At 62.8% G+C, this 114995-nt stretch carries 104 protein-coding genes and 4 pseudogenes (1 of these 108 cut by a window edge); 71 read left to right on the top strand and 37 right to left on the bottom strand.

Annotation, left to right across the window (positions count from 1 at the left end):
- The 6 genes from cysG to ftsK form a co-directional block, all read right to left on the bottom strand.
- Positions 1-1344: the 5' portion of a siroheme synthase CysG gene (gene cysG, locus SA496_RS10540; RefSeq protein ID WP_330115384.1), read on the bottom strand. It extends 51 nt beyond the left edge of the window; the window shows 1344 of its 1395 coding nt (coding positions 1-1344); the start codon lies at positions 1342-1344; its stop codon lies off the left edge, out of view.
- A gap of 122 nt (positions 1345-1466) precedes the next feature.
- On the bottom strand, positions 1467-2747 hold the full coding sequence (serS, locus tag SA496_RS10535; RefSeq protein WP_330115383.1) for a serine--tRNA ligase: 1281 nt from the start codon (positions 2745-2747) through the stop codon (positions 1467-1469).
- 16 nt (positions 2748-2763) lie between these two features.
- Entirely contained in the window at positions 2764-3138 is a 375-nt protein-coding gene (gene crcB, locus SA496_RS10530; RefSeq protein WP_120651276.1) for a fluoride efflux transporter CrcB, read from the bottom strand.
- Positions 3135-4460, bottom strand: coding sequence for a replication-associated recombination protein A (locus tag SA496_RS10525; RefSeq protein ID WP_120651277.1), 1326 nt, complete (start codon positions 4458-4460; stop codon positions 3135-3137). The genes crcB and SA496_RS10525 overlap by 4 nt, the downstream gene beginning before the upstream one ends.
- A 12-nt stretch (positions 4461-4472) precedes the next feature.
- Positions 4473-5099 (bottom strand): outer membrane lipoprotein chaperone LolA, encoded by a 627-nt coding sequence (gene lolA / locus SA496_RS10520; RefSeq protein WP_120651278.1) that lies wholly within the window; start codon positions 5097-5099, stop codon positions 4473-4475.
- Between the two features lie 29 nt (positions 5100-5128).
- Positions 5129-7537 carry a DNA translocase FtsK gene (ftsK, locus tag SA496_RS10515; protein ID WP_120651279.1) on the bottom strand — a complete coding sequence of 803 codons (2409 nt, stop codon included), beginning with the start codon at positions 7535-7537 and terminating at the stop codon, positions 5129-5131.
- Between the two features lie 266 nt (positions 7538-7803).
- On the opposite strand from ftsK, the gene trxB reads away from it, so the two are divergent.
- The 4 genes from trxB to infA all read left to right on the top strand — a co-directional run bounded on the left by trxB (position 7804) and on the right by infA (position 10554).
- Positions 7804-8754, top strand: a complete 951-nt coding sequence (trxB, locus tag SA496_RS10510; protein WP_120651280.1) for a thioredoxin-disulfide reductase — start codon at positions 7804-7806, stop codon at positions 8752-8754.
- A gap of 37 nt (positions 8755-8791) precedes the next feature.
- Entirely contained in the window at positions 8792-9472 is a 681-nt protein-coding gene (aat, locus tag SA496_RS10505) for a leucyl/phenylalanyl-tRNA--protein transferase (protein WP_120651281.1), read from the top strand.
- A 54-nt stretch (positions 9473-9526) separates the two neighbouring features.
- Positions 9527-10234: an arginyltransferase gene (locus tag SA496_RS10500; protein ID WP_153922510.1), complete on the top strand. Its 708-nt coding sequence runs from the start codon at positions 9527-9529 to the stop codon at positions 10232-10234.
- A gap of 101 nt (positions 10235-10335) precedes the next feature.
- Positions 10336-10554: a translation initiation factor IF-1 gene (gene infA, locus SA496_RS10495; protein WP_016492441.1), complete on the top strand. Its 219-nt coding sequence runs from the start codon at positions 10336-10338 to the stop codon at positions 10552-10554.
- Positions 10555-10607: 53 nt separating this feature from the next.
- Here the strand turns inward: infA and clpA are convergent, their stop codons facing one another.
- Complete coding sequence (gene clpA, locus SA496_RS10490; RefSeq protein WP_120651282.1) at positions 10608-12878, bottom strand: ATP-dependent Clp protease ATP-binding subunit ClpA; 2271 nt, start codon at positions 12876-12878, stop codon at positions 10608-10610.
- A gap of 28 nt (positions 12879-12906) precedes the next feature.
- Positions 12907-13269: an ATP-dependent Clp protease adapter ClpS gene (gene clpS, locus SA496_RS10485; protein WP_120655211.1), complete on the bottom strand. Its 363-nt coding sequence runs from the start codon at positions 13267-13269 to the stop codon at positions 12907-12909.
- Between the two features lie 230 nt (positions 13270-13499).
- Between clpS and cspD the strand changes: the two genes are divergently transcribed.
- Complete coding sequence (cspD, locus tag SA496_RS10480) at positions 13500-13763, top strand: cold shock domain-containing protein CspD (RefSeq protein ID WP_120651283.1); 264 nt, start codon at positions 13500-13502, stop codon at positions 13761-13763.
- A 67-nt stretch (positions 13764-13830) separates the two neighbouring features.
- On the opposite strand, the gene icd is transcribed toward cspD, so the two are convergent.
- The gene (icd, locus tag SA496_RS10475; protein ID WP_120651284.1) at positions 13831-15087 is read right to left on the bottom strand and encodes an NADP-dependent isocitrate dehydrogenase; all 1257 of its coding nucleotides are present in this window, start codon (positions 15085-15087) and stop codon (positions 13831-13833) included.
- 356 nt (positions 15088-15443) lie between these two features.
- Between icd and SA496_RS10470 the strand changes: the two genes are divergently transcribed.
- From SA496_RS10470 to nuoN, 25 genes are all read left to right on the top strand, one after another.
- A complete protein-coding gene (locus tag SA496_RS10470; RefSeq protein WP_120651285.1) occupies positions 15444-17672 on the top strand; it encodes an NADP-dependent isocitrate dehydrogenase in 2229 nt (742 codons plus the stop codon).
- A 100-nt stretch (positions 17673-17772) separates the two neighbouring features.
- Complete coding sequence (locus SA496_RS10465; RefSeq protein WP_120651286.1) at positions 17773-18216, top strand: NUDIX hydrolase; 444 nt, start codon at positions 17773-17775, stop codon at positions 18214-18216.
- Positions 18217-18353: 137 nt separating this feature from the next.
- Positions 18354-19472: a tRNA 2-thiouridine(34) synthase MnmA gene (mnmA, locus tag SA496_RS10460; RefSeq protein WP_330115382.1), complete on the top strand. Its 1119-nt coding sequence runs from the start codon at positions 18354-18356 to the stop codon at positions 19470-19472.
- Positions 19469-20089, top strand: coding sequence for a high frequency lysogenization protein HflD (gene hflD / locus SA496_RS10455; RefSeq protein ID WP_120651288.1), 621 nt, complete (start codon positions 19469-19471; stop codon positions 20087-20089). Before mnmA ends, hflD begins: the two co-directional genes overlap by 4 nt.
- A 108-nt stretch (positions 20090-20197) precedes the next feature.
- The gene (purB, locus tag SA496_RS10450) at positions 20198-21568 is read left to right on the top strand and encodes an adenylosuccinate lyase (RefSeq protein WP_153922512.1); all 1371 of its coding nucleotides are present in this window, start codon (positions 20198-20200) and stop codon (positions 21566-21568) included.
- A gap of 60 nt (positions 21569-21628) precedes the next feature.
- Entirely contained in the window at positions 21629-22795 is a 1167-nt protein-coding gene (locus tag SA496_RS10445) for a ribosomal protein uL16 3-hydroxylase (protein WP_120651290.1), read from the top strand.
- Positions 22788-23213, top strand: coding sequence for a GNAT family N-acetyltransferase (locus SA496_RS10440; protein WP_028628738.1), 426 nt, complete (start codon positions 22788-22790; stop codon positions 23211-23213). Before SA496_RS10445 ends, SA496_RS10440 begins: the two co-directional genes overlap by 8 nt.
- 8 nt (positions 23214-23221) lie before the next feature.
- Positions 23222-23851, top strand: coding sequence for a DUF7931 domain-containing protein (locus SA496_RS10435; RefSeq protein ID WP_330115381.1), 630 nt, complete (start codon positions 23222-23224; stop codon positions 23849-23851).
- A complete protein-coding gene (locus SA496_RS10430) occupies positions 23848-24657 on the top strand; it encodes a secretin N-terminal domain-containing protein (protein WP_330115380.1) in 810 nt (269 codons plus the stop codon). Before SA496_RS10435 ends, SA496_RS10430 begins: the two co-directional genes overlap by 4 nt.
- Before the next feature lie 511 nt (positions 24658-25168).
- On the top strand, positions 25169-26764 hold the full coding sequence (locus SA496_RS10425; RefSeq protein WP_120651293.1) for an isocitrate lyase: 1596 nt from the start codon (positions 25169-25171) through the stop codon (positions 26762-26764).
- Positions 26765-26970: 206 nt separating this feature from the next.
- Complete coding sequence (locus tag SA496_RS10420) at positions 26971-27570, top strand: murein L,D-transpeptidase catalytic domain-containing protein (protein WP_330115379.1); 600 nt, start codon at positions 26971-26973, stop codon at positions 27568-27570.
- Between the two features lie 110 nt (positions 27571-27680).
- Positions 27681-29675 carry a PhoX family protein gene (locus SA496_RS10415; protein ID WP_330115378.1) on the top strand — a complete coding sequence of 665 codons (1995 nt, stop codon included), beginning with the start codon at positions 27681-27683 and terminating at the stop codon, positions 29673-29675.
- 489 nt (positions 29676-30164) lie between these two features.
- Positions 30165-30578: an NADH-quinone oxidoreductase subunit A gene (locus tag SA496_RS10410; protein WP_077524433.1), complete on the top strand. Its 414-nt coding sequence runs from the start codon at positions 30165-30167 to the stop codon at positions 30576-30578.
- A gap of 10 nt (positions 30579-30588) precedes the next feature.
- Positions 30589-31266, top strand: coding sequence for a NuoB/complex I 20 kDa subunit family protein (locus SA496_RS10405; RefSeq protein WP_077524434.1), 678 nt, complete (start codon positions 30589-30591; stop codon positions 31264-31266).
- Between the two features lie 62 nt (positions 31267-31328).
- Positions 31329-33110 (top strand): NADH-quinone oxidoreductase subunit C/D, encoded by a 1782-nt coding sequence (nuoC, locus tag SA496_RS10400; protein ID WP_153922522.1) that lies wholly within the window; start codon positions 31329-31331, stop codon positions 33108-33110.
- Positions 33107-33607: an NADH-quinone oxidoreductase subunit NuoE gene (nuoE, locus tag SA496_RS10395; protein ID WP_107504067.1), complete on the top strand. Its 501-nt coding sequence runs from the start codon at positions 33107-33109 to the stop codon at positions 33605-33607. The genes nuoC and nuoE overlap by 4 nt, the downstream gene beginning before the upstream one ends.
- Positions 33604-34950, top strand: a complete 1347-nt coding sequence (nuoF, locus tag SA496_RS10390) for an NADH-quinone oxidoreductase subunit NuoF (protein ID WP_120651298.1) — start codon at positions 33604-33606, stop codon at positions 34948-34950. The genes nuoE and nuoF overlap by 4 nt, the downstream gene beginning before the upstream one ends.
- A gap of 100 nt (positions 34951-35050) precedes the next feature.
- Positions 35051-37759 carry an NADH-quinone oxidoreductase subunit NuoG gene (gene nuoG, locus SA496_RS10385; RefSeq protein WP_330115377.1) on the top strand — a complete coding sequence of 903 codons (2709 nt, stop codon included), beginning with the start codon at positions 35051-35053 and terminating at the stop codon, positions 37757-37759.
- Entirely contained in the window at positions 37756-38748 is a 993-nt protein-coding gene (nuoH, locus tag SA496_RS10380; protein WP_120651300.1) for an NADH-quinone oxidoreductase subunit NuoH, read from the top strand. The genes nuoG and nuoH overlap by 4 nt, the downstream gene beginning before the upstream one ends.
- A gap of 11 nt (positions 38749-38759) precedes the next feature.
- Positions 38760-39308, top strand: coding sequence for an NADH-quinone oxidoreductase subunit NuoI (gene nuoI / locus SA496_RS10375; protein ID WP_028628751.1), 549 nt, complete (start codon positions 38760-38762; stop codon positions 39306-39308).
- 10 nt (positions 39309-39318) lie between these two features.
- Positions 39319-39819 carry an NADH-quinone oxidoreductase subunit J gene (gene nuoJ / locus SA496_RS10370; protein ID WP_330115376.1) on the top strand — a complete coding sequence of 167 codons (501 nt, stop codon included), beginning with the start codon at positions 39319-39321 and terminating at the stop codon, positions 39817-39819.
- 3 nt (positions 39820-39822) lie between these two features.
- The gene (gene nuoK / locus SA496_RS10365) at positions 39823-40131 is read left to right on the top strand and encodes an NADH-quinone oxidoreductase subunit NuoK (RefSeq protein ID WP_028628753.1); all 309 of its coding nucleotides are present in this window, start codon (positions 39823-39825) and stop codon (positions 40129-40131) included.
- Positions 40128-41975, top strand: a complete 1848-nt coding sequence (gene nuoL, locus SA496_RS10360; RefSeq protein WP_120651302.1) for an NADH-quinone oxidoreductase subunit L — start codon at positions 40128-40130, stop codon at positions 41973-41975. The genes nuoK and nuoL overlap by 4 nt, the downstream gene beginning before the upstream one ends.
- Positions 41976-42000: 25 nt before the next feature.
- Positions 42001-43527, top strand: a complete 1527-nt coding sequence (gene nuoM, locus SA496_RS10355) for an NADH-quinone oxidoreductase subunit M (protein ID WP_153922529.1) — start codon at positions 42001-42003, stop codon at positions 43525-43527.
- Positions 43528-43534: 7 nt separating this feature from the next.
- A complete protein-coding gene (nuoN, locus tag SA496_RS10350; RefSeq protein WP_153922531.1) occupies positions 43535-44998 on the top strand; it encodes an NADH-quinone oxidoreductase subunit NuoN in 1464 nt (487 codons plus the stop codon).
- A gap of 68 nt (positions 44999-45066) precedes the next feature.
- Here nuoN and SA496_RS10345 read toward each other — a convergent pair whose 3' ends face one another.
- The 4 genes and pseudogenes from SA496_RS10345 to SA496_RS10335 form a co-directional block, all read right to left on the bottom strand.
- On the bottom strand, positions 45067-46113 hold the full coding sequence (locus tag SA496_RS10345; protein ID WP_120651305.1) for an AI-2E family transporter: 1047 nt from the start codon (positions 46111-46113) through the stop codon (positions 45067-45069).
- Between the two features lie 286 nt (positions 46114-46399).
- Positions 46400-46996: pseudogene (locus SA496_RS29185) on the bottom strand (methyl-accepting chemotaxis protein); the annotation flags it as partial.
- A 261-nt stretch (positions 46997-47257) separates the two neighbouring features.
- A pseudogene (locus tag SA496_RS29180) lies at positions 47258-48082 on the bottom strand (cache domain-containing protein); the annotation flags it as partial.
- A gap of 124 nt (positions 48083-48206) precedes the next feature.
- Positions 48207-49526, bottom strand: coding sequence for a Na+/H+ antiporter family protein (locus SA496_RS10335; RefSeq protein WP_120651307.1), 1320 nt, complete (start codon positions 49524-49526; stop codon positions 48207-48209).
- Positions 49527-49768: 242 nt separating this feature from the next.
- Here SA496_RS10335 and SA496_RS29175 point away from each other — a divergent pair.
- The 3 genes and pseudogenes from SA496_RS29175 to SA496_RS10325 form a co-directional block, all read left to right on the top strand.
- Positions 49769-51055 (top strand): annotated as a pseudogene (locus SA496_RS29175) (PDC sensor domain-containing protein); the annotation flags it as partial.
- A 102-nt stretch (positions 51056-51157) separates the two neighbouring features.
- The gene (locus SA496_RS29170) at positions 51158-51913 is read left to right on the top strand and encodes a methyl-accepting chemotaxis protein (protein WP_371924409.1); all 756 of its coding nucleotides are present in this window, start codon (positions 51158-51160) and stop codon (positions 51911-51913) included.
- 374 nt (positions 51914-52287) lie between these two features.
- Positions 52288-52884, top strand: a complete 597-nt coding sequence (locus SA496_RS10325) for an NADPH-dependent FMN reductase (protein WP_120651308.1) — start codon at positions 52288-52290, stop codon at positions 52882-52884.
- 93 nt (positions 52885-52977) lie between these two features.
- Here the strand turns inward: SA496_RS10325 and SA496_RS10320 are convergent, their stop codons facing one another.
- The gene (locus tag SA496_RS10320; protein ID WP_371924408.1) at positions 52978-54264 is read right to left on the bottom strand and encodes a sigma-54-dependent transcriptional regulator; all 1287 of its coding nucleotides are present in this window, start codon (positions 54262-54264) and stop codon (positions 52978-52980) included.
- A gap of 223 nt (positions 54265-54487) precedes the next feature.
- Here SA496_RS10320 and SA496_RS10315 point away from each other — a divergent pair, with 223 nt between their 5' ends.
- The 9 genes and pseudogenes from SA496_RS10315 (at position 54488) to SA496_RS10275 (ending at position 64803) form a co-directional block, all read left to right on the top strand.
- Positions 54488-55591, top strand: coding sequence for a GNAT family N-acetyltransferase/peptidase C39 family protein (locus SA496_RS10315; RefSeq protein WP_120651310.1), 1104 nt, complete (start codon positions 54488-54490; stop codon positions 55589-55591).
- 84 nt (positions 55592-55675) lie between these two features.
- Positions 55676-57550: a di-heme-cytochrome C peroxidase gene (locus tag SA496_RS10310; protein ID WP_153922061.1), complete on the top strand. Its 1875-nt coding sequence runs from the start codon at positions 55676-55678 to the stop codon at positions 57548-57550.
- Between the two features lie 40 nt (positions 57551-57590).
- Positions 57591-58742 carry a catalase family protein gene (locus tag SA496_RS10305; RefSeq protein WP_330115373.1) on the top strand — a complete coding sequence of 384 codons (1152 nt, stop codon included), beginning with the start codon at positions 57591-57593 and terminating at the stop codon, positions 58740-58742.
- Positions 58743-59024: 282 nt separating this feature from the next.
- Positions 59025-59984: a homocysteine S-methyltransferase family protein gene (locus SA496_RS10300; protein ID WP_120651313.1), complete on the top strand. Its 960-nt coding sequence runs from the start codon at positions 59025-59027 to the stop codon at positions 59982-59984.
- Positions 59985-60204: 220 nt separating this feature from the next.
- Positions 60205-61587, top strand: coding sequence for an NfeD family protein (locus SA496_RS10295; protein WP_120651314.1), 1383 nt, complete (start codon positions 60205-60207; stop codon positions 61585-61587).
- A gap of 3 nt (positions 61588-61590) precedes the next feature.
- Positions 61591-62361, top strand: coding sequence for a slipin family protein (locus SA496_RS10290; protein WP_120651315.1), 771 nt, complete (start codon positions 61591-61593; stop codon positions 62359-62361).
- Positions 62362-62493: 132 nt separating this feature from the next.
- The gene (gene ald, locus SA496_RS10285; RefSeq protein WP_120651316.1) at positions 62494-63615 is read left to right on the top strand and encodes an alanine dehydrogenase; all 1122 of its coding nucleotides are present in this window, start codon (positions 62494-62496) and stop codon (positions 63613-63615) included.
- A 100-nt stretch (positions 63616-63715) separates the two neighbouring features.
- Positions 63716-63808, top strand: a pseudogene (locus tag SA496_RS29165) (hypothetical protein); the annotation flags it as partial.
- Positions 63809-63957: 149 nt separating this feature from the next.
- Entirely contained in the window at positions 63958-64803 is an 846-nt protein-coding gene (locus tag SA496_RS10275; protein WP_120651317.1) for an EamA family transporter, read from the top strand.
- Here SA496_RS10275 and SA496_RS10270 read toward each other — a convergent pair.
- Complete coding sequence (locus SA496_RS10270; RefSeq protein WP_120651318.1) at positions 64800-65141, bottom strand: I78 family peptidase inhibitor; 342 nt, start codon at positions 65139-65141, stop codon at positions 64800-64802. The genes SA496_RS10275 and SA496_RS10270 overlap by 4 nt on opposite strands.
- A 171-nt stretch (positions 65142-65312) precedes the next feature.
- Here SA496_RS10270 and SA496_RS10265 point away from each other — a divergent pair, with 171 nt between their 5' ends.
- From SA496_RS10265 to SA496_RS10255, 3 genes are all read left to right on the top strand, one after another.
- Positions 65313-66194, top strand: coding sequence for an RluA family pseudouridine synthase (locus tag SA496_RS10265; protein ID WP_120651319.1), 882 nt, complete (start codon positions 65313-65315; stop codon positions 66192-66194).
- A 148-nt stretch (positions 66195-66342) separates the two neighbouring features.
- Positions 66343-67743, top strand: a complete 1401-nt coding sequence (lpdA, locus tag SA496_RS10260; RefSeq protein WP_330115371.1) for a dihydrolipoyl dehydrogenase — start codon at positions 66343-66345, stop codon at positions 67741-67743.
- A gap of 302 nt (positions 67744-68045) precedes the next feature.
- Positions 68046-69266 (top strand): c-type cytochrome, encoded by a 1221-nt coding sequence (locus SA496_RS10255; RefSeq protein ID WP_330115370.1) that lies wholly within the window; start codon positions 68046-68048, stop codon positions 69264-69266.
- Between the two features lie 242 nt (positions 69267-69508).
- Here SA496_RS10255 and SA496_RS10250 read toward each other — a convergent pair whose 3' ends face one another.
- Positions 69509-70252, bottom strand: coding sequence for an anti-sigma factor family protein (locus SA496_RS10250; protein WP_330115369.1), 744 nt, complete (start codon positions 70250-70252; stop codon positions 69509-69511).
- Complete coding sequence (locus SA496_RS10245; RefSeq protein ID WP_120651323.1) at positions 70249-70755, bottom strand: sigma-70 family RNA polymerase sigma factor; 507 nt, start codon at positions 70753-70755, stop codon at positions 70249-70251. The genes SA496_RS10250 and SA496_RS10245 overlap by 4 nt, the downstream gene beginning before the upstream one ends.
- A gap of 139 nt (positions 70756-70894) precedes the next feature.
- Here SA496_RS10245 and SA496_RS10240 point away from each other — a divergent pair, with 139 nt between their 5' ends.
- From SA496_RS10240 to SA496_RS10225, 4 genes are all read left to right on the top strand, one after another.
- Complete coding sequence (locus SA496_RS10240) at positions 70895-71953, top strand: catalase family peroxidase (protein WP_120651324.1); 1059 nt, start codon at positions 70895-70897, stop codon at positions 71951-71953.
- Positions 71950-72510: a cytochrome b gene (locus tag SA496_RS10235; protein WP_120651325.1), complete on the top strand. Its 561-nt coding sequence runs from the start codon at positions 71950-71952 to the stop codon at positions 72508-72510. Before SA496_RS10240 ends, SA496_RS10235 begins: the two co-directional genes overlap by 4 nt.
- Positions 72511-72555: 45 nt before the next feature.
- Positions 72556-72813, top strand: coding sequence for a DUF2790 domain-containing protein (locus SA496_RS10230; RefSeq protein WP_120651326.1), 258 nt, complete (start codon positions 72556-72558; stop codon positions 72811-72813).
- 137 nt (positions 72814-72950) lie between these two features.
- The gene (locus SA496_RS10225) at positions 72951-73271 is read left to right on the top strand and encodes a hypothetical protein (protein ID WP_120651327.1); all 321 of its coding nucleotides are present in this window, start codon (positions 72951-72953) and stop codon (positions 73269-73271) included.
- Position 73272: 1 nt separating this feature from the next.
- On the opposite strand, the gene SA496_RS10220 is transcribed toward SA496_RS10225, so the two are convergent.
- On the bottom strand, positions 73273-74259 hold the full coding sequence (locus tag SA496_RS10220; protein ID WP_120651328.1) for a magnesium transporter CorA family protein: 987 nt from the start codon (positions 74257-74259) through the stop codon (positions 73273-73275).
- Positions 74260-74387: 128 nt separating this feature from the next.
- On the opposite strand from SA496_RS10220, the gene SA496_RS10215 reads away from it, so the two are divergent.
- Both SA496_RS10215 and SA496_RS10210 read left to right on the top strand, forming a co-directional pair.
- Positions 74388-75488: a 2OG-Fe(II) oxygenase gene (locus SA496_RS10215; RefSeq protein ID WP_330115368.1), complete on the top strand. Its 1101-nt coding sequence runs from the start codon at positions 74388-74390 to the stop codon at positions 75486-75488.
- A gap of 57 nt (positions 75489-75545) precedes the next feature.
- The gene (locus tag SA496_RS10210) at positions 75546-75875 is read left to right on the top strand and encodes a DUF5629 family protein (protein ID WP_120651330.1); all 330 of its coding nucleotides are present in this window, start codon (positions 75546-75548) and stop codon (positions 75873-75875) included.
- A 95-nt stretch (positions 75876-75970) separates the two neighbouring features.
- On the opposite strand, the gene SA496_RS10205 is transcribed toward SA496_RS10210, so the two are convergent.
- Positions 75971-76561 (bottom strand): helix-turn-helix domain-containing protein, encoded by a 591-nt coding sequence (locus SA496_RS10205; protein WP_256660967.1) that lies wholly within the window; start codon positions 76559-76561, stop codon positions 75971-75973.
- 58 nt (positions 76562-76619) lie between these two features.
- Here SA496_RS10205 and rhtA point away from each other — a divergent pair, with 58 nt between their 5' ends.
- On the top strand, positions 76620-77513 hold the full coding sequence (gene rhtA, locus SA496_RS10200) for a threonine/homoserine exporter RhtA (protein ID WP_120651332.1): 894 nt from the start codon (positions 76620-76622) through the stop codon (positions 77511-77513).
- Between the two features lie 91 nt (positions 77514-77604).
- Positions 77605-78546, top strand: a complete 942-nt coding sequence (gene epsC, locus SA496_RS10195) for a serine O-acetyltransferase EpsC (protein WP_120651333.1) — start codon at positions 77605-77607, stop codon at positions 78544-78546.
- Between the two features lie 173 nt (positions 78547-78719).
- Here the strand turns inward: epsC and SA496_RS10190 are convergent, their stop codons facing one another.
- Together SA496_RS10190 and SA496_RS10185 are read right to left on the bottom strand one after the other, a co-directional pair.
- A complete protein-coding gene (locus SA496_RS10190) occupies positions 78720-79850 on the bottom strand; it encodes a M14 family metallopeptidase (protein ID WP_120651334.1) in 1131 nt (376 codons plus the stop codon).
- Positions 79851-79954: 104 nt separating this feature from the next.
- Positions 79955-80614 carry a YceH family protein gene (locus tag SA496_RS10185; protein ID WP_153922100.1) on the bottom strand — a complete coding sequence of 220 codons (660 nt, stop codon included), beginning with the start codon at positions 80612-80614 and terminating at the stop codon, positions 79955-79957.
- Between the two features lie 443 nt (positions 80615-81057).
- On the opposite strand from SA496_RS10185, the gene SA496_RS10180 reads away from it, so the two are divergent.
- Positions 81058-81495 carry a hypothetical protein gene (locus SA496_RS10180; protein ID WP_153922103.1) on the top strand — a complete coding sequence of 146 codons (438 nt, stop codon included), beginning with the start codon at positions 81058-81060 and terminating at the stop codon, positions 81493-81495.
- A gap of 178 nt (positions 81496-81673) precedes the next feature.
- On the opposite strand, the gene SA496_RS10175 is transcribed toward SA496_RS10180, so the two are convergent.
- Together SA496_RS10175 and SA496_RS10170 are read right to left on the bottom strand one after the other, a co-directional pair.
- Positions 81674-81964, bottom strand: a complete 291-nt coding sequence (locus tag SA496_RS10175) for a hypothetical protein (protein ID WP_120651337.1) — start codon at positions 81962-81964, stop codon at positions 81674-81676.
- Between the two features lie 83 nt (positions 81965-82047).
- Entirely contained in the window at positions 82048-82371 is a 324-nt protein-coding gene (locus tag SA496_RS10170) for a hypothetical protein (protein ID WP_120651338.1), read from the bottom strand.
- A 179-nt stretch (positions 82372-82550) separates the two neighbouring features.
- Between SA496_RS10170 and SA496_RS10165 the strand changes: the two genes are divergently transcribed.
- Positions 82551-82781 carry a DUF2789 domain-containing protein gene (locus SA496_RS10165; RefSeq protein ID WP_120651339.1) on the top strand — a complete coding sequence of 77 codons (231 nt, stop codon included), beginning with the start codon at positions 82551-82553 and terminating at the stop codon, positions 82779-82781.
- Positions 82782-82832: 51 nt separating this feature from the next.
- On the opposite strand, the gene SA496_RS10160 is transcribed toward SA496_RS10165, so the two are convergent.
- Positions 82833-83576: an SDR family oxidoreductase gene (locus SA496_RS10160; RefSeq protein WP_120651340.1), complete on the bottom strand. Its 744-nt coding sequence runs from the start codon at positions 83574-83576 to the stop codon at positions 82833-82835.
- A 127-nt stretch (positions 83577-83703) separates the two neighbouring features.
- Between SA496_RS10160 and SA496_RS10155 the strand changes: the two genes are divergently transcribed.
- A complete protein-coding gene (locus tag SA496_RS10155) occupies positions 83704-84615 on the top strand; it encodes a LysR family transcriptional regulator (protein WP_330115367.1) in 912 nt (303 codons plus the stop codon).
- 238 nt (positions 84616-84853) lie between these two features.
- Entirely contained in the window at positions 84854-85048 is a 195-nt protein-coding gene (ptrC, locus tag SA496_RS10150; protein WP_120651342.1) for a type III secretion system co-regulatory protein PtrC, read from the top strand.
- Between the two features lies 1 nt (position 85049).
- Here the strand turns inward: ptrC and SA496_RS10145 are convergent, their stop codons facing one another.
- The 4 genes from SA496_RS10145 to SA496_RS10130 all read right to left on the bottom strand — a co-directional run bounded on the left by SA496_RS10145 (position 85050) and on the right by SA496_RS10130 (position 90020).
- Entirely contained in the window at positions 85050-87293 is a 2244-nt protein-coding gene (locus SA496_RS10145; protein ID WP_330115366.1) for a xanthine dehydrogenase family protein molybdopterin-binding subunit, read from the bottom strand.
- 11 nt (positions 87294-87304) lie between these two features.
- Positions 87305-87763, bottom strand: a complete 459-nt coding sequence (locus SA496_RS10140; RefSeq protein WP_120651344.1) for a (2Fe-2S)-binding protein — start codon at positions 87761-87763, stop codon at positions 87305-87307.
- Between the two features lie 106 nt (positions 87764-87869).
- The gene (locus SA496_RS10135) at positions 87870-88799 is read right to left on the bottom strand and encodes an AraC family transcriptional regulator (RefSeq protein ID WP_120651345.1); all 930 of its coding nucleotides are present in this window, start codon (positions 88797-88799) and stop codon (positions 87870-87872) included.
- Positions 88800-88997: 198 nt separating this feature from the next.
- A complete protein-coding gene (locus SA496_RS10130; protein WP_120651346.1) occupies positions 88998-90020 on the bottom strand; it encodes a zinc-dependent alcohol dehydrogenase family protein in 1023 nt (340 codons plus the stop codon).
- Between the two features lie 162 nt (positions 90021-90182).
- On the opposite strand from SA496_RS10130, the gene SA496_RS10125 reads away from it, so the two are divergent.
- The 6 genes from SA496_RS10125 to SA496_RS10100 all read left to right on the top strand — a co-directional run bounded on the left by SA496_RS10125 (position 90183) and on the right by SA496_RS10100 (position 98366).
- Positions 90183-91100: a LysR substrate-binding domain-containing protein gene (locus tag SA496_RS10125; RefSeq protein WP_120651347.1), complete on the top strand. Its 918-nt coding sequence runs from the start codon at positions 90183-90185 to the stop codon at positions 91098-91100.
- Between the two features lie 395 nt (positions 91101-91495).
- Complete coding sequence (mexE, locus tag SA496_RS10120) at positions 91496-92737, top strand: multidrug efflux RND transporter periplasmic adaptor subunit MexE (protein WP_120651348.1); 1242 nt, start codon at positions 91496-91498, stop codon at positions 92735-92737.
- Between the two features lie 11 nt (positions 92738-92748).
- The gene (locus SA496_RS10115; protein WP_153922119.1) at positions 92749-95937 is read left to right on the top strand and encodes an efflux RND transporter permease subunit; all 3189 of its coding nucleotides are present in this window, start codon (positions 92749-92751) and stop codon (positions 95935-95937) included.
- Positions 95934-97328 (top strand): TolC family protein, encoded by a 1395-nt coding sequence (locus tag SA496_RS10110; protein ID WP_330115365.1) that lies wholly within the window; start codon positions 95934-95936, stop codon positions 97326-97328. The genes SA496_RS10115 and SA496_RS10110 overlap by 4 nt, the downstream gene beginning before the upstream one ends.
- A 208-nt stretch (positions 97329-97536) precedes the next feature.
- Positions 97537-97728, top strand: a complete 192-nt coding sequence (locus SA496_RS10105) for a hypothetical protein (RefSeq protein ID WP_120651351.1) — start codon at positions 97537-97539, stop codon at positions 97726-97728.
- Positions 97729-97910: 182 nt separating this feature from the next.
- Positions 97911-98366, top strand: a complete 456-nt coding sequence (locus SA496_RS10100) for a hypothetical protein (protein ID WP_120651352.1) — start codon at positions 97911-97913, stop codon at positions 98364-98366.
- A gap of 22 nt (positions 98367-98388) precedes the next feature.
- Here the strand turns inward: SA496_RS10100 and SA496_RS10095 are convergent, their stop codons facing one another.
- On the bottom strand, positions 98389-98736 hold the full coding sequence (locus SA496_RS10095; RefSeq protein WP_120651353.1) for a DUF3509 domain-containing protein: 348 nt from the start codon (positions 98734-98736) through the stop codon (positions 98389-98391).
- Positions 98737-99029: 293 nt separating this feature from the next.
- Here SA496_RS10095 and SA496_RS10090 point away from each other — a divergent pair, with 293 nt between their 5' ends.
- Positions 99030-99371 (top strand): FKBP-type peptidyl-prolyl cis-trans isomerase, encoded by a 342-nt coding sequence (locus SA496_RS10090; protein ID WP_120651354.1) that lies wholly within the window; start codon positions 99030-99032, stop codon positions 99369-99371.
- A 195-nt stretch (positions 99372-99566) separates the two neighbouring features.
- Here SA496_RS10090 and phnX read toward each other — a convergent pair whose 3' ends face one another.
- The 7 genes from phnX to phnD all read right to left on the bottom strand — a co-directional run bounded on the left by phnX (position 99567) and on the right by phnD (position 106555).
- Entirely contained in the window at positions 99567-100394 is an 828-nt protein-coding gene (gene phnX / locus SA496_RS10085) for a phosphonoacetaldehyde hydrolase (protein ID WP_330115364.1), read from the bottom strand.
- 86 nt (positions 100395-100480) lie between these two features.
- The gene (locus tag SA496_RS10080) at positions 100481-101362 is read right to left on the bottom strand and encodes a LysR substrate-binding domain-containing protein (RefSeq protein ID WP_330115363.1); all 882 of its coding nucleotides are present in this window, start codon (positions 101360-101362) and stop codon (positions 100481-100483) included.
- A gap of 39 nt (positions 101363-101401) precedes the next feature.
- On the bottom strand, positions 101402-102703 hold the full coding sequence (locus tag SA496_RS10075; RefSeq protein ID WP_330115362.1) for an MFS transporter: 1302 nt from the start codon (positions 102701-102703) through the stop codon (positions 101402-101404).
- A 108-nt stretch (positions 102704-102811) separates the two neighbouring features.
- The gene (gene psrA / locus SA496_RS10070) at positions 102812-103903 is read right to left on the bottom strand and encodes an iron-containing alcohol dehydrogenase PsrA (RefSeq protein WP_153921345.1); all 1092 of its coding nucleotides are present in this window, start codon (positions 103901-103903) and stop codon (positions 102812-102814) included.
- Positions 103904-104070: 167 nt separating this feature from the next.
- The gene (phnE, locus tag SA496_RS10065; protein WP_330115361.1) at positions 104071-104889 is read right to left on the bottom strand and encodes a phosphonate ABC transporter, permease protein PhnE; all 819 of its coding nucleotides are present in this window, start codon (positions 104887-104889) and stop codon (positions 104071-104073) included.
- 2 nt (positions 104890-104891) lie between these two features.
- On the bottom strand, positions 104892-105689 hold the full coding sequence (gene phnC, locus SA496_RS10060) for a phosphonate ABC transporter ATP-binding protein (RefSeq protein ID WP_330115360.1): 798 nt from the start codon (positions 105687-105689) through the stop codon (positions 104892-104894).
- Positions 105686-106555 (bottom strand): phosphonate ABC transporter substrate-binding protein, encoded by an 870-nt coding sequence (gene phnD / locus SA496_RS10055; RefSeq protein ID WP_330115359.1) that lies wholly within the window; start codon positions 106553-106555, stop codon positions 105686-105688. The genes phnC and phnD overlap by 4 nt, the downstream gene beginning before the upstream one ends.
- Positions 106556-106666: 111 nt before the next feature.
- Between phnD and SA496_RS10050 the strand changes: the two genes are divergently transcribed.
- The 3 genes from SA496_RS10050 to SA496_RS10040 all read left to right on the top strand — a co-directional run bounded on the left by SA496_RS10050 (position 106667) and on the right by SA496_RS10040 (position 109132).
- Entirely contained in the window at positions 106667-107536 is an 870-nt protein-coding gene (locus tag SA496_RS10050) for a LysR substrate-binding domain-containing protein (RefSeq protein WP_330115358.1), read from the top strand.
- Positions 107537-107641: 105 nt separating this feature from the next.
- Complete coding sequence (locus tag SA496_RS10045) at positions 107642-108301, top strand: glutathione S-transferase family protein (protein WP_330115357.1); 660 nt, start codon at positions 107642-107644, stop codon at positions 108299-108301.
- A 126-nt stretch (positions 108302-108427) separates the two neighbouring features.
- Positions 108428-109132 (top strand): glutathione S-transferase N-terminal domain-containing protein, encoded by a 705-nt coding sequence (locus SA496_RS10040; protein ID WP_120651356.1) that lies wholly within the window; start codon positions 108428-108430, stop codon positions 109130-109132.
- A gap of 169 nt (positions 109133-109301) precedes the next feature.
- On the opposite strand, the gene SA496_RS10035 is transcribed toward SA496_RS10040, so the two are convergent.
- Positions 109302-109880, bottom strand: a complete 579-nt coding sequence (locus SA496_RS10035; protein WP_120651357.1) for an eCIS core domain-containing protein — start codon at positions 109878-109880, stop codon at positions 109302-109304.
- A gap of 335 nt (positions 109881-110215) precedes the next feature.
- Between SA496_RS10035 and SA496_RS10030 the strand changes: the two genes are divergently transcribed.
- From SA496_RS10030 to SA496_RS10015, 4 genes are all read left to right on the top strand, one after another.
- Positions 110216-111646 carry a mechanosensitive ion channel family protein gene (locus tag SA496_RS10030; RefSeq protein WP_120651358.1) on the top strand — a complete coding sequence of 477 codons (1431 nt, stop codon included), beginning with the start codon at positions 110216-110218 and terminating at the stop codon, positions 111644-111646.
- A 94-nt stretch (positions 111647-111740) separates the two neighbouring features.
- Positions 111741-112373 (top strand): hypothetical protein, encoded by a 633-nt coding sequence (locus tag SA496_RS10025; protein WP_120651359.1) that lies wholly within the window; start codon positions 111741-111743, stop codon positions 112371-112373.
- 22 nt (positions 112374-112395) lie between these two features.
- Positions 112396-113007, top strand: coding sequence for a helix-turn-helix transcriptional regulator (locus SA496_RS10020; protein WP_120651360.1), 612 nt, complete (start codon positions 112396-112398; stop codon positions 113005-113007).
- 202 nt (positions 113008-113209) lie between these two features.
- Complete coding sequence (locus SA496_RS10015; RefSeq protein WP_120651361.1) at positions 113210-114787, top strand: malate:quinone oxidoreductase; 1578 nt, start codon at positions 113210-113212, stop codon at positions 114785-114787.
- Positions 114788-114995 lie beyond the last annotated feature (208 nt).

Here is a 114995-nt window from a genome sequence, read left to right as displayed (position 1 = left end):
CACTACTTCACCCACGATGACCAGGGTGGGCGCGTGGACCTCATGCTCAGCCACTAGCTGCGGCAGGCTGGCCAGGGTTCCAGTGAAAACACGCTGGCGGCTGGTGGTGCCTTGCTGCACCAAAGCTGCCGGAGTGTCGCCAGCGCGACCATGCGCAATGAGTTGCTCGCAAATCAGCGGAAGACCCACCAGCCCCATGTAGAACACCAGAGTCTGGCCCGGAGAGACCAGATCTGCCCATGGCAGATCGCAGCTTCCGTCTTTCAGGTGACCGGTAACGAAACGCACCGATTGTGCATAGTCGCGGTGGGTGAGCGGGATGCCTGCATAGGCGGCGCAGCCGGACGCAGCGGTTATGCCTGGAACGACCTGGAACGGAATCCCTTCGGCCGCCAGTTCTTCGATCTCCTCGCCTCCGCGACCAAAGATGAAGGGGTCACCACCTTTCAGGCGCAATACCCGCTTGCCCAGCTTGGCCTGCTCGATCAACAGACGATTGATTTCGTCCTGAGGCAGCGCATGGTCGGCACGACGCTTGCCGACGTAGATGCGCTCTGCATCACGACGGCAGAGTTCGATGATCGGCGCGGCAACCAGGCGGTCGTAAAGTACAACGTCAGCCTGCTGCATCAGGCGCAAGGCACGGAAGGTCAGCAAGTCCGGATCGCCCGGCCCGGCACCTACCAGATAAACCTCACCCAAGGCCTTGGGTGCACCGCCAGCCACTCGCTCGGCCAGCAGACGCTCGGCTTCGGCGCCTTGCCCGGCCAGCATGCGCTCGGCCACTGGCCCCTGAAAGACCTCTTCCCAGAACACACGCCGCTGCTGCACATCAGGGAGAAGGGCTTTCACCTGGTCACGGAACTTCTTCGCCAGGCCAGCCAGTTGGCCATAGGCAGAAGGGATCCAGGTCTCGATCTTCGCCCGAATCAATCGCGCCAGGACGGGAGCGTCGCCAGCACTTGATACGGCAACGATCAGCGGAGAGCGATCGACTATAGCGGGAAAGATCACACTGCAAAGTTTGGGAGCGTCCACCACGTTGACCGGGATTCCACGTGCCTGGGCCTGGACCGATACTTCAGCGTTCAACGCCTTGTCATCGCTGGCAGCCACAACCAGGACACAAGCGTGCAAGTCAGCTTCCTGATAGCCGCGCAGATACGACTCGCCGGCGCTCTGGACCACCATCTCCAACAACTGTGCATCGACTTCCGGCGCAACTACTCGCAACCGGGCGCCCGCATCGGCGAGCAGACGCGCCTTGCGCAGGGCCACCTCACCCCCACCGACCACGAGCACATTGCGCCCTTGAAGATTGTGGAACAGCGGGAGGAAATCCATAGCAGTGCCTTTTAGCAGTAACGGTTGGAGGTAGCGCTTGAACGGTCACCGCCCGCATGCAGCCAGGCTACGACGCGGGCGGTGAGGCCTTGCATTTCCCCCGCTGATACAGGGGATGGCAATCAGCCGATGAATTCGATGCCGCCCATGTAAGGCTTCAGAACTTCGGGTACGCGGATGCTACCGTCGGCCTGCTGATAATTCTCGAGAACGGCAACAAGCGTGCGCCCCACGGCAAGGCCAGAGCCATTCAGGGTATGCACCAGCTCGGGTTTGCCAGTTTCCGAATTGCGGTAGCGTGCCTGCATGCGGCGAGCCTGGAAATCACCGCAGTTGGAGCAGGATGAAATCTCGCGGTACTTGTCCTGGCTAGGCACCCATACTTCGAGGTCGTAAGTCTTGGTGGCGCTGAAGCCCATGTCGCCGGTGCACAGGGCCAGAACGCGGTAAGGCAGCTCGAGCAGCTGCAGTACACGCTCGGCGTTGGCGGTCATGCCTTCCAGGGCCTCGAAGGACTTGGATGGCTCGACGATCTGCACCATCTCGACCTTGTCGAACTGGTGCTGGCGGATCATGCCGCGCGTATCGCGACCCGAGGCACCGGCCTCGCTGCGGAAGCACGGAGTATGAGCAACGAACTTGATCGGCAGTTGCTTGGCGTCGACGATCTCACCCGCAACGATATTGGTCAGGGAAACTTCTGCGGTCGGAATCAGGTAGAAGTCAGCCTCGTTCTCGCGGGAGATCTTGAACAGGTCCTCCTCGAACTTGGGCAACTGGCCGGTGCCCTGCAAGGCCGGGGCCTGGACCAGATACGGCGTGTAAGCTTCTTCGTAGCCGTGGTCAGTTACATGCAGATTGATCATGAACTGCGCCAGGGCACGGTGCAGGCGGGCAATGGGACCACGCAGCAGGGCGAAACGGGCGCCGGAGAGCTTGGCGGCGGTTTCGAAATCCAGCCAGCCGTGCTGCTCGCCAAGGGCAACGTGGTCCTTGACGCCGAAGTCGAAGCTACGCGGGGTGCCCCAGCGACGCACTTCAACGTTACCTTCTTCATCCTCGCCTACCGGTACGGACTCGTGGGGCAGGTTCGGAATGTTCAGCAGCAGGTTGTCGAGCTCGACCTGGATGCTTTCCAGCTCGCGCTTACCCTCTTCGAGCTCATTGCCCATCCGATCGACTTCGGCTAGTAGGGGCGTGATGTCTTCGCCGCGCTGCTTGGCCTGTCCAATGGATTTGGAACGGGCGTTACGCTCGGCCTGCAGCTGCTCAGTGCGGGTCTGCACGGACTTGCGCTGGTTCTCCAGCGCTTCCAGGCGCGCTACGTCAAGTTCAAAACCGCGGGTGGCAAGGCGTTCCGCGATTTCCCGGGGCTGGGTGCGGACCAGTTTGGCGTCGAGCATGTCAGGTTCTCGTCTCTCAGATTTTCGTCAGTATCAGGCCGGCCCAAGTGGCGAGCAGGCCGCCCAACACGCTCAGCAGCCCATAGCCTAGGGCCAGTGGCAGCTGGCCGCTTTCAAGCAGGCGCAGCGTGTCGAGTGAAAAGGATGAAAAAGTCGTCAGGCCACCCAGGAATCCCACCATGAGGCCGGCGCGGATTTCCACCGGAATTTCGGGCCGCAGGAGGAACAGGCCATACAGATAGCCAATTAGCAGGCAACCAACGATGTTGACCGCAAGGGTACCGGCGTAGAAGTAGCGTGGCCAGTAGGCAGTAATCAGATTGCCTGTGGCGAATCGCAGCAAGGTACCCGCCACACCGCCAGCGGATACCGCCAGGATCAGTCCGATCATGACTTTCTCCGCTTCCAGGGGCTGTTGCGGTCGAGGCTCTTCAGGTGTTGCAGCTTGTCACGGATCTTCAGCTCAAGGCCACGCGGTACTGGTTGATAGTATGAGCGTGGCTCGAGTTGTTCGGGGAAGTAGTCCTCCCCAGCCGCATAAGCATCCGGCTCGTCATGGGCGTAACGGTACTCCTCGCCATAGCCCAACTGCTTCATCAGTTTGGTCGGCGCGTTACGCAGGTGGAGCGGCACCTCCAGAGAACCGTTCTCGGCGGCATCACGCATGGCGGCCTTGAAGGCCATGTAGACCGCATTGCTCTTCGGTGCACAGGCCAGATACGTAACTGCCTGTGCTACGGCCAGTTCACCTTCAGGGCTTCCCAGCCTTTCCTGCACATCCCAGGCTGACAGGCAAAGACTCAACGCGCGCGGGTCGGCATTGCCGATGTCCTCGCTGGCCATTCGCACGACACGACGAGCGAGATAAAGCGGATCGCAACCGCCATCAAGCATTCGCGCATACCAGTACAGCGCCGCATCCGGGTCGGACCCACGCACCGACTTGTGCAAGGCCGAAATCTGGTCGTAGAACGCCTCGCCGCCCTTGTCGAAGCGCCGACGACTATCCCCCAGGAGATTCTGCAACAGTTCGACGCCGATCTCGCCACCGTCCTCGGCAAGATCGGCAGCGTTCTCCAACAGGTTGAGCAGTCGGCGACCATCGCCATCGGCCGCAGACATCAGAATGGCGAAACTCTGGTCCGGCAAGCTCAGTTTGCGCTTGCCAAGCCCCTTCTCTTCGCTCAGCGCACGCGCTACCAGCTTGCGCAGGGCGGCTTCATCGAGACTCTTCAGCACATAAACGCGCGCACGCGAAAGCAATGCATTGTTGAGTTCAAAAGAAGGGTTCTCGGTGGTTGCACCGATGAAAATCAGGGTGCCGTCTTCCACATAAGGCAGGAAGGCGTCCTGTTGGGACTTGTTGAAGCGATGCACCTCATCCACGAAGAGAATGGTGCGGCGGCCATATTGCGCGGCCTGCTGCTTGGCCATTTCTACCGACTGGCGAATCTCCTTCACCCCTGAAAGCACAGCGGAGATGGTTTCGAAGTGAGCATCGGTAACTTGGGCCAGCAGTTTGGCAAGGGTCGTCTTGCCGACCCCCGGTGGGCCCCAGAAGATCATCGAGTGCAGCGCACCTTGCTCCAGAGCCTCACGCAGGGGTTTGCCGGGTGCCAACAGGTGCTCCTGGCCGACATATTCGTCCAGGTTGGCGGCACGCAAGCGCGCAGCCAGCGGTTGGGCGATGGGTTCGGAGCGGAAAAGGTCCATGGGCGTTGCAGCTTATTCCTGGATGACGTCGGCGCCTTCCGGGATATTGAAGTTGAACTGCGCGGTATCGATCGCCTGGTTCATCTTGACCCCGAGGAAGAGGATGTTGGTGCGCTGGCCGACGCTGTCGATCAGTTGCATGTCGTTGATCACACCGTTACGGAACGACAGGCGCAGGGTGTCGAACAGGGTGTCCTTGGCCTTGGGCTTGAGAATGAAGTCCACCACGTCGCCGCCTTCCTTGTGGGTGATCTCGAAGTTCTCGCTGATCTTCGATACGTCACCCGACAACAGCAGGGCCGGAGTGTGGGTCAGGCGTTGATCCAGGGTCTGGATGGTCACCTGTTGCAGATCCGGGTCGTAGAGCCAGACTTTCTCGCCGTTGGAGACCAGCAGTTGCTCCATTGGGGCATCGGTATGCCAGCGGAACAGGCCCGGACGCTTTAGCGAGAGCTCACCAGAGGTTTCTTGCAATTGAGTGCCGGAACCATCGAGGGTCAGCTGGGAAAATCGACCAGTAATGGTCTGCGCCTTGTTCAGCATTTCTGTCAGGCGGCTGATGGCCGCCTTGTCGTCAGCCTGGGCAGTCAGAGCAGACAGGCCGAGTACAGCAACCATGAGCATGCGGATCAGTCGCATGGAATTCCTCGTCAAAAATCCGTTTCGGATTAGTCTCGCACCGGTGACGGCGCGATAACTTCGCGCGAACCGTTGCCGTTCATGGGGCTCACAACCCCAGCCATTTCCATCGCCTCGATCATGCGCGCGGCGCGGTTGTAGCCAATCTTCAGCTTGCGCTGTACTGCGGAGATCGAAGCGCGGCGGCTTTCGGTCACAAAGCGTACCGCCTCGTCATAGAGCGGGTCGTCTTCGCTGCCCTCGCTACCGCCTTCACCTCCCTCGCCACCGGAGAAGCTGCCAGCGCCCTCTTCCGCGCCTGCAAGGATGTCTTCGATGTAGTCCGGTGCGCCGCGCAACTTCCAGGCTTCCACCACACGATGCACTTCGTCGTCAGAAACGAACGCGCCGTGGACGCGGATCGGCAAGCCAGTCCCTGGCGGTAGGTAAAGCATGTCGCCATGGCCAAGCAGTTGCTCCGCTCCGCCCTGATCGAGGATGGTGCGGGAGTCGATCTTGCTGGACACCTGGAAGGCCATGCGGGTCGGGATGTTGGCCTTGATCAGGCCTGTAATCACGTCAACCGAAGGACGCTGAGTCGCGAGTATCAGATGGATACCAGCCGCACGGGCCTTCTGGGCGATACGGGCAATCAGTTCTTCCACTTTCTTGCCGACGATCATCATCATGTCTGCGAATTCGTCGACGACCACCACGATGGTCGGCAGCGTCTTCAGCAGAGGCGCTTCGTCTTCCATGCTTTCGCGACGATAGAGCGGATCAGTCAGCGGGGTACCAGCTTCCTCGGCATCTTTAACCTTACGGTTGAAACCGGCGAGGTTCCGTACACCCATGGCCGCCATCAGCTTGTAGCGCCGCTCCATCTCGGCAACGCTCCAGCGCAGGGCGTTGGCCGCCTCCTTCATGTCAGTGACCACCGGACACAGCAGATGAGGAATACCTTCGTAGATGGAGAGTTCCAGCATCTTCGGGTCGATCATGATCATCCGCGCCTGCTCGGGCGTGGACTTGAACAGGATCGACAGGATCATGGCGTTCACACCGACCGACTTACCGGAACCGGTGGTACCGGCGACCAGCAGGTGGGGCATCTTGGCGAGATCGGTAATGATCGGCTTACCGCCAATGTCGTGCCCCAGGGCAAGGGTGACGGGCGACTTGGCCTCGTCGTACTCGGACGAGGAAAGCACTTCGGAGAAACGCACGATCTGGCGGTCTTCGTTGGGAATCTCGATACCGACGGTCGTCTTGCCGGGAATCACTTCCACCACGCGAACGCTGATTACTGCCAGGGAGCGGGCCAGGTCCTTCGCCAGGTTGGAAATCCGGCTGACTTTCACACCTGCGGCAGGTTGAATCTCGAAGCGAGTGATCACCGGGCCGGGGTGCACGGATTCCACGATCACTTCAACGCCGAATTCCTTCAGCTTGATCTCCAAAAGGCGCGACATGGCCTCCAGGGATTCCGGAGAGAAGCTCTTCTGCTTCTTCTCGGCAACATCGAGGATGGAAATAGGCGGCAAGGTGCCTTCGACAGCGGTATCGACAAACAACGGCGCCTGTTTTTCCTTCTGCACGCGCTTACTCGGTTCCGCGGGTTTGGGCGGCGGCGGCGGAGTAATGACCGGCGCCGGGCGCTTCTCGCGTTCAGTCATGTGCTTGGTCAAGGCCTCTTCGCGCTCGATCAGACGCTCCTTGACCTTGGCCTGTTCGCGACGGTCCGGCACTACCGGTGCAGCGACTTCGTTCACGCGCACATCCACTTCACGCAGCTTGGCTACAAGTTGCTTGCGCTCGAGGCGCGCACTCCACCAGCGATTCACGGCGTTCTGAATGAGTTCGAAGAGATCGAGGGTGATCTTGCCGGTCAGATCCATGACCTTGAACCAGGAAAGGTCGGTAAACACCGTCAGACCGAAGAGGAAGAGTGCAAAGAACAGCAAGGTGCTGCCCTGCACGTTGAGTGCATTGACTGCCAGATGGCTGAGGCTCTCGCCCAAGGCACCGCCGGCAGACGCTGGAAGCCCGGCATGGTCCTGGAAATGGATATCGGCCAGTGCTGCACCAGAAAGCACGAGGAAGACCAGGCCGATCAGGCGCCATGAAAACAGCCAGCCGCTCCAATCGATGGGTTCGTGGCGATGGCGGAAGACTTGCAGGGTCTTGATCGCCAGCAGCAGCGGGAAGACATAGGCAAAGTAGCCCAAGGCCATGAACAGGATGTCGGCGAACCAGGCACCCAGGCGGCCGGCCGCATTCTGCACTTGCTCGACGTTGCTGGTGTGGGTCCAGCCCGGATCAGAGGAGTCGTAGGTGAGCAATGCCATCCACAGATAGAGGCAGACCGCCCCCAGCGCGATCAACGCACCTTCCTTGAGGCGATAATGCAATTGCTGGCGCCAGACAGGAATCTGGGCTCTGGTCGTGGAATTCTTCAAAACGCGTCTTTTCCTGCGCCCATGGCGCGTTCAAGAGTCGGTCGAGGGTGAAAAACTGCAAGGCACAGTGCCATTACGAGCTCCAACCCATTCGGAACGCGGCCCATTGTACGGATTTGCCTGCGCGACGCCATGTGGGAACTGATTGTCGCCCCAGCGTTTTGGCGACGTCTCGCGCTTCGGTGTAGCATAGCCGCCAACAATTTGCGCAATGCTCAATTGGAGCATGCATTCTCTTTCGTGACAAAGACTTATGGAGCCTTTTTATGAGCGAAGTCAAGCATTCCCGATTGATCGTACTGGGCTCCGGCCCGGCGGGCTACACCGCGGCCGTCTATGCCGCTCGCGCCAACCTCAAGCCTGTTGTGATCACGGGCATCCAGCCCGGCGGCCAACTGACCACCACAACTGAAGTGGACAACTGGCCAGGCGACGTCGAAGGCCTCACCGGCCCGGCACTGATGGAGCGCATGCAGAAGCATGCCGAGCGCTTCGATACCGAGATTGTCTACGACCACATTCACACCGCCGAGTTGCAGAAGCGCCCCTTCATCCTCAAGGGCGACAGCGGCACCTACAGCTGCGACGCCTTGATCCTGGCGACTGGCGCCTCCGCCCAGTACCTCGGCTTGCCCTCTGAGGAAGCCTTCGCCGGCAAGGGCGTCTCCGCCTGCGCGACCTGCGACGGCTTTTTCTATCGCAACCAGGTGGTTTGCGTTATTGGCGGCGGCAATACCGCGGTCGAGGAAGCCCTATACCTGGCCAACATCGCCAAGGAAGTCCACCTGATCCACCGCCGCGACAAGCTGCGCTCGGAAAAGATTCTTCAGGACAAGCTGTTCGAGAAGGCTGCAAACGGCAACGTACGCCTGCACTGGAACCACACTCTGGACGAAGTCCTGGGTGACAATACCGGCGTAACCGGTGTGCGCCTGAAAAACACCGCCGACGGCACCACCAAGGAGCTTTCCCTGGCAGGTGTCTTCATCGCCATTGGTCACAAGCCGAACACCGACCTATTCAAGGGCCAGCTGGAAATGCGCGACGGCTACCTGATCGTCCAGGGCGGCCTCGAAGGCAATGCCACCGCCACCAGCATCCCTGGGGTGTTCGCTGCCGGCGACGTGGCTGACCACGTCTACCGCCAGGCCATCACTTCCGCCGGCTCGGGCTGCATGGCCGCGCTGGACGCCGAAAAGTTCCTCGACGACAACTGACAGGAAAGGCGGGCTCCGGCCCGCCCTCCCCTCCCCCATGCTTACCTGGCTACAACGCGACTCCCTCGAGTTCCCGCCGCTCGGCCGAGCGATGCGCGAACCAAATGGCCTGCTGGCAGCCGGCGGCGATCTCTCGCCAGAGCGCCTGATCCAGGCCTACCGCCATGGATGCTTCCCCTGGTACCAGGATGGCCAGCCCATCCTCTGGTGGTCTCCCGACCCACGCACAGTGCTGCAGCCGCAGGAAATCCACATTTCCCGCAGCCTATCGAAGCTGCTACGCCAGGGACGCTTTCGCGTGACGTTCGACCAGGCGTTTCAATCCGTCATAGAAGGCTGTGCCGGCCCACGGAATTACACCGACGGCACCTGGATCACCCCGGCAATGCAGGCGGCCTACACAGAACTGCACCGCCGCAACGTCGCGCACTCGGTGGAGGTCTGGAAAGACGATGAACTTGTCGGCGGCCTCTATGGCCTAGCGATCGGCAAGCTGTTTTTTGGCGAGTCCATGTTCAGTCGGACAGACAACGCGTCAAAAGTCGGTTTCGCCACACTGGTGCAGCATCTGAATCAATGGGGCTTTGTGCTGATCGACTGCCAGATGCCCACCCAACACCTGCAGAGCTTTGGCGCCCGCACGATCAGCCGCGAGAAGTTTACCCGCTACCTGCAGCTCTACCTCGACCAACCGAACGCCGCAGACTGGATCGCCTAGGCGAGCCCCGCAGCCTGACATACACTTGCTGAAGGGATTTCCCGGGGGTTGATCATGACCGAGCTGGCTCGTCTCAAGTTTTACGCCACTCAGCCGCATCCATGCAGCTACCTGCCCGAGGAGCAGGCCACCACCCTGTTCCTCGACCCCAGCCAGCCCATGGACGTGGACGTCTATGCCGAGCTATCGGAAATGGGCTTCCGCCGCAGCGGCGACCACCTCTATCGCCCGCATTGCCAGCGCTGCAATGCCTGCGTACCCGCACGCATCCCCGCCGACCAGTTCATCCCCAGCCGCCAACAGAAGCGCATCCTCAAGCGTAACGGCGACCTGACCGTAACCGCAGTGCGCCCATCCTTCACCGAGGAGTACTACGCGCTTTACGTCCGGTACATCGAGCAGCGCCACTCCGATGGCGACATGTATCCACCCAGCCGGGACCAATTTTCCACCTTCCTGGTCCGCGACCTGCCCTTTTCACGCTTCTACGAATTCCGCCTCAAGGACGAGCTCAAGGCCGTGGCGGTGACGGACGTGCTGCCAAACGGACTTTCCGCGGTCTACACCTTCTACGATCCCGATGAGGAGAGACGCAGCCTTGGCCGCTACGCCATTCTCTGGCAGATAGGCGAAAGCGCTCGCCTTGGCCTACAGGCCGTGTATCTCGGCTACTGGATCAAGAACTGCAGGAAGATGAACTACAAGACCCAGTACCGCCCGATCGAACTCTTCGTCAATCAGCGCTGGGTGACGCTCAGCTGAAGCCCTTGGCGAGCAGTGCTATTTTCGGGCACAATGCACGCCGTTTTTGCCCGCCGCACTTTGTGGTCGGGCCCATCTCTGAATACCGAGGGCTTTACTGCATGTCGAAAGAAGACAGCTTCGAAATGGAAGGCACTGTCATCGACACCCTGCCCAACACCATGTTCCGTGTGGAGTTGGAAAATGGGCACGTCGTCACCGCGCACATTTCCGGCAAGATGCGCAAGAATTACATCCGCATCCTCACCGGCGATAAGGTTCGCGTCGAGCTGACGCCGTACGATCTGAGCAAAGGCCGCATCACCTACCGCGCCCGCTGATCAGAAAGTCATGAAAAAGCCCGGCAATTGCCGGGCTTTTTTGTGGATGACCGTCAGGCCATCTCTGCAGTTGTCTCGAACTCGAAGCTGAGCTCTTCGTCCTTGACGTCGACATGCACCAAACCGCCGTGCTCGGCCAGTTCACCAAAGAGGATCTCTTCGGCCAGAGGCCGCTTGATCTTGTCCTGGATCAAACGCGCCATGGGACGCGCGCCCATCTGGGCATCGTAGCCACGCTCGGCCAGCCAGCCACGCGCCTCGTCGCTGACCACCAACTGCACGCGCTTGTCTTCCAGTTGCGCCTGAAGTTCGGTGAGGAACTTGTCCACGACATTCTTGATGACTTCGTGGCTCAGGCGACCAAACTGGATGATAGTGTCCAGACGGTTGCGGAACTCCGGCGTGAAGCTCTTGCGAATGACCTCCATGGCGTCCGAGGAGTGATCCTGCAGGGTGAAGCCAATGGAGGCGCGTGCAGCAGTTTCGGCGCCGGCGTTGGTGGTCATGATCAGGATCACGTTGCGGAAATCCGCCTTGCGTCCGTTATTGTCAGTCAGGGTGCCGTGATCCATCACCTGCAGCAGCAGATTGAAGACTTCCGGATGGGCCTTCTCGATTTCGTCCAGCAGCAGTACGCAGTGCGGCATCTTGGTGATGGCCTCGGTCAGCAAGCCGCCCTGGTCGAAACCAACATAGCCCGGAGGCGCACCAATCAGACGCGAAACAGTGTGCCGCTCCATGTACTCGGACATGTCGAAGCGAAGCAACTCGATACCCATCGCCTTTGCCAGCTGCCGGGCAACTTCAGTCTTGCCGACCCCAGTGGGACCAGCAAAGAGGAAGGAGCCCACAGGCTTGTCCGGAGATTTGAGGCCGGCACGGGACAGCTTGATCGCAGTGGACAGGGAGTCGATGGCGGCGTCCTGACCAAACACGGTCAGCTTCAGGTCGCGCTCCAGATTACGCAGCAGTTCCTTGTCGGAACTGGTGACGTGTTTTGGAGGAATCCGTGCGATCTTGGCAACGATGTCTTCGACCTGCGCCACTTCAATGCGCTTGGCACGCTTCTCCTCCGGCTGTAGCCGCTGGTATGCACCCGCCTCATCGATCACATCGATCGCCTTGTCGGGCATATGCCGATCATTGATGTAACGCGCCGCCAGCTCAGCAGCAGCACGCAACGCCTCGTCGCTGTACTCGATATGGTGATGCTGCTCGAAACGCGCCTTGAGCCCCCTGAGGATGCCTACGGTGTCTTCGACGGAAGGCTCAGTCACATCGACTTTCTGGAAGCGCCGAGCGAGAGCCCGATCCTTCTCGAAGATGCCACGGAACTCCTGGAAGGTAGTGGAGCCGATGCAGCGGATCTCACCCGACGAAAGCAGGGGCTTGAGCAAGTTGGATGCATCCATCACACCACCCGAGGCAGCTCCAGCCCCAATGATGGTGTGGATCTCATCGATGAAAAGAATGGCATGGGGGCGCTTGCGCAGTTCGTTGAGCAGCGCCTTGAAGCGCTTCTCGAAGTCGCCGCGATACTTGGTTCCCGCCAGCAGTGCACCTAGATCCAGGGAGTAGACCACGCTGTCAGCCAGCAGATCAGGCACCTGATTGTCGACGATACGCTTCGCCAGCCCCTCGGCGATGGCGGTCTTGCCGACACCAGCCTCACCGACCAGCAGCGGGTTGTTCTTGCGACGACGCGCCAGAATCTGTGCGACGCGCTCGACTTCATTCTCACGCCCCACCAACGGATCGATACGCCCCATCCGCGCCAGTTCGTTCAGGTTGCTGGCATAGGCATCGAGGGGATGACCCGAGGCGGCGGCCTCACCACCCTCCTCGTCCTGCATTTCCTGGTCGTGATCGTGCTGCTCCCCGTGCCCTGGCACTTTAGAAATACCGTGGGCGATGTAATTGACGACATCGATACGAGCCACACTCTGCTGTTTCAGCAGGAATACAGCCTGGCTCTCCTGCTCACTGAAGATCGCAACCAGCACGTTAGCACCGGTCACTTCGCGCTTGCCGGAACTTTGCACGTGGAACACCGCGCGCTGCAGAACGCGCTGGAAGCCGAGCGTTGGCTGGGTTTCACGATCTTCGTCGTGCTGAGGAATCAGCGGGGTGGTGGAGTCAATGAACTCCTGCAGGTCGTGCCGCAGCTTGTCCATATTCGCGCCGCATGCACGCAGTACTGTTGCAGCAGCTTCGTTGTCCAGCAGGGCGAGCAACAGGTGCTCGACCGTCATGAATTCGTGACGCTTGGCGCGGGCCTCCTTGAAGGCAAGATTGAGGGTGACTTCGAGCTCGCGGTTCAACATGGCTTCACCTCATACCCAAGGGGCGGCATTAACCGTCCTTCTCGATCTCACAGAGCAGCGGATGCTGGCTCTCTCTCGCATATTGATTGACCTGCATGGCCTTGGTTTCGGCTATGTCACGCGTAAACACGCCGCAAACCGCCCGACCTTCCGTATGCACGGTCAGCATGATCTTGGTGGCGAGTTCCCGGTTCATACCGAAGAACGTTTCGAGCACCTCGACCACGAAATCCATTGGGGTGTAGTCATCGTTAAACATGACCACCTTATACATAGGTGGCGCCTGCAGGGCTGGCTTGGCTTCCTGCACTGCCAAGCCCGTGGAGTCGTCCTCATGATGCTGCGGACTGTCCTGATTGAATGTTAGTCGAATCTGGCTGCTTGCATGCATGCTGGAATTAAAGGTCATAGGTGAGTGAAAAACGGCCGCTGGAAAGACTTTGATCCGTTTCTCAGGCGATGCCGGGAACGCCTTGACTAACGGCAAAACGGTGTTACAACCAGTGGATACCCGTCTTCGGGTATCAGGGGTTCCACGTGCGTGGCCAAGGCGGCCCTAAGGGCGTGGAGTCGAAGTGGATGATACTCCAGTGATGGAGTCCTTTGCAGAGGGATATCAGCATGCTTAGCGGTAAGGTCAAGTGGTTCAACAACGCCAAAGGCTATGGATTTATCCTTGCCGAAGGCCGAGATGAGGACCTGTTCGCCCACTATTCGGCCATCCAGATGGACGGCTACAAGACGCTAAAGGCTGGACAGCCGGTAAGCTTCGATATCATCCAGGGCCCGAAAGGCCTGCATGCCGTGAACATTCGTCCGGTCACGGCCACCACCGAAGCGCCTGCCGCAATCAGCCACCCCCAGGGCAGCACGGTAGAAGTTTAAGCCCTCGAAATATTTGGGCAAAAAAAGGCCGGTCAGTTGACCGGCCTTTTTGTTTCCGCCTTCAGGCTCACATGTGGGCGATGATGGCGTCACCGAACTCGGAGCAGGACAGCAACTTGGCGCCATCCATCAGGCGCTCGAAGTCGTAGGTAACGGTCTTCGCCGCGATGGCCCCATTGGTGCCTTCGATGATCAGGTCAGCCGCTTCGGTCCAGCCCATGTGGCGCAGCATCATCTCCGCAGAAAGGATGACCGAGCCCGGATTGACCTTGTCCTGACCAGCGTACTTCGGCGCAGTGCCGTGAGTGGCCTCGAACATGGCGACGGTGTCGGACAGGTTGGCGCCAGGGGCGATACCGATACCGCCCACCTCTGCGGCCAGCGCGTCCGAGAGGTAGTCACCGTTCAGGTTCAGGGTGGCGATGACGTCGTACTCGGCCGGACGCAGGAGGATCTGCTGAAGCATGGCATCAGCGATCACATCCTTGACCACCACGTTCTTGCCGGTGCGAGGATTCTTGAACTGCATCCACGGGCCGCCATCCAGCAACTCGGCACCGAACTCGTCACGCGCGACTTCGTAGCCCCATTCCTTGAAGGCACCTTCGGTGAACTTCATGATGTTGCCCTTGTGAACGATGGTCACGGAGCTGCGATCATTGTCCACGGCGTATTGCAGAGCCTTGCGTACCAGTCGCTTGGTGCCGTCCTGGGAAACCGGCTTGATGCCGATGCCGCAGTTCTCTGTGAAACGGATTTTCTTGACGCCCATTTCCTCGGTGAGGAACTTGATGACCTTCTCGGCTTCGGGACTACCGGCCTTCCATTCGACACCTGCGTAGATGTCTTCGGAGTTCTCACGGAAGATCACCATGTCAACGTCGCCGGGCTTCTTCACCGGACTGGGAACGCCCTCGAACCAGCGAACCGGGCGCTGGCAAACGTAGAGATCAAGCTCCTGGCGCAGAGCCACGTTGAGCGAGCGGATGCCACCACCGACAGGCGTGGTCAGCGGCCCCTTGATGGAGACGACGTAGTCGCGAACGGCTTCCAGGGTCTCTTTCGGCAGCCAGGTGTCCTGGTCGTATACCTGAGTGGCCTTCTCACCGGCATAGACCTCCATCCACGAGATCTTGCGGGCGCCGCTGTAGGCCTTGGCGACCGCAGCATCCACCACCTTGATCATGACAGGACTGATATCAACGCCAATGCCGTCACCCTCGATGAAAGGAATGATCGGGTTGTTCGGTACATTCAGGGACATATCTGCATTGACGGTGATTTTGTCACCGACTGCCGGCACCTGGATCTTTTGGTATCCCATGCTGAGCTCCGTTTGTGGTTGAGAACGCTCTTGCAGCTCGTGAGCCTACTCCAGTTGGGCGGTCATCGACCATATCTTCCTTAGTCGAAAACAGCCCCTCGCGTCAGCCCGCCTAAAGGAGTGGTATACTGCGCGCCGTGACTTGACAGTCATCGAGGGCGAGCAGTCTGGGACCAGACTCACTGTCCTCGCAGCGGCCCAACCACCACCATGGCAAAGCCGTACAACGCTCTACTGGCGCTTCATTACCCCCGCGGCAAATCTCGACACAGCTCAACTTCGACATTGAGCGAATGTGCCTACCAATGCGCTTCGAGACTCTGTGCGCGCCCAGAAAAGAAGAGAGTTAAACGTTAATGTCCAACCGTCCGAAGATTACATACACCTTCACCGACGAAGCCCCTGCGCTCGCCACCTACTCGCTCCTCCCGATCGTCAAAGCCTTCGCCGCCTCGGCCGGCATCGACGTCGAAACCCGCGACATCTCTCTCGCGGGACGAATCCTGGCCTCCTTCGCTGACAAGCTTTCAGCCGACAAGCGCATCGAAGACGATCTGGCCTACCTGGCAGTCCTGGCCACTTCGCCGGACGCCAACATCGTAAAACTTCCGAACATCAGCGCCTCGGTGCCGCAGCTCAAAGGCGCGATCGCCGAACTGCAGGCGCTGGGCTACACCATCCCGGACTTCCCGGAAGATCCGCAGACCGACGACGAAAAAGACACACGCGCCCGCTATGCCAAAGTCCTGGGCAGCGCCGTGAACCCGGTCCTGCGCGAAGGCAACTCCGACCGCCGCGCTCCCGCCGCCGTCAAGGCATACGCCCGGAAGCACCCGCACTCCATGGGCAAATGGAGCATGGCCTCCCGCTCCCACGCCGACTACATGCGTGGCGGCGACTTCTTCTCCAGCGAGCAGTCCATCACCATGGCCAAGGCCGGTGACGTACGCATCGAATTCGTCGGCAAAGACGGCAAGGTCGAAGTCAAGAAGCAGCTCTCCCTGCAGGACGGCGAAGTCCTCGACAGCATGTTCATGAGCTGCAAGAAACTGCGCACCTTCTTCGAGCAGACCCTGCAGGACTGCAAGGAAAGCGGCGTAATGTGGTCCCTGCACGTCAAGGCGACCATGATGAAGGTCTCCCACCCGATCGTGTTCGGCCACGCAGTCAGCGTTTACTACAAGGACGTGTTCGACAAGTACGGCGAGCTGTTCAAGGAACTGGGCGTCAACCCGAACAACGGCATCAGCAGTGTCTACGACAAGATCAAGGCGCTGCCGGCTTCCCAGCAGGAAGAGATCCTCCACGACATCCACGAGGTGTACAGCCACCGCCCGGAAATGGCGATGGTCGACTCCGTGAAGGGCATCACCAACCTGCACATCCCGAGCGACGTGATCGTCGACGCCTCCATGCCTGCGATGATCCGCAACTCCGGCCAGATGTGGGGCAAGGATGGCAAGCAGAAGGACACCAAGGCGGTGATGCCGGAGAGCACTTACGCTCGCATCTACCAGGAAATGATCAACTTCTGCAAAACCAATGGCGCCTTCGACCCGACCACCATGGGCACCGTGCCCAACGTCGGCCTGATGGCCCAGAAAGCTGAAGAGTACGGCTCCCACGACAAGACCTTCGAGATGACCGCCGACGGCACCATGCGCGTCGTGACCGCCGAAGGTACCGTGCTGATGCAGCACGAAGTGGAAGCTGGCGACATCTGGCGCGCCTGCCAGACCAAGGACGCCCCGATCCGTGACTGGGTCAAGCTCGCCGTGACCCGCGCCCGCCAGTCCAGCACCCCGGCCATCTTCTGGCTGGACCCGGAGCGCGCCCACGACCGTGAACTGCGCAAGAAGGTCGAACTGTATCTGCAGGACCACGACCTGACCGGCCTGGACATCAGCATCAAGGGCTACAACGAAGCCATCCGTACCAGCATGGAGCGCCAATTGCGCGGCCAGGACACCATCTCGGTGACAGGCAACGTGCTGCGTGACTACCTGACCGACCTGTTCCCGATCATGGAACTGGGCACCTCGGCCAAGATGCTGTCCATCGTTCCGCTGATGGCGGGCGGCGGCATGTACGAGACCGGTGCCGGCGGTTCGGCTCCGAAGCACGTGCAGCAGCTGGTGGAAGAGAACTACCTGCGCTGGGATTCCCTGGGCGAGTTCCTGGCCCTGGCCGTCTCCCTGGAAGAAACCGGGATCAAGACCGGCAACGCCAAGGCCAAGCTCCTCGGCAAGGCACTGGACGAAGCCACAGGCAAGCTGCTGGACAACAACAAGTCGCCGTCGCGCAAGGTTGGCGAGATCGACAACCGCGGCAGCCACTTCTACCTGGCAATGTACTGGGCCCAAGCCCTGGCCGCCCAGGAGGAAGATGCCGAGCTGAAAGCCCACTTCGCACCGCTGGCGAAAGCCCTGACCGAGCAGGAAGCGACCATCGTCGCCGAACTGAATGGCGCCCAGGGCAAGGCCGTGGAAATCGGCGGCTACTACCGCTCGAACCCAGAGCTGACCAGCCAGGTCATGCGCCCCAGCAGCACCTTCAACGCTGCGATCGACGGTCTGCTGGCCTAATCGCCACCGCAGGACGAAGGAGACCCCGGGCCAAGCCCGGGGTTTCTTTTTTTCACGCCCGACGCCCTATCATGTCGCCCTTTTATCCGGAGCCATTCCGATGACCTGGCAACCCCATATCACCGTCGCAACCGTGGTCGAAGACCAGGGCCGCTTCCTGCTGGTAGAGGAACTGGCCGAAGGGCGCGCCGTGTTCAATCAACCCGCCGGCCATCTGGAGGCCGACGAGACCCTCCTGGAAGCGGCCATGCGAGAGACCTTCGAGGAAACCGGCTGGGAGGTCGAGCTGACTGCCGTAACCGGCATCTATCTCTACACCGCACCCAGCAACGGCGTGACCTACCAGCGCGTCTGCTTCGCCGCCAGGCCACTGCGCCACCACCCGGACCAATCACTGGACGACGGCATCATCGGCCCGCGCTGGTTGACCCGCGAACAGCTCCTGGCCGAGAAGGATCGCTGGCGCAGCCATCTGGTCTTGCGCTGCATCGACGACTACCTGGCCGGCGAACGCTTCCCACTGAGCCTTATCCGCGCCGCCTGAACATTCCAGCCTAAAGAACCTGCTTACGATCTAGTGAGCTAAAGCCTGCTTTCAACGCAGCAGGGCCTTTGCCCCGCTGATCGCGAACCGGTTCTGTTAGAATTCCGCTTTTGCTTACACAACCAGTGCAGATTCCCATGCGTGATCCAGCCAATACCCGCGTCATAGTCGGCATGTCCGGCGGCGTCGACTCCTCAGTTTCCGCCCTCCTCCTGCTTGAACAGGGCTATCAGGTCGAAGGCCTGTTCATGAAGAACTGGGACGAAGACGACGGCACCGAGTACTGCACCGCCAAGGTAGACCTGGCCGATGCCCAGGCCGTCTGTGACCGCATCGGCATCAAGCTGCATACCGCGAACTTCGCCGCCGAATACTGGGACAACGTGTTCGAGCACTTCCTGGCCGAGTACAAGGCCGGCCGTACGCCCAACCCGGACATCCTCTGCAACCGCGAGATCAAGTTCAAAGCGTTCCTCGATTACGCCCTTTCGCTGGGCGCCGACCTGATCGCCACCGGCCACTACGTACGCCGTCGCGACACCGACGGACGCACCGAACTGCTCAAGGGCCTGGACCCAAACAAGGACCAGAGCTACTTCCTCCACGCAGTTGGCGGCGAACAGATTGCCCGCACCCTGTTCCCGGTAGGCGAACTGGAAAAACCCGAAGTGCGCGCCATCGCCGAAAAGTACGGCCTGGCCACCGCTCGCAAGAAGGACTCCACCGGAATCTGCTTCATTGGCGAGCGCCGCTTCACCGATTTCCTCAAGCAGTACCTGCCGGCACAACCCGGCGACATCGAAACCACCGACGGCGACGTCATCGGTCGCCACCACGGCCTGATGTACCACACCATCGGCCAACGCCAGGGCCTGGGCATCGGCGGCATGAAGGACGCTAGCGATGATCCCTGGTACGTCCTGGCAAAAGACCTGACGCGTAACGTACTGATCGTCGGCCAGGGCAACGAAAACCCCTGGCTCTACTCGCGCTCGCTGAATGTCTCGGAGATCTATTGGGTGAACCCAATCGACCTCAGCCAACCCCGGCAACTCAAGGCCAAGGTGCGCTATCGCCAGAGCGACCAGCCCTGCACCCTGGAACAAACCGCCGACGGCTACATTGCGGTGTTCGACGACGCCCAGCGAGCAGTCACCCCGGGACAATCGGTGGTCTTCTACGACGGCGAAATCTGCCTCGGTGGCGGCGTGATCGAAAGCGCCGAGCCTTCGGATGCCGCGGTGATACGTCCATGAACCAGACCCGAGAACAACTGGTTGCACTCGGCGCCGTCTTCGAGGCGGCCGCCCTGGTGGACCGCATCGCAAAAACCGGCCAGATCAGCGAGCCACCACTCGGCTGCATGCTCGGCAGCCTGCTTGTCCGCGACCCGAAGGACACGCTGGACGTATACGGCGGTGACGACATCAACCTGCGCGACGGCTACAAGGCCCTGGCCAGCGCCCTCGAGCGGGAGCCCTCGAGTCTGCAGCGAGAACCCCTGCGCTATGCCCTGGCTCTGCTGACCCTGGAGCGCCAGCTTGCCAAGCGCGGCGACATGCTGGAAGTCATCGGCAATCGCCTGGACCAGATCCAACAGCAGGTACAGCACTTCGGCCTCGTGCATGACAACGTCATCGCCGCCTGCGCCAGCCTCTACCAGGACACGCTGAGCACTTTCCGCCAGCGCATCCAGGTACACGGCGACATGCGCCACCTGCAGCAGTCCAGCAACGCCGCGAAGATTCGCGCCCTCCTCCTCACAGGCATCCGCGCCGCCCGTCTCTGGCGCCAGCTCGGCGGCAACCGCTGGCAGCTGTTGTTCAGCCGCCGCAAGTTGCTCAACGAGCTTTACCCACTCCTGCGCGGCTGACTCGTCTGCGCCATGTGTCGTCGACCGTGGCGCTTGAGCAGCGAGCAGAGAGAAAACCATGTATGATGTGCGCCCCTTTTCGTTGACCGATTGTCCGAGAACGCACTCATGCAGCTTTCCTCGCTCACCGCGGTTTCCCCCGTAGACGGCCGCTACGCCGGCAAAACCAGCGCACTGCGCCCAATCTTCAGCGAATACGGCCTGATCCGTTTCCGCGTCCAGGTAGAGGTCCGCTGGCTGCAGCGACTCGCCGCCCACGCCGGGATTCCGGAAGTCGCGCCCTTCTCCGCTGAAGCCAACGCTCTGCTCGACAAACTGGCCGAAGACTTCCAGCTGGAGCACGCCGAGCGCATCAAGGAAATCGAGCGCACCACCAACCACGATGTGAAAGCCGTGGAATATCTGCTGAAGGAGCAGGCTGCCAAGCTGCCCGAACTGGCCAAGGTCAGCGAATTCATCCACTTCGCCTGCACCAGTGAGGACATCAACAACCTGTCCCACGCCCTGATGCTGCGTGAAGGCCGCGACCAGGTCGTACTGCCGCTGATGCGCCAGCTTGCCAACGCCATCCGTGACCTGGCCGTACGTTTCGCCGATGTACCGATGCTCTCCCGCACCCACGGCCAACCGGCCTCGCCGACCACCCTCGGCAAGGAAATGGCCAACGTCGTGTACCGCCTGGAGCGCCAGATCGCCCAGGTAGCCGCAGTACCGCTGCTGGGCAAGATCAACGGTGCGGTGGGCAACTACAACGCCCACCTGTCCGCCTACCCGGACGTCGACTGGGAAGCCAACGCCCGGGAATTCATCGAAGGCGACCTGGGACTGACCTTCAACCCCTACACCACCCAGATCGAGCCGCACGACTACATCGCCGAGTTGTTCGACGCTGTCGCGCGCTTCAACACCATCCTCATCGACTTCGACCGCGACGTCTGGGGTTACATCTCTCTCGGCTACTTCAAGCAGAAGACCATTGCCGGCGAGATTGGCTCTTCGACCATGCCGCACAAGGTCAACCCGATCGACTTCGAAAACTCCGAAGGCAATCTGGGTATCGCCAATGCGCTGCTCCAGCACCTGGCCAGCAAGCTGCCCATCTCCCGCTGGCAGCGTGACCTGACCGACTCCACCGTACTGCGTAACCTCGGTGTCGGTTTCGCTCACAGCGTCATTGCATACGAAGCAACCCTCAAGGGAATCAGCAAGTTGGAGCTTAATGCTCAACGTATTGCTGAAGATCTGGACGCCTGCTGGGAAGTCCTCGCCGAGCCGATCCAGACTGTGATGCGCCGCTACGCGATCGAGAACCCGTACGAAAAACTCAAGGAACTGACTCGCGGCAAAGGCATTAGCCCCGAAGCGCTGCAGACTTTCATCGACGGCCTGGATATTCCGGCCGAGGCCAAGGCCGAACTGCGCAAAATGACTCCCGCCAGCTACATCGGTAACGCCGTAGCCCAGGCCAAGCGCATCTGATCGGTTTAGAACCAGTGCACGCCCGGCTGTGCCGGGCGTTTTTATTTCAAAGGCTTAGACATGAATCCTGATATTCCTCTTCAACTTTTGGGCGGACTTACCGCGCGTGAATTCCTACGCGATTACTGGCAACAGAAGCCGCTCCTGATCCGTCAGGCGATTCCCGGATTCGAAAGCCCCATTTCCCCTGACGAGCTCGCCGGCCTTTCCCTGGAAGAGGAAGTGGAGTCGCGCCTGGTACTTGAACATGGCGAGCGCCCGTGGGAACTGCGCCGCGGCCCATTCGCCGAAGACACTTATCAGAAACTGCCCGAGCGCGACTGGACCCTGCTGGTCCAAGCCGTCGACCAATTCGTTCCGGAAGTCGCGGAATTGCTGGAACACTTCCGCTTCCTGCCAAGCTGGCGCATCGATGATGTGATGATCAGCTATGCCGCGCCGGGCGGCGGCGTGGGCCCGCACTTCGACAACTACGATGTGTTCCTGCTGCAAGGCCATGGCCGCCGCAACTGGAAGATCGGCCAGATGTGCGATGCCGAGAGCGCCCTACTGCCCCACGCAGACCTGCGCATCCTCGCCGACTTCCAGCAGAGCGAGGAATGGGTTCTGGAACCGGGCGACATGCTTTACCTGCCACCGCGCCTCGCGCATTTCGGCATTGCCGAAGACGACTGCATGACTTACTCCGTGGGCTTCCGCGCTCCCAGCGCCGCCGAAGTGCTGACCCACTTCACTGACTTCCTCGCCCAGTTCATGCCGGACGAAGAGCGCTACAGCGATGCAGGCGCGGCCCCCACGAGCGATCCGCACGAGATCCAGCGCGATGCACTTGATCGCCTCAAATCCCTGCTCAACGAGCACATGAGCGACGAGCGTCTGCTGCTCACCTGGTTCGGCCAGTTCATGACCGAGCCGCGCTACCCGGAACTGGTGGCCGGCGCTGAAGTGGAGGAAGAGGATTTCCTCAGCGCGATCGAAGATGGCGCGGTGCTGATCCGCAACCCCAGTGCGCGCCTGGCCTGGTCTGAAGTCGACGTTGGCCTGGTGCTTTTCGCCAGCGGCCAGAGCCGTCTCCTGCCGGGCAGCCTGCGCGAATTGCTGAAGCTGATTTGCGCCGCTGAAGCATTGCACCTGGAAAATCTCGGCCAATGGCTGGCCGATGACGAGGGGCGTAAGCTTCTTCTCGAACTGGTCAAGCAAGGAAGTCTGGAGTTTGCCGATGAGTGAGATACACGTCCGCGTTGCCGACTGGCAAAAGGACAATGCCGACTTGCGCCGCATCCGTGAGGCCGTATTCATCGCCGAGCAGTCCGTCGCACCGGAACTTGAGTGGGACACCGAAGATGCGGACGCAGTGCACTTTCTCGCCTTCGAGCGGGACTATGCTATCGGCACCGCCCGCCTGCTTCCCGATGGCCACATCGGCCGTGTTTCGGTGCTCAAGGATTGGCGCGGGCTGAAGGTTGGCGACCGCCTGCTGCAGGCGGCCATCGCCGAAGCCGAACGACGTGGCCTGAAGCGCCAGATGCTTTCCGCCCAGGTCCACGCCACCGCGTTCTATGAGCGCCACGGTTTCAAGATCGTCAGCAGCGAGTTCCTCGAAGCAGGCATCCCCCACGTGGACATGGTGCGCGAAAGCCAATAGAGGCCAAGATGAACGAAAACGCCCCGGAAAGCACTGAGAACGAAGTCGAACTGCCGGCCATTGAGTTCCAGTCGCCGGGGCGCTTCAGCGTTCACAACCCTTCTCCGCTGCAGGCTGAAGCGCCCGAATGGGAACCCGCCCCTTTCAGTCTCGGCACCCACGATCGCCTCGAACGCTTCAGCAATCCAGACGAGGCCCGCGCACACGCCCTAGCACTGATGCAACAGGCACGCCGCCGGCTCTGCCTATACAGCCCGGACCTCGAGCCCTGGCTTTACCACAACAGCGCCATCCAGCAGGCCTGCACCCGCCTGCTGGTCAGCGATCCGAAATGCCAGGTGCGCATTCTCGTGCGCGACTTGAGCCGCGCGGTGAAAGAGGGCCATCGCCTGCTCAGTCTCAGCCGGCGCATTTCCAGCAATTTCCAGATTCGCCGGATCAACCCCGACCATCCTTCAGAGGACCTGGCGTACCTGATAGCAGATGATCGCGGACTCCTCGTACGCCCTGAGCCCGAGCAGTATGTCGGCTACACCCTCTACAACGACCCCGGAAGGACCCGGCTGCAGCAGACCCGCTTCGACCAGGCCTGGGACCTGAGCATTACCGATCCCGATTTGCGGAGCTTCCTGATATGACGTCACGCGCGTTGCTTGCTGCCCTCTTGCTGCTCATGTGCCTGCCCCTGCAGGCAGCGACGGAACTCATCCAGTTGCGCTATCGCACGGCGGACGAGCTCCTTCCGATGGTGCAGTCGGTATTGGGCAACGAAGGCCGCGTCAGCGCTTATGGCAACCAACTCATAGTCAACGCTGAGCCGGCCAAGATCAGCGAACTGCGCAACCTCCTCGATCAACTCGACACCCGCCCCCGTCGCCTGCTGATCAGTGTCGACACCAGCGACAGCAACTTCCAGAGCGATCAGGGCTATGCGGTCAATGGTTCTGCCAGTGTTGGCGGCGTCGACGTGCAGGCTGGTCGTGGCGAAGTCCATGGGCGTGACCAGGTGCGCATCATTCGCCGCAGTACCGACAGCCGTGGCGGTGGCGTGCAACAAGTGCAGACCACCGAGGGCTACCCAGCGCTGATCCAGGTCGGCCAGAGCGTCCCCATCACCACCACCAGCAGCGGACCTTACGGTGAGGTCTACAGCAACACGGAATACCGCAACGTGACCCGCGGCTTTTACGTCACCGCCACCCTCACTGGTGAGCTGGTGCACGTCAGCATCAGCAGCAATCGCGACCGTCTGAACAACAGTCAGCCAGGTGTGATCGACGTGCAAAGCACAGACACCAAGGTCAGCGGTCGCCTCGGCGAGTGGATCACCATCGGCGCCGTGAACGAAGACAGCCAGTCTGACCAAAGCGGCTTCCTGCGCCGCCGCACCACCCAGGGCCGCGAAGACATGACCCTGCGACTCAAGGTCGACGCGGTCGACTGATCGCGCACTTTCAGACCGACCAGTCTCCACCTAAAGTATTATGTAGTAGTCGAAAAAAAACACTACAAAACGTTTGACGAACGACTGTTTGAAAGAGCATGATGGCCTCGCTCCCGCTAGCCAGGGGCCCTGAACAGGGCCTCCGGGTCGCGCTCCCAGCCAACCAGCCGAGCCGATCCGTGTTGTAACAGCCCATAAGGCAGTGCGACGAGGTTGCGACTGGAACGAGGTTGTCCTGAGGGACGGGGAAGCACCCGCAACAATCGCAAGATCGAAGGCAGTGCCCGGCAAATCGCCCAACGGTTACCACGAACCGGCAAGTGATGGACGAGCGCAAAACCACCCATCGATTTCGCGAGCGTCTGCAGTCAGTCACCCCTCCTCCAGCTACATCACTCTCCAGTCGGTCCTTCGACGCGCTGCGGTGAGCAACCCGCAATAACCTTCAGAACGCAGGTTTTTGAGTGGGAAAGTCGGTGCTCAACCACATACACACTTTGAAGGATTGACCATGTCCGCTTATCAAAACGACATCAAGGCCATTGCCGCTCTGAAAGAAGCGAACGGTAACAGCTGGAGCGCTATCAACCCCGAGTCGGTTGCCCGTATGCGCGCCCAGAACCGCTTCAAGACCGGTCTGGATATCGCCAAGTACACCGCGGCCATCATGCGCAAGGACATGGCCGAGTACGACGCCGACGCCTCCGTCTACACCCAGTCCCTGGGCTGCTGGCACGGCTTCATCGGTCAGCAGAAGCTGATCTCCATCAAGAAGCACCTGAAAACCACCAACAAGCGCTACCTCTACCTGTCCGGCTGGATGGTTGCCGCGCTGCGTTCCGATTTCGGCCCGCTGCCCGACCAGTCCATGCACGAGAAGACTGCCGTCTCCGGCCTGATCGAAGAGCTCTACACCTTCCTGCGCCAGGCTGACGCCCGTGAGCTGGACCTGCTCTTCACCGCCCTGGACGCTGCCCGCGCCGCTGGCGACAAGGTCAAACAGGACGAGATCCAGGCTCAGATCGACGGCTACGAAACTCACGTAGTGCCGATCATCGCCGACATCGACGCTGGTTTCGGTAACCCGGAAGCCACCTACCTGCTGGCCAAGAAAATGATCGAAGCCGGTGCCTGCTGCATCCAGATCGAGAACCAGGTTTCCGACGAGAAGCAGTGCGGCCACCAGGACGGCAAAGTGACCGTTCCGCACGAAGACTTCCTCGCCAAGATCAACGCTGTTCGCTACGCCTTCCTCGAGCTGGGCGTTGACGACGGTGTGATCGTAGCCCGTACCGACTCGCTGGGTGCCGGCCTGACCAAGCAGATTGCCGTGACCAAGCAACCGGGCGACCTGGGCGACCAGTACAACTCCTTCCTGGACTGCGACGAAATCAACGCATCCGACCTGCAGAACGGCGACGTGGTCATCAACCGCGGCGGCAAGCTGCTGCGTCCGAAGCGCCTGCCGAGCAACCTGTTCCAGTTCCGCAAAGGCACCGGCGAAGACCGCTGTGTCCTGGACTGCATCACCTCGCTGCAGAACGGCGCCGACCTGCTGTGGATCGAAACCGAGAAGCCCCACGTTGGCCAGATCAAAGGCATGGTTGACCGCATCCGCCAGGTCATCCCGAACGCCAAGCTGGTTTACAACAACAGCCCGTCCTTCAACTGGACCCTGAACTTCCGTCAGCAAGTGTTCGATGCATTCGTTGCTGAAGGCAAAGATGTTTCCGCCTACGACCGCGCCAAGCTGATGAGCGTCGAATACGACGAAACCGAGCTGGCCCAGGTTGCAGACGAGAAGATCCGTACCTTCCAGCGTGATGGTTCGGCCCACGCCGGCATCTTCCACCACCTGATCACTCTGCCGACCTACCACACTGCGGCCCTGTCCACCGACAACCTGGCCAAAGGCTACTTCGCCGACCAGGGCATGCTGGCCTACGTGAAGGGTGTTCAGCGTCAGGAACTGCGTCAGGGTATCGCCTGCGTCAAGCACCAGAACATGGCTGGCTCCGACATCGGCGACAACCACAAAGAGTACTTCGCCGGCGAAGCAGCTCTGAAAGCGAGCGGTAAAGACAACACCATGAACCAGTTCCACTAAGAGGAACTGCCACCGGTCGACCACGCATCGACCGGACATGGCAAGTCAGAAACCCCGGTGCATGCACCGGGGTTTTTCTTTGGCGCAACGAAACGATATGAACTTCAGCCGGACGGGCCAGCCCAAAATTAGGCTGAAGACTTAGAAGTTGCCTCCCTGGCGCACCCACTTAGAATTGGTCAAAACAATCCCTTGGAGACCTGGCCGTGCCGAGAGTCCTGCTCCTGATTCTGCTACTGATCTCCCCCGCTCTACGCGCAGGCGACCTGGAGACACTGATCTCCCAGCCATCGCTGGACGAAATCCTCGACGAATTGAAAAGCAGCCAGCACCCACACTTCGCCGTAGTCGACTACGGTCGCTCCTCCACGCTGCCTCGCTTCTACCTCTTCGACAGCCATAGCCACGCACTGCTCGGGAATTTCCGCGTCGCCCACGGCAAGGGCTCGGACCCGGACCATGACGGCAAGGCCGACCACTTCTCCAACGACCCCGGTAGCCGCGCTACCTCCCTCGGCCTGTTCCGCACAGCCCAGGTGTTCGACAGCGAAGAACCGGGCCACGGACGCTCGATGCGCCTGGCGGGCCTTTCGCCAAGCAACAGCAACGCTGAAGAACGCGCCATTGTCATCCACGCCAACGCTTACATGGAGGAAGACTTCATTCGCCAACACGGCGTGCCGGGGCGGAGCTATGGTTGCCTGGTGCTGTCCAGCGCCGATCGCGACCGGGTAATCAAGCAACTTGAAGGCGGCGCGCTGATCTTCGCAATCCGGCAAGACGACCAAGCCCTGGTACGCAACTGAAAACGTGCGCCAAATCCCGCGCAACAGTATCTCCATCCCGCTGTAACCGTTCCGTCGCTTTCGACAATTAGCGTCAGGTCTCCGTCGATTTGCCTGTTTGGAGACTCGCCTTGAACGATTACAACGACAACGCCGTGCTCTTTGGTAACGGCGATGAGCCGCCCAGCAACACCACCAACAATCCCCACATCAACGATCTGATCGGGAGCCTCAATCGTCGCCAGGTACTGATCGGTGGCGCCACCATGAGCGCCCTGGCCTTCCTCGGCGCAGCCGTTCCAGGCGATGCGACGGCCGCCGAGCCCCAAACCAGCGATTTTCCTTTCAAGCCGCGCTCTCGCCTGCCATTCGAGGCCATCCCCACCGGCCGCGCCGATACCATCAGCGTGCCGCCGGGCTACAAAGCCACTGCGTTCATTCCATGGGGAACCCCAATCACCGGCCGCTATCCGGCCTTTGCCGAGGATGCCAGCAACAGCGCCCAGGACCAGGCCGAACAGGTCGGCATGCACCATGACGGCATGCACTTTTTCCCAATAGACGCCCGCCGCGGGCCAGGCATGCGCTCCGACCACGGCCTGCTGGTGCTCAATCACGAGTACATAGACGCCCCGCTGCTGCATCCCAACGGCCCGACCGTCGTCGACGGCAAGCGCACCATCGCCGACGAAGTACGCAAGGAGATCAATGCCCACGGAGTTTCGGTAGTGGAAATCCGTCGCAATGTACGTGGCGAATGGGAAGTGGTGCCGAGCCGTCGAAACCGCCGCATAACTGCCGCGACACCGATGCAAATCAGCGGCCCGGCACGCGGCCACAATCTACTGAAAACCCGCTACAGCCCCCAAGGCACCGCCACTCGGGGCACCCAGAACAACTGCTCCAACGGCTTTACGCCCTGGGGCACCTATCTGACCTGCGAAGAGAACTGGGCCGGCTACTTTGCCACTCGCGACACCGACCTGCCGCGCGAGCTAAAACGCTACGGCCTGCGCAGCAGCAGCCGCTTTGGCTGGGAAACCCTCGCGGGTGACGAGTTCGAGCGCTTCGATGCCACTCGCAAGGCAGCCGACGCAAAAGACGACTATCGCAACGAGCCGAACCATTTCGGCTGGATAGTCGAGATCGATCCCTTCGACCCCGACTCCACCCCGGTCAAGCACACCGCACTGGGCCGTTTCGCCCATGAAGGCCTTATCTTCGCCCCGGTGAAGCCCGGACGCCCGGTAGTCTGCTATTCCGGCGACGACTCGCAGAACGAGTACATCTACAAGTACGTCAGCCGCGACAAATACCGCCCTGGCCAGGCCAACGGCCGCCTGCTCGACGATGGCACGCTCTATGTCGCCCGCTTCAATGCCGACGGCAGCGGCGACTGGCTGCCACTCGATATCAATGATCGCAACTTCCTCAAGGCGTGCCTGGCAGCGGGTGTCACCTTTGCCGACCAGGGCGAGGTGCTGATCAATACCCGTCAGGCCGCTGACGCTGTCGGCGCCACCCGCATGGACCGTCCTGAATGGGGTGCAGTCAACCCGGACAATGGCGAGGTCTATTTCACCCTCACCAACAACACGGCCCGTACCACGGCCGATGCCGCCAACCCGCGTCCGGCCAACGCCTTTGGTCACATCATCCGCTGGCGCGAAAACAGCCGCGACCACGCCGGGAGCCGTTTCGACTGGAACATCTTCCTACTCGCTGGCCCCGAGACAGACAGTCGCGGACCCAATGGCAAGCCGCTGGGCGCGCAGAACATCCTTGCCAGCCCGGACGGACTCTGGTTCGACGACGAGGGGCGGCTCTGGATCCAGACCGATATGAGTGGCAGCCAACTCAGCGCCGGCCCCTTCGGCAACAACCAAATGCTGGTGGCCGACCCTCGCAGCGGTGAGCTCAAGCGTTTCCTGGTCGGCCCCCTGGGTGCCGAGGTGACCGGCATAAGCGCAACGCCCGACTTCCGCACACTATTCGTCAACATCCAGCACCCCGGCGAAGGGTCCACCGCCACCAACCTGCTCAGCACCTGGCCAGACGGCCCGGGCAAGCGGCCACGCTCCTCCACCGTGATCATTACCCGCGAAGACGGACGTCGACTGCTCTGAATCCCCTCAAGGATTTCGGCCGGCTCACCAGGGCCGGCCTCTTTTTCCTCTTTCGCAATTCGGCCTGAACAAAAATAAATGGAATTGTCGCAATTATGAAAACGGCTCGAAGAGCAACTTAGGAATGTCCTGAGCATATTTTCCGCGGTAATTTCCAAGTTCTACCGAGCAACTCACGTGTAGTGACTAATTAACCACCAATCAAACGCTAATGACTATCATTTGCTACTTTTCAGGGTCCTCACTGCGACATAAGGCCGCAATCCGACCATAGCCTAAGAAAACGCTGGAACACCGATGGTTGCTAGCTTGCAAAGGATCGAGAGGTCGAAAATCCGGCTGCGCGGGCAATTTTTTGGCCTGAAAAATTTACTTGCACACCCGGTCGGGCATAAAATTGTCCGAATCGATTGCCGGGGTCTCAATGAGGCCCGGCATTAAACCTTTTAAACGCAAGTGAACGCCGTTCCTTGACTAAGGAGTTCCGGCATGTCGGAAGCTACTGCCATCATCTCCCACAACTGGGGTTTCGCTGTTTTCCTGTTGGGTGTCGTCGGCCTCTGCGCCTTCATGATCGGCGTCTCCAGCCTGCTCGGCAGCAAGGCCATCGGTCGTAGCAAGAACGACCCCTTCGAATCAGGCATGCTTCCCACCGGCACTGCCCGCCTCCGCCTCTCCGCAAAGTTCTATCTGGTCGCGATGCTTTTCGTGATCTTCGACGTCGAAGCCCTCTTTCTCTTCGCTTGGTCCGTTTCCGTCCGTGAAAGCGGTTGGGCCGGGTTTATCGAAGCAACCATTTTCATAGCAATTCTGTTGGCAGGTCTTGTCTACCTTTGGCGCATCGGGGCGCTCGATTGGGCTCCCGAAGGTCGTCGCAAGCGGCAGGCGAAGCTAAAACAATGAGGCTTTGGCAATGCAATACAAACTTACTCGGATCGATCCGGATGCCACTTACGAGCAGTATCCGATCGGCGAACGGGAGACCGTTTCCGACCCGCTGCTAGAAGATCAGGTGCACAAGAACATCTTCCTGGGCAAGCTCGAGGATGTTCTCAACGGAGCAGTCAACTGGGGTCGCAAGAACTCCCTGTGGCCGTATAACTTCGGCCTCTCCTGCTGCTACGTGGAGATGACCACTGCCTTCACCGCGCCGCACGACATCGCGCGATTCGGTGCAGAGGTCATTCGTGCATCACCGCGCCAGGCGGACTTCATGGTCATCGCCGGCACCTGCTTCATCAAGATGGCACCGGTCATCCAGCGCCTCTATGAGCAGATGCTGGAGCCCAAGTGGGTGATCTCCATGGGTTCGTGCGCGAACTCCGGCGGTATGTACGATATTTACTCGGTCGTTCAGGGCGTGGACAAGTTCCTTCCCGTGGACGTCTACATTCCCGGCTGCCCGCCCCGCCCGGAGGCATTCCTGCAAGGCCTGATGCTGCTGCAGGAATCCATCGGCCAGGAGCGCCGCCCACTATCCTGGGTCGTGGGGGACCAAGGCGTGTACCGCGCCGACATGCCCTCCGAGCGAGAAAAGCGCCGCGAACAGCGTATTCAGGTCACCAACCTGCGCAGCCCCGACGAAGTCTGAGCCTGCTCTTCTCCGGAAGACCCCAGGCTCATTCTTTACGTTGACCGATAGCGACCGAGACCATGACTGCAGACACCGTTCTGTCTATTCCGCCTTATAAGGCTGACGACCAAGACGTCGTCGTAGAGCTCAATTCCCGCTTTGGCGCCGAAAGCCTGACCATCCAGTCGACCCGAACCGGAATGCCGGTGATCTGGGTCGCCCGCGACAAGCTGATCGACGTCCTCAAGTTTCTGCGCAATCTCCCGCGCCCCTACGTCATGCTGTACGACCTGCATGGCGTCGACGAGCGCCTGCGTACCCAGCGCCGCGGCTTGCCGAATGCCGACTTCACGGTGTTCTACCACCTGATGTCGCTGGAGCGTAATAGTGACGTGATGATCAAAGTCGCCTTGTCCGAGGGCGACCTCAACCTTCCAACCGTCACCGGTATCTGGCCCAACGCCAACTGGTACGAGCGGGAAGTCTGGGACATGTACGGCATCACCTTCGCCGGCCATCCGCACCTGTCGCGGATCATGATGCCCAACACCTGGGAAGGTCACCCGCTGCGCAAGGACTACCCGGCGCGCGCCACCGAATTCGATCCCTTCAGCCTGACCCTGGCCAAGCACCAGCTTGAAGAAGAAGCCGCGCGCTTCCGCCCGGAAGACTGGGGTATGAAGCGCCACGGCGAGAACGAGGACTACATGTTCCTCAACCTCGGCCCGAATCACCCCTCCGCCCACGGTGCCTTCCGCATCATCCTGCAGCTGGATGGCGAAGAAATCGTCGACTGCGTGCCGGAAGTCGGTTACCACCACCGCGGCGCCGAGAAGATGGCCGAGCGCCAGTCCTGGCACAGCTTCATTCCGTACACCGACCGTATCGACTACCTCGGCGGCGTGATGAACAACCTGCCGTACGTGCTTGCGGTCGAGAAGCTCGCCGGCATCAAGGTGCCGCAGCGCGTCGACTTCATCCGCGTGATGATGGCCGAGTTCTTCCGAATCACCAGCCACCTGCTGTTCCTGGGTACCTATATCCAAGACGTCGGCGCCATGACCCCGGTGTTCTTCACCTTCACCGACCGCCAGCGCGCCTACAAGGTCATCGAAGCCGTCACCGGCTTCCGCCTGCACCCGGCCTGGTACCGCATCGGCGGCGTCGCCCACGACCTGCCGCGCGGCTGGGATGGCCTGGTGAAAGAGTTCGTCGAATGGCTGCCCAAGCGCCTCGACGAGTACGAAAAGGCCGCCCTGCAAAACAGCATCCTGCGTGGCCGTACCATCGGCGTCGCGCAGTACAACACCAAGGAAGCCCTGGAGTGGGGTGTCACCGGTGCTGGCCTGCGCTCCACCGGTTGCGACTTCGACCTGCGCAAGGCACGCCCCTACTCCGGCTACGAGAACTTCGAGTTCGAAGTTCCGCTGGCCCATAACGGCGACGCCTACGATCGCTGCATGGTCCGTGTGGAAGAAATGCGCCAGAGCATCCGCATCATCGACCAGTGCCTCAAGAACATGCCGGAAGGCCCGTACAAGGCGGACCACCCGCTGACCACGCCGCCGCCGAAAGAGCGCACGCTGCAGCACATCGAAACCCTGATCACCCACTTCCTGCAGGTTTCCTGGGGCCCGGTCATGCCGGCCAACGAAGCCTTCCAGATGATCGAGGCGACCAAGGGCATCAATAGTTACTACCTGACCAGCGACGGCAGCACCATGAGCTACCGCACCCGGATCCGGACGCCCAGCTTCCCCCACCTGCAGCAGATTCCCTCGGTGATCCGCGGCAGCATGGTGGCAGACCTGATCGCCTACCTGGGCAGTATCGACTTCGTAATGGCTGACGTGGACCGCTGATCATGAGCACCCTTATCCAGACCGACCGTTTCGTACTCAGCGAAACCGAGCGCTCGGCCATCGAGCACGAAATGCATCACTACGAGGACCCGCGTGCGGCGTCCATCGAAGCCCTCAAGATCGTCCAGAAGGAACGTGGCTGGGTGCCGGACGGCGCCGCTGACGCCATTGGTGCGATCCTCGGCATCCCCGCCAGCGACGTCGAAGGCGTGGCGACCTTCTATAGCCAGATCTTCCGTCAGCCGGTCGGCCGCCACGTCATCCGCGTGTGCGACAGCATGACCTGCTACGTTGGCGGCCACGAGTCCGTCGTTGCCGAAATGCAGAAGCAGCTCGGCATCGGCCTCGGCCAGACCACCACCGACAGTCGGTTCACCCTGCTGCCGGTCTGCTGCCTGGGCAACTGCGACAAGGCCCCGGCCGTGATGATCGACGACGACACCTTCGGCGACGTACAACCTGACGGCGTTGCCAAGCTGCTGGAGGCCTACCAATGAAGACCCTCACCTCCATTGGCCCGGCCAACCGAATCGCCCGCAGCGAAGAAACCCATCCGTTGACCTGGCGCCTGCGCGAAGACGCGCAGCCGGTGTGGCTCGACGAATACCAGCAGAAGAACGGCTACGCCGCCGCTCGCAAGGCCCTGACCGATATGGCCCAGGCCGACATCGTGCAGCAGGTAAAGGACTCCGGCCTCAAGGGCCGCGGCGGTGCGGGCTTCCCCACCGGTGTGAAGTGGGGCCTGATGCCGGCCGACGAATCCATGAACATCCGCTACCTGCTGTGCAACGCGGACGAAATGGAGCCCAACACCTGGAAGGACCGCATGCTGATGGAACAGCTGCCGCACCTGCTGGTGGAAGGCATGCTGATCAGCGCCCGCGCCCTCAAGGCCTATCGCGGCTACATCTTCCTGCGGGGTGAGTACGTCGACGCAGCGCGCAACCTCAACCGCGCCATCGATGAAGCCAAGGCCGCCGGCCTGCTGGGCAAGAACATCCTGGGCTCGGGCTTCGATTTCGAACTCTTCGTCCACACCGGCGCAGGCCGCTACATCTGTGGTGAAGAGACCGCGCTGATCAACTCGCTGGAAGGCCGCCGCGCCAACCCGCGCTCCAAGCCGCCCTTCCCCGCCGCAGTCGGCGTCTGGGGCAAGCCCACCTGCGTCAACAACGTCGAGACACTGTGCAACGTGCCGGCGATCGTCGCCAACGGCGTGGACTGGTACAAGACCCTCGCCCGCCCGGGCAGCGAAGACATGGGCACCAAGCTCATGGGCTTCTCCGGCAAGGTGAAGAACCCCGGTCTCTGGGAACTGCCCTTCGGCGTTCCTGCTCGCGAGCTGTTCGAAGACTACGCTGGTGGGATGCGTGATGGCTTCAAGCTGAAAGCCTGGCAGCCCGGCGGTGCCGGCACCGGCTTCCTGCTCCCGGAACACCTGGACGCTCCCATGTACGCCGCCGGCATCGCCAAGGTGGGCACCCGTATGGGTACCGGCCTCGCGCTGGCCGTGGACGACAGCATCAACATGGTCTCCCTGCTCCGCAATATGGAGGAGTTCTTCGCGCGCGAGTCGTGCGGCTGGTGCACCCCATGCCGAGACGGCCTGCCCTGGAGCGTAAAGGTCCTCCGTGCCCTTGAACGCGGTGAAGGCCAGGCGGGCGACCTGGAGACACTGGAGCAGCTCGTCAGCTTCCTCGGCCCAGGCAAGACCTTCTGCGCCCACGCACCGGGTGCCGTCGAGCCGCTGGGCAGTGCGATGAAATATTTCCGTCCGGAGTTCGAGGCAGGCATCGCCAGCCAGACTCCGGCAGCGCGCCCGATTCCCGTCGGCGCCTGAGGCAAGAGAATAAGCGCAGCGGCGGCCGCAAGAACGGCCCCGCGCGCACGCAGATTCCATTAGCCAAAGCCCGGTCACACGGGCAGATGAAGACTGAACCATGGCCACTATCCACGTAGACGGCAAGACGCTCGAAGTCGATGGTGCAGACAACCTCCTGCAGGCCTGTCTGTCACTCGGACTCGACATCCCCTACTTCTGCTGGCACCCGGCGCTCGGTAGCGTCGGCGCCTGCCGCCAGTGCGCGGTCAAGCAGTACACCGACGAGAACGACAAGCGTGGTCGCCTCGTCATGTCCTGCATGACTCCCGCCACCGATAACAGCTGGATTTCCATCGACGACGAAGAGGCCAAGCAGTTCCGCGCCAGCGTCGTCGAATGGCTGATGACCAACCACCCGCACGACTGCCCGGTGTGCGAGGAAGGTGGTCACTGCCACCTGCAGGACATGACGGTAATGACCGGCCACAACGCCCGTCGCTATCGCTTCACCAAGCGTACCCACCAGAACCAGGAACTCGGTCCGTTCATCGCTCACGAGATGAACCGTTGCATCGCCTGCTATCGCTGCGTGCGTTACTACAAGGATTACGCTGGCGGCACCGACCTCGGCGTCTACGGCGCCCACGACAACGTGTACTTCGGCCGCGTCGAAGACGGCACCCTCGAGAGCGAGTTCTCGGGCAACCTGGTCGAGGTCTGCCCGACTGGCGTGTTCACCGACAAGACCCACTCCGAGCGCTACAACCGCAAGTGGGACATGCAGTTCGCCCCGAGCATCTGCCATGGCTGCTCCAGTGGCTGCAACATCAGCCCCGGCGAGCGTTACGGCGAAATCCGCCGCATCGAGAACCGCTTCAACGGCTCGGTTAACCAGTACTTCCTCTGCGACCGCGGTCGCTTCGGTTACGGGTACGTCAACCGCGACGACCGTCCGCGCCAGCCGCGACTGGGTAACCAGCAACTGGGCCTGGACGCCGCCTTGGACAAGGCCGCCGAGCTGCTGAAAGGCAAGCGCGTGATTGGTATTGGCTCGCCGCGCGCCAGCCTCGAAGGCAACTTCGCCCTGCGTGAGCTGGTCGGTGGAGAGAACTTCTACTCTGGCATCGCCGCAAACGAACTGGCTAACCTGCGCCTGATTCGCGACATCCTGCAGAACGGCCCGCTGCCGGTGCCCACCCTGCGAGACGTCGAGAAGCACGACGCGATCTTCGTCCTCGGCGAAGACTTGACCCAGACAGCAGCCCGCATGGCCCTGGCCCTGCGTCAGGCCGTCAAGGGCAAGGCCACTGAAATCGCCGCCTCGATGAAGATCCAGGATTGGCACATGGCCGCTGTGCAGAACGTCGCCCAGGACGCGCTGAACCCGCTGTTCATTGCCAGCGTTGCCGCCACCCGGCTGGACGACGTCGCCGCTGAAAGTGTCCACGCTGCCCCGGCCGACCTCGCCCGCATCGGTTTCGCTGTTGCCCACGCCATCGACCCGAGCGCACCGGCCGTGGAAGGCCTGGAAAGCGAAGCCGCCGAGCTGGTCAAGCGCATCGCCGACGCCCTGCTCGCTGCCAAACGTCCGCTGATCATCTCCGGCGCCTCCCTTGGCGAGAAAGCCCTGATCGAAGCCGCTGCCAACATCGCCAGCGCGCTGAAGAACCGTGAAAAGAACGGTTCCCTCAGCCTGGTGGTACCAGAAGCGAACAGCATGGGCCTGGCTCTCTTCGGTGGTGAATCCGTCGACGCCGCTCTCGAAGCGCTGACCGCCGGCAAGGCCGATGCAGTCGTCATTCTCGAGAATGACCTGTACCGCCGCGCCGACGCCGGCAAGGTCGATGCCGCCCTCGCCGCTGCCAAGGTCGTCATCGTTGCCGACCATCAGCAGACTGCTACCGTCGAACGTGCCCATCTGGTGCTGCCGGCCGCCAGCTTCGCTGAAGGCGACGGCACCCTGGTCAGCCTTGAAGGGCGCGCCCAGCGCTTCTTCCAGGTCTTCGATCCGACCTACTACGACGCCAACATGCTCGTTCGCGAAGGCTGGCGCTGGCTGCATGCTCTGCACAGCACTCTGCAAGGCAAGGCCGTCGACTGGACCCAGCTGGACCAGGTCACCGCAGCTTGCGCCGACAGCAGCCCATTGTTGGCCTCTATCCGCGACGCCGCACCGAGCGCTTCGTTCCGCATCAAGGGGATGAAACTCGCCCGCGAGCCGCACCGCTACAGCGGTCGTACTGCCATGCGCGCCAATATCAGCGTGCACGAGCCGCGTCAGCCCCAGGACAAGGACTCCGCCTTCGCCTTCTCCATGGAAGGCTATGCCGGTACCAAGGAAGACCGTCAGCAGATTCCGTTCGCCTGGTCTCCGGGCTGGAACTCCCCGCAAGCCTGGAACAAGTTCCAGGACGAAGTCGGTGGCCACCTGCGCGCTGGCGACCCGGGCGTTCGCCTGATCGAAGCCAAGGGCCAGGCATTGCCCTGGTTCTGCATCAATGCTGCGTTCAACCCGGCTCAGGGCACCTGGCAGGCCGTGCCTCTGCACCACCTGTTCGGCAGCGAGGAGAACAGTTCCCGCGCCGCTCCGGTGCAAGAACGCATCCCGCAGCCCTACGTGGCCATGGCCAAGGACGAAGCCGATCGCCTCGGCGTCAATGACGGCGCCCTTATCGCCCTGACCGTCAATGGCCAGACCCTGCGTCTGCCGCTTGCCGTCAAGGAAGAAATGGGCATCGGCCTGATCGGCCTGCCTGCCGGTCTGCCGGGTATCCCGGCGGTCTTCGCCGGTGCCGTCGTCACTGCCGTACAGGAGTCCGCGCAATGAGTTGGCTGACGCCCGAACTGATCGACATCGTCGTCACCGTCCTCAAAGCCATCGTCATCCTGCTCGGGGTGGTCGTGACCGGTGCGCTGCTCTCCTGGGTGGAACGCCGTCTGTTGGGTCTGTGGCAGGACCGATACGGCCCGAACCGCGTAGGCCCGTTCGGCGCCTTCCAGCTTGGCGCGGACATGATCAAGATGTTCTTCAAGGAAGACTGGACCCCGCCGTTCGCCGACAAGCTGATCTTCACCCTGGCTCCCATCATCGCGATGAGTGCCCTGTTGATCGCGTTTGCCGTGGTGCCGGTCACCCCCACATGGGGCGTGGCCGACCTGAACATCGGCGTGCTGTTCTTCTTCGCCATGGCCGGCATCGCGGTCTACGCGGTGCTCTTCGCCGGCTGGTCGAGCAACAACAAGTTCGCCCTGCTCGGCAGCCTGCGTGCCTCGGCCCAGACCATCTCCTACGAGGTGTTCCTGGCGCTGTCGCTGATGGGCATCGTGGCCCAGGTCGGCTCCTTCAACATGCGCGACATCGTTGAATACCAGGCCCAACACCTGTGGTTCATCATTCCGCAGTTCTTCGGCTTCTGTACCTTCTTCATCGCTGGCGTCGCCGTGACTCACCGTCACCCGTTCGACCAGCCGGAAGCGGAACAGGAACTGGCCGACGGCTACCACATCGAATACGCCGGCATGAAATGGGGCATGTTCTTCGTGGGTGAGTACATCGGCATTGTGCTGATCTCCGCCCTGCTCGTGACCCTGTTCTTCGGCGGCTGGCATGGCCCGTTCGGCATCCTGCCGCAGATCCCCTTCATCTGGTTTGCGCTCAAGACCGCCTTCTTCATCATGCTGTTCATCCTGCTGCGCGCGTCGATCCCGCGCCCGCGCTATGACCAGGTGATGGCCTTCAGCTGGAAGGTGTGCCTGCCGCTGACCCTGATCAACCTGCTGGTGACCGGCGCGCTCGTGCTGGCCGCGGCCCAGTAAGGAGAAACACCATGATCAAAGAAATCATCCACGTCGTGCATGGCACCTTCACCCAGCTTCGCAGCCTGGTGATGATCTTCGGCCATGCCTTCCGCAAGCGTGACACCCTGCAATACCCGGAAGAGCCCGTGTACCTGCCGCCGCGCTACCGCGGCCGCATCGTCCTCACCCGCGACCCCGATGGCGAAGAGCGTTGCGTAGCCTGCAACCTCTGCGCCGTGGCCTGCCCTGTCGGCTGCATTTCCCTGCAGAAGGCTGAGACCGAGGACGGACGCTGGTACCCCGAGTTCTTCCGCATCAACTTCTCCCGCTGCATCTTCTGCGGCCTGTGCGAAGAAGCCTGCCCCACCACCGCGATCCAGCTGACCCCGGATTTCGAGATGGGCGAGTTCAAGCGCCAGGACCTGGTGTACGAGAAGGAAGACCTGCTGATCTCCGGCCCGGGTAAGAACCCGGACTACAACTTCTATCGCGTGGCGGGTATGGCCATTGCCGGCAAGCCGAAAGGCGCCGCGCAGAACGAGGCCGAGCCGATCAACGTGAAGAGCCTGCTGCCCTAAGGAGACACGCGTGGAATTCGCCTTCTATTTCGCCGCTGGTGTGGCCGTTGTCTCCACCCTGCGGGTAATCACAAACACCAACCCGGTGCATGCCCTGCTGTACCTCATCGTCTCGCTGCTGGCGGTGTCGATGTGCTTCTTCGCCCTCGGCGCGCCGTTCGCCGGCGCCCTCGAAATCATCGTTTATGCCGGCGCCATCATGGTGCTGTTCGTCTTCGTGGTGATGATGCTGAACCTCGGACCTGCGATTGCAGAACAGGAGAAGAAGTGGCTCAAGCCCGGCATCTGGACCGGCCCTGCCCTGCTCTCCCTGATTCTGCTGACCGAACTGCTGTATGTGCTGTTCGGCAATGCCACTGGTGCCACCATCGGTCACACCACCGTGGACGCCAAGGCAGTTGGCATCGCCCTCTTCGGCCCGTACCTGCTGGCCGTGGAGCTGGCTTCCATGCTGCTGCTGGCAGCCCTGGTCGCCGCCTTCCACCTCGGCCGCCACGAAGCTAAGGAATAAGCCATGAACGCAATCCCACTGGAACATGGCCTCGCGGTCGCCGGCATACTCTTCTGCCTGGGCCTCACGGGCCTCATGGTGCGCCGCAACATCCTCTTCGTGCTCATGAGCCTGGAAGTCATGATGAACGCTGCCGCGCTGGCCTTCGTGGTCGCCGGCGCCCGTTGGGCCCAGCCTGACGGCCAGATCATGTTCATTCTGGTGATCAGCCTTGCAGCCGCCGAAGCCAGTATCGGCCTGGCAATCCTGCTGCAGCTGTACCGCCGCTTCCATACCCTCGATATCGACGCTGCCAGCGAGATGCGCGGATGAACCTTCTATTCCTCACTTGCCTGTTCCCGCTGCTCGGCTGGTTCATCCTGGCCTTCTCCCGCGGGCGTTTCTCCGAAAACACATCCGCCGTCATCGGCGTCGGTTCCGTGGGCCTCTCGGCCCTGATCGCCGCCTGGATCATCTGGCAGTTCAACGTGGCCCCGCCGGAAGGCGGTGTCTACACCCAGGTGCTCTGGCAGTGGATGAGCGTGGCGGGCTTCGCGCCCAGCTTCACCCTCTACCTGGACGGCCTGTCCCTGACCATGCTCGGCGTGGTCACCGGCGTCGGCTTCCTGATCCACCTGTTCGCTTCCTGGTACATGCGCGGTGAAGAGGGCTACTCCCGCTTCTTCGCCTACACCAACCTGTTCATCGCCAGCATGCTGTTCCTGGTGCTGGGCGATAACCTGCTGTTCCTCTACTTCGGTTGGGAAGGCGTGGGGTTGTGCTCGTACCTGCTGATCGGCTTCTACTTCAAGCACACGCCCAACGGTAACGCGGCACTCAAGGCCTTCATCGTCACCCGCGTGGGTGACGTGTTCATGGCCATCGGGCTGTTCATCCTGTTCTTCCACCTGGGTACCCTGAACATCCAGGAACTGATGAAGCTGGCCCCCGAGAAGTACGTGGCCGGTGACGCCTGGCTCTGGGTCGCGACCCTGATGCTGCTCGGCGGCGCAGTGGGCAAATCCGCCCAGCTGCCGCTTCAGACCTGGCTGGCAGACGCGATGGCGGGCCCGACTCCGGTTTCCGCGTTGATCCACGCGGCTACCATGGTGACCGCGGGCGTCTACCTGATCGCCCGTACCCACGGCCTGTTCCTGCTGACTCCGGAAATCCTCGAACTGGTCGGCATCGTGGGTGGCGTAACCCTGGTCCTGGCTGGCTTCGCCGCCCTGGTGCAGACCGACATCAAGCGAATCCTCGCCTACTCCACCATGAGCCAGATCGGCTACATGTTCCTCGCCCTCGGCGTTGGCGCATGGGATGCGGCGATTTTCCACCTGATGACCCACGCCTTCTTCAAGGCTCTGCTGTTCCTCGCTTCGGGTGCGGTGATCAACGCCTGCCACCACGAGCAGAACATCTTCAAGATGGGTGGCCTGTGGAAGAAACTGCCGCTGGCCTACGCGAGCTTCATCGTAGGTGGTGCGGCCCTGGCGGCCCTGCCGCTGGTCACCGCGGGCTTCTACTCCAAGGACGAGATCCTCTGGGAAGCCTTCGCCAGTGGCCACTCCGGTCTGCTCTACGCCGGTCTGGCGGGCGCCTTCCTGACCTCGATCTACACCTTCCGCCTGATATTCATCGCCTTCCATGGTGAAGCGAAGACCGAAGCTCACGCTGGTCACGGCGTCGCCCACTGGCTGCCGCTGAGCGTGCTGATCGTGCTCTCTACCTTCATTGGCGCACTGATCACCCCGCCGCTGGCCGGTGTACTGCCGGAAAGCGTCGGCCACGCCGGTGGCGAAGCCAAGCACAGCCTGGAAATCGCCTCGGGTGCCATCGCCCTGGCGGGCATCCTGCTGGCCGCCCTGCTCTTCCTTGGCAAGCGCCGTTTCGTCAGCGCACTCGCCCAGAGTGCGCCGGGCCGCTTCCTTGGTGCCTGGTGGTACGCCGCCTGGGGCTTCGACTGGCTCTACGACCTGCTGTTCGTCAAACCCTACCTGCTGGTCTGCCGCCTGCTCCGTCGCGATCCCATCGACGGCACCATCGGCCTGGTTCCACGCGTGGTAAGGGGCGGCAACTTTGCCCTCAGCCGTAGCCAGACCGGCCAGCTGCGCTGGTACGCCGTATCCATCGTCGGCGGAGCCGTGCTCGTGCTCGGCGCCGTGCTGCTGACCTGAATCTTCTTAAGGAATTGAGCCCGTCATGATTCTGCCCTGGCTAATCCTGATTCCCTTCATCGGCGGCCTGCTCTGCTGGCAGGGTGAGCGCTTCAGCGCCACCCTGCCACGCTGGATCGCCTTGCTGACCATGTCCCTGCTGTTCGTCCTCGGCCTTTGGCTGTGGGCGACCGGCGACTTCACCCTGGCCCCTGCTCCCGGCACCGATCCGGTGTGGGCGGAGGAGTTCAAGGTGCAGTGGATCGAGCGTTTCGGCGTCACCATCCACCTGGCCCTGGACGGCATCTCCATCCTGATGATCGTCCTCACCGGCCTGCTCGGTGTGCTGTCCGTGCTCTGCTCCTGGCGTGAAATCCAGAACCGCGTCGGCTTCTTCCACCTCAACCTGATGTGGATCCTCGGCGGCGTGGTCGGCGTGTTCCTCGCCATCGACCTGTTCCTGTTCTTCTTCTTCTGGGAAATGATGCTGGTGCCGATGTACTTCCTCATCGCGCTCTGGGGTCATAGCGGCAGCAAGGGCAAGACCCGGATCACCGCCGCCACCAAGTTCTTCATCTACACCCAGGCCAGCGGCCTGATCATGCTGGTGGCCATCCTCGGCCTGGTGCTGGTGAACTACAGCAATACCGGCGTGCTGACCTTCAACTACGCCGACCTGCTGAAAGCCCAGCTCGCCCCGGGTACCGAGTACCTGCTGATGCTCGGTTTCTTCATCGCCTTCGCGGTGAAGTTCCCGGTGGTGCCGTTCCACTCCTGGCTGCCCGATGCCCACGCCCAGGCCCCGACCGCTGGCTCCGTGGACCTCGCCGGCATCCTGCTCAAGACTGCCGCCTACGGCATGATCCGCTTCGCCCTGCCGCTGTTCCCCAACGCGTCGGCCGAGTTCGCGCCAATCGCCCAGTGGCTGGGTGTGTTCGCAATTGTCTACGGTGCCCTGCTGTCGTTCGCCCAGACCGACATCAAGCGCCTGGTGGCCTACTCCAGCGTTTCGCACATGGGCTTCGTGTTGATCGCCATTTACTCCAGCAGCCAGATCGCTCTGCAGGGCGCCATCGTGCAGATGATCGCCCACGGCCTCTCCGCTGCCGCGCTCTTTATCCTGTGCGGCCAGCTGTACGAACGCTTGCACACCCGTGACATGCGCGAGATGGGCGGTATCTGGAACCGTATGCCTTACCTGCCGGCCATCAGCCTGTTCTTCGCTGCCGCCGCACTGGGCCTGCCGGGTACCGGCAACTTCGTCGGCGAGTTCCTGATCCTGGTCGGTTCGTTCCAGCAAGTGCCGTGGATTGCCGTACTGGCTTCCACTGGCCTGGTGTTCGGATCGGTCTACTCGCTGATCATGATCCACCGCGCCTACTTCGGTCCGGCGAAGAACGAAAACGCCTACGAAGGCCTGCGCTATCGCGAGCTGACCATGGTCCTGGGCCTCGCCGCCCTGTTGATCCTGCTCGGCGTTTACCCGCAACCGGTACTGGATACCTCCGCTGCGACCATGCATGGCGTGCACCAGTGGCTGGATTCCGCCGTCAATCAACTCGTTGCCCGGTAAGTAGGTTATGGAATTCACGACTCAACACCTGATCGCCCTGCTACCGCTGCTGGTCACCTGCGCCACGATAGTTGTGGTCATGCTGGCCATCGCCTGGAAGCGGCACCACTCCTGGACCTTCGGCCTTTCGGTCATCGGTCTGAACCTCGCCCTGCTTTCCATCGTCCCGGCACTCAAGGTCGCTCCCCTGGAAGTGACCCCGCTGATGATGGTCGACAACTTCGGCGCCTATTACATGGCGCTGGTCCTGGCCGGCACCCTCGCCTGCGTCACACTGATCCACGCCTACCTGGGCGGTGAGTCGGGCAAGGGCTATCCGGGCAACCGCGAAGAGATGTACCTGCTGATCCTCCTGTCCGCCGCTGGCGGTCTGGTGCTGGTCACCGCGCAGCACCTCGCTGGCTTGTTCATCGGCCTGGAACTGCTTTCGGTACCGGTATACGGCCTGGTGGCGTACGCTTTCTTCAACAAGCGTTCCCTGGAAGCCGGCATCAAGTACATGGTGCTGTCCGCCGCAGGCTCCGCCTTCCTGCTGTTCGGCATGGCTCTGCTCTACGCCGATGCCGGCAGCCTGAGCTTCAGCCAGCTGACCGCTGCAGGCACCTCCAGCGTGCTGTCCCAGCTCGGCATCGGCATGATGCTCATCGGCCTGGCGTTCAAGCTCTCCCTGGTTCCATTCCACCTCTGGACCCCGGACGTGTACGAAGGCGCCCCGGCGCCGGTGGCGGCGTTCCTGGCCACCGCCAGCAAAGTCGCCGTGTTCGCTGTTCTGCTGCGTCTGTACCAACTGTCCCCGGCCACCGCCGGTGGCTGGCTGAACGACCTGCTGACCGTCATCGCCATCGCCTCCATCCTCTTCGGCAACCTGCTGGCCCTGGTGCAGAACAATATCAAGCGTCTGCTGGGTTACTCCTCGATCGCGCACTTCGGCTACCTGCTGGTGGCACTGATCGCGAGCAAGGGCCTGGCCGTCGAAGCCATCGGTGTCTACCTGGCCACTTACGTGCTGACCAGCCTGGGCGCCTTCGGCGTGGTGACTCTGATGTCCACGCCTTACAGCGGCCGTGACTGCGACGCCCTGTACGAGTACCGCGGCCTGTTCTGGCGCCGTCCGTACCTGACCGCCGTGCTCACCGTGATGATGCTGTCCCTGGCCGGCATCCCGCTCACCGCTGGCTTCATCGGCAAGTTCTTCGTGATCGCCGCCGGTGTCCAATCCGGCCTGTGGTGGCTGCTGGGCGCCATGGTCCTGGGCAGCGCCATCGGCGTGTTCTACTACCTGCGCGTCATGGTTACCCTGTTCCTGGTCGAGCCGAACCTGCGTCGCCACGACGCCGACCTGCACTGGGCCCAACGTGCCGGCGGCATCATGCTGCTGTTCGTCGCCCTGCTGGCGTTCTTCCTCGGCGTCTACCCGCAGCCGCTGCTGGACCTGGTCCAGCACTCAGGTCTGGTGGCCCTGGCCAACTAAGCGGAACCCGAGAAACGAAAACCCGGCCTTGTGCCGGGTTTTTCGTTCCTGGCGGAGAGCACACCCGCCTATGGCAGCATTACTTTCTTGCCCGCCTCGGTGAACAGGTCCCAACTCGCAACGAACAATGCCGCGATCAGCGGGCCGATGACGAAGCCGTTGAGGCCGAACAGCGACAGCCCGCCCAAGGTGGAAATCAGCACCAGATAGTCCGGCATGCGCGTGTCCTTGCCCACCAGCATCGGCCGCAGAAAATTGTCCACCAGGCCGATCACGAGGATGCCGAACAGCGCCAGACCCACACCTTCCCAGAGCGCTCCATTAAGCACGAAGAACAGCGCCACGGGCCCCCAGATCAGGCCGGCACCCACCAGTGGCAGCAGGGACAGAAATGCCATCATGACGCCCCAGAACACCGGGCTCTGGATATCCATGAACCAGAACACCAGGCTGCCCAGCGCCCCCTGGACAATGGCGACCACTATGTTGCCTTTGACCGTGGCGCGTACCACGCGGGTGAATTTGATCTGCAATCGACGCTTGTGCTGCTCGCCGAGGGGTATGGCCATGCGCACGTTGCGCGCTACTTCGTAGCCATCGCGGAGAAAGAAGTACAACAGGTAGAGCATCACGAAGAAGCCCGCCACCGCCTCGAAGGTGTTCTGGCCGATGGCGAAAGCCTTGGTAGCGAGGAACTGGCTGCCCTGCAGCATCCCGCTGACGATGCGGTCACGCAGACCGTTGAAATTGCCAATGCCCAGGCGATCCAGCTGACGCTGGAGGAATCTCGGCAGCAACTCCCTGAATTGGTTCACGTACGCGCCAATATCCAGCTCTCCGGACTCGAGCCGGTGGTAGAAGTCCGCGCCTTCCTGCACCAACATCAGGCCGATGAGCAATACCGGCAGCACCGCTACCACCAGGCAGAGGAACAGCGTGATCATCGCCGACAGATTGCCCCGTCCACCCAGACGCAGTGCAAGCTGGCGCTGCAAAGGGCTGAAGATCACCGCCAGCACCACTGCCCAGAAAACCGCTCCGTAGAAAGGCAGCAGAATCCAGCAGAAAGCTAGCGATACCACCACAAGAAGGAGGATCAGGGTACGGCTGTGCATTTGCCGCTGAGAAGCCATGGCAGTGCCGCAGGGTGAAGAGAACCTACAGCGTTAGTCCGCAGCGAGTCGGGAAAAGTGCTAAGTGTTTTTTTGGCGCCTGTCGGGGTCAGCCGCAGGGTCGCGGGTCAGAATGCCGACGTGTTTTGCCCCTATAAGGGGCATCTCGAAGCAGACGGGAAAATCGTAGCCCGGACTCACCGCCGCACGAGTAGGAGCGAGCTTGCTCGCGAAATAGCGCGCTCGGACTCTTCGCGAGCAAGCTCGCTCCTACGAAGGGATCTGCCGATCAGATACGGAACTGGCGAACCAGTCCGCCGAGGCTATCGCCCAGTCGCGACAGGCTACGAGCGGTCTCGGCGCCGTGGCGGGTTTCTTCCGCCACGCTGTCCACCGCAACAGCGATCTGGTGGACGCTGCGATTGATCTCTTCAGCTACCGCAGTCTGCTCTTCAGCCGCACTGGCGATTTGCGCGTTCATCGCATTGATAGTCCCGATCAGCCCGGCAATGGCATCCAGCGACGCACCGGCCTGGTTCGCTTGGCTGCTGGTGGTATCTCCCGCATCGCTGGAACGACGCATGGCCGTCACGGCGTCCTGGGTACCCTGTTGCAGACGGTCGATCATGCCCTGGATTTCCTGCGTGCTCTGCTGGGTGCGACTAGCCAGCGCACGCACCTCGTCCGCGACCACGGCAAAGCCCCGCCCCGCCTCACCGGCACGGGCCGATTCGATGGCAGCATTGAGCGCCAGCAAGTTGGTCTGCTCGGCGATGGAGCGAATCACGCCAAGCACGCTGACGATGGACTGGACATCCTGTTGCAGGCTGTCCAGAGACACGCCGCTGCTGCGGATATCGCCCACCAGAGCATGAATTCGAGTAATGCTGCCATCTACCACCTGCTTGGCGGCCTGGCCCTCCTGGTCGGTCTGCTGCGCGGCCTCGGCGGCCCCCTGGGCACTCCTGGCCACTTCATGGGCGGCGGCAGACATCTCGTTGATTGCCGTCGCCACCTGATCGGTTTCCTGGCGCTGGCGCTCCATGGCCTGCTCGGAACGCTGGGCCTGGGCCGCCACCTCGCCCACCAGGCTGGTGAGCTGGCCAGTCATGTCGACGATCTGACGCACCAGACCGTGAATCTTCTCGACGAAACGGTTGAAGGAGCCCGCCAGCTCACCCAGTTCGTCCTGGCTGTCCACTGCCAGACGGCGGGTCAGGTCGCCTTCGCCAGCAGCGATGTCATCCAGGTTGGCCTTGATGCGCTGCAACGGACGCACCAGGGCGTTGGCCAGGCCCAGGCCGACGAGGCCGAAGATCACCAGCAGCACTGCGGCGATTACTGCCACGCTGGTCACGATAGTGCTTACGCGCTCGTCGATTTCTCCTTCCACCTCGGCCACCTGCGCAGCCACGCCATCGAGGTTAACTGCGGTGCCCAGCGCAATGTCCCACTTGGGCAGGTAATAGCTGTAACCCAGCTTGGGAACCAGGACGCTCTCGTTCCCCGGCAATGACGAGCTGTACTCGACATAGTTGGAACCGTCCTTGGCCACTGCCACCAGACGGTCGTTCACCGCAACGCCGTTCGGGTCCTTGCGACCGGTGAAGCTCTTGCCTACGTCCACCGGGCTATCGCCGCGGAACAGGCGAACCACCTGCGAGTCGTAACCGAAGAAGTAGCCGTCCTTGCCGTACTTGATTTTCGACAGGATGGCGATTGCCTGGTCGCGGCTGGCGGTGTCGCCGGGCGCGGATGCGTCATAGAGCGCCTGCACCGATCCCAAGGCTATCTGCATGTAGTTCCTGAGCTCCAGGCGACTCTCCGCAATCAGGCGCTCGCGGGTGTTCTTGACCTCGTTTTCGGCCAGGCTGTGGATCACCTTGGTCACGGCGCCAGACAGCACGAGCGCGAAGAGGATCACCGGCACCAGGGCCAGCAGCAACAGTTTGGTCTTCAGAGTCAAACGCATCGAGCAATCCTCGGAAAGCAGGGCCAGAACGCACAGCGGGGTTGTCGATATATCGGCAACCCCGCTCGTACCTTAAGCGACCGCTGAGTCGAAATAACTAAACGAACACCAGCGGTGGCGCGCCCTACAGCACCATCGCCGCAACCCAGCCGAAGGCCAGCAACGGCAGGTTGTAGTGCAGGAAGGTCGGCACCACGGTGTCCCAGATATGGTTGTGCTGGCCATCCACATTCAGGCCGGCGGTAGGGCCCAGGGTCGAGTCGGAAGCCGGAGAACCGGCATCACCCAAAGCACCAGCAGTGCCGACAATGCTGACAATGGCCAGCGGGCTGAAACCCAATTGCACGCACAGCGGCACAAAGATGGCCGCGATGATGGGCACCGTGGAGAAGGATGAACCAATGCCCATGGTCACAAGCAGACCCACCAGCAGCATCAGCAGCGCACCGAGCGCCTTGCTGTGGCCGATCCAGCCTGCGGAGGCGTCCACGAGTGTCGCGACGTGACCGGTTTCACGCATCACCTCGGCAAAGCCCGAGGCGGCAATCATGATGAAGCCGATCATCGCCATCATCTTCATGCCTTCGGTGAACAGATCGTCCGTCTCTTTCCAGCGCACCACGCCGGACACCGAGAAAATCACGAAGCCCAGCAGCGCACCGATGATCATCGAATCCAGCAACAGCTGCACCACGAAGGCACTCACGATCGCCACGCCCGCCACACCCAGGCTCAATGGGTTGTATGCAACGCTGACCTGTTCGGCCTGGGCAATGCGTTCCAGGTCATAGATGCGCTTGCCGCGATAGCTGATGAACACCGCAATGAGAAGACCGGCGACCATGCCCAGTGCCGGTATCAACATCGCCTCGGTGACATTCACACCGGTAACGTCCACGCCACTTTTCACCACATTCGCCAGCAGAATCTCGTTCAGGAAGATGTTCCCGAACCCCACTGGCAAGAACATGTAAGGCGTGATCAGGCCGAAGGTGATCACACAGGCGATCAGGCGGCGGTCGATGGCCAGGCGCGTCAATACATATAGAAGTGGCGGTACCAGCAGCGGAATGAACGCGATATGGATTGGCAGGATGTTCTGCGAGGAGATCGCCACGCACAGCAGCAACGCCACCAGGCCCCATTTCAGTGCACCGCCCTCGTTGGCCTCCTGCTTGCCCACCAGCGCCAGGGCTTTGTCGGCCAACGCGTGGGCCAGGCCGGAACGAGCGATGGCCACGGCGAATGCGCCCAGCAACGCGTAGGACAGCGCCACGGTGGCACCGCCACCTAGACCTTTGTTGAAAGCCGCCAGGGCGCCGTCGACGCCCAGACCACCGACCATGCCGCCCGCCAGTGCACCAATGATCAGGGCCACCACCACATGTACCCGGCACAGGCTGAGGACCAGCATGATCCCCACCGCCGCCACTACCGCATTCATCGCCACTCCTCGGTTCTTCGAGCCTTGCCAGCCAAGGACTCTGCCGCAAAAAAAAGCGCGCACTCTGCCGAAAGCGGCCCCTCCTGTCAAAAGCGTTCGGAATATTGGTCGGAGTGTGCATAATTCTTGCCTGCAAATTGCGCCCTCGTGCATTCCGCACGGCTATTCGTCGTCTTTGCGTCAAGAAATCGCCAGCCGCGCCGACAACGAATGAAGTTCCGACGAGACAGAAGGAAGCCCCAATGCCGTTCAATCGCCTGTCCATCCAGTGGAAGATCACCCTGCTGGCCGGACTCTGCCTGCTGGCCATCGTGACCCTGCTGGTCGGTTCGTCCCTGTACCAGTCCAAGCGCAGCGCCAGCCTGGTGAAAGCCGACAGCAGCCAGATGCTCAACCAAAGCGCCCGACAGAGCCTGCAAGCTCGTTCGGAACTCCAGGCCATCCGCATCCAGCGCTACTTCATGGACAACTATCAGTACGGCAAAGGCTTCTCGCGTCAGGTCCTGTTCCTCAAGGAACAGGCTGAAAAACGCTTCCTCGACGCCTTTGACCTGCGCGAAGACCTGACCCGCCAGGTGCGCACCAGCCTGGAGGCGAATCCGGAGATCCTGGGGCTGTACCTGGTCTTCGAACCCAACGCCCTGGACGGCAAGGACGAACTCTTCGTCGACCAGGCCGAGCTCGGTAGCAACGACAAGGGGCGCTTCTCCCTGTACTGGTCCCAACCGACTCCCGGCAAGCTCGAATCCGAGTCGATGACCGAGGAACTGCTCGCCGACAGCAGCACCGGCCCCAGCGGCGCGCCCTATAACGCCTGGTACACCTGCCCGATGAAAACCGGCCAGGCCTGTGTGCTGGACCCCTACTTCGATAACGTGGGCGACCGCCAGGTACTGATGACCAGCATTGCCTTCCCGCTGCAACTGAACGGCAAGACCGTTGGCGTCATGGGCCTGGACATCAGCCTGGAGAGCCTGCAGCAACTGAGCATGGCCGGTAATCGCGAGCTCTATGACGGCAACGGCCACGTCAGCATCATCAGCCCAGCTGGCCTACTCGCCGGCCACAGCCGCGATGCCAGTCTGCTCAGCGCCAAACTGGACAAGGCCTTCGGTGACAAGGCAGCGGAACTTGCCAGCAATCTGCAGGCTGGCAAATCCGCGGAAATGGAGCACGACGGCATGCTGCGCGTGATGCAGCCGTTCAAGCCGATCCCCACCGCCGCGCCCTGGAGCGTATTGCTGGAAGTTCCCGAGAAGGTCCTGCTGGCACCGGCCCTGAAACTGGATGCCAAACTCGACCAGCAGAACGACACCGCCAACCTCACCGGCCTGCTGATCGGCCTCGTCGCCGGCGTCGCCGGCCTGCTGCTGGTATGGCTCACCGCCCGTGGCGTGACCCGGCCGATCCTAGGCGTGGCCAGTATGCTGAAGGACATCGCCAGTGGCGAAGGCGACCTGACCCGCCGCCTGGACTACGCCCGCCAGGACGAACTGGGTGAACTGGCCGGCTGGTTCAACCGCTTCCTCGACAAGCTGCAGCCGATCATTGCCGACGTGAAACGCTCGGTGCAGGACGCCCGCAGCACCGCCGACCAGTCCGCCGCCATCGCCAGCCAGACCAGCGCCGGCATGCAGCAGCAGTACCGCGAAGTGGACCAGGTGGCCACCGCCTCCAACGAGATGAGCGCCACCGCCCAGGACGTCGCCCGCAGCGCCGCCCAGGCCGCCGAAGCCGCGCGGGGGGCCGACCACGCCACCCAGGAAGGCCTCGGCGTGATCGGCAAGACCACCAGCGCCATCGAGCAACTGGCCAGCGAAATGAGTGCGGCCATGGAAGAGGTGCAGGCGCTGGCCAACAGCAGCGAGCAGATCGGCTCGGTGCTGGAAGTGATCCGCGCCATCGCCGAGCAGACCAACCTGCTGGCGCTCAACGCGGCCATCGAGGCGGCGCGTGCCGGCGAGGCCGGCCGCGGCTTCGCGGTGGTGGCCGATGAAGTGCGCAACCTGGCCAAGCGCACCCAGGACTCGGTGGAGGAAATCCGCCAGGTGATCGAGGGCCTGCAGAACGGCACGCGCGAGGTGGTCGGTTCGATGCACAGCAGCCACCGCCAGGCCCAGGGCAGCGTCGAGCAGGTGGAACAGGCGGTGACTGCGCTGCAACGCATCGGCGAAGCGGTGACGGTGATCACCGACATGAACCTGCAGATCGCCAGCGCCGCCGAGGAACAGAGCGCGGTGGCCGAGGAGATCAACCGCAACGTGGCGGCGATCCGCGACGTCACCGAATCGCTCTCCGGCCAGGCCGAGGAGTCCGCCCAGGTCAGCCAGGCGCTGAACCGCCTGGCCAACCACCAACAGGGGCTGATGGCGCAATTCCGCGCCTGACCTCCCTCACCCCCACCCCTCTCCCAGAAGGCGAGGGGTGACGCGCGCCGGCGACTTCGTACCCGCCAGCAACGCTCCGCTCTTCTGTCGGGGCAATTTCAATCGCCAAGCAGGCCGCAGGTCTGCCCTGCGAACACCCAGCGACACCTGGCTTCCCTCACCCCCAGCCCTTCACCCTGAGGGCGAGGGAGCTGTCCGTGCGCACCGATATGTATGTGCTCGGATCCTGTAGAAGCGAATTCATTCGCGAAAGCAGGACGCACTCCTCCCTTTCCGAATCCTGTCACCATCGGCACATCAAACTGGCGTCAGATCGCTTGCCGCCGATCGGCACCCCGGCTAGCCTGCCTGCGGTCTAAACAAGGAACCCCCAGATGCTGAACATCGTCCTGATCGCCGGCTCCAGCCGTGCAAACAGCCAATCGGGCAAGGTCGCCCGCTTCGTCCGCCAGCGCCTGATCGACCTCGACAAGGTGAGCCCCACATCCTGCAACATCATCGACCTCGGCGAAGGTCCGCTGCCGCTGTGGCCGGCCGAGAACACTGGTCCCTGGAGCGAATACCAGCAGCAGCTGCGCGACGCTGACGCGGTGGTAGTGATCGCCCCCGAGTGGAATGGCATGGCCTGCCCGGCCATCAAGAACTTCTTCATCTACGCCAGCAAGGCCGAACTGGCGCACAAGCCGGGCCTGCTGGTGGGCGTCTCCTCCGGGATCGGTGGTGGCTACCCCATCAGCGAGCTGCGCGCTTCCAGCTACAAGAACTGCCGTCTCTGCTACCTGCCGGAGCACCTGATCGTTCGTGGCGTGGAAAAAGTGCTGAACGACGTCGAGCCGGTGAGCGAAGACGACCAGCGCATCCGTGCCCGCATGGACTACGACCTGGACATCCTCGCGCGCTACGCGGTAGCCCTGAAGCCAGTGCGCGAAGCCATCGACATGAGCATTCCGGCCTTCGCCAACGGCATGTGATCACGCCGCCCTGGGTCGTGCGGCCCTTGTGGGAGTGAATTCATTTGCGAAGGGTGGCAAAGCCACCCCCCACCCGCTCGAGCATCGCGAAACCTACAACAACTGATGCTTGTGCAGCAGCCTGTAGAAGGTCGGCCGCGACACCCCCAGCACCTTGGCCGCGTGGCTGAGGTTGCTGCTGTAGTGAGCCAACGCATCACACAGCGCCTGGTACTCCGCCCGGCGTTTGTAGTCCTCCAGCGTCCCTAGCAGCGCGCCATCCATCGGGGCGCTCTGCAGTCCCAGGTCGGCCGCTTCGATAGGCCCGCTTTCCGCCAGTGCATAGCCGCGCCGGACTCGGCTGGCAAGCTCGCGCACATTACCAGGCCAGCGGTGGCGAACCATGGCAGCGAGCGCCTCTTCGCTGAAATGACTGGGTCGACGCCCCGCCTCCAGGCTGTAGAGATCGGCGAAGTAGCCTGCCAGTAGCGCAATGTCTCCCTGGCGCTTGCGCAGCGGGGTGATCATCAGGCGATTCTGATCCAGCCACTGACGCAACCCCGGATGGAAATGCCCCTGCTCTACCAGTTCGCCCAGTTCCTCTCGCGCCGACGCCAGGACACGGATATCCAGGGGCATCACTTCCCCATCGGCGTGACGCAGGGTCCGGGAGCGCAGGCAAGTCAGCAAACGCTCCTGCTGGCCAGTGGGCAGCTCATGGATCGCATCGAGGAATAGCGTGCCGCCATTGGCCGACGCCACCTTGCCCTGATGGCCGAATAACAGGCTCGCGGTTTCCGGCTCAGGCAGTACGCCGCAGTTGAAACTGACAAAGGGGCCGGCCACCCGTCGCGACATGCGATGTAGGGTGCGGGCTACCAGCTCCTTGCCGCTACCGCTTTCACCGAGGATAAGCACTGGTTTCTCGCTCGGTCCCAGACGCGCCAGCTGCTTGCGCAAATCGCGTAGCGGACGGCTCTGGCCCAGCAGTTCGTGCTGGTCGCCTCGACGATTGCCGATGCCCCGCAGGCGGGCGATGCCGAACGCACGGCCCAGCAGACCCTGCAGACGCGGCAAGTCCACGGGAAGCGCCAGGGCATCGAAGAACCACTCACCTATGAACTCATCCAGACCGGGCACGGGTTCGCCCAACGGGTCGACCAGGGCAATCCATTCCGTGCCACTGCGACTGATCAGGTTCTTGACCCCTTCCGGGCGTGTCAGGTGGTCGCTGCGCAAGCGCAACAACCCGATGTCGTAGGTAGCTGCCAGGGCCTGGTCGAGGTTCTGACTGGACACCGACCAACCGGCTTCTTCCAGACGCGGCAACATTCGCCGGCAGTGATCGCATGGGTCGACCAGCAGTAGACGTCTCGGTGCAGAGGAGATCGCTTCCAAGATAAACCTTCCTTGACGCCAAAAAATTGCTTTATCAATAAAAACAACAGCTTGTGGACGCTACTTGTAACGCTAGCAAGAACTTTGACGCTCTATGGAACGTTTCTCTATAAGCGCAATTTCGCTGCGCGCTTAAGGTGGGATAGGCCCCTCTTAAGCGTCTCGACAGCGTGTCAATCAAGGCCAATACTCGGGCGATTCCTTCCCTGCCTTGCAGGACCCTGCCATGAACCTGCTTCTGCGTGAGGCCAGGCTCGACGACTTGTCGGCACTGGTGGAGCTCGAGAGTCGCTGCTTTGAGGTACCCCGCCTCAGCCGGCAGCAGTTCCGCTGGATGATCCTGGAAGCCAATGCCAGCCTGGTGGTGTCCGAGGGCGATGGCCATGCCCTCCTCGGCTATGCCCTTGCTCTCTTCCGTCGGGGTAGCAGCCTTGCCCGCCTGCACTCCATCGCCACCGACCCGCGTGCCCGTGGCAACGGCATCGGCCAGCGTCTGCTGGTCGCCGCGGAAGCCAGTGCCCGCGAACACGACTGCGCCTACCTGCGGCTGGAGGTATGTCCGGACGACCGCCAGGCAGTGAGCCTGTTCGAGCGCAACGGCTACAGCAACCTTGGGCTGCTCACTGACTTCTTCCCCGACCATCGCGAAGCACTGCGCATGGAGAAGCGTGTAGTCCAGCACCCGCAGGCGCTGCATCGGCCAGTCCCGTATTACGGCCAGACCACCGAGTTCACCTGCGGCCCGGCCTGTCTGTTGATGGCCATGGGCGCACTGGACGGGGGCGTGCCCGGCAACCATCAGGACGAACTGCGCCTGTGGCGCGAGGCCAGCAGCGTGCATATGCAAGGCGGCCACGGCGGCTGCAGCCCGCACGGCCTCGCGTTGGCCGCCTGGCGTCGGGGCTTCCGGGTCAGGCTGGAGCTGAGCGACCGGGGCCCGCTGTTTCTCGAAGAGGAGCGCAACGCCGGCAAGCGCGAGGTTATTCGCCAGGCCCATGAAGACTTCTGTAGCGCCCTGCAGGACACCGACATCGAGCAGCATCTGGGCGACGAGCTGGATCTGAAGCCGCTACTGGAGGCAGGGGGCCAGCCTTTGGTGCTGGTGGATGGTCATCGCCGCAGCCGCAGCCGGGCGCCACACTGGATCCTGGTTACCGATTGCGACCGCAATTTCATCTACCTGCACGACCCCAACGCCGAGCGCAGCCTGCAACGACACCCCCAGGACTGCCAGCATGTACCGGTGCCTCACCGCGAGTTCGAACGCATCAGCCGCTTCGGTCAGGGCAAGCGCCGCGCGGCGGTCGTGCTTTATCCACGCGGGACTTAGCACTATTGCGTAGTAGCACCTTGCCAATACCCCTACCGATTGGCATAAGGTAGGTAATTTCGTCAAGTTACAGGGAAGTATCTGATGCGCGTCCTACGCCGTGTCCTATGGTTGGTGCTTGTTCTCCTGCTCGCCGGCCTGGCGGTCGTCCTCTACTACATCGCCAACCCCAACCTTCCGGCCTACCAGGTGCCCAGCCAGCTGCACTACCAGGCGCAGTGGAGCGACCAGGAGCGCCAGACCTACTACTACACCCCTCAGGGCACTACGGTTAAAGGTCTGCGCTACGAGTGGTTCACAGCTTTGGAACTGCCCTTCTCCCAGGACAAGTTCGCCCGCCCTGAGTACCTGGCGCGTTTCGGTTTCCTGGTCGACCCACAACAGAAAGCCACGCCACTGAACCCCGGCAACCTGCCGGTGGGCATGGCACGCCACGAGGACGAGAAAACCGGCGCGCAGTATCTGGATATCAGTTGTGCCGCCTGCCATACCGGCGAGTTGCGCTACAAGGGTCAGGCCGTGCGTATCGACGGTGGCGCTGCACTGCACTCCCTGGCGTCCACCGTGCCGACCCTGCGCGGCGGCAGCTTCGGCCAGGCGCTTGGCATGAGCATGGCGTTCACCTACTACAACCCGCTGAAGTTCAGCCGCTTCGCCGAACAGGTACTGGGCGAGCGCTACCCGGAGGGCAAGAAGGAACTGCGCAGCGAGTTCAAGCAAGTCCTCGACCGCCTGCTCGGCACCGCCTGGAACGATACCCATCGTGGGCTGTACCCCACCGAAGAAGGTTTCGGCCGCACCGATGCCTTCGGCCGTATCGCCAATAGCGTCTATGGCGACGCCATAAGCCCGGACAACTACCGCATTGCCGATGCCCCGGTGAGCTACCCGCACCTCTGGGACATCTGGAAGTTCGACTGGGTGCAGTGGAACGGCTCTGCCATGCAACCCATGGCCCGCAACATAGGCGAAGCGCTAGGCGTGGGTGCCAGCCTGCACCTTTTCCAGGCGGACGGTGGCCAGGTGCCGGAAGCCGACCGCTACGCCTCCAGCGTGCGCGTGCGTGATCTCCATACCCTCGAGGAAACCCTGAAGAAACTCGCCCCGCCCACCTGGCCGGAGGCCATCTTCGGCAAGGTAGACCTGGCCCGTGCGAGCCAGGGCCGCGCCCTCTTCGTCGAGAACTGCGCTTACTGCCATGCCCCCAACGTGGTGCCGCTCGAGCAACGCATGGCGCCCGGCCGCGACCCGGAATGGCACATGCGTATCGTGCCCGTCGACATTGTTGGCACCGACTCCACCACGGCCGACAACATCGCCGATCACCGCTTCGACATCAGCAAGCTGGGCTGGACCCGCGAACAACTGGCCAAGCTCGACGTGAAACTATTCGGCGCAAGTCTGGAGCAGGTGGACTTCAGCAAGGTTTCCAGCGCCAAGGGCCTGGCCTATATCACCTCCTTCGTAGAGGAGCAGGCCTACAAGCAGGCCGGCATCTCCGGCGAAGAGCGCGCGAACATGGACGGCTTCGGCCTGCCCATCGGCGTGCAGGAGAAGCGCGGCTACAAGGCTCGCCCCCTGGATGGCATCTGGGCGACACCACCATTCCTGCACAACGGCTCGGTTCCGACCCTGTTCCAATTGCTCTCTCCCATCACCGAGCGGGCCAGTCAGTTCCATGTCGGCAGCTTCGAGTACGACCCGAAGTTCGTCGGATTCCAGACCACGGCCTTCCCCGGAAGCTTCCTGCTGGATACCTCGATCAAGGGCAACGGCAACCACGGCCACGAGTTCCGTGATGGTTGCCGCAAGGACGGCGTGATCGGCCGCGCCCTGTCCCCGGACGAACGACTGGCGCTGATCGAGTACCTCAAGGTGCTGGGTGACCCGACGCAGGAAAGCCAGCTCACCCCCGTCCAGGCCAAGCCGTGGAATCCCGGCCCGGACTGCCAGGGCTGAGCCCTCGCCCCTACCACGCAGAACAAGGACCCAAGCTCCCATGCTCAAGCGTTTCTGGCTCTGGCTCGGCCGACTACTCGGCAAGCTCACTCTCTTCGTGCTGGTGGTCGGCCTGGTCGGCTGGCTGGCTGGCGAGGCCTATTACGGCTGGAAATTCTCCGGTCCGGTGCCAAGCGAGGAGGTCATCCCTGCCGATGAGGCGGCACAGACCCGCGCCATCATCGACGACGCCGTCCGCATCGTCGAACAGCACCGCGACAACACCCGCGTACTGCGCGACGCCCACGCCAAGGCCCATGGTTGCGTGAAGGCGCAGGTCAGCGTCGTGCCCGACCTCGATCAAGGCCTGCGCGCCGGCGTCTTCGCCGAACCGGGCAAGACCTGGGAAGCCTGGATTCGCCTGTCCAATGGCAACGCCTTCCCGCAGTTCGACAGCGCGCGGGACGCTCGCGGCATGGCCATCAAACTGCTCGACGTGCCCGGCGAGAAACTGATGAAGAGCCCGACGCACACCAACGAGCAGGACTTCGTGATGTTCAACCATCCGGTGTTCTTCGTTCGTGACGTGGCCGAGTACCGGCAGAACTTCAACGCCCAGGCCAACGGCGAGAAGGTCGGCGCCTTCTTCCCCAGCTGGGACCCGCGCACCTGGGAGATCCGCCACCTGGTCATCGCCCTGAAGACCCTGGCCCCGGCACCGGACAGCCCGGTCAGCGCGACCTACAGCTCCATCTCGCCGTACAAGCTGGGCGAGGCGAACATCAAGTACCGCGTCATTCCCGACCCGCAAAGCTGCCCGCCGTATGAGCTGCCCGAACAGAACACCGCGCTCCCCAACTTCCTGCGCAACGCCCTGTACCAGCAACTGTCCCTTGACCGTGTGCCGGCCTGCTTCGCATTCCAGGTGCAGAAGCAGAATGCCCAGCACTACATGCCGATCGAAGACACCAGCGTCGAGTGGGACGAGTCCGTCTCTCCCTTCGTGACCGTCGCCACCATCAAGGTTCCGGCCCAGGATTTCGACAGCCGCGAACAGAACCTTGCCTGTGACAACCTTTCCTTCAACCCCTGGCACGGCCTGCCGGAGCATCGCCCCATCGGCGGCATCAACCGCCTGCGCAAGGCGGTGTACGAAGCCGTGAGCGCGTATCGCCATGAGCGCAATGGAGCGTCCGACGCGACCAGCCGTTGAGGACATACCTGTGGGAACGAATTCATGCGCGAATAAATTCGCTCCCACACTCAAAGACTGCACGCTCCGCCATCCCCACCCATCAGCCCAGCCAGGCCGCGTCTCGCGGCGGTGCTAGCCTTTTCTCTTACCTGCCGGGCGCCCACAGCCCGCCCGGTGCATTGCCTACGGGCCACCCCATCAATCGCGGAACCAGCCCGAGGCCAGCCCGGCTGCCCGCTCCGTCTTCGCCAAGAAGCCCGCTCCGGACAGCGAACATCTACCGGTCACGGAGTCCAGGCCATGGCCCAATATCGCGATGCCCTGCCACAACTGGAGGGTGAACTATTCCTGACCGATGGTGGCATCGAGACCACCCTGGTCTTCCACGAGGGGCTTGCCCTCCCCGACTTCGCAGCCTTCGTGCTGCTCAACTACCCGGATGGCCAGGAAGCCCTGCGCAAGTACTTCCGCACCTATTGCGCCATCGCCAGCCACTACGGCACCGGCCTGATCCTGGAAAGTCCGACCTGGCGCGCCAATCCCGACTGGGCCAGTCACCTCGGCTTCACCCCCCAGGGACTGGCCGAGGCCAACCGCCAGGCCATCGCCCTCCTGGACGAGCTACGTAGAGAAGTGGAAAGTGGTCGCACTCCCGTGGTTGTAAGCGGCTGTGTCGGTCCCCGGGGAGATGGGTATATCGCCGATGAGACCATGGATGAGTACGAGGCCCAGCAGTACCACAGCGAGCAGATCGGCGTGTTTGCCGAAACCTCCGCCGACATGATCACCGCCATGACCATGAACTATGTGGAGGAAGCGCTGGGTATCGCCCTTGCTGCACGCGCGGCACAGATGCCCGTGGCTATCGCCTTCACGGTGGAAACCGATGGCAGGCTGCCCACCGGCCAGGACCTGAAAGAAGCCCTCGAACAGGTCGACAGGGCCACGGCCTCCTACCCGGCCTACTACATGATCAACTGCGCCCACCCTGACCATTTCGAGGATGTGCTCGTTCCTGGAAGCCGCTGGGTGCAACGCATACGCGGACTGCGCGCCAATGCCTCGCGCAAGAGCCATGCCGAGTTGAACGAGGCCATCGCGCTTGACAGCGGCGACCCCGAGGAGCTTGGCGCACAATATGCCTGGCTGCGCCAGCGCCTGCCGCACATCAATGTCATGGGTGGTTGCTGCGGCACCGACCACCGCCATATCGAGCAGATGGCCAAGGCGTGCAAGCCGCTGTTCCGTGCAGCGTTGTAGGGTGGCGCGATCCTTGTGGGGGCGATTTCAATCGCTATGGGCCGCTCAGCGATCCTGGACATTGGCGGGCAGGACTTCGTCCTGCTCAGCAACTGAAGTCACCCTCACAAGGCAGCCATCTCCTTTGCACGCATTCCCTTGCACCTGGCTTTCCCGTCGAAAATACCCGACTAAAGACGTCAACTATGCTTTAGGTGAACACGCACGGCGTGAGGTCACCATGATCCGCTGGCTACTAAGCAGGCTCCTGTGCCTGGCCCTGATCGCTCCCGGCACGCTGCTGGCCGCGGGAAGCATCAGCGTGCTCTCCATCGACGGCCCCATTGGGCCTGCCACCGCCGACTACCTGACCCGGGGAATCGAACGCGCCGAGGAAGACAAGGCGCAACTGGTGGTCATCCAGATCGACACCCCTGGCGGCCTCGACACCTCCATGCGCAGCATCATCAAGGCGATACTCGCCAGCCCCGTGCCGGTGGCCAGCTTCGTCGCCCCCAGTGGCGCACGGGCCGCCAGTGCCGGCACCTACATCCTCTACGCCAGCCACATCGCGGCCATGGCACCAGGTACCAACCTGGGCGCAGCTACACCGGTGCAGATCGGCGGCATGCCCGGCCAACCTGAAGGCGACAAGCCTGCCGGCGGCAAGGACGAGAAGCCAAAAGACGACAAGACCGCGCCAGCGGGTAACGAGGAAACCCTGGCTCGCAAACAGGTCAATGATGCAGCGGCCTATATCCGCGGACTGGCGCAACTTCGCGGGCGCAACGCCGAGTGGGCCGAGCGCGCAGTGCGCGAGTCCGTCAGTCTCTCCGCCACCGATGCCCAGCGCCTGAAAGTAGTGGACCTGCTAGCCCGGGATGTACCGGACCTGCTCGCCAAACTGGACGGCAAGAACCTGGAAGTCGCCGGACAGAAAATCTCACTGGCCACCAATGGTGCGCGGCTGGTGCAGCACGAGCCGGACTGGCGCGCGCAGATCCTCGCGGTCATCACCAATCCCAGCGTGGCGCTGATCCTGATGATGATCGGCGTCTACGGCCTGATCTTCGAGTTCTCCAATCCCGGTAGTGGCGTTGGCGGCGTGATCGGCGGCATCTGCCTGATCCTCGCGCTCTATGCGCTGCAGCTGCTGCCGGTGAACTTCGCCGGCATCGCGCTGATCCTCCTGGGCATCCTGTTCATGGCGGCAGAAGCCTTCATGCCCAGCTTCGGCATTATCGGATTCGGCGGCATCGCCGCCTTCGTCGTCGGCGCAGTAATCCTGATCGACACCGAAGTTCCGGGCTACGGCATCCCGCTTTCGCTGATCATCACCGTGGCCCTGTCGAGCGCACTGGTGATCTTCGCCATCCTCGCCATGGCCGTTCGTTCCCGGCGGCGCGCACTGGTCAGCGGCGATGCCGGACTGGTGGGCAGCCAGACCACCCTGCTCGATCTCGGGGTGGACGACCCGCACATTGGCTGGGTCCAGTTGCAGGGCGAGCGCTGGCAGGTGCGCAGCGATGCCCCCTTGAGGAGCGGCCAGCGCGTGCGCGTGCTGGCACGCAATGGACTGCTGCTGGACGTGACGGCGGATGAGCGTCCGCCCAGAGGAGACTGAAACATGGCCTTTCCGCTGAGCTTTGCCACCCTCCTGTTCCTATTGATCGTCCTGGCGGTATCGGCCATCCGTGTCCTGCGCGAGTACGAGCGCGGCGTAGTGTTCCAACTCGGGCGATTCTGGAAGATCAAGGGGCCGGGGCTGGTTCTGATCATCCCGGCCATCCAGCAAATGGTTCGAGTCGACCTGCGAACCGTGGTCATGGACGTTCCGCCCCAGGACGTGATCTCCCGCGACAACGTCTCGGTGAAAGTCAACGCGGTGGTGTACTTCCGCGTGCTTGACCCGGAGCGCGCCATCATCCAGGTGGAGAACTTCCTCATGGCCACCAGCCAGCTCTCCCAGACCACACTGCGCGCGGTGCTCGGCAAGCATGAGCTGGACGAGATGCTGGCCGAACGCGAACGCCTGAACGTCGACATCCAGCAGGCGCTGGATGCTCAGACCGATGCCTGGGGGATCAAAGTCTCCAATGTCGAGATCAAGCACGTCGACCTCAATGAAACCATGGTTCGAGCCATCGCCCGCCAGGCCGAGGCCGAGCGTGAGCGGCGGGCCAAGGTGATCCATGCCGAAGGTGAGCTGCAAGCCTCCGAGAAGCTGATGCAGGCCGCCGAGATGCTTAGCCGCCAGGCCGGCGCCATGCAGTTGCGCTACATGCAGACGCTGAACGCCATCGCTGGCGACAAGACCAACACTATCGTCTTCCCGTTGCCAGTGGATTTGCTCGGTGGCATGAGCGATGACGGGAAGCAAAAGAACAGCAAGGATTGAGATATCGGCCCACACCCTGTTTTCCTCGCACTTTTCAGGGAGATTCCCTGAAAAGGCTCCCGTATTCGGCGGGGCCGCTATGCCGGGGTTTCTACACTTGTTCCAAGGACAACAAGAACCCTGGAGGTCGCCATGCGTATCGGAGTGCCGAAGGAGATCAAGAACCACGAGTATCGGGTCGGCCTGACCCCGCAATCTGTGGCCGAATTGACCCGCCTGGGGCATGAAGTCTGGGTAGAGACCAAGGCTGGAGCCGCCATTGGCTTCTCCGACGAGGACTACCAGGCCGCGGGTGCCAAGGTGGCCAGCAGCGCCGGCGAGGTCTTCGAGCAGGGCCAACTGATCGTCAAGGTCAAGGAGCCGCTCACCCAGGAGCGCGCCCGCCTGCGCCCCGAGCAGACCCTATTCACCTACCTGCACCTGGCACCGGACCGTCCCCAGACCGACGAACTGATCGCCTCCGGTGCCACCTGCATCGCCTACGAGACCGTCACCGACAGTCACGGCCGACTGCCGTTGCTCGCGCCCATGTCGGAAGTGGCCGGGCGCATGTCCATCCAGGCCGGCGCCAGCTGTCTGGAAAAAGCCAAAGGCGGCAGGGGCGTGCTGCTCGGCGGCGTACCCGGTGTAGCGCCGGCCAAGGTGGTGGTGCTGGGTGGCGGAGTCGTCGGCACCCATGCGCTGGCCATGGCGGTTGGTCTCGGGGCCAACGTCACCGTACTGGACAAGAGCGTTGATGCCCTGCGCCGGCTGGATTCCCTCTACGGCAATCGCATCACAACCCTCTATTCGACCCACAGTGCCTTGCGCGAACAGGTGTTGGCGGCGGACCTGGTGATTGGCGGGGTGCTCATTCCCGGCGCCGCGGCACCCAAACTGGTCACGGCCGAAATGGTGGCACGCATGCAGGATGGCGCGGTGATGGTGGACGTCGCCATCGACCAGGGCGGCTGCGCGGAAACCTCGCGGGCCACCACCCACGCCGAGCCCACCTACGTAGTGGATGGCGTCGTGCACTATTGCGTTGCCAACATGCCCGGCGCCGTGGCACGTACCTCCACCCTCGCCCTGAACAACGCCACCCTGCCCTTCGTCATCGCCCTGGCGCAGAAGGGAACACGCAAGGCCCTGGAAGACGACCTGCACCTGCGCCATGGCCTCAACGTTGCCAAGGGGCGACTCACCAATGGCAGCGTCGCCGCCGCGCATCATCTGGACTACGTGCATCTGGAGGAGATGCTCAAGCAGCTCTGACCCTTTTCGCGACTGAAGTCGCTCCCACAGGTGGTCCCTTGTGGGAACGACTTCAGTCGCGATGCTCGCCACGTCCCGACTCAAAGCTGTACATCCGAGCGTGGAAAACCTCCAGGCCACCTTGCGCGCCTGCGCCGACCTCGACCAGCAGGCCGCGCGCCTGCAACAGCTGGCGGGTAGCTTCCGCATCTGACAGCAGTAGGAGCGAGCTCGCTCGCGAAAGATCGTGCTCGGACGCTTCGCGAGCAAGCTCGCCCCTACAAGTGAGGTGCCAGATTCCGCGCTCAGGGCGACCGCTGTGGCACTATCTCGCTCTCCCACAGCGCCCAAGGATCGCCCCGCGTGGATTCCTCCGTCTTCCTCATGGTCATTACTGCCGCCGCGCTGCATGCCGGCTGGAATGCACTGCTGAAGATCGGTCTCGACCGCTTCCTCACCGCCTCCCTGATCCAGATCGCCGCCGGCCTGGTCGCGCTTCTCGCACTGCCCTTCGTGGCTGTGCCCAGGCTGGAAGCCTGGCCCTGGATCGTGCTCTCCGCGATTTTCCACATTGGCTACAACGTCTACCTGGCCCGCGCCTACCAGCATGGCGACCTCGGGCAGGTTTACCCGCTGGCGCGCGGCAGCTCGCCGCTGATGGTGGCGGCGCTGTCGGTGTTGCTGCTGGGTGACCGAATCAGCCTGGGTGAGCTGACGGGGCTACTGGTGCTGGTGGGTGGGATCTTGTTGATGGCAGTGCGCGGCGGTCGCGGCAAGGAGCCCCTCCATGCATCGCTGGTCGGCAGCGCCCTGATGACAGCGCTGTTCATCGCCGGCTACACGCTGTCCGATGCCACCGGGGCACGGAGCAATGGCGATGCGCTCTCCTACTCGATGTGGTTGTTCTCGGTGAACGCCCTGGTGATGGTCGTGGTAATCGCTATCACCAGAGGGTCTCGAACTTTCCTGCAACTGGGGCCCCACTGGCGTGGCGGCCTGGCGGGAGGGGCGATGTCGCTGGCGGCCTACAGCATTGCCATCTGGGCCATGACCCGGGCGCCGGTGGCGCTGGTCTCCGCATTGAGGGAAACCAGCGTGCTGTTCGCGCTGCTGATCGGTGCATTACTGCTCAAGGAGCCGGCGCCACCGATCCGCCTGCTGGCCTGCGGGGTGATAGCAGCAGGCGTGGCGATACTCCGACTGCTTTAGCCGCAGCTGAACTGTTTGACGACGTCAGTCGCGTCCACGTCGATGTTCAGGCGACGGGAGTTGTAGTCCATGGTGATCGGCTGGTTGGGACGCAGCACGCGAGCGGTTTCGGCACCGGACTGACGCTTGGCCTGCTCGACCAGTGCGACATTGGCGGTCTTGCCCACCAGGGCGGAGACCGCCGAGCTGTCGCAAGTGCCAGAGAGCGAAGGCGCAGCAGCGCTGGTGCTTTCTTCGGCTGCAGGCGCGTCGGGGGTTTCTGGTTTGTCGGTCGAGCTGCAACCGGCCAGGAGCAGGCCGGCAAAGGCAAGACTGAGAGAAATCGACTTGAAGTGCATACAACGGTCCTCTTTTGAACGAATGTCCTGGCGTGCGCCTGCAATGGAACGGCAAATGCGGCGGGGCTCCTGCCCGCCGGCGCACGGCGGGTGCATTCTATCCTCTGCCTTTGACTCCGGTCAGTCATGTGCGGCCTAATGCCCGGCCCCTGAAACGCGCCGAAACACTACATGTCCCATAACCCGAGCATCCGCCCCAGCGTCCTCCACCTGCCCCCGGGCAACTGGAGCACCGTGCTGGACTGCCTTTGCGAGCGCTTTCCTGCTATCGCCCGCGAGACCTGGGTGGAGCGTATGCACAGCGGCAAGGTGACGGATGGCGACGGCAACCGGATTGGGCCGGCGCATCCCTACCAGCTGGCATTACGAGTGCACTACTACCGCGAAGTGAAGGACGAGAAGATCATCCCCTTCGAGGAATCGGTGCTGCACGTCGATGAGCATCTGGTGGTAGCCGACAAGCCGCACTTCCTGCCGGTGATGCCTGCCGGCGAGTACGTCGAGGAAACCCTCCAGGCGCGCCTGACACGGCGCCTGGGCAATCCCCACCTGGTTCCCCTGCACCGCATCGACCGCCATACCGCCGGCCTGGTGCTGTTCTCCGCGAACCCGGCCAGCCGCAACATCTACCACGCGCTATTCCGCGACCGCGAAATCCACAAGCGCTACGAAGCCATCGCCCCGGCCCTGCCAGGATTGGACTTTCCACTCCTGCGGGAAACCCGCCTCGGCAAGGGCGAGCCCTTCTTCCGCATGCAGGAAATGGAAGGCGAGCCGAACACCCGCACGCGCCTGGATGTGCTGGAGAAGAATGGCGACCTCTGGCGCTACGACCTCTCGCCCATCACCGGCAAACAGCACCAGCTGCGGGTGCACCTGGCCGCCCTCGGCGCGCCGATCTGCAATGACGGCTTCTACCCGGAGCTGACCGACAAGGGCGGCTCGGACGACTACCAGCGCCCCCTCAAGTTGCTGGCCCGCAGCCTGGCCTTCGACGACCCCATCAGCGGCGAGTCGCGCCACTTCGAGAGCCAACTACGCCTGGACTGGTGACCACCCCGATCCAACTGCGCTTGACGGCGAATACGCCACGAATAATATTACAACCATAATTCAAGCGAGATATTACCGGGCTGGAAGGCTGCCCGTTGTCCACTAGTCTTCTGCTTTCCCCCTACGAATTCCTGACCGAGGTGAATCCATGAGTGCGTACGACGTGGTGGTGATAGGCGGCGGCCCAGGCGGCTACAACGCGGCGATCAAGGCCGGGCAACTGGGCATGAAGGTGGCCTGCGTCGAGGGTCGGGACACCCTCGGCGGCACTTGCCTGAACGTCGGCTGCATGCCGTCCAAGGCCCTGCTCCACGCATCCGAACTCTATGAAGCGGCCTCCGGCAAGGAGTTCGCCACCCTTGGGATTCAGGTCGAACCCAAGCTGGACCTCGCACAGATGATGAAACAGAAGGCCGAGAGCGTCGCCGCGCTGACCAAGGGCATCGAGTTCCTGTTCCGCAAGAACAAGGTGGAATGGGTCAAGGGCTGGGGCCGCATCGACGGCGCCGGCAAAGTCGTGGTGACCTCGGCCGACGGCCAGCAGCAGACGCTGGAGGCCCGCAACATCGTCGTCGCCACCGGCTCGGTGCCAAGTCCCCTGCCCGGCGTGACCATCGACAACGAGCGCATCCTCGATTCAACCGGAGCCCTGTCGCTGCCGGAGGTGCCCAAGCACCTTGTGGTGATCGGCGCTGGCGTCATCGGACTGGAGCTCGGTTCGGTCTGGCGTCGCCTAGGCGCCCAGGTGACCGTGGTCGAGTACCTGGGCCGCATCTGCCCTGGCCTGGACGAGGAAGCCGCGAAAACCCTGCAACGCTCCCTGATTAAACAGGGCATGACCTTCAAGCTCAGCTCCAAGGTCACCAGCGCCAAGTCGGACAAGACCGGCGTCGAGCTATCCATCGAGCCGGCCGCAGGCGGCCTTGCGGAGAATCTCAAAGCGGACTACGTGCTCGTCGCCATCGGCCGCAGGCCCTACACCGAAGGGCTGGGCCTGGAGACCGTGGGTCTGGCAACCGATAACCGCGGTGTGCTCACCAACGAACGCCACCAGACAACGGCTCCCGGTGTCTGGGTGATCGGAGACGTCACCTCCGGCGCAATGCTCGCGCACAAGGCCGAAGACGAAGGCATCGTCTGCATCGAGCGCATCGCCGGACAGGCTGCCGAGGTGAACTACAACCTAATCCCGAGCGTGATCTATACCCGCCCGGAAGTGGCCAGCGTAGGCAAGAGCGAAGAACAGTTGAAGGCTGAAGGCCGTCCCTACCGCGTCGGCAAGTTCCCCTTCACCGCCAACAGCCGGGCCAAGATCAACCATGAGACCGAAGGCTTCGTGAAGGTCCTGGCGGACGAGCGCACGGACGAAGTGCTGGGTGTGCACATGGTTGGTCCGAGCGTCAGCGAAATGATCGGCGAGTACTGCGTGGCCATGGAGTTCTCAGCTTCGGCCGAAGACATCGCCCTCACCTGCCACCCGCACCCGACCCGCTCCGAAGCCCTGCGCCAGGCCGCGATGGATGTGCACGGTGCGGCGATGCAGGCCTGATCCCACGTTCACCCTCGGAGGATGGGCCGAGCCCGCGCGCAGGGTTTTCGCGTCCCATCCTACGGGTCAGCGCCTTCGGTGATACCCGCCTCCAGTGCTACTCCCCAAGTCGCAACGCAGTCTCCGCCCGAGCCGGTAGATGCTCGGTGCAGCAGCTCAGGAAAATGTCGAACTCATCCGCCAGGCCCTTATCCAACTAATGAAGCGCTTGCCACAAGGCACCGCTCCCCGACCGGAAGCAGATTGCGCCACATCGCCAGGGGCCGCCACGGCTATTGAGTGGCAGGCCCGGGAGGACACAGATGACGAAGTTTCTGTCTTGCTCATGCGTGTGGGCATTGCTTGCCCTGGTTGGCTGCGGCGCCGGCAGCGGCACGGATTCGGAGTCGGGGACCGCTGATAGCGAACCCGCTACGGCGGATACAGGGGTGAACGATCCCGCGACCATCGAAGCCGGCAAGCAGATCTTCCGCTTCGACACCTTCGGCAACGAGACGCACTGGACCCAGACGTTGCGACTCCACGAGATCGTCGACAGTGAGATCCAGCCAGTGGAAGCCTTGGCACTGGGGCTGAAGGTAGACCTCGACAAGCTGGATTTCACCAAGTTCGTGCTGAAAAACCCATTGTTCGCCAGCGGCACGCGCGAATTATTGCGGCAGGACGCCGTAGTCGGATTAAAGGCAACCTTCGACGAGAAAGGCCGCATCGCGACCCTTGGGGTGACCTGCGCGTTATGCCATTCCACCGTCGATAATGCCTTGCTCCCTGGCATCGGCCACCGGCTCGACGGCTGGCCTAACCGCGACCTCGATGTGGGCGCCATCATTGCAATGTCGGCAGCGCTGACCGCGGAGCAGAAAGCCGTCTACAAGTCGTGGGGCAAAGGCAAATACGATCCGCGCTACAACCTGGACGGCCGAAACGGGCCCGTGGTCATCCCCCCTGCCTATGGTCTGGCGGGCCTCAAGCGGGTGACCTTCACCGGCGATGGCGACAACATTGCCTATTGGAACCGCTACGTCGGTGTCACTCAGATGGGCGGGCATGGCACGTTCACCGAACCACGCACGGGGGTCAGCGTCACCAATGGCAGCGACGATCTGATCAGCAGCAAGCTGCCGGCCCTGCAGGCGTACCAGTTGTCTCTGGAAGCGCCACGACCACCCGCACGCATCGATGCCGAGGCAGCGCAACACGGCAAGGTCCTGTTCGACGGCGCTGCCCGCTGCGCTACCTGCCACAGCGGGCCCAAGTTCACTGACGCCAATACCCGACTGCATGCCCTTGCTGAAGTGGTCAGCGAGCCCGAACCCGAAGGTGCTCCCAGCTATGCCTCGCGTGGCGCGACCAAGCAGTATCGGACCTCACCGCTACGAGGCGTCTGGCAACATCCGCCGTATTTTCACAACGGCACCGCTCCAACCCTGGAAGCCGTGGTAGCGACCTACAACACCAAAAAGTCGCTCGGTTTGAGCCAGGCGGATATCGCAGATATCGCGGAATACCTGAAGTCGCTGTGACGTCGCGAGAAGCTGCATTGCCCGTAGGAGCTGGCTTGCCAGCGAATAGCCCCTTTTTCGCTAGCAAGTTAGCGCCTACAAGGCTCCTGTACCGACATAGCCAATGAGTTCCCCCCATAGGATCAGACCGTAGGGTGCGCTGTGCGCATCGACTTCAGGAACCGCTTCGACACCCCGTCACACCGCCGGTGCGCACGGCAAACCCTACCGGAGTGACCTCATCCCCCCAGAGGCCCCTCCCATCAGAACGAAAGCGCCCTGCCCAGAACATCTCCGCGCGGGTCGCCTTCGCGGCTTACCAGCGCGTAGTTGTAGCCATCCCTCGACCAGTACCGCGCCTCCAGTTCGCCGTCGCGACGCTGGCCCCTCTTCATGCTCGGATAGAGCGAGCCCGGCGCTCGCAGGTACAGGCTGACCCGTTGCCCCTGGCCATCCTCGAACAGCAACAACGCCGCGGCCCCCTGCTCCGTCACCAGCCAGCGCCCACCCACCGGGTTGAAGCCATAGGGGCTGAGATCGGGAATCCGCGCCGCGTGGCTGAAGCGCTGGTCCAGCCAGGCCTGGAGTTCTCCGGGCCGGGTCACCTGGATATCGACCACAGGACTCGCCGAAAACAGCCGGTGGGCCTGCAGGGCGTCCTGCATGGGTGGATTCGCGGCCGCGAGGCTCATGTCCCGTGCCTGCCAACCACCGATGCCACCAGCACCCAATGCCAGCACGAAGGACGCGGCCAAGGCGAGGCGCCGCTGCTTGCGCGCGTGCATCGAGCGACGTATCGCCCGGGGGTCCAGGCGCGGGTTAGGTGCCAACCCCGGACTGGCGAGTGCCGCCCGTAGCGCCTGAGCGTCGCGGCGCCAGGCTTCCACTTGCGCCGCCGCCCCAGGGTTGGCTGCCAGATAAGCCTCCACCGCCTGGCGTTGCTCAGCATCCAGCTGGCCGTCGAGATAGGCGTGCAGGTCGTCTTCACCGGGATGGAATACGTTCATTTGAGTACCCGAAGCTGAGGGTTGGACATCTCGCCCTCGGCCAGTTCGCGCAGCGCCTTGCGCGCGCGGGACAGCCTGGACATCACGGTGCCGATGGGGATTGCCAGGGTTTCAGCGATCTCCTTGTAGCTGAGCCCTTCGACGCTCACCAGCAGCAACAGCGCACGCTGCTCCGCCGGCAGCCGGCCAAAGGCTTCCAGGGTGGCCTGGTTGACCACGAGGTCCTCGGTGGACGGCGCTTCCTCACTACGCGCGCCGAAGAACTCCAGCAGCCGCGCATGACGTCGGGCGCGGCGCTGACCATCGAGGAACTGCCGGTAGAGGATGGAAAACAACCAGGCGCGCAGGTTGCCGTCGCCCTTGCTGCTCCAGCGGGAAAGCGCTCGTTCCAGTGTCGCCTGGACCAGGTCGTCGGCACTGCTGGCATTGCGCGTCAGCCACAGAGCAAAACGCCGCAGTCGCTGTAACAACTCCCGCAGTTCCGCGTCTTCAATCATGTTCATAGCCAGTTCGTGTGCCGCTCTTGCCAAGGGTGCGACGGGTAGACGCGCGAAGCAGGATTTTATTCCCGGCCGGGAATAAAGGTCGCCCGCCTGCGTCATACCGGCTCATGGACAAGGGCATATCGCCCGGGAGTATCGCATGAGCAAGGCAACACCCAAGGGATTAGACCTGGCGGCACGGCTGGCCGTGATCAGCCTGACCATTGGCGGCCTGGCAGCAGGCTTCGCCTATGCCGCCGGCTGGATCGGCGGCGAACGTCTGACGCCACAACAAATCATCGACGCCTTCGAGGCCAACGCCGGGAAGTTTCCCGGCTACCGCAAGAACCACGCGAAAGGCATCTGCATTACCGGGCACTTCGAGAGCAGCGGCCAAGCGACAAGCCTGTCCCGCGCCAGCGTATTCGCGCCCGGCAAAGTGCCGGTGATCGGTCGCCTGGCCATTGGCGGGAGCAATCCGCACGTACCGGACGCCGGCGTTCCGGTCCGCAGCATGGCCCTGCTCTTCCAGCTACCCGGTGGAGAGCAGTGGCGCACTGGCATGAACTCTTTCCCAGTGTTGCCGGTAGCCACTCCGGAAGCGTTCTACGAACAGGTATTGGCCTCGCGTCCCGACCCCGCTACCGGCAAGCCGGACCCGGCAAAGATGCAGGCATTCTTCGCCGCCCACCCGGAAAGTACTGCCTTCCGCCAATGGGCCCAGACCGCGAAACCCAGCAACAGCTTCGCCAACGTCGCCTACAACGGCGTCAATGCCTTCCGCCTGGTGGATGCCGACGATAATGGCCACTACGTGCGCTGGTCGATGCAGCCCGAGACGCCCTTTGAACCAATTGGCGAAGCCGGTAACGACCCGGAGTTTCTCAGTCATGACCTGCAGCAGCGCCTCTCCCAGGGCCCCCTGCGCTGGCATCTGATACTGACTTTGGCCGACCTCGGGGACCCCACCCACGACGCAACTCGCCAATGGCCGGCCGATCGCAAGCAGGTGGACGCCGGCACCCTGGTGGTGGAAAGCGCCGAATCTCAGGACACCGGCGCCTGCCGCGACATCAACTACGACCCACTGGTGTTGCCCGGCGGCATCGAGGCCTCGGACGACCCGATTCTCGCCGCGCGCTCGGCCGCCTATGCCGTGTCCTACAACCGCCGCACCCGTGAAGGTGCGCCACACCCCGAGCAAGGAGCCCAGCCATGAGCGCACCGACCCATTTCAATCCGTTGCTGCGTGTACTGCACTGGCTGATGGCGATCCTCTTGCTGGCCATGCTGTTCATTGGCGTCAGCATGGTGGGCGACCTGTCCCCCCGCCACAGCTTACTGATTGCCGTGCACAAGCCTCTGGGTCTGGTGCTTCTGGTGCTGGTGCTGATTCGCCTGGCTGTGCGCCTGGCCCGCCCCGTGCCAGAGCTGCCCAGCGACATGCCCGGCTGGCAGCAGAGGATCGCCAAGCTTTCGCACCTGCTGCTCTATGCCCTGATGTTCGCCTTGCCGTTGGTGGGCTGGGCCATGCAATCGGCGGGCGGTTATCCGCTGGTGCTCCACGAGTCCCTGCTACTGCCGCCCATCGTCTCGCAGGACGCGCAGCTCTATGCCCTGTTGCGCCTGGCCCACACTGTACTGGCGTACCTGCTGTTCATCAGCATCCTGGCGCACCTGGCGGCGGCCCTCTACCACGCGCTCATCCGCAGGGATGACGTGCTCTCGAGCATGACCACCGGCAGCGGCATCCCTTCGATGCCCGATGGTCAGTAGACGCGGGACTACCCGCAAATTCCCTCTCCAGCAGGAGAATCCACCATGAAAACCCTTGTAGTCGCCTTGAGCCTCAGCCTTGTCTCCACCGTCGCCCTTGCCGCCAATACGGGCCAGAGCGCACCGCCGGTTACTCAATACGAGTACGGCGTGCACCTGGATATCGCCCGGGTCCTGGAAATGACCGACCTGTCGACTTTCTGCGGCATCGGGCCGGCACGCATGACCTACGAAGACAGCCAGATGCAGACTAAGACCCTGGAGTACCTGGTCTGGGGCACCGGCTGCAAGAACGACTACTGAGAAGCCGTAGGTTGGGCTGAGCGCAACGAAGCCCAACAGCCGATCGTTGGGCTTCGCAAGCTCAGCGCCAACCTACGAAACCCGGGCTCTCGCCAGCGGTCCATAGCAGATTGCCAACCGCGCCCGAGGTCTATCCCTTGAAAAACCCGTTCCCGCTACTGTTCGCCACACTTCTTGCCGCCCAGGCCCACGCCTCCAGCGACCAGGCCTGGAAGGAGCACGACGCCCGCCTGCTCAGTGCCTGCAAGGCCGTCAGTGGTCTGCAGGACGTCCATCCCGCCGGCCAGCCGGTGCTCTTCGATGACCGCCTCGGGCTGACCGCCCTGGTGCTCGAGGGTCGCTACCCCCAGCCCCATATGAAAGACCAGCGCGGCCGCGAGCTGTGCCTGTTCGAACGCAAGTCGCGCAAGGCGCATATCGCCGAGGCCGACACCCTGTTGGACACCCGCAAGCCCTGAGTCAGAACCAGCCTTTCCACTTGAACCAGGCATACGGCAGGATCGCCGATACCACCATCAGGCCCAGCGCCACCGGATAGCCGAACGCCCAATCCAGCTCCGGCATCGAGCGAAAGTTCATGCCGTACACCGTGCCCACCAGGGTCGGTGGCAGGAAGAGTACGGCGGCAATGGAAAACACCTTGATGATGCTGTTCTGCTCGATGTCGATCAGCCCCAGGGTGGCGCTAAGGAGGAAGGCGATCTCGTCGAACATCTTTGCCACGTAATCCACCAGGGAGCGGATGTCCCGCTCGATCGAACGCGAGCGATCCAGCCCCTGCTCGCTCAGCCAGAGCTCCGACCACGCATTCGAATAGTCCACTACCCGACCCATGCCGGTCAGGCTCTCGCGCAACTTCACCAGCGCCGAGTTGTGCCGGCCGAGGCGCTTGACCACCTGTTGCAGGTCGGTCCGGCTGCCCTTGCTTCTGGGCGCTGCGCCGCGCTCCTCGCTGAACACCGCGCCGGACATCTCATCCAGTTCACGCTGCATCAGCTCCAGCATGTCGGCAATGTGGTCCACCACACTGCCGCACAGGGAGAGGAATATCTGCTCGCTGGACGCGTGAGTCTCAGGCTCGCGAAGGAACTTGTCCTCCAGGTATTCGAAGAACGGCAGGTTGGCGTAGCGCACTGTCACCAGGTAATCGGGCGCCACCACGAACATCACGTCGCTGGAGATCGGCCGCTGCTCGCGCAGGCCGCTCACCAGGGTGGCATTCATGTAGAGGGTGCCGGCGTGCTGATAGAGGCGCGAGGTTTCCTCGATCTCGACAATGGCCTCGCGGCCTGGAATCTCCACGCCCAGTGCCTCGGCGATGAAAGCCGCTTCCCCCGGTTCGGGGTCCATCAGGTCGATCCACAAGGTGCCTGGCGGAATGGCCACGCCGGGCTGGCCTGCAGTGGCGTGCAGGACGCCGCCATCCTGCGCGTAGTAGTGGATCATCCATTGGCTCCTTGGGCGTCTGGGAATGAGTAAAGCACCGGTCATGCCCTGCGAAGACGCGTCTGGCGGACCGGGAGGCACGCGCCCGGCACCTGGGCTAGGTTGAGACCAAGGCAAAGGAGACAACCATGACCCAGCGCAGATCACCCGTGGAGCCGGGCGAAGCGGTGCCCTGGTTCACCAGCAGCACCCCTAGCCGCGAGCGTTTCACCTTCGACACCGCAGCCGGACGCTACATCGTCCTGAGCTTTCTCGGCTCGACGTCAGACCCGACGGCATCCCGCGTACTCACAGACCTGCTTGCGCGCCGCGAACATTTCAACGACGACCAGGCGAGTTTCTTCGGCGTCATCGTCGACCCGCGCGACCGCGACCAGCAGCGCATCCGCGATTTACTGCCAGGCGTTCGCTTCTTCTGGGACATCGACCGCACAATCTGCAACCTCTACGGCGTCCAGCGGGAAAATGGCGCGATTCGCCAGATGACCTATGTGCTCGACCCGCGGCTGCGGGTGATTGCGGTGCTGCCTATCGCCACGGGTGGCGAAGGCCATGTCGATAACGTCCTCGCCCTGCTCCAGGCGCAGGACCCCGTCCCTGCACCGGCTACCGCCCAGCCTCAGGCGCCGGTCCTGGTGATCCCGCGCATCTTCGAACCCGCCCTGTGCCAGAAACTGATCGATTACTACGAGCGTCAGGGCGGAAGCGAATCCGGCTATATGATCGAACGCGACGGCATGACGGTCGAAGTCCTCAAGCACGAACACAAGCGCCGCCGCGATTGCGCATTGGAGGACGAGCAATTGCGCCAGACCTGCATGCACCGCATCACCACGCGACTGATCCCCGAACTGCTGAAGGCCTTCCAATTCAACGCCACACGCATGGAGCGCTACCTGGTCGCCTGTTACGACGCCGCGGAAGGCGGCCACTTCCGCCCCCACCGCGACAACACCACCAAGGGCACCGCACACCGCCGCTTCGCCGTCTCCCTGTTCCTCAACAGCGGCGAGTACGAAGGCGGCCAACTGCGCTTCCCGGAATTCGGCCGCAGCCTCTACTGCGCCCCCACGGGCGGCGCAGTCGTGTTCTCCTGCTCGCTGCTGCACGAGGCCACGCCCGTCACGCAAGGCCGCCGTTACATGTTCCTGCCCTTCCTCTATGACGAAGAGGCCCGGCGCATTCGCGAAGAAAACCAGCAGTACCTGGCCAGTCAGGCCGAGCAGTGATCAGCCACCTGCTTTATCATTTCGCCCCCGCCGCAATTGATGATGGATGAACGCCTGATGACTCACGAAAACCTGCTGGATGCGCTGCTGGCCGCCGATATGCTGCTGATCGACGACCTGCACGCCTGGGAGTTCGATCTCGACGAAGTGCTGGTGGAAGCGCTGCAAGCAGGCCAGCCCGGCGAACCCGAGGCCCAGTTGCTGTGCATTGCGTGCATGGACGGACGCACCCGCCGCGAATGGCGCTTCACCCAGGCGGCCGTGCAATCTGCGCGCTTCGACAGCGCCACCGGTTGCTGGAAACTTGCAGGGGCCGAAGGCGACCACGCCCTGCTCTGCCTGGACGCTGTCGGCGGCGATGCAGAGGATGAAGACGAGCAGGAGTAACACTCCACCACCGGTGCGCGCAGCGCACCGAGTGCAGGATCGGTTCAGCCAAGCGATACCGCTGTACCTGTAAGTGACTGGTGTACCTCTGAGGTTCAGGTCAGCACATTGCGAATGAAGCGGACGAGCACGTCGCCTTCATTGGCATAGGTGTAAAGCTGGTCGCTGCCGAACACCAGGAAATCCCCGGCGCCCACCTGCTGCTTCTCCTCGCCGCGCAGCACACTGAGGCTGCCCTCGATCACGTAGATCATCTCTCGCCAGCCCTCGGCATCCGGTTCAGCCGTATAGCGCTCACCGGGCTCCAGCGACCAGCTCCAGAGTTCGACCTCGTGTCGCGTCGCGGAACTGGCCAGCAGGGTCGCGCGGCTACCCGGCTTGGAGCCGACCCAGGCGACAGCATTGATACGCGAGCGATCGGGACGATCCGGCCGTTGCACCAGGTCCGGGAAAAGCACGCCGAGGGCTGCGGCAATGCGATCCAGCGTGGCGAGGCTGACATTCACATCGCCGCCTTCGATACCCACCAGCATGCGTCGACTGACACCAGCGGCGCCGGCCAGGGCTTCCTGGCTCAGCCCCGCCGCGCGACGCAGGCGGCGAACGTTTTCAGAAACATGTTCGAGGACGTTGGGGCGCTCATCTGACTTGGGCAACATATTGCTCACACCCTGGCTTTTGCGCATTATGTTGCACATAACCAGTAAAACACGCCACCCCTACCGTCTTGCCGGATCTGCCTCCATGACCTCGCTGTCGCGTCGCCTTGCTTCCACCCTGCTACCCGTTGCCGTCCTCATGGTGGCCATGGCCTCGATCCAGAGTGGCGCCTCCCTGGCCAAGTCACTGTTCCCGGTTATCGGCGCCCAGGGCACCACAGCACTACGCCTGGTGTTCGCCGCCGTCATCCTTACGCTGATCCTGCGCCCGTGGCGCGCGCGCATCAGCAAGAATTCCCTGCTGCCGCTGATCATGTACGGCCTCGCACTGGGCGGCATGAACCTGCTCTTCTACATGTCACTGCGTACCATTCCGCTGGGCATCGCCGTCGCCCTGGAATTCACCGGCCCGTTGGCCGTGGCGCTGTTCGCATCGCGCCGGGCGATCGACTTCATCTGGATTGGCCTGGCGGTACTGGGCCTCTGGCTTCTCCTGCCGCTGGGCAAGAGCGAAGGCCACCTGGACCTGACCGGCATGGCCTACGCACTTGGCGCGGGCGTCTGCTGGGCTCTTTACATCCTCTACGGCGCGCGTGCCGGTAACGACCATGGCATGCAAGGCGCTGCCCTGGGGGTGCTGGTAGCAGCCCTGTTCGTCGCCCCGATTGGCATCGCCCATGCCGGCGCCGACTTGCTGCGCCCGGAACTGTTGCCCGTGGCGCTGGCCGTCGCCCTGCTTTCCACCGCCATTCCCTACACCCTGGAAATGGTCGCCCTCACCCGCCTGCCGGCGCAGACCTTCGGCACCCTGATGAGCATCGAACCAGCCTTTGGTGCTCTCTCGGGCCTGATCTTCCTTGGTGAACAGCTTTCGCTGCTGCAATGGTTGGCAATCCTCTGCATCATCCTTGCGTCCGTCGGTTGCACCGTCACCGCGACACCCCGCCAACAGACCCCGCCACTGGTACCCGCCGACTGAGCACGGGCATTTCCGTTGAACACCCTCTTGCGGAAGTCAGGTAATTCTCCGCACGCTATAGCGATCCGGACCGCGCCTTACAGGTACCTCAATGAACAGACTTCCCTATGTCGCCACCGGCTGCCAGCCGGTGAACTGGCAACTCGACCAGATCGTCAACGACCTGCGCGACGCCCGTGCCCAATGGCGCGCCCAACATGGCCGCCTGCAGGACCGTGGCGGTCGTGAACTGCCGTCGCGCGTTACCGTCGGGCAGATCATTGAAGCCCTGTCCGGCGCCCTCTTCCCCATGCGCCTCGGCCCGGCTGATCTGCGCGAGGAAAGCGAGGACTTCTACGTCGGCCATACCCTGGACGTGGTGCTCAACGCGCTGGCCGGCGAAGTGCGCCGTGAACTGTCCTATGCCGCGCGCCAGAACGGCGTCAGCGGCGACGATATCGCCTGCCAGGCGATCGAGATCGTCAAAGGGTTCGCCGCCACCCTGCCCAAGCTGCGGATACTGCTGGACACCGACGTGCTGGCCGCCTACCAGGGCGACCCGGCAGCCCGCAGCGTGGATGAGGTACTGATCTGCTATCCGGGTGTGCATGCAGTCATCCACCATCGCCTCGCCCACTACTTCTACACGGCCGGCCTGCCGCTGCTGGCACGGATGATCGCCGAGATCGCCCACTCGGCCACGGGCATCGACATCCACCCCGGCGCCCAGATCGGCAAGAGCTTCTTCATCGATCATGGCACCGGCGTGGTCATCGGCGAGACGGCAATCATCGGTGAGCGGGTGCGCATCTATCAGGCCGTGACCCTGGGCGCCAAACGCTTCCCCGCAGACGAGGAAGGCAACCTGCAGAAGGGCCAGCCGCGCCACCCGATCGTCGAAGACGACGTAGTGATCTATGCCGGCGCCACCATCCTCGGCCGTATCACCATCGGCAAGGGCTCCACCATCGGCGGTAACGTCTGGCTGACCCGCAGCGTGCCGGAGCACAGCAACATCACCCAGGCGAACCTGCAGAACGAGTCGGGGGTGTAAGGCCGTTTGTGGCAGCCAATTATTGTGGGAGCGAACTCATTCGCGATTGAAATCGCTCCCACATTGGCCTGACAGGCGCTCGACAGAGCCCCCCTCTGCAAACCCTATCCGGCCAGCCCATGCAATAAACAAAACCGGCCCCATCAGGGGCCGGTTTTCATTGCGCGGTCGTCTCAGCGCAGCTTGTCGACCATCGCGGCGATCACCGACAGCACATCCTTGCCCAATCGCTTGGAACGATCACCGTTCCAGGCCGTACGCGGGTGCGGATTGTCGTCGTGGTCCTTGAACGGCATTTCGATGGTGAAGGACAGGCAATCGAAAGCCATGCCCACCGCATTGCAGGCCAGCGTGGTATTGGCCTGGCCGGGTTCGTCGCGGGGATAGCCGAACGTCGTCTGGAACTCTGCGCCCATGTCGACTAGACGCTGGCGGAACTCGGATTCCAGGGCTTCCAGGCGCGGCGTGTATCCGGGGTTGCCCTCACAGCCGGCGGTGAACACATGGGGAATTTCCTCGTCACCATGGATGTCGAGGAAAAGGTCCACACCCACCTTGCGCATCTCTTGCTGGACGAAGAACACCTCGGGCGTTTCCGTGTCGTTGGCCGACTGCCAGGCGCGGTTGAGGTCCTTGCCGGCGGCATTGGTGCGCAGGTGGCCACGGAAGGCTCCGTCCGGGTTCATGTTCGGCACCAGATAGAGGTCGGCCTTGGCCAGCAGCGCGTCCAGTTCGGAATCGCCCTGCTTCGACAGACGCTCGATCACGCCTTCCATGTACCACTCGGCCATGTGCTCGCCAGGGTGTTGCTGGGCAATGATCCAGACCTTGCGCTGGGCATTGGGGTTGCGGCTGACCCGAAGCAGCGGAATCTCGCGGCCTTCGATGCTCTTGCCAATTGCCACGATCTCAGCGCCCGCCTTGTCCAGGGCTTCACTGATCAACCATTCGTGGCGCGCGCGGCTGTACGGTTCGAAGTAGGCGAACCAGATCTGCTCGTGGGTGGGCTCCAGAGCGAAGTGCAGGCCCTTGTCGTCGAAGTTGCTGGGGACACGGAACCAGTGAACCTGATCATAGGAGGCGGCGGCGTTGTAGCCGGTCCAGGCATGACTGTAGGCGGACTGGCCGGCATTGGTAAGGCTGAAGCTGTGGCGCTGGCCGGGGGTCAGGCCGTCGACTTTGAAGTGGAACCACTGGAAGTGGTGGCTCTTCAGGTCCGGACGCATGGCCAGCAGAACCTGTTGCGGGTTGCTGGCGTCAATTACTTCGATATTGCCGCTGTCGAAGTCCGAGCTGATCTTCATGGATACCTCAGGGGCGGTGTTTCACGGTTGCGACAGCATCGCAGGTCGAATCGTGCGGGGAAATCGTCGGGGCGACATCGACGGACAGCCGGCGCCCCGCAGGGTCACTCGCCGCGATCTTCCAGACGAGCCAGGCGTGCTTCCAGGTCGGCGACCCGAGCTTCCAACTCTTCGATCCGCGCATCAGCGGCGGCGCGTGACTCGCCCCGCTCCGGCTGGCTGGCACGAGCCTCCAGCAGCGCCTCCAGATCGGCCGGTTCGCCCATCAGGTGCATGTAGCGATCTTCCCGCTGGCCGCCCTGGCGCGGCATCAATACCGCCAGCCCGCGGGCGATCAGGCGTTCGAGCTGGTGCCGGACGTCCTCGGTATCGTCGAAGTCGGTCAGGCGATTGCTACGGGTCAGCAGCTCACCGAGGGTCTGCGGGCCGCGCAGGAGTAGCAGGCCGATAAGGATCAACTGCGGCTGCACCACTTCCAGCGCCTTGTCAGCTCGCTGCTCCCAACGGTCTGCACGGCTGCCCATCACCAGCTTCACCAGATTCCGCGCCTCGAGGTTGCGCAGCGACTGCCCAGCCTGCCCGGGCGTGACATTCATTACCGGCTCGCGGCTGGTCTTCTGGTTGCAGGCCAGCACCAGGGCGTTAAGGGTCAACGGGTAGGACTCGGGTGTTGTGGCCTGTTTTTCAATCAGGCTCCCGAGCAACCGAGCCTCGATTGCATTGAGTGGCGCGTCGGCAAATTGGGCATGGATCTCGGTGGACATAGCACTATCCGTTTGCTGAAAAGTGCCACTAGCCTAGTCCCCGCCGGCTGGCGAGAAAAGCATTCCTCCCTGCCGCCTTCCAATCAGTGTTTTCAGGGCAGGCAGCAGAAGTGTTCGACAACTGACGCAGCCGCTCTGGAATAGCCATCACAGATAGCTAACCGGGTTGGAATGAGTGGAGACTGATACTTCAGTGGTGGTGTTTGAAGGGTGCCGCAGCCATATCAAATCGCATAATTCGATTATACCAATTTCAGGAAAAAGCCTTTCCACTTTGCGCAACCACTCCCTGAAAAATCTCTTAAGCCATTGTTTTTAATGATATCTCCACAACTATCATTAACGTCGATGGTAACCATTACACAGGATCACTTCTTCATCGAAATCACATCAGTAACATGGGCCCCGTAGACAAATTCCAACCCTCCACGAGGTGCCCGAAAATGAAAAAGCAAATCCTTGCCAGCCTGTTCATCGCCAGCCTGTCTGCCACTGCCTTTGCCCTGCCGAAAGGCGTCACCGTTACTGAAAGTGGTTCAGATCGCACCTCGATCCATCGCGTAGCTGAAGGTGGCGCCGACCGTACCGGTACCAACCGCATTGCCGAAAACGGCTCCGAGCGTTCGCAATCCCTGCGCGTTGCCGAAGGTGGCTCCGACCGCACCAAAGCCTTCGATGTCGCCGAAAACGGCTCCGAGCGTTCCCAGTCCCTGCGTGTTGCCGAAGGTGGTTCCGACCGCACCAAAGCCTTCGATGTCGCCGAAAACGGCTCCGAGCGCTCCCAGTCCCTGCGCGTTGCTGAAGGTGGCTCCGACCGTACCAATGCCTTCCGCGTAGCCGAAGGTGGTGCCGACCGCACTGGTGCCAACCGCATCAGCTGATCCCGGAGCAATCAAGAGGCAGGCAACTACGATGTATGCAGTTTCTCGAAAGGCAGAAGGCGCCACTTGTGGCGCCTTCTTTCATTTCGGGAGATCGGAAAAGATCACTTCAGGTTACGTGGCATAGCGCTCCGCGGGATGGGACTCACCCTTCCAGCCGCACAGTCACCCCTTCCCCTTACTTCACCAGGCTCAGTCGTTTGTCGGTGAACACGCAGATCACCCCGGCCTCGTTGTACATCACCTGGTAATTGAAGTCGCAGTAGGCCGCCGCCACGCTCAGCGGCAGGGACTGGTTGACGGCTTTGCCCGCCTTGAACCAGGACATCTGGCCGGATTTGCACAGCTTGGCCTCGGCATCGGTACTGTAGGTACACAGCACAGCCTGGTCGATGGGCTCTTCTTTCAGGCAACCAGCCAGCGGCAGGGCCACGAGACCGACGAGTGCGAGTTTCTTCAATGGGGACATGGAGAGCTCCGTGTTGGGTCGATCCGCCATATGCGGACCCGGGACCTTTGATCCATGGCCCCGCGCCGGGTTCCGCAACTGGATCAGGTATAGCCGGTATAAAGCAGCATTCCCCAGGACATCAGGAAAGTTGCCGCCAGCCCGACCAGGTAGTAGCCGCCCGCAAGCAACAGCTTGAAGGACAGCCGACGGGGTGAATCGTGGATCAGTGGAAGAGCGGAAATGGCCGGCACCAGAAACATACCGAACGTGCTCAAGCTGGAATTGAACAGCCAGTGGATCTGGAAGAACTCATGGAGAAACTGGGCAAGGAAAATGAACAGGACGGGTGACCAGACAGGGGCGACCAGCAGCGTAGCCTCCACCGGGTCCCGGAATGAATGTTTCTGCTCGCTCTGGATGCCCATTCCGCCCCCCATGCAGGTGGCCCGCGGCTCGATAGCCGCGCTTTTTTGTGAGGCTAGACAAGACTGTCGGCAGCGCAAGCCATAGCCGACATGCTGCCATCCGACGGCCCTGGCCGGCACAGGGTCTATAGTCGATGGAAATCTTGTTTTCCGTCGAACGCCCCACCGGAGGCACGTAAATGGACACCAGCCATCACTCCCTCAGCGCCCTCTTCGATCAACTCGGCCTGCCCTCCGGAAAGTCCGAGATAGACAGCTTTGTCGCCGGGCATCGTCTGGCGGTGGGACAGGCCCTGCCTGACGCGCCATTCTGGAGCCAGTCCCAGTCCAGCTTCCTGCGCGACGCCCTGCTGGATGACTCCGACTGGGCCGAGGAAGCCGACGAACTGGCGGTACTCTTGAGCAAATAGACGAAACAAAGAAAGGCGGCCACTTGGGCCGCCTTTTTTTGCTGGCTGGGATCAGAAATCCTGAACCGCGGGACGCAGCACCACCTCGTTGATGTCCACGTCGGCCGGTTGCTCAATGGCGTAGGCGATCGCCCGTGCCACAGAATCGGCCGGAATGGCCATCTTGTAGAACTCGCCGACAGCCTGGGTGCTTTCCTGGTGGGAGCTGCCGTGCTTCAGCTCGGAATCCACGGCCCCGGGAGAGATCACCGTCGTACGGATAGAACCATCGACTTCATGGCGCAGACCTTCACTGATAGCGCGTACCGCGAACTTGGTGGCGCTGTAGACGGTGCCGCCCGGGCTGAACACCTTGATGCCGGCCACCGAAGCGACGTTGATGAAGTGACCGCCGCCCTGCTTGCGGAACAGAGGAAGCGCCGCAGCAATCCCGTGGAGTACGCCCATGACGTTGATATCGAACATGCGCGACCACTCGTCCACCTTGACCTCATCCATGGGTGCGATGGCCATCAGTCCCGCGTTGTTCACCAGCACGTCTACGCGACCGAAACGCTGTACCGCACCTTCGATCAGTGCGGCCACCTGCTCGGCCGAAGTCACGTCGGTGGCGATTGCCAGGGCTTCGCCGCCGTTGGCTTCGATCTCGGCGACCAGGCTTTGCAGGCGCTCGACCCGACGCGCACCGAGCACCACCTTGGCACCCTTGGATGCCAGGTGACGGGCGGTGGATTCGCCCAGACCGCTGCTGGCGCCAGTGATGACCACGACCTTGGAAGAAATGTTGTTGCTCATTGAGGGCACTCCAGAGAAGCCCGGAATCAGGATGAATCCGGTAACTGGACGCCAGTATCGGAAAGCTCTTACCGACACGGAATGGAATAGTTAGGATTTTGAAATTCCAAAAAACGGAACACACACCATGTTCAATCGCATCGAACTTCTGCGCATTCTCTGCGTAGCCGCCGAATCGCCCAGCTTCCGCGAAGCTGCCACCCGCCTGGGTGCTTCGCCGCAGACCGTGACTCGCGCCATCAAGGACCTGGAAGGCCAGTTCGGCGAGCCGCTGTTCCACCGCAGCACCCGCCATGTGCAGATCACCGCCTTTGGCGAGCGGCTTGTCAGCCAGGCCCGTGAAGCCCTTGCCGGACTGGACCAGCTGTTCCAGCAACATGGCGGCAAACGCGAAGAAGAAATGGCCGGGCGCGTGGGTATCGCCGCGCCACGCTCGGTAGGTCGGCGTTTCCTGCTCCCGGTACTGGCGAAGATCGCCCGTGAGCATCCGCGCATCCATTTCGATATGCGCTTGTCCGACCAGCTCACGGACTCGGTCGAACAACAGATCGACCTCGGCGTGCGCATCGGCTTCATCCGCGACCGCCGCTACATTGCCCGGGCCGTAGCGCAGATTCCGCTACTGGTGGTCGGGGCTCCGGAACTGTTGCAGCGCCTCGGCGCACCTGGGACGGTGGACGAGCTGCACCACACGCCCACCACCGCGCTGATCGACAACAACACCGGACGCGTCTGGCCCTGGATGTTTGCCGAGGGGAGGCAGATCCAGCCGGCCAGTGCCGCTTTCTGTACCGACGACCCAGAGAACGAACTGGAAGCCGTGCTGGCCGGATTCGGCTTCGGCCAGCTACCCAGTTACCTGGTCGACCCGCACATCCGCGCCGGCCACTTGAAAGTGGTGCTCCAGGAGCAGGCGCCACCGCCCTGGGAGATGTTCATCTACCGCCCGCAACAAGGCCCGGTATCACCGCGGGTTCGACTCGTCCACGACCTGCTGGTGGAGCATCTGTCCGATCCCACGCTCGTGCCGCAGCGGTAGGCAGCCTTGCGAATGCGTGAGCCTTTGCAGGAGCAAGCTTGCTCGCGAAAGACAGTGTGTGGACTGTTCGCGAGCAAGCTCGCTCCTACAAGTTCGGCAGCTAGCCAGGCGCTCGAGATCCGGTCATGCCATCGACAGAAGTGATGTTCACCATCACGCCCAATCAATTCCGCACTGGACACCTCGGCGGCACTATCACTCCATCGGCCTTGCGGCCAACCGGAACGAGACCAACGCCATGTCCGCCGACCCGCGCATCAGCGACAACCTGTATCAGGTCACCCACGTGACCCTCGATGAACTCCGCCTGCACTTCGAAACCGAAGTGGTAGTCGGCCTGGAAGACGGCAGCCTGGCCGTGCGCAAGGCCCCCACTCCGGTTGCCGAGCGCAAGGCCCTGCGCGAACTGATCTGCGCCGCCCAGGCCGCCTGAATCAGGCCTGCTGCACCTGCTTCGGCAGCGGCAGCTTGTAGATCCGCTGGCCCACCGCCGCGTACAGCGCATTGGCCACCGCCGGCGCAATCGGCGGTACGCCTGGCTCCCCAACCCCGCTAGGCGCTTGTGCCGATGGCACGATGTGCACCTCCACCACTGGCATCTCGTTGATCCGCAGTACCTGGAAGTCGTGGAAGTTGGACTGTTCCACCACCCCGTCCTTCAAGGTGATTGCGCCGTGCAGTGCGGCAGCCAGGCCGTAACCTATGCCACCTTCCATCTGCGCCCGGATCACGTCTGGATTCACCGCCACCCCGCAATCCACCGCGCAGACCACTCGATCCACCCTGTAGCTGCCATCGGCCTTCACGGTCACTTCCGCCACCTGGGCAACGAAGGAGCCGAAGGATTCGTGCACGGCGATTCCACGTCCGCGCTTCTCGCCTTCTGCACCCGGCTTCAGTGGTTTGTCCCACTCCGCTTTCTGCGCTGCCAGCTCAAGTGCGCCGAGATGGCGTGGCTTCTTGCCGAGCAACCCTTGGCGGTACGCGTAAGGGTCCTTGCCGGCGGTCGTGGCCGCCTGATCGATCAGGGTTTCCACCGCGTAGGCCGTGTGGGTGTGACCCACGGAGCGCCACCACTGCACCGGCACGCCGATGTCATCCGGCGTGTGCAGCTCCACCTGGAGGTTGGGCACCGCGTAGGCCAGGTTGGACGCGCCCTCCACCGAGGTGTGATCAATGCCTTCCTTCACCATCGCCCCCTCGAAGGCCGTGCCCTTGAGAATGGACTGCCCCACCACTCGCTGGTGCCAGCCCTGCAACCGGCCCTCGCCATCCAGCGCCAGGCGCGCCCGGTGCAGATAAGCCGGACGGAAGAAGCCTGCATGGGTGTCATCTTCGCGGGTCCAAACCAGTTTCACCGGTACGTCCTGGCCTTTGGCCCGGGCCGCCTTGGCGATGGCCACCGCCTCCAGGAGGTAGTCCGACTGCGGGTTTGCACGACGACCGAAACTGCCACCCGCGTAGAGCTGGGTCAGGCTGACCTTCTCCACCGGGATGCCCAGGTACTTGGCGATGGCCAACTGATCCACCGTCTGGAATTGCTCGCCGTTCCAGACATCGCATTGTCCCGCGGATATCTTCACCAGGCAGTTCATCGGCTCCATGGCGGCATGGGCCAGATAGGGAAACTCGTAGTCGGCCTCGATCAGCTTGGCTGGCTGTGCCAGGGCCGCGGCGATATCCCCCTGTTTGCCGGCGATTCGGCCCTCCTTGCCGGCGGCCTCGCGGTAGCGGGAGAAGATTTCCTCACTGCCAAGCTTGAACGCCTTGCTTTCATCCCACTCCACGACGAGCGCATCGCGGCCCTGGCGCGCCGCCCAGGTGTTCTTCGCCAGAACCGCTACGCCGGATCGGCCGTGGGGAGCATCCTTGAACTCCACCACCTCGACGACGCCGGGCACAGCCTTGGCCTTGCTTGCATCCACCGTCTTGGGAACGCCGCCGAAGCGCGGCGGATAGGCAACCACAGCGACCAGCATGCCGGGCAACTTGAAGTCCTGGGTAAAGGTGGCACTGCCGTCGGTCTTGTCGGCGCTGTCCTTGCGGGAGAGCCGTTCCTTGCCAATCAGCGTGAAGTCCTGGGGCGACTTGAGTGACACCTCCGCCGGCACAGCCTGACGCGCCGCCGCGTCGGCCAATTCACCGAAACCGGCCTTCTTCCCAGAGGCAGCATGGCTGACCACCCCCTTGCTCACGGTAATTTCCGCCGCTGGCACCTTCCACTGCTCGGCGGCGGCCGCCACCAGCATGACGCGGGCGCTGGCACCGGCCTTGCGCATTTGCTCATAGGAATTGGCGATGGCTGAACTGCCGCCTGTTCCCTGCATCGGCCCGAAGGCCAGGTTGTTATAGAGCGCAGCGTTGGCCGGTGCGCCCTCGACCTGTACCTGGCTCCAGTCGGCATCCAGTTCTTCTGCCAGCAAGGTGGCAAGACCGGTGTAGCTGCCCTGCCCCATTTCGACGTGCTTGGCCAGAACGGTCACTCTGCCATCACCGGCAATACGCACGAAGGCATTGGGCATGAAAGGTTCGGCGCTTGCAGCCAGGGCGTCACCGCCTTTCAGCAAGGGGGCAAAGGCGATGCCCAGCGCCAGGCCGCCGCTGCCCTTGAGGAAGGTCCGCCGGCTGACATTGAGGATGCCGCTGGCGGCTCGGGTTTCGGTTTCGAACGTGCCCATGTCGACTCTCCTCAGGCCAGGGTGCCGGCCGCTTCATGGATGGCGGCGCGAATGCGCACGTAGGTGGCGCAGCGGCAAATGTTGCCGCTCATCGCTGCATCGATATCGGCGTCGCTGGGTTTGGGATTGACGCGCAACAGAGCCGTGGCGGACATGATCTGCCCGGACTGGCAGTAACCGCACTGCACCACGTCGAGATTGCGCCATGCGGTCTGCACGGCTTTGCCCACCGGGTCTTCAGCCACCGCTTCGACCGTGGTGACCTTCTTGCCCACCACCATCGAGACCGGGGTGATGCAGGAGCGGGTCGCCTGGCCGTCGATGTGTACGGTGCAGGCACCGCACAGGGCCATGCCGCAACCGTACTTGGTTCCGGTGAGGTTGGCGACATCGCGCAAGGCCCACAACAGCGGCATATCTGCAGGCACGTCGAGCTCAACGTCCTTGCCATTAAGGTTCAGGGTAATCATCAGGCGTACCACCTCGGACTGGATGGTTCAGGGAACCGGCCGGCAATGCCGAACCGGCATTCGGGAACAAGACAATGATGGTTCAGGCGCCCCGATCGGGGCGAATTCACGCCGACTGGCGCAAGCGCGCGATATCGCGCAGCGGCGGCGCGCCGAACAGCCGGCTGTATTCACGACTGAATTGCGATGGGCTCTCATAACCCACGCGGCCACCTGCGCTGGCGGCATCCAGGGCTTCCACCAGCATCAGCCGGCGGGCCTCCTGCAAGCGCAGCTGCTTCTGGAACTGCAGCGGGCTCATGGCCGTCATCGCCTTGAAGTGGTGATGCAGGGCCGAGGTGCTCATGTTCACCTCATTGGCCAGGCGTTCGATCTGCAGCGGCTGGTGGAAGTTCTGCCGCAACCAGTTCACGGCGCGGCCGATGCGATGGCCCTGGGTGCCACTGCTGGCAATCTGGCGCAACTGCCCGCCCAGTTCGCCGCGCAGCAGGCGGTAGAGAATCTCCCGGCGAATCATCGGCAACAGCACGGGAATATCTTCAGGTGCGTCCAGCAGGCGCAACAGACGCAGCACGGCATCCTGCAGGGACGCCGTCAGGCCATTGACCGCCAGGCAGCGCGGACAAGGACGCGGCTCCTGGGCAGGGATATCGAGCTCCATCAGCAGCGCGCTGATTTCCTTGGGGTCCAGGGAAAGGCGCAGACTGAGGAAAGGGACTTCCGGGCTGGCTTCGAGCACCTGGCCGATCACCGGGACGTCGACCGATACGATGAGGAACTGCGAGGGCCCGTAGTAATAGGTTTCCTCGCCCAGCAGCACTTTCTTGCGCCCCTGCACCACCAGGCCCAGGGCGGGTTCGTAAAGACAGTGCAGCGGCTCGCTGGGAAGGGAGGTGCGATATACCAGCAAGCCCGGGACATCCGTTTCATAGACGCCGTCTTGCCTGGCGAATCGTTCAATGAAGTGCACCAGCTCCTTCTGCTGGCGCGCAGCCGTATCCGATTCCTGCGCGGCAAGGAGCGCATGTGCATTCATGGTTTCGACCCTCGATGAAGATGGGCCAACTCTACCCATGAGATGCATGGGTAGTCTCGTACCTGGAAGCGGTTCAAGAGAATCAGGCAATAATCCAGCAGAAATCGGCTATCGATCCGGCCGCCTCGCGCGGCACACTGCCCAACATTCCACAACAAGACAGATTCGGGGCGGACCCTAGGGCCCGCCCCGCCTTCCTCAGTCGGCAACCTTCATCACCACACGCCCACCTGCCGGGCAGGTTTCCATGTGACGGTTGGCCTCGACGAAGTCCTCGAACGCGAAAACGCGATCAATCGGAGGCTTCAGCAGATGATCACGGGTCATCTGGTTGATATGGTCCAGCGCCCGCTTGACCGAAGCCTCATTGGTCTCGATGCCCAGCTCCGGCGAACCGGTGAAGTCGAGTACGCAATGACGATAGAACTGCAGGTGTTTCTTGAACGCGGCGCAAGCCGGGAACGCTGTGTCGTTACCGCCGTTACAGCCATAAACGACCAGCTTGCCGCGCTGCGCGGCGACGTCGCCCAGAAGCTTCATCTGCTGGCCGGCGCACTGGTCCAGGACCACTTCGACACCTTTGCCCTGGGTGAAGCGCTCGACCTCCAGGACCAGGTCCTGCTCTTCGGTGACGATGATCTTGTCGGCACCCAGTCCTTTGATAAAGGCACGGCTTTCCGGGTAGCTGGTCGATGCGATCACCTTGGCACCCAACGCCTTGGCCAGCTGCACCGTCTGCGGCGCCAGGCAATGCCCTGCCTCGGTGACCAGTACATGCTGGCCCGGCTTCAGGCCGCCCAGATCTACCAGGGCGAAATAGGCCATCAGCAGCGGCGTGTAGTGGATGGCGGCTTCCTCGGGCGTCAGCGCGTCGGGATAGGCCACCAGCCCATTGCGTGGCATCAGCACCAGATCGCCCCAGGCCGGATGATGGCTCGGCGTGCTGGCCGGGAAGCTGGCAACTGGCGTACCGGGGGTCAGGTCGTCAACGCCTTCGCCAACGGCCTCCACAATGCCGGCCATTTCGGAGCCAAGGCCGGAAGGTAGCTGGGCAGGTTGCTCGGCAGCCAGGTTCTGCCGCCAGAGCACGTCCCGCCAGCCCACACCCAGGGCCTGGGCACGAACCAGTACTTCACCCGGCCCCGGAATGGGGGTGGGCATCTCGTCCAGTTGAAGGACTTCTGGGCCTCCAAACTGGTGAAAACGGATCATGCGGGACATCACATACCTCGCCTGTTGACTCTTCATAGCCACGGACTCTATCCGGGCTTTATCTACAAAACCACCTGCAGCCATTGATAGTTGTCATAAACGGCGATGATGTGAGCCTTGACGACCGGTCATTGGAACTGCACCTTTCACACATTAATTACGGATGATTCCATGAACCGGAACGACCTGCGAAGAGTTGACCTCAACCTTCTTATCGTGTTCGAGACGCTCATGCATGAGCGCAGCGTAACGCGTGCGGCAGAAAAACTGTTCCTCGGGCAGCCGGCTATCAGTGCTGCGCTGGCCCGACTGCGGACCTTGTTCGACGACCCGCTGTTCGTCCGTACCGGCCGCAGCATGGAGCCGTCGGCCCGGGCCATGGAGATCTTCGCCCTGCTCTCCCCGGCCCTGGACTCCATCTCTACCGCCGTCAGCCGCGCCGCCGACTTCGACCCCGCCACCAGTAATGCGGTATTCCGGATCGGCCTGTCGGACGACGTGGAGTTCGCCCTGCTCCCCGCCCTGCTTCGCCGCCTGCGCGCCGAAGCGCCCGGTGTGGTGCTGGTGGTGCGACGCACCAACTATCTATTGATGCCCAACCTGCTGGCTTCCGGCGAGATATCCGTGGGCGTCGCCTACACCGAGGAGCTGCCGGCCAACGCCAAGCGCAAGACCCTGCGTCGCTCCAAACCCAAACTCCTTCGCGCCGACTCGGTCCCCGGCGCACTGAGCCTGGACGACTACGCCGACCGTCCGCATGCCCTGGTGTCCTTCGCCGGCGACTTGGGTGGCTTCGTCGACGAAGAACTGGCCAAGGTAGGGAAAACCCGCAAGGTGGTCCTCGCTGTACCCCAATTCAACGGCCTGGGCACCCTGCTCGCTGGTACCGACCTGGTAGCCATGGTCCCGGACTATACGGCCGCAGCCCTGACCGCCGCCGGGGGCCTGCGCGCCGAAGACCCACCTCTGCCGGTCCAGTCCTTCGAGCTGTCCATGGCCTGGCGCGGCGCCCAGGACAACGACCCCGCCGAGCGCTGGCTGCGTTCACGCATACAAATGTATTGCGGGGACCCGGACAGCCTGGAATAACGGCCTCGCGAAGCCCCTCATTTTGTAGGGGCGAATTCATTCGCCATGTCTGCGTTAGTTGTTGCGAGAGTTTTTCAAACTGGCCAATAGCCTTGTAGGAGCTGGCTTGCCAGCGAAGCGCGGCCATTCGCAGGCAAGCCAGCTCCTACGGGCAATGCAACTGCCAGCAACATGCAACGCAGACATCGCCATTTCACGAAGGCCTGCCCATCAGACTCTCAGGGGACGCTGCGCATCCCTCGGCGATTGAAATCGCCCCTACAGTTCCCGAATCCATAACCCCGCCCTGATCAATCACTTCCAGTAATAGTCATCTTCAGGGCGTTCGATTCGTCTGGTCGAAACGCCGCAATCAGACTCCGCCCATTCATAAAACCAATTGGCGGAGCTGTCCCATGGAAGCAATACAGAAGAATCTCTGGCGTTACCCTCTTACCCTCGCGGCGGCGGTGGTACTGGTAGCCTGCGGCAAGGCACCGGAAGCCACGCTCAACCAAGCGGCCCCCAAAGTCAGCGTCGCCGAAGTGATCGAACAGCCCCTCAACGAATGGGACGAATTCACCGGCCGCCTGGAAGCTCCGGAGTCCGTGGAAATTCGCCCGCGCGTCTCCGGCTACATCGACCGCGTGGCCTTCGACGAAGGCAGCCTGGTGAAGAAAGGCGACCTGCTGTTCCAGATCGACCCACGCCCCTTCGAGGCCGAGGTCAAGCGCCTGGAAGCCCAGCTGCAGCAAGCCCGCGCCAACCAGAACCGTGCCGCCAACGAAGCCCGCCGCGGTGAGCGCCTGCGCCAGAGCAATGCCATATCCGCCGAACTGGCCGACGCTCGCGCCAGCGCTGCCACCGAAGCCCAGGCCGCGGTCGCCGCCACCCAGGCCGAACTGGACAACGCCAAGCTCAACCTCAGCTTCACCCGCGTGACCGCGCCCATCGACGGTCGCGTCAGCCGTGCAGAAATCACCGAAGGCAACCTGGTCAACGCCAGCCAATCGCTGCTGACCTCGGTGGTCTCCACTGACAAGGTCTACGCCTATTTCGACGCTGACGAGCGCGCCTTCCTCAAGTACGTGGAACTGGCCCGCAAGACCGGCTCCGACACCCGCGCCGCCAGCCCCGTCTACATGGGCCTGTCCAGCGAGACCGGCAACCCTCACCTGGGCCAGTTGGACTTCCTCGACAACCAGGTCAACCCGCGCACCGGCACCATTCGTGGCCGCGCCGTGTTCGACAACAAGGACGGCCGCTTCACCCCTGGCCTCTACGCCCGCATCAAGCTGGTTGGCAGCGAGACCTACCCCGCCGCGCTGATCAAGGACGAAGCCATCGGTACCGACTTGGGCAAGAAGTTCGTCCTGGTGCTCGGTGACGACAACAAGGTGAATTACCGCTCCATCGAACTGGGGCCGAAGCTGGAAGGCCTGCGCATCGTTCGCAGTGGCCTGGCCAAGGGCGAGACCATTGTCGTCAACGGTCTGCAACGCGCCATGCCTGGCGCCCCGGTGGAACCGCAGTCAGTCCCCATGGCTGACGAATCCACCCTCGCGCAACTGGCACGCCTGCGCCAATCGGTCGACAGCAGCAACGCCCCACGGGTGGCTGAGCAGAGCGCCAAAACTTCCGTCGGCCCGCGCGGCTGAGGTAGCACGTCATGAATTTCTCCCAGTTCTTCATCCTGCGGCCGATCTTCGCCGCCGTGCTGTCGCTGCTGATCCTGATCGGCGGTGCCATCTCGCTGTTCCAGCTGCCCATCAGCGAATACCCGGAAGTGGTACCGCCGACAGTGGTCGTGCGCGCCAACTTCCCCGGCGCCAACCCCAAGGTGATTGGTGAAACTGTCGCCTCGCCGCTGGAACAGGCCATCGTCGGTGTGGAAGGCATGCTCTACATGTCCTCCCAGGCCACCAACGACGGCAAGCTGACCCTGACCATCACCTTCGCCCTGGGTACCGACCTGGACAACGCGCAGGTGCAGGTGCAGAACCGCGTGACCCGAACCGAACCCAAGCTGCCGGAGGAAGTCACCCGTATCGGCATCACGGTCGACAAGGCCTCGCCCGACCTGACCATGGTCGTGCACCTGACCTCGCCGGATAACCGCTACGACATGCTCTACCTGTCCAACTATGCCGCGCTCAACGTCAAGGACGAGCTGGCGCGCCTGGACGGCGTAGGGGACGTGCAATTGTTCGGCATGGGCGACTATTCCCTGCGCGTGTGGCTGGACCCCAACAAGGTCGCCTCGCGCAACCTGACTGCCACTGATGTGGTCAATGCCATCCGCGAACAGAACCGTCAGGTGGCAGCCGGCGCCCTCGGTGCGCCGCCGTCCAACGCCGGCAACAGCTTCCAGCTCTCGATCAACACTCAGGGCCGCCTGGTTACCGAGGAGGAGTTCGAGAACATCATCATCCGCGCCGGCGAGGACGGCGAGATCACTCGCCTGAAAGACATCGCTCGTGTCGAGTTGGGCTCCAGCCAGTACGCCCTGCGCTCTCTGCTGAACAACCAGCCGGCCGTGGCCATCCCGGTATTCCAGCGTCCCGGTTCCAACGCCATCGAAATCTCCGATGCAGTCCGGGCACGCATGGCCGAGCTGAAGCAGAACTTCCCCCAGGGCATGGACTACGAAATCGTCTATGACCCGACGATCTTCGTGCGCGGCTCCATCGAGGCCGTGGTCCACACCCTGCTCGAAGCCATCGTGCTGGTGGTGCTGGTGGTGATCCTGTTCCTGCAGACCTGGCGCGCCTCGATCATCCCGCTGGCCGCCGTGCCGGTGTCGTTGATCGGCACATTTGCGGTGATGCACCTGTTCGGCTTCTCGCTCAACGCCCTGTCGCTGTTCGGCCTGGTGCTGGCCATCGGCATCGTGGTGGACGATGCGATCGTCGTCGTGGAAAACGTGGAGCGGAACATCGGACTCGGCAAGTCGCCGGTGGAAGCCACCCGCCAAGCCATGAAGGAAGTGACCGGCCCGATCATCGCTACCGCACTCGTGCTGTGCGCCGTGTTCGTGCCCACCGCCTTCATCTCCGGCCTCACCGGGCAGTTCTACCAGCAGTTCGCGCTGACCATCGCCATCTCCACGGTGATCTCGGCCTTCAACTCGCTGACGCTGTCGCCGGCCCTGGCCGCCGTGCTGCTGAAGGATCACCACGCGCCGAAAGACCGCTTCTCCCGCGTACTCGACAAGATGTTCGGTGGCTGGCTGTTCGGCCCGTTCAACCGCATGTTCGAACGCGCCGGAGGCGGTTACGTCCGTACCGTACGCCGCGTCCTGCGTGGCAGCAGCATTGCCATGCTGGTCTATGGCGGCCTGCTGGTGCTCGGCTACCTGGGCTTCTCCAGCACCCCGACCGGCTTCGTGCCGCAACAGGACAAGCAGTACCTGGTGGCCTTCGCTCAACTGCCGGACGCCGCCACCCTCGACCGTACCGAGGCTGTGATCAAGCGCATGTCCGAGATCGCCTCCAAGCATCCGGGCGTCGAAAACACCGTGGCCTTCCCGGGTCTGTCCATCAACGGTTTCACCAACAGCCCGAACAGCGGCATCGTGTTCACCCCGCTCAAGCCCTTCGATGAGCGCAAGGACCCGTCCATGTCCGCTGGCGCCATCGCGGCCGAGCTGAACAAGCAGTTCGCGGATATCCAGGACGCCTACATCGCGATCTTCCCGCCGCCCCCGGTACAGGGTCTCGGCACCATCGGCGGCTTCCGCCTGCAGGTCGAGGATCGTGGCAACCTGGGCTACGAGGAGCTGTACAAGCAAACCCAGAACATCATCGCCAAGGCCCGCCAGTTGCCTGAGCTGAACCCCATGTCGGTGTTCACCAGCTATCAGGTCAACGTGCCCCAGGTGGATGCCGCCATCGACCGCGAGAAGGCCAAGACCCACGGCGTGGCCATCAGCGACATCTTCGACACCATGCAGGTGTACCTGGGTTCGCTGTACGCCAACGACTTCAACCGCTTTGGCCGCACCTACCAGGTCAATGTCCAGGCAGAACAGCAATTCCGCCTGGAGCCCGAGCAGATTGGCCAGCTGAAGGTACGCAACAACCGTGGCGAGATGATTCCGCTGTCCACCTTCGTCAAGGTGGAGAACAGCTCGGGCCCTGATCGCGTGATGCACTACAACGGCTTCATCACCGCCGAGATAAACGGCGCTGCAGCCCCCGGCTACAGTTCCGGCCAGGCCGAGGCAGCGATCGAGAAACTGCTGAAGGAAGAGCTGCCCAACGGCATGACCTTTGAGTGGACCGACCTGACCTACCAGCAGATCCTCGCCGGTAATACCGCGGTGTTCATCTTCCCCCTCTGCGTGCTCCTGGCCTTCCTGGTACTGGCCGCCCAGTACGAGAGCTGGAGCCTGCCGCTGGCGGTGATCCTGATCGTGCCGACCGTACTGTTCTCCGCCATTACCGGGGTGATCCTGGCCGGTAGCGACAACAACATCTTCACCCAGATCGGCTTGATCGTCCTGGTGGGCCTGGCATGCAAGAACGCCATCCTCATCGTCGAGTTCGCCAAGGAGAAACAGGAAGAAGGTCTGGATCGCGTCGCCGCCGTCCTGGAAGCCTGCCGCCTGCGTCTGCGCCCGATCCTGATGACCTCCATCGCTTTCATCATGGGCGTGGTGCCGCTGGTGCTGTCCTCCGGTGCCGGCGCCGAAATGCGCCATGCCATGGGCGTTGCAGTGTTCAGCGGGATGATCGGCGTGACCTTCTTCGGCCTGCTGCTGACCCCGGTGTTCTATGTCCTGATCCGCGGATTCGTCGAGAAGCGCGAAGCGCGCAAGGCCGCCCGCGCCCAGCAACTGAAGGAAGCACACACATGATTCACAAGGCTTTTGCCCCCGCTCTGCTGGCCCTGGCGCTTGCCGCCTGTGCCGTAGGCCCGGACTACAAGGCCCCGGAGAGCGAGCCCGCGCGGCTCGCCTCTTCCGAAGGTGTGAAGGTTGATCGCACCCGCTTCGAGAGCCTCTGGTGGCAGCAGTTCGAAGACCCGACCCTGAACCAGTTGGTGCAAGAGTCGCTGAAGGAAAACCGCGAACTGCGCATCGCCTTCGCCCGCCTCAAGGCCGCCCGCGCCATCCGCGATGACGTCGGCAACGACCAGTTGCCTGTGGTCACCGCCGGAGCCAGTGCCGAAATTGGCAAAGGCCAGCAGCCTGGCGTAACAGAAGAGCGGGTCAACGCCGAACGCTACGACCTGGGTCTGAACATGGCCTGGGAGCTGGACCTGTTCGGTCGCATCCAACGGCAGATCGAGGCCAGCGAAGCGGAAACCGACGCCGCCCAGGCCGACCTGCAACAGTTGCAGGTGAGCCTGATCGCCGAGTTGGTAGACGCCTACGGCAACCTGCGTGGCGCACAGCTCAGGGAGCGGATTGCACGCGAAAACCTGGAGAACCAGCAGGAGTCCCGCGGCCTGACCGAACAACTGCGCGACGCGGGCGTCGGCAGCGAGCTGGATGTGCTGCGCGCTGACGGTCGTCTGGCCGCCACCGAAGCCAGCCTGCCGCAACTGCAGGCCGAAGAAGCGCGTGCCCGCAACCGCATCGCCACACTGCTCGGCCAGCGTCCGGAACAATTGTCCGTGGACCTGTCTCCCAAGCCCCTGCCGGTGATTGCCAAGGCACTGCCCATCGGCGATCCCGCCGAGCTGCTGCGTCGTCGTCCGGACGTGCGTTCAGCGGAGCGGCAACTGGCCGCCGCCACCTCCGGTGTTGGCGTGGCCACGGCTGACCTGTTCCCGCGCGTGAGTCTGTCGGGCTTCCTCGGCTTCACGGCCGGACGCGGCTCGCAGATCGGCTCCTCCGCCGCACGAGCCTGGGCGGTGGCACCGACCATTTCCTGGGCAGCCTTCGACCTTGGCAGTGTTCGCGCCCGACTGCGTGGCGCCGAGGCCGACGCCGACGGTGCACTGGCCAACTACGAGCAACAAGTGCTGCTGGCCCTGGAAGAGTCGGAAAACGCTTTCAGCGACTACGGCAAACGCCAGGAACGACTGGTGTCGCTGGTGCGCCAGTCGGAAGCCACCCGCGCCGCCGCCGAACAGGCCGCGACCCGCTATCGCGAAGGTACCGTGGACTTCCTCGTGCTGCTGGACGCCGAACGCGAGCGCCTGGCTGCCGAAGACGCCCAGGCCCTGGCCGAAGTCGAGGTCTATCGCGGCATCGTCGCCATCTACAAGGCCCTTGGCGGCGGCTGGCAACCTCAGGCGTGATCATTTCCTCCCTTGTCCGGCCTGCCCCGGCCGGCAGCTTTACCCCGCGGGTCCGAGCTCCTCGCCGCGGGGACTTTTATTCAGCTCTCCGTGGGCGTCCGGGAAAAGCCGGCTCCCCGGAAGCCTGCTGACCGCGTCAAGGATGGCAGTACCGAATTCGGAGAAAGCTCTGGATACCCCAACCCTTGATCTCGATAGGAGAGATTCCATGAAAAAGCTCATCACTTCCGCAACCCTTCTGGCCGTCGCCCTTTCCGCGGGTTCCGCCATGGCATCCGGCGGTGGCGACCGCACCATCTCGCGCTATGAAAAGCGCCTGGCGCAGATCGAGAAGCAGCAACGCGAGGCAAACGAAGCCGTTGCCCAGAAGGAACTCGCAGAAAAAGCAAAACGTGGCTAAGCCACAGGGACGGGGCGGGATTACCTGCCCCATCCCGCCCACAGCGATAACCCGCCGGCCCTCAGTCGAGGTCTGGCGGTTTGTCCCGCCCCCATCACCTCGGGCGTGATCGCTGCAGGCGACGCACTTGCCTCGGCGACAATCGCCGGCTAGCGTCATGCCGACAGCCGACGAAGCCCTCCATGCCAACCGACGCCCAGATCCTCGCTGCCATAGATACCGCCTTCGGCGACTGCCGGCGCCCGGAGCACTTCACCAATTTCCAGCATTGCTGCGAATGTGCAGAGCACGACGCGCTGCTGTGCAGTCGTGACCGCGAAACACTGCAACACGCGGATGTTGGCAATGCCGGTTGGGACCCTATCTGTTTCTGCTCGCCCGAAGGCATCGCCTACTACTTCCCAACTCTGGCGCGCTTCGCGTTGGCCGAGCCGTCGCCGGAAATAGACTGGTATGGCTGGCAAATGGTCTTCCATCTCGGCTACGGCGGCGCGGAAAACGCTTTGCTCCAGCATTGCTCGACGGCTCAGCGCCAAGCCGTGGCCAGCTTGCTGGCGCACCTGCTCGATACCCGTACCGAGCTACTGGAAATGGACGCCGACGCTGCTCTGCACGCCCACGGAAACTGGTCGCGTTGAGCGGACTTCAGACCGCAGGGGATCAACGGGGAGGCTGGCCAGATGCCAGCTTGCGCCGCGCCACTAGTGTCTTGGCCGCCGTCATGTGAATGGGGCCGCCCTGGTAGGTGGGCAGCTCGCGCGATACCCAATCGATCCCCTTGTCACGCCAGTGAACCTCACCCGCCTCCAGTTTCATGTCCCTCTGCACTTCCCGGATCACCTGACGAACACGCTCGTCGCTATAGAAGGCTTCGTTGTCGATGGCTTTGCAGAAGGTCGCACCATCCTGGCTGATCAGCGTGAGCAGCAGCGACCCGTCGGGTCGCGGCTTCACGTCGACCTGATGCTGCGGGAAAGCGTCATAGAAGGCAGTGAATGGCAGCTTCATGCGGAACACTCCTGTCGGACCATGGGTCGTTCGGACCCTGTTTCTTGCACTCGGCATGCCCGTTCGCCGTTTCCACCAATTTCCTTGCTAATCAGGCATATGGCGCGAACGCACTGTGTCGCTTCCGGGTGACTTGCACGGTCCCTAGTCCAATCCCCGTGCAAGTTGCACGAAGTTCCGATGAAACCGGCTTCCTGTCGTCTGGCCACTGGGCTTGACCAGTGCGCCCTATCCTGCGAAAAGGCTGCGCGCAAATGGCCGGGCCCGGTCGACGAACCAAGGAGCACATTCCCATGAGTGACGAACTGCAGATAACCGATATCCAGCTGGGCGACGGCAAGGAAGTGGTCAAGGGCGCCCTGATCACGACCCAGTACCGCGGCACCCTGGAAGACGACACCGAGTTCGATTCCTCCTACAGCCGTGGCAAACCCTTCCAGTGCGTGATCGGCACCGGTCGCGTTATCAAGGGCTGGGACATCGGCCTGATGGGCATGAAGGTCGGCGGCAAGCGCAAGCTCTTCGTCCCCGCGCACCTGGCCTATGGTGAGCGCCAGGTCGGTGCCCACATCAAGCCGAACTCCAATCTGTGCTTCGAAATCGAGTTGCTGGAAGTCCTGACCCGCGACGATTGAGCACACGCCCAAACCTGTAGGAGCGAGCTTGCTCGCGAATATAGATCGACCCCACTGATCGAGTGACGACAAGGCGGCCAGCCACAGGCTTGTGGCCTGGGCCGCCGCCGGCACCGCAGGGTATGGGAGTTGAAACGCCCGGCAATCGTGTCACCTGACGGCGACAGGATACCGGGCGAATCTGTCAGCAGGCTGTCAGCTGGACTGGGGCATCTCGCCACGGGCCAGGCGCTTGTTGATGTCGTCGATCACCGCCGGCAGGTCGGCGATGGTGTCGATCAGGTAGTGCGGGCGGGAGCCTTCGAACATCTGGCCGATGCGCGCGCGCTCCTGGTCCAGCTTGTCCTTCGGCAGCGCCTTGAACTGCTCGTACGTCAGGCCCAGGGCGTTGCCCGAGCAGGTCAGCGCCACGGTCCACATGCCGGCGCTGCGGCCTTCGAGGATGCCCGGCCAGGTGTCGTCCACCTTCACGCAGGCGGCCACATCGTCGATGCCGAGGGCGATGACGTTGGCCAGGGACTGCGCCGGGTGCGGGCGGCCGTTGGGCACTTCGTCGGTGGCCACCACGTGGTCCGGCGTGTAGCCGTTCTCGCGGGCCAGCTCCACCACCTTGGCCATCACCACCGCCGGGTAGCCGGAGCAGGTGCCGATCTTCAGGCCCTTGCCGCGCAGGGTGGCGATGGCGTCGAGGGCGCCGGGGATCAGCGCGGAGTGCAGGCCGATCTTCTCGATCTGCAGCGGCATGAAGCGCTCGTAGATGGCGGTGACGTCATCGTCGGTGGGCAGGCGACCGAAGGCGGCGCGGTAGCGTTCGGCGATGGCCGGGATGTCGCAAAGGGTGCGGATGTGGTCCCACTTGCCCATGCCCATCGGGCCGCGCGCTTCTTCCAGGGAGACGGCGACGCCGAATTCACCGAAGGCCTCGACGAAGATCTGGGTCGGCGCAAAGGACCCGAAGTCGACGACGGTACCGGCCCAGTCGAGGATGACGGCTTGCAGATGGGTGGGTTGCTTGTAGTCCATGGTGGATCTCCAGTTTCAGGGATGAGAGGGGCTGCTCCGCGCCAGTGGCGGGAGTCATGCAGGTTGCTGATCGGGATCAGATGGAATCAGGGAGGTGGTGCGTCGGGCTGCGCGTTGGAGTCGAACAGCTCGTTGATCATCGGCCGGTTGCGGCGGATACCCAGGCAGCACAGGTAGTAGTCGATGTGGAACGGGTGGTCGACGAAGGTGATCGGCCGCGTTCCGGGCGTCTGCGCATACTCCACCGCCGACACGAAGCCAATCCCGATGCCCTGGGCAATGGCGTGGACTATGGCTTCGCGGCTGTTGAGCTGCATCGCGCAATCGAGCTCCACACCGCGCCGGTGGCACTCCTCCTCCACCAACTGGCGGGTCCGCGAGGCGCGCTCGCGCAGTACCAGCCGCTGCCCGCTGATTTCCTCGACACGGACCTGTTCCTGGCTCGCCCAGGGGTGATCGTCACGAACCACGGCGATGATCGGGTAGCTGCGGTAGAGCTGGGTGTTGAGGCGCTGGTCGAACTCCGACAGGGCGAGAATGGCGACGTCGATGTCGAAGTTGTACAGCCGCTCCAGGGTCTCGCCCTCGGTGTTGAAGGACGTCTCCAGCTCGATCTCCGGGTAACGCTGCATCAGTTGGTAGGTCAGGCTCATGGCGATCGGCGGCGACACCGCGCCAAGGCGCAGCATGCCCGCCTTGCGTTGCTTGAAGCTCTGCAGCAATTGCACCGCTTCGCTCTCCTGGCCGAACAGGCCCTGGGTGATCGAGTAGAGCTCGCGGCCCGCCGCACTCAGCTCGATGAAGCGGCCACGGCGATGGAAAAGTTCCACGGAGAACTGCTTCTCCAGCGAGCTGACCTGCTCGCTCACCGTGGGCTGGCCGACGCACAGGTACTCCGCCGCAAGTGTGAAGCTGCCCGTCCGGGCCACGGCGTGAAAGGAGCGGAGCCACTTGTGGTACTGGTACATGAAGAGTTCCGGGCGTCGGCCAATGGGTGGAAGTGAAGGTCAGCGCCGCACGAACAGTGCGACCAGGGCACTGCTGAGGCAGGCGGCGGTGACCACGACGAAGATAAGCGAAGTATTCCCGCTGATGTCCAACAGACGCCCGATGAGCGGCTCGGCCAGGCCCGCGAACAGGTAGGACGAGAAGTTCATCACGCCGGTCGCGGTACCCGCCCGCTTGGCCCCCACCAGGTCCGGGCACAGCGCCCAAAAGCTCGATGCCGGGCCGTAGACGAAGAAGCCGCAGAGGAACAGCGCCACCAGGCCGATGGTGCTATGGGCCGGCAGGCTCCACATCCACAGGCTGGTGGCGGCGCCCAGCAACATGTACAGCATGATCGCCTGGTAGCGCTTGGAGCCGAACAGCTTGTCCGAGACCCAGCCATTGCTCAGCGCGCCCACCGCCATGCCCACCGGCAGCGCCACGGTGATCCACTTCGGATCTATCCAGCCGTCGCCGCCGCTCTTCCAGTCGGCACCGAGAAAATGCACCGGCACCCAGACGATCAGGCCGTAGCGGGCGGCGTTCTGGAAGCCCAGGGAAACGGCGGCGATGATCAGCTTGGCGTTCTTCAGCACCGCCTTGTAGCGCTGCGCAGAAGTTTCCACCTCGCCCTGCGCGACTTCCTGGTCCTTGTCGTCGGCGTTGGCCACACCGGTGTCGGCCAGCGGCTCGAAACCCAGGTCCTGCGGACGCTCACGGGCGATCAGGAAGAACAGGATGCCGCCGGCCAGCATCAGCAGCACCGGTAGACGGAAGATCCAGCGCCACTCCAGGTGCAGCACTTCGATCACGACGATGGACGTGACATAGGACAGGATCGAGGCGCAACCAGCGGCGAATACGTAGAAGCCATAGACCTTGCCGCGCTCCGACACGCCCCACCAGTTCGACAGCAAGCGGCTGCCCGGCGCCCAGCCAAGGGCCTGGAAATAGCCGTTGATGCCCCAGGGCAGGATCAGGCTCATGAAACCGCTGGCGAAGCTGGTGATCCAGTTGGCGCCACAGGACAGCACCGCCCCCAGGCTCATGATGCGGCGACCACCGAACTTGTCGGCGAGGTTGCCGTTGATCGCCTGGCCGATGGCGTAGGTCCAGAGCATGGCGGTGGACACCCAGCCAAGGGTTTCCTTGCTCAGGCCGAACTCGGCCTGCATGCCGGGAATGGCGAAGCCGAAGGTCTGCCGCCCGGTGTAGAAGAACAGGTAGCAGAACATCGCTGCCAGCAGCATGCGCCACTGGGCAACACGGAACGAAGGTGAATGGGACATCGTCAAGCCAGACAGGGTATCTGCACGATTCATGGTGTTTTCCTTTTGTACGGTCCTCCGGTCAAGCCGGGGGCGGCACTCTTGTTCGGTGCAACAGGAAAGGTGCGGCCGAAGCCGCGCTCAGATCGGGAAGGCAGGCCCCTAGGCGGCTCGCGAACCGATGAAGTTCTTGCCTCGTGCGCCCTGCATGGCGAATTCGATGATCTCCTCGGCTTCCCTGGCTGTCACGCCGTAGTCGCCGAACTCGGTCTTCACCTCGAGGCTGTGGAGGAACTCCCGCAGGCGCGCCTGGGCCTTGCGCAGGTCAGGGCCGAACACCCGTTGCAGGGTGCGGTCACGGGCTTCGTCGCGGCCCCAGGCCAGGCCCAGCACCAGCGGCAGGGTGAAGGAGCAGGCAATGCCATGGGGCAACCCGTAGCGCAGGGTCATCTCGTAGGAAATGGAATGGGCCAGCGCGGTCTTGGTGTTGGAGAACGCCATGCCGGCCTTGAGCGCCGCCAGCGCCATGCGCGAACGCAGCTCCCTGTTGCCGAGGTCGCGACGCAACTGCGGCAGGCAGTCAAGGATGTCCTCGATGGCGGACACGGCAAAGGTGTCCGAAAGCGGATTGGCGTTCACGTTCCAGATCGATTCCAGGGCGTGGGACAGCGCGTCCAGGCCGGTGGAGACGGTGACACCGGCAGGGACCGTCAGCATCAGCTCCGGGTCGACGATGGCGACCTTCGGCCAGGTGCAGTCCAGGTGCAGTGAATACTTCTTCTGGTTGCCCGCATCCCAGATGGTCGCCCAGGGCGTCACTTCACTCCCGGTGCCGGCAGTCGTGGGCGCGGCGATCAGCGACTTGGCGCGGGCCGGCACGAAGTCCTGGCCGGTGGACAGTAGCCCCAGCAACTCGTCGAAGCTGCCGGATTCAGTGCCAACGATCAGCGCCTTGGCGGTGTCGATGGCGCTGCCGCCACCAACGGCGATGACCGTCTGGCAGTCAGCCGCCTCACGCCAGAAGCGCTCGTAGGTGTGGCGGAGCTGGGCAACGTCGGGGTTGGGCTGGACATCCTCCACCACGTGCACCAGGCGCTCGCCCAGCAGCAGCTGGAGGCGACCCAGCAGACCCAGGGCACGGGCTTCGGGAAAGATCACCAGGGCGACCTTCTGGTTCTCGGTGAGGGACGCGAGATCACGGAGGCTGCCGCAGCCGAAGCGTGTATCGACCGGATTATGGAAACGGGCAGTCATGGTGGCTCCTTTCTTGTTGTTGTCGGAAGGTGGGTGCATGGTCAGCCCTGCCCGACAACGGCTCAAATCGATTAATTGCAGGCGTGCATCGGCCAGGCCGATACAGACGCACAGGCCTTCTCCGGCCGCGCCGGCGTCATGCCGGGCGGCTGGTGGTCAATGTCGGATCAGTGAGAGGCGCCGCGCTGGATGGCGTTGCGCAGGCGGCTGGAAGCCGTGTCGGCGATGATCACCATCAAGGTGATCACGATGATGCAGGTAGCGGTTTCCTGGTACTTGAACAGCTTGAGGCTGCTGACCAGCTCGAAGCCAAGACCGCCGGCGCCGACCATGCCGAGCACGGTGGCCGAGCGCAGGTTGACCTCGAAGCGGTAGAGCACCACGGCGATCCACGCCGTGATCACCTGCGGCAGCACACCGAAGACGATCACCTGCAGCGGCCGCGCGCCGGTGGCCTGGAGCGCCTCGATGGGGCCCTGGTCGATCTCTTCGATGCTCTCGGCGAAGAACTTGCCGAGCATGCCCAGCCCGTGCAGCGCCAGCGCCAGCACGCCGGGAAAAGGTCCCAGGCCCACTGCCGAGACGAACACCAGGGCTAGGATCAGCTCGTTGATGCTGCGCGTCAGGTTGAGGAACTGCCGGGTGGCGCCGTAGAGCAAGCGGTTGCGCGTGAGATTGCGCGCGGCCAGGAAGGACAGCGGGATGGCGAGCAGCACACCGAGCAGCGTGCCCCAGATGGCGATCTGCACGGTTTCCAGGGCCGGCGCCAGCAGCCTGGGGAGGATGCTGAAATCCGGCGGCATGGTGCGACCGAGGAAGTCACCGATCTGCGGCAGGCCGGCAGCCAGCTTGCCGAGGCTGAGCTGCGCGCCCGTGGCGCTCCAGTGCAGAACAAGGACCACCGCCAGCACCACCGCGCCGGTACCGAGCCAGCCACGGCTGCCCTGCGGCAGGTCCAGGGTCCAGGTGTAGTTGCTTCGTTGCATGGTCAACCCTCCAGCCCGGCGGCATAGCGCAGTTGCGCCCGCCCGGAGCCGTGCAGTTCCTCGGGTTCCGGCGCATGGCCGGGATAGATGCGTTGCAGGTCGGCTTCGGTCAGGCTCGCGCCGTCGCCATCGAACACCAGGCGGCCATGGGCCAGGCCAACGATGCGGTCGCCGAACTCGCGGGCGTAGTCCACCTGGTGCAGGTTGCAGACCACCGTGATACCCAGCTCGCGGCTGGCATCGCGCAGGTATTGCAGCACCAGGCGCGCGGTCTTCGGATCGAGGCTGGCCACCGGCTCGTCGGCTAGGATCACCCTGGGCCGCTGGGCCAGCGCACGGGCGATGCCCACCCGCTGTTTCTGCCCGCCGGACAGCGCGTCCGTGCACTCCTGGGCCTTGTGCGCCAGCTCGACCCGCTGCAGGCAGTCCATCGCCAGGGCCAGGTCCTCGCGACGGAACAGTTGCAGCACGGACGCCAGGGTAGACACCGATCCAAGACGGCCGGTCAGCACGTTCTTCAGTACCGACAGCCGCGGCACCACGTTGTGGTGCTGGAAGATCATCGCCACCTGGCGGCGCAGGGCGCGGGTGTCGCGACAACCGATTGCATCGATCCCCGCCACCTCCAGGCTGCCGGAGTCCGCCTGGACCAGGCGGTTGATGCAGCGCAGCAAGGTCGATTTGCCGGCACCCGACTGGCCCAGCACCACGACGAACTCGCCGGCCTCGATATCGAGGTCGATGCCACGCAGCACGGCATTGCTGCCGTACTGCTTGGTCAGTTGGCGAACCCTGATCATTTCATGCTCCGCAGGTCGAGATCGAGGACCTTGGCGGTTTCGCGGACCACGTCGTAGGCCGCGTCGTTGGTGGGCTGGAAGCCGTCAAGCTGACCCTGGTCGCCCCACGGCAGATCCTTGATCGAGGCCAGCGCAGCAGCCACTTTCTGCTTCAGCGCCGGGTCCATGTCCTTGCGCCAGACCATGGGGGACTCGGGGATCGGACGGGACGTCCAGACCACCTGGAAGTCGTCCTGCTTGACCAGCCCCTTGGCCACCGCCCCGGCGAGGATGCGGTCGGCCACGGCGGCGGCGTCCACCTTCTGGTTCTCCACCGCGAGGATGCTGGCGTCGTGGGAGCCGGAGAAGATCACCCGCGAGAACAGCTTGTCGGGTTCGAAGCCGGCCTGTTCCAGGCCCGCCTTGGGGAACAGATGGCCCGACGCCGAACTGGGGTCGACGAAGGCGAAGGTGTGACCCTTGAGGTCGGCGAGGTTGCGGATGCCGCTGTCCTTGCGCGCCAGGATCAGGCTCTTGTAGGCGCTCTGCCCGGTCTTCTTGGTCACCGCCACGGAGAACGCCTCGACATCCGCCACGGTGGTGGCGAGCACGTAGGAGAACGGGCCGAGGTAGGCCACATCCAGCTTGCCAGCGCGCAGGGCCTCGATGATGCCGTTGTAGTCGGTGGCGACGAAGGGTTCCACCGGCATGCCGAGCTGGCTTTCCAGGCGGTCGAGCACCTGTTTGCTGGACTCGATCATGGCCTGGGAATCTTCCGAGGGGATCAGGCCGATAGTCAGTTTTTCGGCGGCCTGGACAGAGGTGGCGGCGACCAGCGGGAGCAGGACGATACCGGCGACCCGGAGGAACTTGGCGAGGTTTTTCATGGCATTCCCAGCGGTTGTGGTTGGAATGGGCACAGGCTAGGAAGGTCACGTGACAGTCATACGATCAATTCAATATGGGTTTCGACAGGAAACTATTGAAGGAACCTATGGATGTCGTCCGCCAAGTTGCGCGCTTTCCTCGCTGTGGCCAGGCATGGAAGTTTCAGCGCCGGGGCCCGCGCGCTGGGGCTCAGCCAGCCCACCCTGACCACCCAGGTGCAGAGCCTGGAGCGTCAACACAATGTCGAGCTGTTCCACCGCCGGGGACGGCGCATCGAGCTCTCCGATGTCGGCCAGCAGCTGTTGCCCATCGCCCAGCGCCTGGCCGCCCTGGAGCTGGAAGCCCACAACCTGCTGCGGGACTCCGGGCGCCTGGACAGTGGCCAGCTCAAGCTGGGCGCGGTGGGCCCTTTCCACGTGATCGAAATGGTCGACCACTACCGCCAGCGCCATCCGCGTATCGAGGTGTCGATCCGCGTCGGCAACTCGGCCGAGGTGCTGGCCGACCTGGAGCAGTACGTCACCGACATAGCCGTGCTCGCCGGCCTGCATGAGGACCCGGGCCTGTGCACCGTGCGCTACGCCCGCCACGCCATCATCCTGTTCGCCCGGCACGACCATCCCCTCGCCCGCCGCGACAGCATTGCGCTGGGGGAACTCGAGGGTCAGCCACTGCTGCAACGGGAGGCTGGCTCCACCACCCGCGCAGCCCTGGAGCTGGCGCTGGCGCAGGCCGGCGTGACGCCACGCATCGCCATGGAAATCGGTAGCCGCGAGGCCCTGCGCGAGGCGGTGGTGCGCGGGATCGGCCTGGGTGCGGTGTCCGAGGCGGAATTCATTCCGGACCCGCGGATCAAGCCGATCCGCATCGAGGGTGATCCGGTGCACACCGAAACCTACCTCTACTGCCTGGCGGAACGGCGCAACAGCCTGCTGATTTCGTCGTTCTTCGAGGCGGCACTCCAGGGAGAGATCCGCTAGCTTGTTGCTGAGCCTGCGCAGGAACCGACCAACAGCCCGATGTGTCGATCTCTCCCTGCGCCAAACGACCAGTCAGCGAAGCCATCCTCTTTCCAGGAGTCACCCATGTCCCTGCAACTGTTCGCGCATCCCTTCTCGTCGTACTGCCAGAAGGTCCTGATCGCGCTCTACGAGAACGACACAGCGTTCCAGATGCGCCTGCTGTCGCCGGACGATCCGGCCACCGCCGAGCAGTTCCAGCGCCTCTGGCCGTTGCAGCGGTTTCCGCTGCTGCTGGACGGCGAGCGGCCGGTGATGGAATCGAGCATCATCATCGAATACCTCCAGCAGCATCATGCCGGGCCGGTGAAGCTGATCCCCGAGCAGCCGGAAATGGCGTTGGAGGTGCGGATGCTGGATCGCTTCTTCGACCTGTACGTGATGACACCCATGCAGAAGCCGGTGCTCGATAGCCTGCGCTCGGAGGGCCAGCGCGATGCCTGTGGGGTGGCGGACGCCAAGGCTCTGCTGGAGCGCAGCTACGCCTGGCTCGAGGGGAAGCTCGCAGGGCGAACCTGGGCTGCCGGCGACGCCTTCAGCCTGGCGGACTGCGCGGCTGCGCCCTCGCTGTTCTACGCCGACTGGGTACACCCGATCGATGCGACCTTCAGCAACCTGCGCAACTATAGGCAACGCTTGCTTGCGCATCCTTCGATCGCCCGTGCAGTAGATGAGGCGCGCCCGTATCGGCCACTGTTCCCGCTGGGAGCGCCGGATCGCGACTGAAGCTCAAGGTTGGACGCCGTGAAGTTCGCGAGCGGAGCCCGCTCCTGCCTGCTTTCGGCCTTTCGCTACCCGGCAGCAGGCGAGTAAGGTTTCCCATCCGTTTATTTCGAACAGGGAGTCCAACTCATGAGTGATCTTTCGGCTTTCCCCATCAACCGCAAATGGCCCGCGACCCGGCCGGACGTCCTGCAGCTCTATTCCCTGCCGACGCCCAATGGCGTCAAAGTCTCCATCATGCTGGAGGAAACGGGTCTGCCTTACGAACCGCACCTGGTCAGCTTTGAACGCAATGACCAGATGTCGCCGGAGTTCCTCTCCCTCAACCCGAACAACAAGATCCCCGCCATCATCGACCCCAATGGACCAGACGGCCGTCCACTGCCCCTGTTCGAGTCCGGCGCGATCCTCATCTACCTGGCCGACAAGACCGGCCGGTTGATCCCGCAGGACGCGGCCGGCCGTTACGAATGCATCCAGTGGCTGATGTTCCAGATGGGCGGGATTGGCCCGATGTTCGGCCAGATCGGCTTCTTCAACAAATTCGCCGGCAAGGACTACGAGGACAAACGCCCCCTTGACCGCTATGTGCAGGAGTCGGCACGCCTGCTGGCGGTGCTCGACCAGCGCCTGGAAGGTCGGGACTGGATCATGGGCGAGCAGTTCAGCATCGCCGACATCGCCACCTTCCCCTGGATTCGCAACCTGGTGGGTTTCTACGAGGCGGGTGAGCTCGTCGGGTTCGAGCGCTTCGCCAACGTGAAGCGGGTGCTGGAAGCCTTCCTGGCACGCCCGGCAGTCGTACGCGGGCTGGGGATTCCGCAGCGGGATTGAATGCTGTCTGCCGGGGGCTGCTAGAACGTCCTGGGCCAGGCTGCTTGCCGAGTTCTGCGGATGTTTCTGGTTTTGCCCTCCCCGGCGAGTCACTTCTTTCAAACGTCGGGATGCCGAACCAAAAAGAAGTAACCAAGAATGCCTGCCCCTGCATCCGGCCCCGGTCAACTCACTTCCCCCGCAATGCCTTCGCCACCCGGAACTGCATCTCGTAGGCCGGTTGCTCCACGCTGTCGGCGTCCTCGGCATAGCGGCTGGCAAAACCTTCCACGCCCCACTCCCGGTACTGCTGCGCATGCACCAGTTCGTGGGCCCAGAGCGCCACATCGTCCAGCGCTCCTTCGCGATCGCGAAAGAGGATGACGTCTACAAGGGTCACTGCCTTGATATCCGGGTCATGCAGCATCGCACTGGCCGCGCCCAATTCACTGCTGTCGCCGATGCGATAGCGCGCGCCCTCCAGCAGCGCGGCGTCGAAGTAAGGCGTCAGCTTTTCGCGGATGGCTGGGGGCATCGGCTCGACCCCGCTGGCCAGGGCATCGGCCCTGGCCTGCACCAACCATTGCTGCAAGGCGCCGGACGCCACCCGACTCACCTCGCCCGGTAGCGGCCCGAGCACTCCGCGTACGTCGGGCAGGCAGACGCAATCCGTCACGCAGACTTCGTATTGCTCCGGCGGGCAGGCCGCAGCCGTCACGTCGAGACTGCAAGTGGCGAACAATGCGAGGCTCAAGGCGATCCTGGTCATGCGTCCTCCGGGACTGTTCCATTGGGCTTTGACCACGGCGAGCGACCAAGCGCACCGTCAGCGGTCGTGAGACGGCATCCGACGATTGACCCTGAGCGCCAGCAGGAGGAAGCAGCTCACAACAGGCGTGGCAATCCGATTCGGAGGGGCTGCCGAAGGAGTGGAGCTATCCCACGAACGACCCGCTGGTCTCCGTTTCCGAGGGCCGTAACCCCTTCGCTGAAGGCGGGCCCTGAGTGCCACCGCATGCATTTTGACGACCAGTGATGGAGGGGCTCACCGGTCGACACGGCGGTCTGCTAACGTGATGCAGGCCCTCTCGCGGAACGGAATTCATGCTCGCTTTCATTCAAAGCCACCCCCTGGCCTTCGGCGCCCTGCTGATCCTGATCGACCTTTCGACCTGGCGCATCATTCCCGCCGAACAGCAGACCTGGCGGGTGGTCTGCCGGTTGCTGCTGTTCGTGCTGTTCAGCGCCGTGATCATCGATGCCGGCATGAGCCCCCTGCAGCCGCCGACGTGGTCGGATCCAACGCTCAACCTGGTGGCCACCGCGATGGAAATCGGCTGGTGGCTGTTTGGTGCCCGCACCGCCACCGTGGTACTGGGCCTTCTGATGCCGCGCATCGGCCATGCCGGCCGACTGCTCCAGGACGTGCTGGGCGCGGTGATATTCCTGGTGGCGGTGGTAGCCGCCGCGGCCTATGTGATGCAGCTGCCGGTGAAGGGCCTGCTGGCCACCTCCGGGGTCATGGCGATCGTGATCGGCCTGGCCTTGCAGAGCACGTTGAGCGATGTGTTCTCCGGCATCGTCCTCAACACCACCAAGCCCTACCAACTGGATGACTGGATTTCCATCGACGGCACCGAAGGCAAGGTGGTGGAAATCGACTGGCGCGCCACCCACCTGCTGACCAACAAAGGCAGCACCGTCGTGGTTCCAAACTCGGTGGCGGCCAAGACCAAGGTGCACAACTTCAGCCGACCCTATGAGCTGACCAGCGTGTCGATCACCGTTCAGGTGTCTACCCAGGTGCGTCCACGCCGTGTACTGGAGGCCCTGGAAAGGGCGGTCCAGAGCATCAGTGCGCTGCTGACCAACCCCAAGCCCAAGGTCGCGATCAAGGGCTCGGACTTGGAGTCCATGGAGTACGAAATCAGTGGCTTCATCCGCACCGGAGAGAACAAGACCGAGGTGCGTAACCTGATGTACGACCTGGCGCACAGGCATCTGGAAGCGGCCGGCATTACCTTCACCGGAGAAGATGCACCGCAGCCCTCCTCGCGGCCACGCTTGCTGCTGGAAGAGGTGAAGATCTTCCGCGCGCTCAGCCATGGAGAGAAGGACGAACTCAGCGAAGCCATGGCGCCGCTCGCGTTTTCTGCCGGCCAGGTGGTAATGGCGGTAGGCGAAGTGGCCGAAGGGCTGCTGATCGTCGGTACGGGCGTGGTCTCCGCCGCAGTGCCGGACAGCACCGGGAAGCTGATAGAAGCTGGCCGCATGGGGCCGGGGGAAATCATCGGCGAGGAAGGCATCGGCTGCAACGCACCGTCCCAGGCACAGTTCACCGCCCTCACTGCTTGCGTGCTTTACCGCATCGAGCGTGATGCCATGAGCAAATTCCTGGATACGCGTGTGGAAGTCCGCGCCGCCCTCATCCATCTGCGCACCTTCCGCGAACAGGCCAGCCGCAACCTGTTAATGCAGAAACCCCAGGCCGTGAAAAAGACCGGTTTCCTCAACTGGCTACAGAAGAAGCACTGAGGGTTCCGATCAGCGGATACCTCAAAATCAATAATGACATTTTTTTATGCTTTAATTTATTTTGCAGGACAATCCGTAACACGAGGGGCCCGTCATGAAACTCAGGACACTGGCTTTACTGCTGCTTGTAGCACTCGTCCAACCCACCTGGAGCCTGGCCGCGCAACAAACGGCTGCCTCCGGCGCTGACAATGCCGCACTGACAACCCGACTGGCGCTACGCGACCTGTGGGTGGAACACATCTTCTGGGTCAGGAACTACGTCGTCGCCAATCAGGACGGCCAGCGCAAGCAGGCCGACGCAGCCGCCACGCAGGTGGTGGACAACGCCAAGGCAATCGCCAACAGCATCGCCCCGCTCTACGGCCAGCCAGCCGCGGATCAGTTGCTGGAACTGCTGGCCGGCCACTGGAGTGCCGTGAAGCACTACAGCGATGCGGCCGTGGCCAAGGATGATGCGGGCAAGAAAGCCGCGGTCACCGACCTCACCCGCAATGCCAAAGGCATCGCCAAGTTCCTCTCCAGTGCCAACCCGAACCTGCCTGAAGACGCCCTGATCAACATGCTCAGCGCCCATGGCGGACACCATGTGGCGCAAATCGACGAGCTGAGCACAGGGGACTTCGCAGGTGAGGCCAGGACCTGGACAGCCATGCGCCAGCACATGCAGGTACTGGCCGATACCTTGGCCGCTGCGCTGGTCAAGCAATTCCCTGACAAGTTCTGACTCCGGTCTGTCGAGGTAATCGATGCTTCAAGGAATGGGACGTACCCAACAGGACCTGCTCGGCGCCCTGCTCTATCAACCGGGCGGCATGAGCATCGACGAACTGGCCAACCACCTGGCGGTGACCCGCACGGCGATCCGCCAGCACCTGGCCGCGCTGGAGCGCGACGGGCTGATACTGCGGGGCGAAACGCGACCTACCGGCCGCCGCCCCGAGCAGCTCTACCGGCTCAGCCCGCGTGGCCGGGAGCTATTTCCCCGCCAGTACCAGTTACTGGCCGACCTGCTGATTGGCGAAGTGGCCAGCCTCATCGGCCACGACGCCCTGATCCAACTCATGCGTGGCCTCGGACGCCGTCTGGCCGGCGAGATCGAAACGAAGGTCGTGGATGAGCCCCGGATCGCCCAGCACATGCACGAAGCCGGCTACGAGGCCGAGGTCTTCTTCCGCTCCGGTGGCGAAGCCGAGATCGTCGCCCACAACTGCGTGTTCCATCACCTTGCGGCGCTGCATCCGGAGGTCTGCGAGCTGGACCTCGCGCTGATCGGTACCCTCGGCGGCGGCACGGTTGATCACCTCGAATGCATGGTGCGCCAGGGGCAGGTCTGCCGCTTCCGGATCGATCGCGGCTGAACCAGCAACTCACCCTGTGCCTGGCGGGTATCCGCCGCAAGCAGGGCGGGATTCCCACTCATCGGGCGGATATCCGCCACCTGCCCACCCCCGTGTAAGCCTTGAATCGCGCAAAGTGAATCGATTCATGGGGTTTTCGCCTATACGGCACGGCATTTGCCTACCCACCGCCCTTTTCGAGAAATAGCAAAGGGACGGTCCCATGAAAAAACTCCTCCTAGGACTCCTGTGCCTCACGGTGCTCGGCTGTGCCAAGCAACCGGAGGCGGAGAAGTCGGTCGACGTACTGCTGATCGGCGCCGGCATCATGAGTGCCAGCCTCGGCACCTATCTCCACGAACTGGAGCCGGGCTGGAGCATCGACATCTACGAACGCCTCGACCAGGTCGCCGCGGAAAGCTCCAACCCCTGGAACAACGCCGGCACCGGCCACTCCGCCTTCTGCGAGCTGAACTACACACCGGAAACCGCAGACGGCGGCATCGACATCAGCAAGGCCGTGGCGATCAACGAATCCTTCGAGATCTCCAAACAGTTCTGGGCCTACCAGGTCGAGCGCAACGTGCTGGGAAATCCCAAGTCCTTCATCAACGGCGTGCCGCACATGAGCTTCGTCTGGGGCGACGACAACATCGAGTTCCTCAGGAAGCGCCACGCCGCCCTGCAGCACAGCTCGCTGTTCCGTGGCATGGAGTACTCCGAAGACCATGAGCAGATCAGCAAGTGGGTCCCGTTGGCGATGGAAGGACGTCCTGCCGAACAGAAAGTGGCCGCCACGCGCATGGCCATCGGCACCGACGTCAACTTCGGTGAGATCACCCGCCAGTTGATCGACTCGCTGACCAGGAGCGACAAGGTTTCGCTCAACCTCAAGCACGAAGTCCGCGACATCAAGCGCAACGACGACGGCACCTGGACTGTGGTCGTCGCCGACCTCGGAAACGACGAGGCCGTACGCAGCGTCAAGGCGAAATTCGTCTTCATCGGTGCTGGCGGTGGCGCCCTCAAGCTGCTGCAGAAATCCGGCATTCCAGAAGCCGAGGGCTATGCCGGCTTCCCGGTGGGCGGCCAGTTCCTGGTCACCCGCAATCCCGAGGTGGTGGCCCAGCATCAGGCCAAGCTCTACGGCAAGGCGTCGGTCGGCTCGCCGCCCATGTCGGTGCCGCACCTGGATACCCGTGTGATCGACGGCCAGAAAGTGCTGCTGTTCGGACCCTTCGCCACCTTTTCCACCAAGTTCCTGAAGAACGGCTCGCTGCTGGACATGTTCAGCGCCTTGACCACCGACAACATCGGCCCGATGACCAACGCCGGCCTGGACAACATTCCGCTGAGCACCTACCTGATGGGTCAACTGATGCTCAGCCAGGCCGACCGCATGCATGAACTGCGCGAGTACTTCCCCCAAGCCAGGGACGAGGACTGGGAGCTGTTGACCGCTGGCCAACGCGTGCAAGTGATCAAGAAGGACGCCGAAAAAGGCGGAATCCTGCAGTTCGGTACCGAAGTCGTCAGCTCCGCCGACGGCAGCATCGCCGCGCTGCTGGGCGCCTCGCCGGGTGCGTCCACTGCTGCGCCGATCATGCTCACCGTGCTGGAGAAGACCTTCAAGGACAAGGTCCAGACCCCGGAATGGCAAGCCCGCCTGAAGGAGATCATTCCTTCCTACGGGCGCAAGCTGAACAACGACCTGGAGCTGACCAACCAGGTCCGCGCCTGGAGCAGTGAGCGCCTGCAACTGGAGCACATTCCGGTGCTGCCGGAAGTTGCCGCGCAGTAAGGCCACGGTCCCAACTCGATCTGTGGGGGCGATTTCAATCGCCAAGCGGACCAAAGGTTCGCCTCAAGCCTGAATGAGGGCAGCTGCGCTGCCCATAGCGAATGAATTCGCCCCCACAACACCCCCGACATCGCCTTCACAACCTCGACATTTTCCCCAGATTTTTTTCACGAAGTTTTGATTCCGCCGTTCCTAATCTGCGCGCCGT

It is taken from the genome of Pseudomonas sp. JS3066 (assembly GCF_036328175.1).
Taxonomy (GTDB): domain Bacteria; phylum Pseudomonadota; class Gammaproteobacteria; order Pseudomonadales; family Pseudomonadaceae; genus Metapseudomonas.
Note: the sequence above shows the minus strand (reverse complement) of the source record. Positions and strands in the feature narration are given on the sequence as shown.

Excerpts from the sequence above, each read along its gene's own strand:
- SA496_RS10435 (WP_330115381.1), top strand. The coding sequence starts at position 23,222 with ATGAACGAAAACGCCCCGGAAAGCACTGAGAACGAAGTCGAACTGCCG.
- mnmA (WP_330115382.1), top strand. The coding sequence starts at position 18,354 with ATGCGTGATCCAGCCAATACCCGCGTCATAGTCGGCATGTCCGGCGGC.
- SA496_RS10440 (WP_028628738.1), top strand. The coding sequence starts at position 22,788 with ATGAGTGAGATACACGTCCGCGTTGCCGACTGGCAAAAGGACAATGCC.
- SA496_RS10255 (WP_330115370.1), top strand. The coding sequence starts at position 68,046 with ATGACGAAGTTTCTGTCTTGCTCATGCGTGTGGGCATTGCTTGCCCTG.
- SA496_RS10100 (WP_120651352.1), top strand. The coding sequence starts at position 97,911 with ATGCCAACCGACGCCCAGATCCTCGCTGCCATAGATACCGCCTTCGGC.
- SA496_RS10115 (WP_153922119.1), top strand. The coding sequence starts at position 92,749 with ATGAATTTCTCCCAGTTCTTCATCCTGCGGCCGATCTTCGCCGCCGTG.
- SA496_RS10240 (WP_120651324.1), top strand. The coding sequence starts at position 70,895 with ATGAGCAAGGCAACACCCAAGGGATTAGACCTGGCGGCACGGCTGGCC.
- nuoI (WP_028628751.1), top strand. The coding sequence starts at position 38,760 with ATGATCAAAGAAATCATCCACGTCGTGCATGGCACCTTCACCCAGCTT.
- nuoH (WP_120651300.1), top strand. The coding sequence starts at position 37,756 with ATGAGTTGGCTGACGCCCGAACTGATCGACATCGTCGTCACCGTCCTC.
- SA496_RS10315 (WP_120651310.1), top strand. The coding sequence starts at position 54,488 with ATGAACCTGCTTCTGCGTGAGGCCAGGCTCGACGACTTGTCGGCACTG.
- SA496_RS10410 (WP_077524433.1), top strand. The coding sequence starts at position 30,165 with ATGTCGGAAGCTACTGCCATCATCTCCCACAACTGGGGTTTCGCTGTT.
- SA496_RS10045 (WP_330115357.1), top strand. The coding sequence starts at position 107,642 with ATGTCCCTGCAACTGTTCGCGCATCCCTTCTCGTCGTACTGCCAGAAG.
- SA496_RS10040 (WP_120651356.1), top strand. The coding sequence starts at position 108,428 with ATGAGTGATCTTTCGGCTTTCCCCATCAACCGCAAATGGCCCGCGACC.
- purB (WP_153922512.1), top strand. The coding sequence starts at position 20,198 with ATGCAGCTTTCCTCGCTCACCGCGGTTTCCCCCGTAGACGGCCGCTAC.
- SA496_RS10160 (WP_120651340.1), bottom strand. The coding sequence starts at position 83,576 with ATGAGCAACAACATTTCTTCCAAGGTCGTGGTCATCACTGGCGCCAGC.
- nuoL (WP_120651302.1), top strand. The coding sequence starts at position 40,128 with ATGAACCTTCTATTCCTCACTTGCCTGTTCCCGCTGCTCGGCTGGTTC.
- trxB (WP_120651280.1), top strand. The coding sequence starts at position 7,804 with ATGAGCGAAGTCAAGCATTCCCGATTGATCGTACTGGGCTCCGGCCCG.
- hflD (WP_120651288.1), top strand. The coding sequence starts at position 19,469 with ATGAACCAGACCCGAGAACAACTGGTTGCACTCGGCGCCGTCTTCGAG.
- SA496_RS10175 (WP_120651337.1), bottom strand. The coding sequence starts at position 81,964 with ATGTCCCCATTGAAGAAACTCGCACTCGTCGGTCTCGTGGCCCTGCCG.
- SA496_RS29170 (WP_371924409.1), top strand. The coding sequence starts at position 51,158 with ATGCAGCAGCAGTACCGCGAAGTGGACCAGGTGGCCACCGCCTCCAAC.
- icd (WP_120651284.1), bottom strand. The coding sequence starts at position 15,087 with ATGGGATACCAAAAGATCCAGGTGCCGGCAGTCGGTGACAAAATCACC.
- SA496_RS10310 (WP_153922061.1), top strand. The coding sequence starts at position 55,676 with ATGCGCGTCCTACGCCGTGTCCTATGGTTGGTGCTTGTTCTCCTGCTC.
- SA496_RS10270 (WP_120651318.1), bottom strand. The coding sequence starts at position 65,141 with ATGCACTTCAAGTCGATTTCTCTCAGTCTTGCCTTTGCCGGCCTGCTC.
- SA496_RS10250 (WP_330115369.1), bottom strand. The coding sequence starts at position 70,252 with ATGAACGTATTCCATCCCGGTGAAGACGACCTGCACGCCTATCTCGAC.
- SA496_RS10190 (WP_120651334.1), bottom strand. The coding sequence starts at position 79,850 with ATGAAGATCAGCTCGGACTTCGACAGCGGCAATATCGAAGTAATTGAC.
- infA (WP_016492441.1), top strand. The coding sequence starts at position 10,336 with ATGTCGAAAGAAGACAGCTTCGAAATGGAAGGCACTGTCATCGACACC.
- lpdA (WP_330115371.1), top strand. The coding sequence starts at position 66,343 with ATGAGTGCGTACGACGTGGTGGTGATAGGCGGCGGCCCAGGCGGCTAC.
- SA496_RS10465 (WP_120651286.1), top strand. The coding sequence starts at position 17,773 with ATGACCTGGCAACCCCATATCACCGTCGCAACCGTGGTCGAAGACCAG.
- rhtA (WP_120651332.1), top strand. The coding sequence starts at position 76,620 with ATGACCTCGCTGTCGCGTCGCCTTGCTTCCACCCTGCTACCCGTTGCC.
- SA496_RS10405 (WP_077524434.1), top strand. The coding sequence starts at position 30,589 with ATGCAATACAAACTTACTCGGATCGATCCGGATGCCACTTACGAGCAG.
- SA496_RS10075 (WP_330115362.1), bottom strand. The coding sequence starts at position 102,703 with ATGAATCGTGCAGATACCCTGTCTGGCTTGACGATGTCCCATTCACCT.
- SA496_RS10095 (WP_120651353.1), bottom strand. The coding sequence starts at position 98,736 with ATGAAGCTGCCATTCACTGCCTTCTATGACGCTTTCCCGCAGCATCAG.
- SA496_RS10135 (WP_120651345.1), bottom strand. The coding sequence starts at position 88,799 with ATGAATGCACATGCGCTCCTTGCCGCGCAGGAATCGGATACGGCTGCG.
- SA496_RS10215 (WP_330115368.1), top strand. The coding sequence starts at position 74,388 with ATGACCCAGCGCAGATCACCCGTGGAGCCGGGCGAAGCGGTGCCCTGG.
- phnC (WP_330115360.1), bottom strand. The coding sequence starts at position 105,689 with ATGATCAGGGTTCGCCAACTGACCAAGCAGTACGGCAGCAATGCCGTG.
- SA496_RS10205 (WP_256660967.1), bottom strand. The coding sequence starts at position 76,561 with ATGCGCAAAAGCCAGGGTGTGAGCAATATGTTGCCCAAGTCAGATGAG.
- phnE (WP_330115361.1), bottom strand. The coding sequence starts at position 104,889 with ATGCAACGAAGCAACTACACCTGGACCCTGGACCTGCCGCAGGGCAGC.
- SA496_RS10035 (WP_120651357.1), bottom strand. The coding sequence starts at position 109,880 with ATGACCAGGATCGCCTTGAGCCTCGCATTGTTCGCCACTTGCAGTCTC.
- cspD (WP_120651283.1), top strand. The coding sequence starts at position 13,500 with ATGCTTAGCGGTAAGGTCAAGTGGTTCAACAACGCCAAAGGCTATGGA.
- SA496_RS10015 (WP_120651361.1), top strand. The coding sequence starts at position 113,210 with ATGAAAAAACTCCTCCTAGGACTCCTGTGCCTCACGGTGCTCGGCTGT.
- ald (WP_120651316.1), top strand. The coding sequence starts at position 62,494 with ATGCGTATCGGAGTGCCGAAGGAGATCAAGAACCACGAGTATCGGGTC.
- SA496_RS10170 (WP_120651338.1), bottom strand. The coding sequence starts at position 82,371 with ATGGGCATCCAGAGCGAGCAGAAACATTCATTCCGGGACCCGGTGGAG.
- nuoN (WP_153922531.1), top strand. The coding sequence starts at position 43,535 with ATGGAATTCACGACTCAACACCTGATCGCCCTGCTACCGCTGCTGGTC.
- nuoK (WP_028628753.1), top strand. The coding sequence starts at position 39,823 with ATGAACGCAATCCCACTGGAACATGGCCTCGCGGTCGCCGGCATACTC.
- SA496_RS10300 (WP_120651313.1), top strand. The coding sequence starts at position 59,025 with ATGGCCCAATATCGCGATGCCCTGCCACAACTGGAGGGTGAACTATTC.
- SA496_RS10050 (WP_330115358.1), top strand. The coding sequence starts at position 106,667 with ATGTCGTCCGCCAAGTTGCGCGCTTTCCTCGCTGTGGCCAGGCATGGA.
- SA496_RS10500 (WP_153922510.1), top strand. The coding sequence starts at position 9,527 with ATGACCGAGCTGGCTCGTCTCAAGTTTTACGCCACTCAGCCGCATCCA.
- clpS (WP_120655211.1), bottom strand. The coding sequence starts at position 13,269 with ATGCATGCAAGCAGCCAGATTCGACTAACATTCAATCAGGACAGTCCG.
- crcB (WP_120651276.1), bottom strand. The coding sequence starts at position 3,138 with ATGATCGGACTGATCCTGGCGGTATCCGCTGGCGGTGTGGCGGGTACC.
- SA496_RS10140 (WP_120651344.1), bottom strand. The coding sequence starts at position 87,763 with ATGATTACCCTGAACCTTAATGGCAAGGACGTTGAGCTCGACGTGCCT.
- SA496_RS10425 (WP_120651293.1), top strand. The coding sequence starts at position 25,169 with ATGTCCGCTTATCAAAACGACATCAAGGCCATTGCCGCTCTGAAAGAA.
- aat (WP_120651281.1), top strand. The coding sequence starts at position 8,792 with ATGCTTACCTGGCTACAACGCGACTCCCTCGAGTTCCCGCCGCTCGGC.
- nuoC (WP_153922522.1), top strand. The coding sequence starts at position 31,329 with ATGACTGCAGACACCGTTCTGTCTATTCCGCCTTATAAGGCTGACGAC.
- SA496_RS10525 (WP_120651277.1), bottom strand. The coding sequence starts at position 4,460 with ATGGACCTTTTCCGCTCCGAACCCATCGCCCAACCGCTGGCTGCGCGC.
- SA496_RS10025 (WP_120651359.1), top strand. The coding sequence starts at position 111,741 with ATGAAACTCAGGACACTGGCTTTACTGCTGCTTGTAGCACTCGTCCAA.
- SA496_RS10335 (WP_120651307.1), bottom strand. The coding sequence starts at position 49,526 with ATGAATGCGGTAGTGGCGGCGGTGGGGATCATGCTGGTCCTCAGCCTG.
- SA496_RS10185 (WP_153922100.1), bottom strand. The coding sequence starts at position 80,614 with ATGTCCACCGAGATCCATGCCCAATTTGCCGACGCGCCACTCAATGCA.
- SA496_RS10325 (WP_120651308.1), top strand. The coding sequence starts at position 52,288 with ATGCTGAACATCGTCCTGATCGCCGGCTCCAGCCGTGCAAACAGCCAA.
- SA496_RS10020 (WP_120651360.1), top strand. The coding sequence starts at position 112,396 with ATGCTTCAAGGAATGGGACGTACCCAACAGGACCTGCTCGGCGCCCTG.
- psrA (WP_153921345.1), bottom strand. The coding sequence starts at position 103,903 with ATGACTGCCCGTTTCCATAATCCGGTCGATACACGCTTCGGCTGCGGC.
- phnD (WP_330115359.1), bottom strand. The coding sequence starts at position 106,555 with ATGAAAAACCTCGCCAAGTTCCTCCGGGTCGCCGGTATCGTCCTGCTC.
- SA496_RS10220 (WP_120651328.1), bottom strand. The coding sequence starts at position 74,259 with ATGATCCACTACTACGCGCAGGATGGCGGCGTCCTGCACGCCACTGCA.
- SA496_RS10345 (WP_120651305.1), bottom strand. The coding sequence starts at position 46,113 with ATGCACAGCCGTACCCTGATCCTCCTTCTTGTGGTGGTATCGCTAGCT.
- SA496_RS10295 (WP_120651314.1), top strand. The coding sequence starts at position 60,205 with ATGATCCGCTGGCTACTAAGCAGGCTCCTGTGCCTGGCCCTGATCGCT.
- SA496_RS10090 (WP_120651354.1), top strand. The coding sequence starts at position 99,030 with ATGAGTGACGAACTGCAGATAACCGATATCCAGCTGGGCGACGGCAAG.
- lolA (WP_120651278.1), bottom strand. The coding sequence starts at position 5,099 with ATGCGACTGATCCGCATGCTCATGGTTGCTGTACTCGGCCTGTCTGCT.
- SA496_RS10165 (WP_120651339.1), top strand. The coding sequence starts at position 82,551 with ATGGACACCAGCCATCACTCCCTCAGCGCCCTCTTCGATCAACTCGGC.
- nuoF (WP_120651298.1), top strand. The coding sequence starts at position 33,604 with ATGAAGACCCTCACCTCCATTGGCCCGGCCAACCGAATCGCCCGCAGC.
- ptrC (WP_120651342.1), top strand. The coding sequence starts at position 84,854 with ATGTCCGCCGACCCGCGCATCAGCGACAACCTGTATCAGGTCACCCAC.
- SA496_RS10125 (WP_120651347.1), top strand. The coding sequence starts at position 90,183 with ATGAACCGGAACGACCTGCGAAGAGTTGACCTCAACCTTCTTATCGTG.
- SA496_RS10145 (WP_330115366.1), bottom strand. The coding sequence starts at position 87,293 with ATGGGCACGTTCGAAACCGAAACCCGAGCCGCCAGCGGCATCCTCAAT.
- SA496_RS10080 (WP_330115363.1), bottom strand. The coding sequence starts at position 101,362 with ATGTACCAGTACCACAAGTGGCTCCGCTCCTTTCACGCCGTGGCCCGG.
- clpA (WP_120651282.1), bottom strand. The coding sequence starts at position 12,878 with ATGTTGAACCGCGAGCTCGAAGTCACCCTCAATCTTGCCTTCAAGGAG.
- SA496_RS10230 (WP_120651326.1), top strand. The coding sequence starts at position 72,556 with ATGAAAACCCTTGTAGTCGCCTTGAGCCTCAGCCTTGTCTCCACCGTC.
- SA496_RS10155 (WP_330115367.1), top strand. The coding sequence starts at position 83,704 with ATGTTCAATCGCATCGAACTTCTGCGCATTCTCTGCGTAGCCGCCGAA.
- SA496_RS10290 (WP_120651315.1), top strand. The coding sequence starts at position 61,591 with ATGGCCTTTCCGCTGAGCTTTGCCACCCTCCTGTTCCTATTGATCGTC.
- nuoM (WP_153922529.1), top strand. The coding sequence starts at position 42,001 with ATGATTCTGCCCTGGCTAATCCTGATTCCCTTCATCGGCGGCCTGCTC.
- SA496_RS10470 (WP_120651285.1), top strand. The coding sequence starts at position 15,444 with ATGTCCAACCGTCCGAAGATTACATACACCTTCACCGACGAAGCCCCT.
- SA496_RS10030 (WP_120651358.1), top strand. The coding sequence starts at position 110,216 with ATGCTCGCTTTCATTCAAAGCCACCCCCTGGCCTTCGGCGCCCTGCTG.
- SA496_RS10130 (WP_120651346.1), bottom strand. The coding sequence starts at position 90,020 with ATGTCCCGCATGATCCGTTTTCACCAGTTTGGAGGCCCAGAAGTCCTT.
- SA496_RS10445 (WP_120651290.1), top strand. The coding sequence starts at position 21,629 with ATGAATCCTGATATTCCTCTTCAACTTTTGGGCGGACTTACCGCGCGT.
- SA496_RS10305 (WP_330115373.1), top strand. The coding sequence starts at position 57,591 with ATGCTCAAGCGTTTCTGGCTCTGGCTCGGCCGACTACTCGGCAAGCTC.
- SA496_RS10180 (WP_153922103.1), top strand. The coding sequence starts at position 81,058 with ATGAAAAAGCAAATCCTTGCCAGCCTGTTCATCGCCAGCCTGTCTGCC.
- SA496_RS10105 (WP_120651351.1), top strand. The coding sequence starts at position 97,537 with ATGAAAAAGCTCATCACTTCCGCAACCCTTCTGGCCGTCGCCCTTTCC.
- SA496_RS10210 (WP_120651330.1), top strand. The coding sequence starts at position 75,546 with ATGACTCACGAAAACCTGCTGGATGCGCTGCTGGCCGCCGATATGCTG.
- SA496_RS10430 (WP_330115380.1), top strand. The coding sequence starts at position 23,848 with ATGACGTCACGCGCGTTGCTTGCTGCCCTCTTGCTGCTCATGTGCCTG.
- SA496_RS10235 (WP_120651325.1), top strand. The coding sequence starts at position 71,950 with ATGAGCGCACCGACCCATTTCAATCCGTTGCTGCGTGTACTGCACTGG.
- epsC (WP_120651333.1), top strand. The coding sequence starts at position 77,605 with ATGAACAGACTTCCCTATGTCGCCACCGGCTGCCAGCCGGTGAACTGG.
- nuoG (WP_330115377.1), top strand. The coding sequence starts at position 35,051 with ATGGCCACTATCCACGTAGACGGCAAGACGCTCGAAGTCGATGGTGCA.
- SA496_RS10110 (WP_330115365.1), top strand. The coding sequence starts at position 95,934 with ATGATTCACAAGGCTTTTGCCCCCGCTCTGCTGGCCCTGGCGCTTGCC.
- SA496_RS10245 (WP_120651323.1), bottom strand. The coding sequence starts at position 70,755 with ATGAACATGATTGAAGACGCGGAACTGCGGGAGTTGTTACAGCGACTG.
- phnX (WP_330115364.1), bottom strand. The coding sequence starts at position 100,394 with ATGGACTACAAGCAACCCACCCATCTGCAAGCCGTCATCCTCGACTGG.
- SA496_RS10265 (WP_120651319.1), top strand. The coding sequence starts at position 65,313 with ATGTCCCATAACCCGAGCATCCGCCCCAGCGTCCTCCACCTGCCCCCG.
- serS (WP_330115383.1), bottom strand. The coding sequence starts at position 2,747 with ATGCTCGACGCCAAACTGGTCCGCACCCAGCCCCGGGAAATCGCGGAA.
- mexE (WP_120651348.1), top strand. The coding sequence starts at position 91,496 with ATGGAAGCAATACAGAAGAATCTCTGGCGTTACCCTCTTACCCTCGCG.